Source organism: Candidatus Poriferisocius sp. (assembly GCF_965208475.1).
In the GTDB taxonomy this organism is placed as follows: Bacteria; Actinomycetota; Acidimicrobiia; order Acidimicrobiales; family Bin134; genus Poriferisocius.
In genome coordinates this window covers 3,371,508-3,486,850 of the sequence record NZ_OZ242338.1, presented here as the reverse complement: position 1 = coordinate 3,486,850, position 115,343 = coordinate 3,371,508, and the positions used below count along the sequence as shown (strand labels likewise).

The window sequence follows — 115,343 nt, the reverse complement described above, 5'->3', positions numbered from 1 at the left end:
CTCCCACCTGGTTGAACCGCTGATAGTCCTGGGTCACCCGGCCCCGTTCCCGCTCCACGTGGGGCTTCTCGATCTCGGGGGCCAGCTCGGCCCGCCACACCAGATCGCAGGCGATTGAGTGATCGCCGGGGGCCAGGATCATCCGCAGCTCCTCCAGAGGAGCGGTTGGCTCCACCCGCATCGGCCCCACCTCAGACTCGAAGCGGGGTCGGAGGGCCCGCGACGCCCGCAGGTTGTGCTGGGTACCGCCCCGCACCATCACCACCCCGCCGTCGAGCACGTTCATGTTGTTGTACGACCCCATGGTGAACTGCACCGCGGCCTGCCCCGCCGGGTCGTAGACCGCGAACCAATAGCGATCGAAGAAGCGGGGGTCGGACGTGCCGACGTGCTCGAACGGCTCGGCGATCTTATGCCACAGGGTGTCGTCTAGAGGTCCGAGCATGGTTACTTCAGCCTTTCGATGGAATCGGACAGGTAGGCCCGCACCTCGGGTGACGGCTCGGCAGCGGCCATGATCTCATCGGTAAGCCGGGCCCGCAGCCCCCGGTGATATTCCTCGGCCGCGGCCAGATCGGGCACCCCGGGCACGGTTTCTTCCAACACCGTGGGCTCGATGCCCAGCACCTCCTCCAGAGCCCGGATGTCGGCCACCAGGTCGGGCAATACGTGGGGCCAGCGAGCAGCGGCGTGCTCCAGTGCCGCGGCCGCGTAGGTCACCTGCTCTTGGGCATAAGGGTCGGCCACCTGAGGCGCCACCAACTCCACCAGCACCTTGCGGGCCCCCTCTATCTGCTCGCTCAGCGTGGGTCTCATCGCAATTCTCCCTCGGTTTGGGCCAACAGAACTTTGCCCAGCAGTCCAGCACCGGACCACACCCGTTGGGTGCGACCGTCGCAAAAGCTGCGCACCCCGGTCATGGCGATGGCGGCCAGCTTGTAGTTGGCCAGCACCTGCCAGAACCTCAGCGCGGCCCGGTCCACAGTCCGCCCGGTGCGGGCCTCATAAGCCGACACCAAGTCGTCTGCCTCCCATCGCCCGGGAATCTGGTGCTCTACCCCGCGTAACGGGTTGGTCACCCACCCCACATCCTCAGTCGGATCGCCCAGATGGACGGTCTCCCAGTCCAGCAACACCTTCACCCGATCGCCGTTGAACAGCACATTGCCCGGTTTGATGTCGCCGTGGACCACGGTGGTCTCGCTCGGTGCCGGCCGGTTGCGGCGCAACCACTGCTCTATAAAGGCCAGCACCGGCTGGGGCTCCAACGACTGGCGTTCGATGACGCCAGCCCATTCGTCGATGGCGGCCGTGGCCAGATCGCTCGGCACGGCCAGCACTTCGTGGAGTCCGGCGCCCCGCCAGTCCAAGGCGTGGATCTCGATCATCAAGTCCACCATCTGAGAAGCAATGCCGGCCCGGGTGTCCTCGTCGAACTGGCTGTGGCCGCCTTGCAATATGAAGTGGTCGTTGAGCCCGTCGTAGCGGACCATCACCAGCGCCGGGCGACCCAGCTCAGATCCGTCGGCATCCAGCCACACCACCTCGGGGGCTCGCACCGGCTGGTCGTGCAGCCGCCGCAGCACCTCGTACTCCACCCGCCGGTCGGTCTCCAACACACTGCCCACTGGATCTCGCCGCAAAAACAGGCGGCGGTGGTGCGATTCGCCGCCGACCTGCCAGAACAAGTCGAACGGCCAGTTCTCTCTCGACTGGCCCCCGGTGGCCCGAGCCTCGCCCTCCACCCGAAGCCCGTCCACCTCCCCCAGACGCCTCCGGATGAACCGCTCGAGAGCAGCATCGAATTCATTGCCCATCGCCCGGACACGCTAGCGGTAGACGCTGATGATGAAAGACCGAGTGGAGCTGAGCGGACTCGAACCGCCGGCCTCCTCGTTGCGAACGAGGCGCTCTAGCCAACTGAGCTACAGCCCCAGAGTTGTCGGCACAGACTAGCGGTGGCCTCTCCCGGGCAACGATTGGAATCAGCGGGAAGAAAGGATCAGCGGTGTCCGCCGGAGGCCACGTCCCAGGAATGGGTTTGCGGGCTATCCACGTCGATGGGGTTCAGCCGCTCCTCGCGGGTCCGCTGGTGCTGCACCAACAGCAGGGCGTAGCCCAACAACAAGGCATCGACCAGAAGATGGACCACGAGGGCTAATCCGCCGAAATAAACAGCAAACACGAAGGTGGCCAGCGCGCTGAAGATGAGCGTGATGAGGATGCGGCGCCGGCGGCGGCGAGCATCGATTGAGGGGAGAGACTTGCCTTGCACCGGGGTAGATGCCATCTCAGAAGCGTACACCTGAGGGGACACTCTGATGTTGGGCCGAAGAGCCACTACCGGGGCCGCAATAGCGCCTCGCTCGGCCAACCGGGGATTCACCGACCGGAGGGGAGCGCCGAGCCCGCCTCGAATTCGACGTCTGTTGCCGAACTGGCCGTTGCGCGCTCGGCGGATCAAGGGCGGGATCAAAAAGGCAGCCCAAGCGGCAGCCAAGATCATGAGTAACACAGATGTCACCAATCTCGGGGTTCCCTTACAATAGCAATTGTAAACCCCGACAGAGCTCCGTCTGGTGAATGGTCGTGGTTCGGATCGCCAACCAGGGCAACCAGACACGTTATCGCCATCTGCTGTCGGACGTTACAGTGATCTGACACTTGTTACGGTTTTACTACAGAAAGTCCACCCCTGCCACCCAGTTACCCCCTACCAGCCGAAACGCGGCGTCAATCGTCGTAGCCGACTCCGTGATCCCCCTGGCGCCGATAGTGGCCGGAACGGCCCCCCGACTTCTCCCAGAGGGCCACTTCGCCGATCACCATCTCCTTGTCACGCGATTTGCACATGTCATAGACGGTTAGCGCGGCCACCGAACAGGCGGTTAGGGCCTCCATCTCGACCCCCGTCCGATCCACCGTCTCCACCTCGGCTTCGATCTCGATGTAGGTGTCCTCGATCCGGAAGTTGACCAGCACCGCCCCCACTAGCAGTGGGTGACACAGCGGGATCAGCTCGGGTGTGCGCTTGGCCGCCTGGATGCCCGCCACCCGGGCCACCGCCAGCACGTCTCCTTTGGCCACCGCCCCCCGGGCCACCGCCGAGGCGGTGTCGGCGCTCATGAAAACCCTGGCCCGGGCGATGGCCCGGCGGTGAGACGCCTCCTTGGGGGTGACATCCACCATGCGGGCCCGACCGAGGGGGTCGATGTGGGTGAACCCGGCATCGGTCATGGTCAGCCCCCGATCTGCGACATCGAACGACCGGGGCGGATGAAGTGGACCTGGTTGATGGCGTGTCCGGCCCACTTGCCGGCTACCGCTCCCGAGACTGCCCCTGCTATCTCTTCGTCACTTGCCCCCGAGCGCAGCAAGCTCCGCAAATCGTGCTCTTCCACCGCAAAGAGGCAGTTGCGGAACATGCCATCGGCGGTGAGCCGAACTCGATCGCAGCTTCCGCAAAAGGCCTCGGTCACGCTGGCGATCACCCCGAATGAACCCTGGCCGTCGGCGAAGTGCCACACCGATGCCGGCGAGTGCGATCGCTCCACCGGGGCCAGTGGAAACGCCTCGGCCACCGTGGAGACGATCTCGTCGACGGTGACCACCTTGTCGTTGCTCCACGACAGATCGGCATCCAGCGGCATGAACTCGATGAACCGAACCTCAACGTCCTTTTCTCGGCCGAACAGGACGAAGTCCAAGATCTCATCGTCGTTGATGCCCCTCATCATCACCGCGTTGATCTTCACCGGATCCAGCCCGGCAGCCACTGCGGCGTCGATTCCGTCCAGCACCCGGTCTAAGTCGTCCCGGCGGGTGAGCCGCTCAAACCGGTCGGGCTGAAGGGAGTCGAGCGAGATGTTGATCCGCCGCAACCCGGCGGACACCAGCTTGTCGGCCAATAGCCCCAGCGTGGCCCCGTTGGTGGTCAGGGCCAGATCCACGCCCAGCGCGGCGAGCTTGCCCACCAGCACCGGCAGGTTGGCCCGAACCGTTGGCTCCCCGCCGGTGAGTCGGATGCTGTCGATGCCGAATCGATCCACCATCAACGCGGCGATGCGCTCGATCTCCTCGAAAGTGAGCAGGTCTTCTCGGGACAGCCAGTCGAGCCCGTCGGCGGGCATGCAGTACGTGCAGCGGAAGTTGCACCGGTCGGTCACCGAGATGCGCAGATCCCGGTGTACCCTCCCAAAGCCATCGATCAGCGGCACGCTCACACCCCCATTCTGGCCGAACAAACCGCCCAGCACACTGTGGGAGACCAAACCGCGTTTTGCGGGATCCGCACCGGCCCCTCGCCGCAGCCGCGGCATTTGTCCGTGGAGCACCGAACCGGCTCTGGCCCGGTGCGGCGCTAACGCAGTATCAGCAGCGGTACCGGATCGCCGATAGCGAGCCCTTCTCCGTCGGGCAGGACGGCCAAGGCGTCGGCGGCGGCCATGGCCGAGAGCTGGTGCGACCCCTGGCCGCCGGCCGAGGTGACCTGGTATTGGCCGTCGGCATATTCAACCCTCACCCGGGCGAAGTGGGTCTTGCCATCGGGGCGGCGGCGCAGAGGACCGGCTGCTCGGCCCAACACCGGTTGGCGATGCCAGGCACCCGGAGAGTGGCCCATCATCTTGCGCAGGCCGGGCCGGGCGAAGAGCTCAAAGGAAACCATGGACGACACCGGGTTGCCGGGCAGCCCGAACACAGGGGTGCCATCCACCAACCCGAAGGCCAGGGGTTTGGCCGGCTTGATGGCCACCTGCATCCAGGACATGTCCCCGATCTCGTCGAGCACCTTCTTCACATAGTCATAGTCGCCCATGCTCACCCCGCCCGAGGTCAAAAGGGCGTCGCACTTCTCCACCCCGGCCCTGATGCCGGCGGCGATCTCCGCCTCGTCATCGGTCATGCTGCCCAGGTCCACCGGTTCACAACCTGCCTCGGCCACCAGGGCCAGGAGCGTATGCCGGTTGGAATCGCGGATTTGACCCAACTCCAGCGCCTGGGGCCCCTCGACCAGTTCGTCGCCGGTGGACATGACCCCCACCCTGGCCTTGGGCCTCACCCTTACCCGGTACATGCCCAGGCTGGTGAGCACCCCCAAGTGCCCTGGGGTAAGCACCTCGCCCGGGCCGAACACCGTCTGGCCAATCGAAAGATCCTCCCCGGCCCGGCGAATGTGGTTGCCCGCGGGCACCGATTGGGCCACGGTCACTGCCGCGCCGTCGGCGCTGACCTCGGTCAACTCCACCATGACCACCGCGTCCGCGCCGGGGGGAATGACCGCCCCGGTCATTATGCGGGCAGCCTGTCCGGCGCCCACCGTGATGTCGGGCGGCACCCCCGCGGCAATCGTGCCCTCGACGGCCAGGGTCGCCGGCGCGTCGGCCACATCGGCCGACCGCACTGCGAATCCGTCCATGGCCGTGTTGTCGAACGGGGGCACCAACTCCGGGGCCACCACCGTTTCGGTGGTCACCAGCCCCCGAGCATCGTCGACCGGCGCGGTGATCTCGGCCAGCACGCCACAGCCCGCCAGCACCCGCTCTTGAGCCTCTGCCAACGGGATCATCGCCGGCCCACGTTCATGTCAGGCGCCGATCGTGTCCCGGTCATCACCAGAGCGCCGGTTCTTGTCTTCGCCACATACGGCGGATGTTCTCATGGTGTCGCACGATTACCACCACCGCCACCCCGATCACCACTCCGACTTCAGGCGCCGACCACCCCTGAACGGCCACCGCGGCCGGCGCGGCCGCTACGGCCGCCAGCGAGGCCGCCCCAGCCCGCTTGGTCGCGGCCAGAGCCACTGCCCAGACCCCGATGAGGATCACCCCCACCACTGGAGTGAGCGCCAACAGCATCCCCCCGAACGTGGCCACCCCCTTGCCGCCCTGGCGATAGCGGCCCAGGGGCACAATGTGGCCCACCACCGCAGCCGCCCCGCACACCGATCCCACTAGCTCGTCGCCGAAGCCAAACCCCAGCCCGGCGGCAATCGCCCCTTTGCCCACATCGCTGAGCAAGACCCACGCCGCCGGCCAACGCCCCGCAACCCGGTACACATTGCTGGCCCCCGGATTGTTCGACCCCTCCCGGGTGGGATCGTGGCCCGTATACCTTCCCACCAACAGCGCGCCGGGAAACGTCCCCCACCCATACCCGACAAGAACCAAGACCCATTCCCAGCCCACCCGCCAATAATAGTGAAATCCACCAACCCCCCTCCTCTGCAACTGGGGGCTGTGCCCAACATAGGCAGGCTGGTGCATCTCTCAGATAGCCAAAAAACGCAACCCGCCTCTATCCTTAATCTTCGTGCCCGCCTACGACTACAGCTGCCAAACCTGCGGCACCCGCTTCGAAGTCATCCAGTCCTTCTCCGAGGACTCCCTCACGCACTGCCCCCAGGCCGGCTCGATCGCCAGCCCCTCAGCCTGCACCCAGCCTGGCAAAGGCCAAGTCGCCAAGGTCTTCAGCGTTCCCAGCATCACCTTCAAAGGCGACGGCTTCTACCGCAACGACAGCCGCTCAGGATCCAAGTCGTCTACTACGGCCGGCGCCTCGACCAATGGCGACAGCTCCAGCGGAGAGCAAAAGTCCGACACCCCGAAGTCCGACAGCAGCTCATCGGAGTCTTCTAGCCCTCAGCCGGCCGCAGCCGCCTCAGGGTCTTCAGACGACTAGCCGAAATGCCCGAGATCGGCGTCATCGGCGGCTCCGGTCTCTACTCCCTGATTGACGACGCAGTCGAAGTGCCCGGCGACGATGCATTCGGACCACCGTCGGGACCGCTCGCTATCGGATCGGTTGACGGCGCCGAGGTGGCCTTTCTGGCCCGCCATGGCCCTGGCCATCGGTTTCCGGCCCACACGGTCAACTACCGGGCCAACCTGTGGGCGCTGCACCAAGCCGGGGTGCGGGTAATCTTCGGCCCCAGCGCCTGCGGCTCGCTGCGCGCCGAACTGGCCCCCGGCCACATGGTGGTGTGCGATCAGCTGGTCGATCGAACCTCAGGCCGAGAGGATACCTACTTCGACACCGTCACCAATCACGTCTCTCTGGCCGACCCCTACTGCGAAGAGCTCCGGGGAGCTCTGCTGGCTGCCGCCCGAGCCGAGGGCATGACCGCCCACGACGGGGGCACAATGACGGTGATCTCCGGCCCCCGATTCTCCACTCGGGCCGAGTCCCGGTGGTTCCGCGACAGCGGCTGGGACGTGGTGGGGATGACCCAGTACCCCGAGGCCGCTCTGGCCGCCGAGTTGGGCATCTGCTACGCCACCGCCGCCCTGGTCACCGACTACGACGCCGGCTTGGAAGACGACCCCGACATCAAGCCGGTCACCCAACACGATGTGTTCGCCTTCTTCGCCCAGAACGTCGACCGCATGCGGGCCGTGCTGTTCGGCGCCATTCGCGCCGTTGCCCACAACCTGCCCGACTGCTCTGCCCGCACCAACGGCATAGAACCCCCTCTGCCGTCTTCTTGACTCCCCTTCCCAGGCTCCCCCGCCGCCGCTAGCCTGGAGAGCGCTTCCCCCTTGTATAGCTTGGTGGAGGTACGCGCCCGTGGACGCAAACCCCGGAACTTCTGATCACTGGCGGGGGTCTCTGTGGGCCCGGCTGCCAGGCGGACGGCACAGCTACTGGCTGGTAGTGGCGGTGGCCGCGGCGATCACCGGATTGGTAGTGGCTGCTGTGGCGGGACTGGCCGGAGGCGACCCCTCGATGGGCGCCCTCACTCCGGTGGTTGTGGCCACTCAGCCCATCAGCGCCGGCGAGCCGGTGGACGGGAGCAATGCCGAGGTGCGCCGATACCCGGCCCTCACCCTGCCGCCCGACGCGGTGCCCGCCCTGAGCGGCGCCGAGGTGGCCTCGGCTGCCCTTTTCCCCGGCGACATCGTCACCACTGCTCGGCTGGGCGGTTTGCCCATCGGGGATAGAACCGAGGTGGCCATACCCGCCCATACCGCCCTGCCCCCGCTGGTGCCCGGAGACCTCGTGGATGTGCTGGTGACCCTGCCGTTCACCACCGGCAGCGGTGACCAAACCCAGGCCACCCTCACCGTGGCCACCGCCGCCGTGGTCACCGACAAAGCCGAGCACGCCGTCACCATCGCAGTGACCGACCAAGAACTCCTGCCGGTGGCCTCTGGCGTGATCCAGGGCTCGGTAACCCTGGCCTTGGTGCAACCGGGTGGCGAAAGGGATCTCAGCGCGCCGGCGAGGCGATCAGGCTGAGCACTAGCAGGGCTACCATCACCCGGTACACCGCGAAAGGGCCGAAGCTGCGGGTGCGCACCAGGGCCAGCAGCCCCTTGACTGCGGCAAATCCGGTGACCGCGGCGGCAATCGTGCCCCAGGCGAACCCGGCCCGGGCATCGGCGGGAATGCCGCCCCACCCGCCGATGTCGATGAACTGGTACGCCCCGGCCCCGGCGATCACCGGCACGCTCATCAGCATGGCCAGCCGGGTGGCCGCCTCCCGGTCGAAGCTGAGCAGTCGCCCGGCAGTCATTACCACCCCCGAGCGCGACACCCCCGGCTGAAGCGAGCAGGCCTGGGCCAGCCCCAGCAACAGCGCGTCTTTCACCCCCGCGTCACCGGTGAGCCGTCGGCCCGGTCGCCGGTCGGCCCACCACAGCAGGACTCCGAACACTGTGAGCATGACCGCGGTGAGCCAGATCTCGTCGTCGGCCTCGTCGATCACCGATCGCAGGCCCACTCCCACCGCCGCGGCCGGCACGGTGGCCAGCACCAGCAACCACCCCAGTCGACCCTCGGCGGTCATGGCTCTTCGGCGTTTCACCGCGGCGCCGAGGCCGCCTCGCGCCAGCGCCCATGCCTCTCGCCGAAGACAGACCACCAGTCCCACCAGCGTGCCCAGGTGGAGGGCCACATCGAACGCCTTCTTGAGGTCGTCGTTGCCCTCGAAATCATCCCACTCGGCCAGCCAGGGGATGATCTGCAAATGCCCGCTGGACGATACCGGCAGAAACTCGGTGAGCCCTTGGGCTATGCCGAGAAGAATGGCATGCAGGACCGACATGGCCCCTACTGTCGGCTAGGCCCCGGACATGGTGACTTCGGCCACCACCAGCGACACCCCGGCCGAGCTCATGGGCAGCCAGGTGAGGTCTGAACCCACCTCGACCACGTCGAGCAGCATTCGCTGAAGGGTGGAGGCAATGGTTATCTCCCTAACCGGCTCGGCCAGCTCTCCGTTTCGGATCCTCAGCCCCTCAGCACCGGTGGAGAAGTCGCCGCTCACCGGGTTGACCCCCGAGTGCAGGCCCGACACCCCCTGCACCAGCACCCCGTTGGCGATGCCCGCGATGAGCTCGTCGGGGGAATGCTTGCCGGGCACCAGCGACAGCGCCTGACAGCCCACTCCCGGTGTGCTGGCGTAGCCCCGCACCGCGGAGCCGGTAGACGCGCCGCCTGAGCGCCGACCGGTGTAGCTGTTGTGCAGGAACCGCTCGAGGCGGCCGCCGCTGATGAGGAGATTGCGCCGGGTGGCCAGGCCCTCCCCGTCGGCGTCGGAGGCGGTGAAGGCCTCGGGGTTGGTGGGATCGTCTACCAGGGTGACGCCCGCGGCGGCCACCGGGTCGCCCAGGCGGTCGGCGAACAGCGACCGTCCCTTCAGCACCGCCTCTCCCGACAGAGTGCCGCCGATGATGCCCAAGAATTGGGCGGTGACGAACGGGTCGAGCACCACGGTCACCCGCTCGGTCGGGGGCTGGGTGGCACCCAGCATCCGGGTGGCCCGCTCCACCGCATCGGTGCCGGCGGCGGCCACGTCCAGATCGCCGGGTTCCCGTCCCACCGAGAAGCCGAAGCCGGTTTGGGTCTCGTCGCCCTCTGCTGCCAGCGAGTAGGCGGTGAGATAGCACGACGTGTCCCGCCCCCAGCTGCGGATCCCGGTGGTGGTGGCAATGGCATCGGCGCCCACTGCGTCGCCGTAGTCGGCCGACTCCACCCCCACGATGCGGGGATCGCCGGACCGCACGGCCCGCTCCAGCTCCAGGGCCAAGTCGATCTTGGCCTCGGTGCTGAACGACAGCAGGGCCTCGTTGTAGAGGTCAAGCTCGGGAGGGGCTACGCCGTCGGGCTCGGCCAGTCCGAAGAACTCGTCGGGGGAGCCGAACACTGTGTTGTCGCGGGCTTCGGCCAGTGTCTCTTCCAGCACGTCGGGATCGAGGGTGCCGGCGTGGGCGAAACCCTGGCGGCCATCGGCGATGACCCGGATGCCCACCCCCTGCGACTCGGCCACCGACAGCGATTCGATCTCGCCTTCGTACACCCGCACCTCGGTCTCGGTGCTGTGGCCGACAACCGCCTCGATCTGCTCGCCGTCGCGGCCCCAGCCCACGATGCGGTCGGCGATCGCCAACAACTCCTCGGGCTTCATGCCGGTTTCCAGCAGCTTTTCGACCCAGGTCGGCGGGGAGTCACGCCGCGGTTCCCCCTATGGTCATCGACGCCACCCTCAGCGTGGGGGTCCCGTCGCCCACCGGTACACCCTGTCCGTCCTTGCCACAGGTGCCCGGCGATCCCATGGCGAAGTCGTTGCCCAGGGCCTCGATGCCGGTCAGCACCTCGGGGCCGTTGCCGATCAGGTTGCCCTCTCGGATCGGGGGGCCGATCTCGCCGTTGACAATCAGATAAGCCTCGCTCATGCCGAACACGAAGTCGCCGGTGGCGGTGTTCACCTGCCCACCGCCCAAATGGGCCACGTACACACCACGATCGGTGGCCGCGATGATGTCGGCGGGGTCCTCGGTGCCGTTGGCCAAGTAGGTGTTGGTCATCCGCACCATGGGCAGGTGCTGATAGCTCTGGCGGCGGCCGTTGCCCGAGCTCTCCCGCCCCTCTTTGCGGGCCCGCAGCAGATCCCACATGTAGTCGGTGAGCACGCCGTTCTCGATGAGCACGTTGCGCTGGGCGGGACGACCCTCGTCGTCGATGGCGTAGGCGCCCCACTCCCGGGCCATGGTCCCGTCGTCGATGAGGGTGACCTCGCGATGGGCCACCTGCTCGCCCACCCGGTTGCGGAACACCGAGGCCTGCTTGGCCACCAAATCGGCTTCTAGGCCGTGGCCGCAGGCCTCGTGGAATAGCACCCCACCACCGCCGGGGCCGATCACCACCGGCATGGCACCGCTGGGCGCGGGCTCAGCGGCCAGCTTGGTGAGCGCCCGGTTGGCCGCGGTGCGGGCCAGGGCGTCCACCTCGTACTCGTCGAACAGCTCGAAGCCGATGGGGCGGCCCACGCTCTCGAACCCGGTCTGCATACCGGTGTCGCCCGAGGCCACGCACGACACCGCGAACCGCGTGCGCACCTGATCGTCGCCGGCCAGCAGCCCGTCGCTGTTGGCCACCATGATGCGGCGCCGGCCGTCGGCGTAGCGGGCCGACACCTGGGTGATGGCTGATCCGGCTGCTCGGGCCGCCTCGTTGGCCCGGCCCAGCAGCTCCACTTTGGTCGCCTTGGCCACCGTCTCGGGAAGCACTTCGACATCATTGGGGGCAGGGGCGTCCACCCGGTCGAGCGCGGCCACCCGCTGGCCACCCCCGCCGCCCCGGGCGGCAGCAGCTGCCGCCCGGGCGGCTTTGGCCAAGCCGTTCTCGCTGAGGTCGGAGGTGTGGGCGAACCCGGTGGTCTCGCCTGCCACCACCCGGATTCCCGCCCCTCGGGTGCGGCCGGAGGTCAGCTCCTCCACTTTGCCGTCGTCCAACAGCGCCGACGAAGACCGCCGGTCCTCGACAAAGACCTCGGCAAACTCCCCCCCGGTCCTCAGCGCCTCCGACAGCGTGCCGGCAACAACAGACTCGTCAATCACAGCATCTCCCTTGTATTGACGCCGTAGCCTACCGATCTGTTGGGCGAACCGGGAACAGAGGCCGCTCTCCCCGGCCTCAGCCCAGGTTGGACCGGCGGGGATAGGCGTGTTCGGGGTCGCAGATGATGTTCACCACGTAGGGCACGCCGGCGTTGAGGGCCCGCTTGAGGGCGGGTGCGATGTCGCGGGGGCGCTCCACCGTCTCCCCGGCGCCGCCGAGGGCGGCCACCACCTGGTCGTAGCGGCACCCCTGTTGAAGGTCGGCGGCCACGTCGTAGCCGTACATCTGGCGCATGGGGTGCTTTTCCAGCCCCCAGCAGCCGTTGTTGCCCACCACGATGGCCACCGGCAGGTTGTGGCGCACCAGCGAGTCGGCGTCCATCAGCGAGAATCCGGCCGCCCCGTCGCCCAACAGCAGCACCACCTGGCGGTCGGGGTGGGCCACCCTGGCGGCCATGGCGTAGCCCAGTCCGGTGCCCAGGCAGCCGTAGGGGCCGGGATCGAGCCAGTGCCCCGGTCGGTAGGAGTCCACGAACCGCCCGGCGTAGGAGACGAAGTCTCCGCCGTCGCCGATCACCACCGCATCCCGGTCGAGCACCCGGCGCAGCTCCCCGTACACCCGGGTGGGCAAAATGGGATCGGCCGCGGTGGCCAGAAGGTCGTCTTCTTCGGCCCGGGCGGCATCCTCGTCGTCGCGCAGTTGGGCAACCCACTGGTCGCGCTCGGCGGGGTGGGCCGGCGCGGGGCCGTCGGCCAGAGCCCCCAGCATTTGGGCCAAATCTCCCGAAACCGCCGCGGCCGGGCCGGCGTGGGCCGAAACCGAGTCGGCGCTGTCGGTCAGGTGTACCACCTGGGCATCTCCGAACCGGCCGAACGAGAGCCGGAAGTCGAGCGGGGTGCCGGCCACGATCACCAGATCGGCGTCGGTGCGCAACTTGCGCCTAGTGCGGCTGAAGAACAGCTCGTGGTCGGCGGGCAGGCATCCCCGGCCCAGCCCGTTGGCGAACGCAGGCATCCGCTGGTCCTCAACCCAGGCCCGAAGCGCATCCCAGGCGCCGTCCCAGTACACGTCGGTGCCCACCAAAAGCGCCGGGCGGCGGGCGGCGGCCAGCAGGTCGGCCACCGCAGCCACTCCGTCGGGATCTGGCGCCTCGCCCACCGGCATGGGCTCGTCGGGCACGGTTCCAGTGCCCTCGGAAAACAGCACGTCCATGGGATAGTCCACAAACACCGGTCCACGGTGGGGGGTCATAGCCCCCTGCACCGCCCTGAAGGTTGCCATGGCCAGGTCGTCGCCACCCCCAGCGGTGAGCGAGTGCTTGGTGACCGGGGCCAGGATGGGCACATGGTCGAGCTCTTGGAGCGAGCCCGATCCCCAGCGGGCCTCCGGAGCCCGGCCACCCAGCACCACGAGGGGGGCGCCGTTGAACCAGGCAGTGGTCACTGCGCTCACCGAGTTGGTCACCCCCGGGCCGGCAGTGACCGCGGCCACCCCCGGCCGACGGGTCAGTTTGGCCAGAGCCTCGGCGGCGAACACCGCGGTCTGCTCGTGGCGCACGTCGTAGAGCGCCATATCTCCCTGCTTCACCGCGGCGTCATACAGCGGGAAGATATGGCCCCCCGACAAGGTGAAGAGCTCCCGCACGCCGAAGGGGGCCAGGGCGGCCAGTACCTGATCGCCTCCGTGGCCCGCCACCTGTTTACCCGACATTCGCCTCACCGTAATCTCCAATGAACCACGCCGGGACAATAGCCTTGGCGGAATGATCCCGAAGGCCGCCTCAGCTGAGCCCGCGTGCCCAGGGATCCGAATTTCCTGCGACCGCGAGCCTTGGTTTGACTGACAAGCACACGAAGCGCCGAGCGCTCGGCTTCGCCCTGAGAGTGGGGGTCAGCCTGGCCTTGCTGGCCCTTTTGATCAGGTGGCTGCCGTCGTTCGACGCCGACAAGCTGTGGCCCGACTTCAATTCGGCCACCCCGTTCTGGCTCATCGGCGCGTTGGCCCTCACCGTGGTCGGAAACTTGGTGGCCACTGCCCGGTGGTATGAAGTTGCCATTGCTCTCGGGCTCAAGGTGAAGCCCCGGCGCATGTTTTCGCACTACATGGCGGGAATGTTCATCTCCAACTTCGTGCCCACCACCGTGGGTGGCGACGTGCTGCGGATATCCCGCCTCTCCAACGACACCGGCGACGGCCCCCACAGCTTCGCCTCAGTGCTGTTGGAGCGGCTCAGCGGCTGGATTGTGCTGCCGGTTTTCACGCTTTTGGGCCTGGCACTCGATGAAGAGGTGCGAGGACTGGGCGCACCTGCTCGGGTGGCGGCCATCACCGCCATGCTTACCCTGCTGGCCCTCGGCCTGATCCTGCTGCTCGTGGGCAATCAGAGGTTCGGCCGCTGGGTGAGCAGACGCGATGGCTGGGTCCGCTTCGTCAACGGACTGCACATGGGTATCGACGAACTGCGGGCCAAGCCCCGCGACACCGGGCGAGTGCTGATCACCGCCTTCGCCTACCAGGCGGTGATGCTGGCCGCCGCCGGGTGCGCGGCCAAGGTGGTGGGGATCGACGGGCTGGGGCCCACCGAGCTGATGGCGTTCATCCCCGCGGTGCTCATCATCCAGGTGCTGCCCATCGGCCTGGGAGGGCTCGGTTTGCGGGAGGGGGCCTTGGTGCTGTTCCTCCACGACTTGGCCGGCATGGGCGACGAGAGGGCCATAGCCATGGGCCTTCTGCTCTACTTCCTTACCGTGGCCGGCAGCTTGGTCGGGCTGCCAACGCTGGTCTTCGGGGGCCTCCATTGGCAGAGGGTCTCACGCTCTCGACATGAGCACTGAGCAGACCGGCCGCGGCCGGCATATCGGCCCTGTTGAAACATGAGGTTGTCCTCCCTGAGACGAGACCCTCGGGCCAAGAGCCGCACCCGGCCCCGCTGGTACTTGGAGCTGGCCGTCATCGGCGCGTTCTACGGTGTCTACTCCTGGGTGCGGAACCAGTTTGGGTCGGCGGCGGTCGAGCCGGCCGAGGCCCAATCCAACGCGGAACTGGTCATCGACTGGGAGCGCAGCATCGGGCTGTACTTCGAACGCGACCTCCAAGACCTGTTCATCGGCTGGGTGGCATTCATCCAGTTCTGGAACCTCTTCTACGGGCTCTTCCACTTTGCGGTCACCGCCTTCACCCTCCTCTGGCTCTATTGGCGCTTCCCCCGGGAATATCCGCTCTGGCGCACCACCGGGCTGCTGGCCACCGGGTCGGCCCTCGTGGGATTCGCGCTGTTCCCGCTGATGCCACCCCGGTTGCTGTCGGTGGGCGGACGCTACGGCGGCGACCTGCCTGAAACCGGATATGTCGACACGGTGACCGAAATGGGCGGGCTGTGGTCTTTCACCTCGGGGGCGGCCGAAACACTCTCCAATCAGTACGCCGCCATGCCCAGCCTGCACTTCGCCTGGGCTATGTGGTGCTATCTGGCGCTGCGCAAGCACTTGGTGAACCCGGCCGGCAAATGGGCCATAGCCGCCTATCCCTGGCTCACCCTGTTCGCCATCGTGGTGACGGCCAACCACTACTGGATCGACGCGGCGGGAGGGCTGGGCGCGCTGGGCGTGGGCTGGGCCGCGGCACGCGCCTACCACCACTGGCGGGAACGCGGGTAACATGGTTGCCCCCAACCCGACGGGAGGGATGTGGACACCGCCCACCTGAACAAGATCACCTGCCCGGCCGACCTCCGCCGATTGAGCGACGACGAACTGGCCGATCTGGCCGAGGAGATCCGCGAGTTCATCGTTGACACGGTTCAGGCCACCGGCGGCCACTTGGGCTCAAATCTGGGCGTGGTGGAGTTGACGTTGGCCCTTCACCTGGTGTTCGACTCGCCCCGCGACATCATCTTGTGGGACACCGGCCACCAGGCTTATGTCCACAAGATGCTCACCGGGCGGCTGGACCAGTTCAAGACGCTGCGCCAACCCGGCGGCCTGTCGGGTTACCCGAGTCGCGAAGAGTCCCCTCACGACTGGATCGAGAACAGCCACGCCTCCACCGTGCTGAGCTACGCCCACGGCCTGGCCACCGCCCAACAGGCCGACGGCGGCGACCATCGGAGGGTGGTCGCCGTGGTGGGTGACGGATCTCTCACCGGGGGGGTGGCCTTCGAGGGGCTCAACAACATCGGGCACTCGGGCTGCGACGTGACTCTCGTGCTCAACGACAACGGGAGATCGTATGCTCCCACCGTCTCCCGGCTGTCGGAGAGCCTGCTGCGGGTGCGGATGGACCCCCGCTATGTGCGCACCGACAACCAACTCCGCAAGGTGCTCAACAACATCCCCTGGGTGGGAGAACTGGCCGGTCGGACCTTGGGGGCCACCAAGGCGGCGGTGCGGGAGATGGTGGAGCCCCGCAACTTCTTCGATGAGCTGGGCATCAGCTACTTCGGCCCATTCGACGGCCACGACATGGCCAAGCTGGAACGGGTGTTCAGCCGGGTATCCCACCTGGAGGGCCCCTGCATAGTGCATGTGCTCACCCAGAAGGGACGGGGTTATGCCCCGGCCGAGAACGACCCGATCAAGAACATGCACGACACGTCGTACGCCAAGCCGGGCAGCTACACCGAGGCGTTCACCAATGCGCTGATCAAGGAGGCCGAGTCCAGGCCCGAGCTGGTGGCCATCACCGCGGCCATGCCCGACTCCACCGGGCTCCTGCCGTTTGCCGAGCGGTTCGAAGACCGGTGCTTCGACGTGGGCATCGCCGAGCAGCACGCGGTGACCGCGGCCGCGGGCATGGCCATGGGCGGGCTACGCCCGGTGGTGGCCATCTACTCCACGTTCTTGACCCGGGCCATCGACCAGGTGAACCTCGACGTGGGACTGCACAGCCAACCGGTGGTGTTCTGCCTCGATCGGGCGGGCATCACCGGCGACGATGGGCCGTCGCACCACGGTGTGCTCGACATGGTGCTGCTCACCAAGATTCCCGGCATGACCGTGCTGGCCCCGTCGTCATATCAAGAGCTCCAGCAGATGCTGCACGACGCCCTCGAGATCACCACCGGTCCGGTGGCCCTGCGCTGGGCCAAGACTGCGGCCCCTTCAGTGCCCGAAGATCAGGTGGGCATCGGCCTGCGGGGCCGCAAAGCCCGCGACGGCTCAGACGTGTGCCTGCTGGCGGTGGGCAAGATGCTGGCGGCCGCGGAGGAAGCCGCCGATCTGCTGGAGGCAGACGGGGTGTCGGCCACAGTCTGGGACGTCCGCTGCGTCAAGCCCCTCGACGACCACATGCTGGCCGACGCCGCGGGCCATCGCGCGGTGGTGACCGTCGAGGACGGCTGGCGAGAGGGCGGCGCGGGCAGCTCTATAGCCCACCATTTGGCCCACTCGGGCCGCAAGGGTCCCGCTCCGGCCATCCGGGTGCTAGGCGTGCCCAACCAGTACATCCCCCAGGGCAAACCCGACGAGATCCTGGCCGACTGCGGCCTCGACGCTGCCGGCATCGCCGCGGTGGCCCGCGAAGCCCTTACGGCTTGACGAATTGACCAAGGACATCTTTGACCGCCTCGCCGTAGGCGGCCAGTTTGGCGGGGCCGATGCCGGGCACGGCCCGCAGGCCGGCATCGGTGGTGGGGCGGCGGATGGCCAGCTCGATGAGGGTGGCATTGGTGAACACGATGTAGGCGGGCACGCTGTCGGAGCGACTGCGCTCCAACCGCCAGGCCTTCAGCGCTTCGAACGCCGCCGCGCCCACAGGGTCGGTGGGAGGCTCGGACTTGGGGCCACTGGACGGATCGGCTGTGGTCGCCGGCTTCGACTGTGGGGCTGAACCGACCACAACGGGTGGTGTGAGCAGGCCGGTCGCTTCCGTCGGGTCTGGTTCGGGAGGGGGCTGGTAGTGAGTGGCGAGCTCGCCCAGGAAGTCGGTAGGCGGATCGCCGCAAATCAGGGTTGCTGACTGCGAGCACCGGGTGATGGCCACGTGGAACACCCGCCGCTCCTCTTCGAGATCGCCGGCCAGGCGGTGGGGCATCAGCCCCTTCGACGCCTCGTACACGATCACATGGGGCCATTCCCTTCCCTTCACCCTATGGACGGTGGCCAGTTGCACCCCGTGTTCCCGGTCACTTTCGTAGCCGTCTGACAATCGGTCGGCCAGCCACCGGCGAAAGTCGGCTGGCTCGGGATGGAGATGCGCCACCGATATGAGCGCCCGCAGGTCGTCGCCATGAGCCGATCGGTCCACTGAGCGGCGGGACGCATCCAACCGGGTGTCGAGGCTGCCGCCAAGGCCCAGTTCGCCGCGAACAGTCTCCAAAAGCTCTCGGGTGGTGATGCCGCCGCCGGCCTTTTTCATCTTCGACCGCAGCATCTCGACGTCGTCGGCGAACTCGCCCACCTTCTTGGACGACCGCTCGTCTCTGATTCGACCGGCCAGGGCGTTGATCTCCGAGATGCTCTGCTGCTCGGCGATCCACTCGATGACCCGGGGAGAAATGCCCCGGGGCGGGCGGCGAGCCGCGTCCGACAGCGCCTGAGCCGGCAGGCCGGCCTCGGGGGCGGTGGCGATGTCCAGCCAGGCCAGAGCAGCGGCCACCCCAGTGCGCTCCAAAAAGAGGCGGCCCACCGGCTGGGCAGACGGCACACCCATGTCGCCGAGAACGATCTGGGGGACCAGCAGGGTGCTGTTCACCCTGGTCAATACCGCCATCTCGTGGGGCTGGGCCCCGGCTTCAATAAGCGACCCAATGGCTTGGCGCAGCACCGGCGCCCCATCGGAAGCCGTCGCGATGGTGATCGCCGATCTCCGGTTGCCATCGGCCCGGTCGGCCCGGTTCGGCGCCGCGGTGATCTGCTTGTCGATACGGCGGCGGTTGTGGGTGAGCAGGTTCGACGCTGCTTCCACCACCTCGGGGGGACAGCGGTAGTTCACGTGCAGCTCATGGCGCTGGGCCCCGGGAAAATGCTTGCGGTAGTCGATGAGCCACTCCGGAGAGGCGCCGGAGTAGCCGTAGATGGTCTGGTCGTCGTCACCCACCCCGAACACGTCGGATCGGGGCCCGGCCAGCAACCGCACCAGCAACAGGTGAGCTGGGGTGAGGTCTTGGAACTCGTCCACCAGCAGGACCCCACAGGTGCGCCGGGCAGCCGCTCGGGCCGCGGGGTCGCATAACAAGATGTCGATGGCCCGGATGATCTGCTGGTCGAAGTCAACCAAGCCGCGACCGTCGAGCACATCGGCATACTGGGGCGCAACCTGTGAGAAGTCGGGCACGTCGGGGTGGTAGTCGCGTTCCACCTCGGCGGGATCTTTCAATCCCAGCCGGGACGCGCCCAGCGCCTCGATCCATGGAGCGAGCTGGTCGGTCATGGCCCGCCGCTTGCGGGGCACCATCCCGTCGAGCAGGTCCCGCACTCCCCGCTCGTCCACCACCTCGACCCTGCCGTGGTCACGGGGGCGGGCAAACGGGCCGCTGCCGTTGCAGACTGCCAGCGCCAGGCTGTTCAGGGTTCGCACCTCAAGGTCGGGCAAGTCGGACGTGCGCTCCTGCATCTCCGCGCGGGCCCGCACGTTGAACGCCACCAGGCACACGGCTTTGGGGTCGACACCGAGGTCGCGCACCAAGTATCGGGCCCGCTCGGTGAGCACCCGAGTTTTGCCCGAACCGGCCGGGGCAACGATGTTGGCCGCACCGCCCAAGTGGCCGACCGCAGCTCGCTGGTCGTCGGCCAGATCGGCCTGCGGAAGGGCCGGTCTCAGCGATGCCAGGCTGCCTACTGCCAAGTTCGCCGCCGGAACCACATCGGCACACCCTGCGTCGAGTTCCTCAGGCTCAAAAACATTGAACGGGCCGCCGTCGCACCACACCGACCCGGTTTCGGTCACCACATCGCCCGGTTCTTCCGCCGCCGGCCCAGCCCCCAAGGCCAACGCCCGCTCGCTCGGCTCGAACCGCGGCTGTTGGGGATCACGGCAATCCACGGTGTTGGAAACCAGCAGATGGCGCAACACCTCGGCCGGCATGGTCAAACCCGGTTTGAGATCCCACCACTGGGCGAGCATCACCGGCTCAGCCGGAGGCAGCTCGCCGTCCAGTTCGATCACCAGCGGGGTGCGCTGCACCCAGGCTCGCCTCAACTCCCGCCCCACCTCGGGGTTGAATTTGTTGGTTTGAACCGTCAGCCGCCGGCAATCCCCCCACTCCCGAGGCGTCTCTTGTCCCAAGCCAACCAAGACGCTTCGGCCCAGGCACGTCGGACCTCTCACAGCTACCTCGGAGTTCGCCGCTCGAGGACCGGCGCTAGCTGCGAATCAGGGTGCCGGGGCGGGCACCGGTGGGGTGGCCGTTTCGGAAGGTGACCTGGCCGGCGCAGATGGTGGCGTCGTAGCCGTCGGCGGTTTGCAGCAGGCGGCAGGCGCCGGTGGGCAGGTCGCCCACCACTTCGGGCAAGTGGAGTTGCATGGAGTCGAGATCGATCACGTTTATGTCGGCCCGCTGGCCTGCGGCCAGCACTCCCCGGTCGTCGAAGCCGTACAACTCCGCCGGCTCGGAGGTGAGCATCTTCACTGCCTCGGCGATGGACAGCTTCGGCCCCCGATGCCGGTCGCGCACCCAATGCTGAAGCATGTAGGTGGGCAGGCTGGCGTCGGAGATCACGCTGCAATGGGCCCCGCCGTCAGCCAGCCCCACCACGGTCATGGGGTGGACCATCATCTCCCGCAGGTCCTCCAGATCGCCGTGGCGATAGCCGGTGAAGAACACCTGGAGCATCCCCCGCTCGCACATGAGGTCGTACACCATCTCCAAAGCGTCGGCACCGGCCTGCTCGGCCATGGCCGCCACCGACTCCGCCGGGTCGGGCTCGAACACGGGGCCGCCGTCAAACGGGAACGTGGCATGGAGCGAGTGGCGCAAGATGCCCATGGCCGGATCACCCGGGACATCCTCAGCAAGTATGGCCGCCCGTACTTCTGGGCGGCGCAGCTCAACCAACCGCTCTTCTAGCGGCAGTTCGTCGAGCGATTGATAGGCGGTCCTCTTGGCGAACGGGTTGAACTGGTCCCACCCGGCCAGCAATCCGCCGGGGCGGCCCTGCACCTGGGGCACCAGCTTGGCGCCGGTGGCGTTGGCCCGCTCCACGATATCCATCTGCTGGCGCCACTGGCTGGGATTGGCATGAACCTGGACCATGGTGAAGGTGATGGCCCGGCCGGTCTCCAGGCTGAGGCGGCGGTACAGTTTCACCTCGCGGATGGGAGCATCGGGATCCTCCCCCATCGAGCCGGCAGGCACCACCTCTACCAGCGACTGGCCGTCGAGCGCACCCATGATGGCGGCCAGTTCCTCGTGGTCGGCGAAAGTGCCCGGCACCGGCACTCCAGACAGCGAGGTGTGCATCGGCAGCCGGTTGGTGGAGAACGCCACCGCTCCGGCCTTGGTCCCCTCGCCCACGATGCGGGCCATTTCGGCCAACTCGGCCGCGGTGGCCGACTCGGTGGTAGCTCCCCGTTCGCCCATCACATAGGCCCGCACCGCTCCATGGGGCACTTGAGCGGCCACGTCGATGGTGCGGCCCAGCCGCTCCAGCTCGTCGAGGTACTCGGGAAAAGTCTCCCACCGCCAGGTGATCCCCTCATGGAGGGCCGCGCCGGGAATGTCCTCGACGCCCTCCATCAGCTCGATCAGCCAGTCATGGCGGCTGGGATCGGCCGGGGCGAACCCCACCCCGCAGTTGCCCATCACCACCGTGGTCACCCCGTGCCACGCCGACGGGGCCATGATCGGATCCCAGGTGGCCTGACCGTCGTAGTGGGTGTGGACATCCACGAACCCGGGCGTCACATAGCGGCCCGCGGCGTCGATCACCTCGGCGGCGTCGGCGTCGATACGGCTCTCGACGGCTGCCACCCGCCCTCCCGACACCGCCACATCGGCCACGGTCGGCGCAGCCCCCGTCCCATCGACAACCGTGCCCCCGCGAATCAGCAGATCAAACATGGGGGCCATTCTTTCAGGCCGCAGTGACAGCGACGACATGTCGGGGGGAGTTCAACTCGACAAACCTGCCCTCAGGCCGCGCTGAAGCCACCTGCTAGGCAAGCGATTCGGATGAGAAGAGGGTTCAGGCGCGGGCGAAGTAGGGGTTGTCGCCGGCTTCGTGGTCGGTGGCGTCCACCACTTCGGTGATCTCGGGGAGGGCCTCGGTGATCATCACGGTGATGCCTTCCCGCAGAGTGGCCGCGCTCATGGCGCATCCCTGGCAGCCACCGCCCATGGTGATGTAGGCGGTGTGCCCCTCAACTCCCAACAAGTTGGCGAACCCGCCGTGGGAGGCCAGCGAGGGGTTGATGTGCTGGTCGAGAAGCTGTTGGAGCTTCTCGGGGATGGTGCCGCTGAGCTCCAAGTCGGCGCCGGCCAAAAGATCGGGCTTGTTGGGGTTGCGGATGACCAATCCGCCCTGCATGGGGTTGTTGGGCAGATCCAGGGTGGCGCCGGTCAGGTTCTCCACCGACTCTTCGGGGATCATCACGGTAATCCCCTCAGAGGTGATGTGGCGGTGGCCCTCGGCGCATTCGGCCACCTCCTCGAACGCGAGATCGTAGGTGTAGTCAGCCCCGCTGACCCCGGTGATCTCAATGCGCAGGCCGAGGGCGTCGGGTTCGTCCTCGTTGGACCGGATTTCGAGCACCTTGGCGATGGCCGCCTCGGTGACCTCGAAAAGCTGGGCTTCGACAGTTTCGCTCACGGTGCCCAGCCTACCCGAGCACGCACCCCCAACCATCACGGCCCTACCTCATCGCCCCCGAAGACAACATCGGCCTTCGAGGCCGAACCCCGCCACCAGGGTCGAAATGCGTAGTTCAAACGCGATCAGCCGCGGCGGATGCGGCCGCGCAGCGAGCGGAAGGCCAGGGACTGGGCCAACAGTCCCACCGAGCCGATAGCCAGCAGCGCCCGGCCTAGCGCCCAGCCGTCCCAGCCGATGAACAGTGAGCGCATCCCCTCCAGGGCATAGGTCATGGGGTTGAACCAGGTGATGGCGGCCAGCCAGTCGGTCATCACGTCTCGGTCCACCCAGGCGGTGGTCAGGAACATGAAGGGGAAGAACAGCAGGAAGCTGGAGTTGACCGCGGCAGGATTCCCAGTGCGCAGCGCTATGGCATAGGGGAATCCGGTGTAGGCCAGCCCCCACAGCGCACCGAACACCACGAACACCAGAAGGCCCAGCACCCCGGTGGCGCCGAAGCTCACGCCGATGATGAAACCCAGCACTATCACCGGCACAGCCATGACGATGAACAACGTGAAGTCGGCCACCATCAGGCCCAGCAGCAGGGCATAGCGGTTGACCGGGGTCATCAACAGCCGGTCGAAGTAGCCGTTGGAGATATCGATCACCAGCGAAGTGGCCCGAGACATGCCGGTGACCGCGGTCATGATGGCCACCGGCAGTTGAAAGGCCTTGTAGTCGATGCCCGACACGGCCTGATCGGCCAGGTTCTGGATGGCCCCTATGGTGACCACCAGGAAGAACAGGGGGATCAGCATGGCGGGAATGATCGCCTCCATGTCTCGGGGCAAAAGGCGCAGAGCGCGGCTGGACACCGAAGCCATGTCGTTGAAGAAACTCGACGGGCGAGCTCCAACCGCTTCGGCCGCGAGGGCTCTGGATTGAACGGTCTCGCTCATTCCTCCACCTCGATTCGATTGCCGGTGAGCTCCAGGAAGACATCGTCGAGCGTGGTGGGGTGAATCGACAGATCGGTCACCTCCACACCGGCCGCCGAAAGAGCCACCGCCAACGGGCTGACCACTGAGGCCCCGTCGCCAGTGGCCGCGCTCACCTCGTCTCCGTAGACCTCGACGTGGCTGATCCCCGGCACTGCGCCAATGGCTTTAGCAGCCGCCTCGGGGTCGCCGGCCACTCGGGCCACCACCACGTCGGCGCCGACGGTCCGCTTGAGCTCAGCGGGGGTTCCCTCGGCCACCAGGCGACCCCCATTCAAGATGCCCACCCGATGAGTCAGCACGTCGGCCTCTTCCAGATATTGGGTGGTCAGAAAGATGGTCATGCCCCGCTCGCGGTTCAGCCGGCGTATCTGATCCCACACCACGGCTCGGCTTATGGGATCGAGCCCGGTAGTGGGCTCGTCCAAGAACAGCACCTCGGGGTTGTGCATCAGCGCGGCGGCCAGATCCAGGCGGCGCTTCATGCCGCCCGAATAGGTGGACACCCTCCGGTCGATGGCGTCCATCTCCAGCAGGGGAGCCAACTCCTTTATGCGAGTGGCGATCGAACGCCGCTCCAAGCCGTAGTACCGGCCTTGCAGCATCAGGGTCTCCCTGCCGGTGAGCTTGCCGTCGAGGGCTGCTTCCTGAAGGGCCACCCCGATGCTGAGCCGCACCCGGTCGCCCTCGGTGGCCACGTCGTGGCCCGCCACCGAGGCCGTCCCCGCGGTCATAGACGCCAGCGTGCACAGCATCCGCACCGCGGTGGATTTGCCCGCGCCGTTGGGTCCCAAGAATCCGTAAACCTCTCCCGCCGCCACTTCGAGGTCGAGCGAGTCAACCGCCACCACCTCGCCGTAAGTCCGGCGCATCCCTCGGACGGAAATGGCAGGCGGCACGGCTGACGATGGTAGTGGGAACCTGCGACAGGTGGGATAATCTCATCGCCCATGTCCGAGCAAGCCAGCCCCTTCGTCAGCTATAAGCTGACCGGCGACGTCGCCCTCGTCGAGTTGGACGACGGCAGGGTGAATGTGCTGTCTCACGAGGTCATCGCCGCCCTGCATGCGGCGCTCGACCGAGCCGAGCATGAAGCCAGGGCGGTGGTGGTGACGGGCCGTCCCGGCAAGTTCTCCGCGGGCTTCGACTTGAAGGTGATGCAGGCCGGTCCCGAGGAGGCCCGAGACCTGTTCCGGGCAGGAATGGACTTGTTCCTGAGGCAGTACGAGTTCCCCATTCCCATAGTGGCCGCCTGCACCGGCCACGCCTTAGCCGCCGGCGCCATCTGGCTGATGTGCTGCGATGTGCGCGTCGGTGCTGATGTGCAGGCCAAGATCGGCCTCAACGAGACCGCCATCGGCATGGTGCTGCCCACCTCGGTGGTCACGCTGGCCCGCGACCGGCTGTCGCCCCGCCATGTCCACTCCTCGGTTCTGCTGGCCCGGCTGTATTCGCCCGAAGCGGCTACCGACGCGGGATATCTCGACTGGGTGGTTCCGGCCGAGGAGTTGGATGAGGCCGCTGCGGCCGAAGCCGCCGGGCTGGCCGGAAACCTGTCGATCAAGGCCTTCGCCGCCACCCGCCGCATCATCCGCGGCCCGGTAGCCAAAGCCGCCCGCAATATGCTCGACGACGACACCAAGTCATTCACAGTAGGACTAGAGACATGAGCGATCCCGTTGTAGATCTACTGGACTCGGTCTGGGGGTCGATCGCCCGACTCGGCGCCGACTTGGGCGAAGAGCAGTGGGACACGCCCACCGAGTGCCCCGGCTGGTCGGTGCGAGACCAGGTGAGCCATATCGTCGGCCTCGAGCGGATGCTGGCCGGAGAAACTCCCGAGCCCCCCGCCACCGATGGGGGGCTCGAGGGCATCGCCGCATTCAACGAGGGCCAGATCGCCCCCCGCAGGTCCCGTCCCGGAGCAGAGGTGCTGGCCGAGATGAACGACATCTGCGGCCGACGGCTGGAGGTTCTGCAGACCCTGCCCGCCGAGAAATGGGACGAGGTGGGCTTCACCCCGATCGGCGACGGCCCGTACCGGACGTTCATGCACATTCGGGTGTTCGACTGCTGGGCCCACGAGCAGGACATGCGACGAGCGCTGGGGATTCCCGGCCATCTGAGCGGCCCAGTGGTGCAGCATTGTCTCGACTGGCACGCCCGCAACATGGGCTATGTGGTGGGCAAGAAGGCCGGCGCCCCCGACGGCAGCACCGTGGTCTTCGACATCGACGGCGACGCCGATGGCCCCCGAGGCGTGGCGGTCGCCGAAGGCCGGGCCAAGCCGTCAGCCCCCGCCGACAACCCCACCGCCACGGTGAGCACCGACGTTGACACCTACAACGCGTTGTGCTGCGGCCGAACTGATCCCGCCGGAACTCTGGCCGGCGGTCTGGTGACCCTGACCGGTAACGAAGAGCTGGGAGAGCGAGTGGTCCTGGCTCTGGCCTACGTTTCGTGAGCGCTGCTGCCCCGGTCGGGTCCGTCACGTTCTATTGGCGGCCGGGGTGCGGGTTCTGTGCCCACCTGCACCGGGAGCTAGACAAGCTCGAAGTGCCCCTGGACATGCACAACATCTGGGAGGATCCCGCGGCGGCCGCATTCGTGCGCTCGGTGGCCAACGGCAACGAGACTGTTCCCACGGTGGTGGTGGGCGGTGCACCCATGGTGAACCCCGACCCCGCCCAGGTGATGGCCGCCCTGGCCGACCGCGCCCCCCATCTGGTGCCCGAAGGCTACGAACCCCCCAAACCCGGCCCGGTGGGCCGCATGCTCAACCGCCTGCTAGGCGGCTAGCCCGCAGCCATTCGGGCCTCTAGGTCGAGCGCTCGGGGGCTGACCGACAGGTCGAAGTCGGTGCTGCTCAGGGTCGCGGGGTTCCACACGTCTCGGTCCACCAGCCAATTGGCCCAGCCGAAGAACCAGCCGTCGTGATACGACTCGAATTGGGGCGCCCACCAGTCCCTCAGCGGCAGTCGGGTGGTCTGATGGGCGGCCGAGTCGGGGACAAGCCCCAAGATGTCGCTTTCCGGCAGGTGGAGGATGAAATCCGCCGACACCGACGGCGCTGAGGCGCGGTCGATCCATTGACGGGCCTCGTAGTCTCGGAAGTACCAGAGGCTGGGCACCGAGATGGCGGTGTCCACCGCCACCGTCACCGGACCCTCGCCGATCGACTTGCTGTGCTCGTTGAGCATCTCGATGCGGTGGACGGTGCTGAGATAGTCGTCGGTGGTGTGAACCTGGGTCAGCAGTTCCCGAGGGTCGCGCTGGTTCACATAGTTGGCGGTGAACGAGGCATACAGCGTGGTGGCCAGCAGTCCGGCCAGGATCACCCCCGCTGGGCGCGTCCAAGGCCGGTGCCGAGCCTGCCATAGCACCTGGACGCCGTAGCCGGCCAGAAAGGCCATGGGCACCACGATGTGCAGGGCCAGCCACGGGAACCGCTCGCTGGCCCAGGAGTACGAGAGCCAACTGGCCACCGCGGTCCACAGCATGAACTTGCCGGCGAACGTGGGATTGGCGAACACATGGATTCCGCCGATCACCGCCAGAGCGCACACCAGATACTCATACAGCGGGATGGTGTACAGGTAGTAGTGCCATGGTTCGCTGCCCCGATTGGTGTCCTGCTCGCCCCGCCAGTAGGTGATTCCCTCGGTGAAGCCGCCCACAAAGCCGTCCGGCCGGTCGAAGAACACCGCGAACCACAGGGCGAAGAAGAACAGGAACACCGCGGCGGCCGCCAACCACCCCCACGCGGGCACGCTCCGGGCGGCCCGCACTACCGGCAGATCCCAAATCGACCGGGGGCCGGCCGATGTCAGGACGGCCGTCGCCAGGAGGATGCCGTAGAGCCCCAAGGTGAGGAACACCTCCCACTCGAAGCGGGCGCTGACCGCAAAAGCGGCCCCCATGGGCAGCAGCCCGGCGGGCAGCATCCACGCCCGTCTCGCCGCCTTGTCTTCCCGTGCTCCGGCGCCATGGGCAGCCTGTTCGGCCAGCAGGGCCAAGAAGAACGATCCGAAGATGAACACGACGATGAAGGCGGTTTCTTTGACCGCGAAGCCAGCAGCCAGCAAGAACCCGAACAGTGAGGGCAGCAGCAGTCGGGGCCGGTCCAGGAACCGGACTATCACCACCATCATCGCCAGGGTGATGAACGCCATCAGCGAGTCTTCACGGCCCAATCTGGTCATGTAGAGCGCAATGGGGCTGAAGGCCAGGACCGCCGCGGCAGCCAGGGTGACCACCGGGCCCAGGAGCCGGCGCAAGAACCACGGCAGCACGATCATTCCCACCCCGGCCAGAACGGCCACCATGCGGGCAGTGGCATGCGATTCCCCGAATGCCCAGAAAAGGCCCGCAGTCAGATAGAAGCGCAGCGGCCCGTGATACACCGGGTCGTACCCCTCGTAGGTGCCCTCCAGGAACTTCCACGAGTACCAGGCGTCCAAACTCTCATCGTGGTGGAGCGGCCGCTCCCCCAACTCGACAAGCCGCAACACGAGTCCGGCCAGCGCCATGGCACCCACCGCGACAGCCAGCGCCGTCTCCGGGCGGCGGCGCCAGAACTCTGCCGGGCGCCAGCTCCCCAGCACCTCGTCTTTCTCCGCGATCATGGCCTTCACTGCTCAATCCACCTCATAGATGGAGTACTCGCCCCGAACGAAGGCCAGAGTCCCCCGAGACGCCCAGTACTCCTCGCTGACCCCGGCCCGGCGCTCGATCGGTCCGACCACCACATAGTCCACCCCATAGTCATCTATCAGCTCCTCGGCGCCCTTGTATCCGCCCAGCATGGTGCGGGCCTGTTCATGTCGCACCGGCCAGTCGGTGACACCGAGGTCGTTGATCCAACCGGCGTAGCCCACCACCGTCTGCCGGCCGCTGAGCGCCGGAACCGGATGAGTGTGCTCGAAGCCGATCAGGAACACGCTGTCAGCAGGCGCCTCGTCCCGAGCCCACTCGCCAGCGGCCACTCCGTCGCCTGAGGCGATCGGATGGGGCCAAACGCCAACGTCGGGGTCGACCGCCTTCCAGATGTCGAGCGCGCCCGCAAAGGTGAGGGCTAAGAACAGCACCGCGGCCCCCGCCGCTCCGAACCAGCCGGCCGAGGCCAACCGCACCAGCACCGAAGCCACCAGGAACGACCCCAGAAGGATCGCCGGGACGAACCAGTGGGTGTTGTTCCAGGGATGAGACGGGTCTACCCGCACGAAGTTGGGGACGATCAGCCACAACCACACCGGGATCGACGCCCACATCAGAACTCGGGGCAGCGTGCCCCTCCACACCTGAGCGACCAGCATCAACAGCAGAAACACCCCGGCGTTGCGCCACCAGAATGTGAGCAGACTGTCGGTGTCAATCGAATAGGAGGGCGCCTGCATCCAGCCGCCGCCCACCCAGGCCTCCACCACCACGTCGGTGTTGAGCGGCTTGATCCACCGGGCTACCGGCACCGAGAGGGCCAGCGCGGGCAGGGCGAACCACCACCATTGCCCGCGGCGGTCCAGCCCCGCCCAGATGAGGCCCAGCCCCAGTGCCACCGCGAAGGAATACACGTGGAACAGCGGCATCAGCCCCACGATCACGCCCGCGGCGGCGAACAGCTTGGCCGACCTCAACTGGTGGGCTTCCCGCATGAGCACGACGGCAACCAACAGGAGGGAGAACCCGGCCAGAGTGGGCCGCTGGGGGAACAGGTTCCCGGTAACCGCGTTCTCCATCAAGATGTTGCCGAGGTGGTGGCGGGTGTAGTCGGTGGGCAGGTCCCAGACGATGCCCCAACCCCCGTCGGCCGCATCGTGGAAGAACCGGAGCCACCCCAGCCCTCCGAAGAGGGTGAACACCAGCACCGCCGCCGCCGCCACCGCCCGGCTGGAGAACAGCCTCATCCCCACCAGGTACATGGTGGGCACGAACGCGAACGCCAAATAGCCCGACGAAACCTCCAACCCGCCGAAGGCGCTCAAGCCAGCCCGGTCGAGCATGGCGGCGAAGAAGTCGATGCCGAAGTGGTAGGGCAGCTGGTCGACCCCGAAAGCGGTGGGCAGTTCCGGGGGGAAGTTCTCCCCGTGGGCGAACGACGAGGCGTAGGTCAGGTGGGCTTGCCAGTCGGTCCACGACGAGAGGTGGCCGGCCAGCACACCCCCCGAGCCGTCGGGCAGATATGCCCGGTTCAAGATCCAGGCGGTTATGGCCCAAGATGGGGCGGTCAGCAGGAGAAGGGGGGCCGGGTTCTCCGGATGGGAGACGGGCCGCATCAGCCGGCGCCGGAAATCGCGGCACTCGGCGCCGATCTGGCTGACTCCCCCCCACCAGCCAGCGGCCGAGATGGCGGTGGCCAACAGCGCCGCCCCGGCCACCACCGATCCGCTCAGCGCTCCGACAGCCCAGCCCGCGCCAAAGCCCACCAGGGTGACCACCATGAATCCGACCACCGCCCCGTAGGCCACCCGCTCTTCGATGCGGAGCTTCAAACCGGTCAGGTAGGTGAGCCCCATGCCAACGAGCACGCAGTCGGCGAGGAGCAGCACCACCCACAGCTTCATTGGCTCAAGAAGCTAGTTCGCGGGGAGCCACCGACCGCAGTAGTCTCGAGGCCAGGGCTGGTCGCCCCTGCGAGCGTAGAGCAGTCGGGCTCTGGCATCCTGCTCTTCGGGCGGGGCGTGGGCCGGGTTGCCGGTGCCGCCCACTGTCCTCCATGTCCGGGGCTCGAACTGGTAGGCCCCGTAGAACAGGCCGTTGGAGCTCTCGGCGGTGTAGTTGTTGGTGGACTCGCAAAAGCGGAGATTGTACCAGTGCCGTTCGGTGGGCTCGATGAACCGGCTCTGGGCCAGTTCGCGGTCGGCCATGTCGTTGATCTCCGCGATGTACACCACCCATTCGGCCGCTTCCACCGACTGCTCCGCATCGTTCAGGCGGCTGTTCAGGTAGGGGATGGCGTCGTTGAGCCGCCCGATGCGGGCCTCGGTTCGCTCCTGCTCTTCAAACACGTTGTCCACCGCGCTCAGGGCCTGGTCGACAACCTCGGACAGCTCCGACAGCAGGGCTTCCCGCCAAAGGGCGTCAGTGGCCTCCGACACCCCGAGAATGAAGACCAAGTCCTCCACATCGCCTCCCGACATGTACTCCTGCACGACCAGTTGCTCGGCTTCGCCTTTCAGAAGCTGCCGACCGGAGTCCACGTCGATGAGCTCGTCCAGCCGGGCCAGTTCGAGGTGCAACGCGTCCACCGTGCGGTCCATGGCCATCAGCGCGGCATCACGGGCCCCCAGGGCCAATTCCAAGTCTTCTTGGGCCCGGGCCAGATCACGCCACGCCGGTATCGCCGATTCAACCGCGACCGGCTGCGCGGCCCCTTCACCGCTGTCGGACTGACCGACAGCGACTCCGCCGGCGACCGCCAGTGTGGCGGACGCCGCCACAAGAAGAACCGTCAGGCGACTGCGTTGTTGAGCCCGCAAACTCTCCCCCAAGTTCGGCTACCCTCAAAACGGGTTTATCGCACTATTCCCTTGGGCGGCAAAACCCCCTGCCCATCCCACAAGCCTACCGACCATGCCCACTGCCCCTTCAACCGACCCTGGCCAACCCGGATTGGCGCCCGAGGTAGATGCAGTCCTCGTGGTGTCGTTCGGCGGGCCGGAGGGACCCGACGACGTGATGCCGTTTCTTCGCAACGTGACCCGGGGCCGGGGCGTCAGCGACGATCGCCTGGCCGAGGTGGCCGAGCACTACCACCTGTTCGGCGGGGTCAGCCCCATCAACCAGTGCAACCGCGATCTGATCGCCGCCCTGGTCGAAGAGCTGTCCAGACGCGGGGCAGGGCTCCCGGTTTACTGGGGCAACCGGAACTGGCCGCCCACGCTGGCCGACGCCGTGGCCCAGATGCGCGACGACGGCGTCTGCCGGGCAGTGGGCTTCGCCACCTCGGCCTTCGGCTCCTACTCCGGCTGCCGCCAGTACGCCGCCGACATCGAGCGGGCCCGAGCCGCGGTGGGCCCCGATGCCCCGCTGGTGTACAAGGTGCCCCCGTTCTGGGACCAGGAGGGCTTCCTGTCGGCCATGGCCGAAAACGTGGCCGTGGCCCGGCGAGCTGAGCCAACCGCCCCGGTGGTGTTCACCGCCCACAGCATTCCCGACTCCATGGCCGCCACGGCTCCCTATGAGGCCCAGCTCAGCGAGGCCTGCGCCGAGGTGGCGATCCGCACCGGAGCGAGCGGGTGGTCGCTGGCTTATCAGAGCCGCAGCGGCCCTCCCCACGTCCCGTGGCTCGAACCCGACATCGGCGACGCGCTCGATGAGGTGGCCGCCGGTGGGGCCGAGGCGGTGATCGTGGTACCCATCGGCTTTGTGGCCGACCACATGGAGGTGATCTACGACCTCGACACCGAGGCCCGCCAGCGGGCCGACCTGCTGGGGCTACGGTTCACCCGAGTGCCCACCGCAGGCACCCACCCCGCGTTCGTCAAGATGATTGCCGACCTCGTGCTGGCCCCCCCGCCTGCTCCCTGCCCCGCCGACTGCTGCCAGCGCTAGGCGCGCCTACTCCCGAGAGCCGATCTCGGTGTTGATCCAAGCGATCAGCTGCTGCTGATTCCGGGTCTGCGTGAGAATGTCGCCGGGGCCGGCGAAGTGGAACACCAGGCCCTCGCCCGACTTCATCGACTGGATCGAGCGGCCCTCCACCGCCCGGCGCAGCTCATAGCTGACGGTGTCGGGGAAGGCCAGCATGTGGCTGGTGTCCACCACCACCGTCTCGCCCGCGGCCAACGAGATCACGTCGATGGCCCCATAGGAGGCCACCACCACGTTGCCGGTGCCCTCGGCGTGGGCCATGAAACCGCCCTCGCCGCCGACCAGCGATTTGAAGCCGCCCCACTTGGTGTCCATCACCACCGAGGCTTCTGAGGCCAGCCAATTGCCCCTCTCGATGATCCACGACTGCGACCCGTCCAACTCGATCACCCGGAGGTCGCCGGGCAGCTTGGCGGCCACATCCACCCAGCCCCCCTGAGCAGGGGCGGTGTAGGTGGACACGAACAGCGACTCACCGCCTAGGACGCTGCGCTTCAGCCCCTTGAGCATCCCGCCCTCCACCTTGGCCTCCAGCGACATCCCCGAGGAGTGGGCCGACATGGCGCCGGCCTCGACTTTTACTTGCTCGCCCCCGCCCAGGTTGCACCGGGCGACCGCAAAGCTGGGGGCATGACGTATATCTACCTGCATGATCGCCAGCCTACCCACAGCCTCCGCCAAATCAGGGGCAGCTTCGGCAATGTTCTCGGCATTTACCCGACGTTTTTGGCCTGCCCTTCCCAGTAGGGGGCTCGCAGCTCCCGCTTGAGCACCTTCATGGCCCCCGACAGGGGCAGAGGCTCGGCCCTGAACTCCACCGACTTGGGCACCTTGTAGCCGGCGATTGACTGGCGGGCGTGCTCGCAGATCTCCTCGGCGGTCACCTCGCTGCCCGGCGTGGGAACTACAACGGCATGGACCGCCTCGCCCCACACCGGGTCGGGTATGCCGATCACCGCCACCTGGGCGACGCCGGGATGGGTGGATATGGCGCTCTCCACCTCTGAGGAGTACACGTTCTCGCCGCCGGTGACGATCATGTCCTTCACCCGGTCCACCAAAAAGAGGTAGCCGTCCTCATCGAGGTAACCGGCATCGCCGGTGTGATACCAGCCGTCCCGGAACACCTCGGCGGTGGCCTCGGGCTTGTTCCAGTACTCCCGCATGTAGTTGCCGCCCCGGGCGCACACCTCGCCGATCTCCCCATTGCCAAGCTCATTGCCGTCCTCGTCTTGGATGCAGAGGTTCACCCCGAATACCGGAGCGCCCACCGACCGAATCCGGGGGCTGCCCGCAACATGATCCTCGGGCGATAGCAGCGTGAGCACCGAAGAGCACTCGGTCATGCCGTAGCCCTGGAGCAGGTTCACGTCGGGCAGGTGCTCCAAGAGGTGGTCCAAGACGGCCTCGGGCATCGGCGACGCGCCGTAGATGAGATCGCGCATCGAGGCCAGCCGCTCGGGCCGGTATTCGGGGTGCTGGAGGCACATGCCGATCATGGTGGGAACCATCACCGTCTGGGTGATGCCCTCGGCCTCGATGAGGTTCATCACGCCGCCGGGGTCGAAGGCGGGGATGGTCACCATCTTGGAGCCTGCGGCCGGAATCAACAGCAGACTGGCCATGGAAGCGGCATGGAACAGCGGGGTCTGGCTCAAGAACACCTCGTCGTCTCTCGTGCCGCCCAGCCCAATGGCCACGTGATACACGTTCAGCATCTCGGCCCGCTGCTGCACCAGCACCCCCTTGGGCAGGCCGGTGGTGCCCCCGGTGTACATGAGCACCACCGGGTCTTCCTCTTCGGGCTCGGGCGGCACAGTGTCGTCGCCGGCGGCCACCAGGTCTTCGTAGGCCACATCGTGGGGCACATCGCCCTGCCCTATGAGCACCACCGTGCGGATGGGACTGTCGCCCGCCGCCTCCATGGCCTTGGCGAAGGGCTCGGCGAAGTAGGCGTCGACAAAGGCCACCTCGGTGCCCGAGTCCCGCACGATGTAGTCCAACTCGGGGCCGGCCAGCCGCAGATTGAGGGGATTGATGACGCCGGCACCCAGATAGCAGGCGTGGTAAAGCTCCAGGTAGGCGGCGCTGTTGAGGGCCATTATGGCCACCCGATCGCCCTTCTTTACGCCCAGCTCGCTCCCTAGGGCGTTGGCCAGCCGATTGACCCTCTCCCCATGGGCGGCGAAGCTCGCCCGGTAGCCGCCGTCGACAATCGCCTCTTTTTCGGCGTACCGTTCCACTGCCGGGTAGAACGATCGGTGATAGACCAGCTCTTTCATGGGGCAACCGTAGCGCGGGGCGCACTGCCTGGGCGCGAGGCAAGGGAGGCGTGATGGACATCGAGACCACAGTTCGATGGCTGAAGGATCGAGAGCTCATCAAGGAGCTCCCCCAGCGATACGCCCGGGGCATCGACCTCATTGATTTCGACTTGGTGCGGTCCAACTTCCACCCCGATTGCCAGATCAGCGGGACAGTCATTTCCGGACCGCTCGGCCCCTATCTCGACTGGACCGAAAAAGAGTTGCACAAGTTCGAGGCCACCATGCACTTCATGGGCAACCAGTACGTCAACCTAGAAGAGGGCGCCGACGAGGGCCACGTGGAGACCTACGCGGTGGGCTACCACATGCGGTCGGACGACTCCGGCGCCGACGATCTCATTCTGGGCCTGCGCTACTGCGACGACGTGGCCCGCTTCGACGACCGCTGGCTCATCACCGCCCGCACCGCCATCCCCCAATGGACCCGCGGCGCCTTCCCCAAACCCCCCGATGAGCTGAAGAGCACCTGGCACGGAAAAGATCTGCGCCACGTGTGATCAATTGGCAATGTCCATGCAGATTGCATGCAAGTATGCTTATCGTAACTTAGTTGTTCAATGAGCCGTACTGTTGGCGAGCCTTTTGGTAGGCGTCCTTCAATTTAATTTCAACAATGGTATAGTTAACTACCAGAACTAAAGCACCCACTATGCTTACATATCTGCCTTCGGGAAAGGGCCATCCTCCAAATGAAGCATAAATGGTCAATGTAACATAGACTGGCAAGAAAATGGGTTTTACTTGCTTTATCGCAATCCAGGCACATGAGCAGAATTGTTTGAAAGTCAATTTCACAGGTTCTGGCTTTTCAGCAGAACTGAGTCCCTGTTCTTCGTTTCTCATTGCTGACTCATTTTTCTACATCGCAATAGTGAACAATTGCATTTCTGATGGTTGTGACATTGCCCAACGTCTTAGCAGCCGTTAACTGGGTTGATGGACTATTTGGGGACCCGGCTATCGGATATCTTTTTGACTTCCAGCTCTTGATATCACTGCCTCGATCCTTAGGCAGCACATACCAACATTCCGACATGCCGCTTATCAATGCTCTTGGTTGACTTATATCATGATACGTAAAATCGATAATAAGTGCTGCGGCCACCAACTGACCGGATCTCAATGCGGCACGAGGCAAATATATCTTGACAGAACCTAGGTAACCCGTTCCTTGTGCGGTGCTATATAGTTGCAATAATGTATTGACACTAGCTAGGGATTCCCATTTCAATTTAAAGGTAATGTCTGGGACCAGGTACGTGATTGCGTCGTCTACTACTTGGTCGAGGCTGCTTTTGTCGAGTCTTACTTCGATTCTTTCATCCCAGACTTCATCACAAGTTTGAGTTGTATGCCCATCGCTAACAGTGCTCTTGCAAGTCCGACTTGCCAGTGCTATCTGATAGTCGGTGTAGTAATACTGCTCCACACCGATCGTTATCGGTGCCAAAGTGATTTCAATCGGATTGCTTGAAGTACCGCTATTACCCAAAGTCCTGATCGCAGCGAGAACCCTGTCCCAAAAGGCTGAGCCGGTGTTGTTGGGGCTGTTCCAATCAGGAGACGACAGCAAGGGGCACTTCACCCTCTTTGCCTTTGCGTAGACCGGCCCACCGAATGCGTTCTCAGTTGCGACTTCCACCAGATAGGGCTGATTGGGCCTAACCAACCACGACCTGATCAATCCGACCCCAGAATAGGTGCCGACAACGCCAGAGCCAGAGGATGCCGATGCCATATAGGCTGTCACCGAATACTTCGATGGTTCAGGTAAATCGCCGGACGGGTCAGACCACTCCGCGGCAAGCACCCCATTGCCAGTGCACCTGACCACAAACCAGTCGTCGTCGATGGTCTCACATTGTCGGACACTGCCAGAACCCAAATCGCCCAGGCCCGAACTGTTTCTGGCTCTCACTCCCAGGTAGTAGCCAACTTCGCTGTCCAGGCCGTCAAGCTTGAAAACGAATTTGCCAGATGACGCCATCCTTGGAATCCCCGCGTCTTCCCAACCCAGAAGATTAGCATTGAGGGGACTGGCCACATCCCAAATCGACGCCACAACCTGATAGCCGTCAGCACCCACAACAGGATTCCACTCAATCGTGATCGAGTCATCGGAAACTACGGTGCAATCGACTCCGGATACGAGCCCGGGCGGGCCGCAGGTGGCTTCTGCTGGGTCGCTGAACCCGCTGTCGCCGGCGGTGTTGGCGGCTTTGACTTTGACTTGGAAGGTTCCGGTTGCGGGCAGGTCGGGTTCACCGTCGGCGGGGATCGTGGCCGAGGTGGCGGTGCCGGCTGCGTTGGCGGTCCATCTAGTGTCGGCTGTCATGGTTTCGCTGGTGAAGATTCTGGGCTTGTATATGGTGGCTCTGCTGAGACCTGTGCCTGCGGTGTCCCACTCTACTGTGAGCACGCCGCCCTGGCATGAGGCCGTCACGACGTTGGGGGCGGGAGGGGCAACAGGTGTGCAGGCAGTCGAGCCCGGCGGGGATTCGGGGGACCACTCGGTGCCGCCGCGGGAGGCGGCGACGGTGACAGTGTAGCGGGCTCCGATCGCGCCGGCGAGGGTGTGGTTGGTAGGCGGATTGGGCTGGGGGGTGTCGGGCATGTATTCGGTGACGGTTCGCGCTGTTGTAGAGCGGCCGCTGATGGCGATGGTTAGCCGGTATTGGGTGGCGTTTTGGGCCTTTGTCCACAATATGCTCAGGTCTGCGTTGTCGCGGCAGTTCACCGACACCCACGACGGCGCGGGCGGCACAGGCTTGGCGGCGGTGGCCCAGGCGGTGAACGGTCCGGTCCTGTCAGGGCTGATGGCGGCCACCCGGAACCTGGCCTCTGTCACGTATCTGTTCATGCCGACGGAAACGGCTGGGCCGTTTGTTGTCGTTTCTTGGAGGAACTTCCTGGTGGTTCCCCGGATGCTCGCGGTGAGCTCGTATTTCACCGCGTAGCCGCCGGCAGCGCCCGCTGAGGCATCCCATGTGCAAACCACCCGGTCATCGCCCTCCGCCAACCACGAGCACCCGAAACCCCCAGGCACCGCCCACGGCACCGGCGCCTGTGTCGGTGTAGGGCGCGGCGCCGGTGTCGGTGTAGGGCGCGGCGCCGGTGTCGGTGTAGGGCGCGGCGTCGGGGTGGGCGCAGGCGTCGGTGTGGGCGCAGGCGTCGGGGTGGGCGCAGGCGTCGGTGTGGGGGTGGGTGCGGGGGTGAAGGTTATGGTGGCGGTGGCGGTGGCGGTTCCCGCGGTGATTGTGCAGGTGCGGGTTCCGGCGTCGGGGCGGGTGGCGGTGAGGGTGTGAGTGCCGGTGCTGGAGGCGGGCGACAGGGCGCATCCGTCGCCGGACACCGATACGGTCGAGGTCGCCGGTGTGACGGTGAAGTCGTCGGTGTAAGCGACGCCGGCCGCTGTTGTGGCGGTGGCCTCGAGGCCGGTGATGGCGGTGTGGGCGTGGTCGCAGTTGGCGCCTGAGGGGGTGTAGCCGGTAGGGCAGCCGGCTCGGGCGGGGGTGTGTCTGAGGCAGAGGCCCTGGGACGGGGGCGGGTATCCCGAGGGGCAGCTGGAGCTGGCCGCGGTGTGCTTGGTGCACTGGCCGTCTGTGAGGGCATAGCCGGTTTCGCAGTCGGCTCGGGCGGGGGTGTTCTTGTAGCAGTAGGTGACAGTGGTGCCCTCGAGGTCGAAGGTGCCCAGTTCGTATCCCGCCGGGCAGCCGGCAGCAGCGGCAGTAGTCTTGGTGCACTGGCCCCCAGAGAGCGCATACCCGGTTGGGCAGCCGGCTTGGGCGGGGGTGTGTCTGAGGCAGAGGCCCTGGGACGGGGGCGGGTATCCCGAGGGGCAGTCGGAGCTGGCCGCGGTGTACTTGTAGCAGATGCCGAATGCCCCCGTCAGATATCCGGAGGGGCAGCCGGCATCGGCGGCGGCGGTCTTGGTGCACCGGGTGCCCGAGAGGGTGTACCCGGGTGAGCAGTGGTAGGCAACGCCCGGAGTGTCGCACGCGGCGAAATCGTTGTTGAGCGTGCAGACGGGCTCATGGGTCAAAACGCAACTGGCGCCCCTCAGCACCCCAGACGGGCAACTGTAGATGGGATCGGCATAATGCAGGCACCGGGAACCCGACAGCGACCCCGACGAGCAACTGTATACGGGGTCGGCGGAATGCAGGCACTGGGAACCCGACAGCGACCCCGATATACAGCTATAGGTGGGAACGGCGGTCTCCACACACCGGGTACCGGTGGGCGCCCCCGACGAACACGACCACATGGGCGCGGCCGTTTGCCGGCAGATATCGCCCTCGGGCGTCCCCGACGAGCAGCTGTAGGTGGGATCAGCAGTCACCTTGCACCTGCTGCCCTCGAGCGTCCCCGACGAGCAACTGTAGGTGGGATCAGCGGAATGCAGGCACTGGCCGCCAACGAGCCTCCCGACGCTGCACGAATATTCCGGGGGAACCTCGTGGGCCGACGACGGGCCCGAGAACATCAGCGACGCCGCGAACACGGCCAACACCACCAACAGCAACAACAGCCGCCTCGCCGCGCCGGCGACGGGCGCTGAGCCGCTGGGGGCGCGCCGGGCACAGCGCAGCTTCGCGGCCACAAAGCCAAAGAAATCGGAGACGAGGGCTGAGCGTCGTGTCATGGGTCCGGTTCCCCGTTCGGTACGCAGCGGATAATTGCCTTTATCCGCCGCATGCGAACTCGGCCGGGGGTCCCGTCTGCGGGCGAAGGAGCCGCTTCGGTACAGCGATTTCGGATAGGACGGGCCGGGTCCGGGTCGAGGGCGCCTCCGGTGCTGGGGCGACGACCTTTCCTGTGTCGCCCAGAGCCGGATCTCTTCGATCCGCGGCTGGGGAGTTCAGCAGCCCGGCAGTTCCGGCTAGCCGAGTTGTGGCCTGTTTTCCGAGGTCAGCCCGGTAACGGGCCGTCTATATCCGGGCTCGTACCTTGAGAATCTCGGGGATTGCTTGACAGGCGCTACGGTTTCAATGTAGTAAATAAAGGCAATTATCCGTCAAATACTCTGTTTTCTTTCGATACAGATTCTTTCTATTACTATTTGATATATTTCCATAACGCCTGCTAGACCACGGGCCGTGGATATTGAAACAGACACCATCAACGACCCGGCCCCGCCAGAGAACACGCCAAGCGCAAATCCCGCGCCCAGCCACAGCAGCGAACCCAGCCCGGCCCAACTGGGATCGCTCATAGCCCAGGCCGAAACTTCAGCTCTGGCGGACAACACCCGCAAGACCTACAACACCGGATGGAATAGCTGGACCCGTTGGGCCCACAAAAGAGGTCACCAGACCCTTCCCGCCGAGCCCCACCATCTCCTGTACTGGCTGGCCACCTTGTTCCTCCAGGGCAAAAAGCCCGCCACCCAGTGCACCTACCTGGCCGCCGTGGCCTACAAACACCGAGACCGGCCCGGCCCAAACCCCGCCAAGCACCCCCGAGTCCGGAAGCTGCTGTCGGGGCTGATCCGAATGGCCGCCGCCAACGGCGGCACGTCGAACCAAGCCGCGCCGCTGCGCTGGGGCAACCTCCTAGAAATCGTCGAAGCCGCTAGAAAACCCCGCAGCAACCAGCCCGGCGGGCGACTGGAAACCCCCCAACAGGCCCAGCGGCGCGCCCAAACCGATATCGCCATGATCTGCATCGCCCACGACGCCGCCCTTCGCTGTAGCGAACTTCTCGCCCTCATCTGGGCCGACATCGACCTAACAGCAGACGGCGAGTGCGGCACAGTGAGGATCCGCACCTCCAAAACCGACCAGACTGGCCAAGGGGCCGTCGTGCCCATATCCCAATGCACCACCCAAGCGCTGGCCCGCATAAGGCCCGCCGACGCCCGCCCCGAAGACCCCGTATTCAAAATCTCCCCGAGCACCGTCACCCGCTGCATCAAAGCCGCAACCAAAGCCGCCGGCATAGACCCCGCCAACATCACCAGCCACTCGCTGCGCGTCGGCATGGCCCAAGACCTCGTCGCATTCGGCATCGACCTGCCCGGACTCATGCAGGCATGCCGCTGGAAGTCAGCCAGAATGGCCGCCCACTACACCCGAAACATCGCCGCCCAACAAACCCCCGCCGCCCAATACCTCAAGACCCAAGACCGCGCCGCCAATTCGGCGACACACGGCTAAAGGTCGAGACCGCTGAGGAAACACCGGCCAACCGCTTTGGCCGCAGCGGGGCCAAAGCAGGCAGACTACGGGCTATGAGTGACCGACCAGTGGCGTTTGTGACCGGGGCCAGCCGGGGGATTGGGAAGGCGTGTTCGGTGCATCTGGCCCGGGCGGGCTTTGATGTGGCCGTGTCGGCCCGCACCGTGCAGGAGGGCGAGCAGCGGGAGCACTCGTCCACGGTTAAGCGGTCGGACACCTCGCCGTTGCCCGGCAGCCTATCGGCCACCGCCGCGCTGGTGGCCGAGGCCGGGGGTGACGCCCTGATCACCGCCGCCGACCTGCTCGACTACGACTCCTTGGAAGCGGCCGCCGCCACGGTGTTGCAGCGGTGGGGACGAGTTGACGTTCTGGTGAACAACGGGCGCTACATCGGACCCGGCCACATGGATCGCCTGCTCGACACCCCCATCGAGCTGCTCGACCATCACCTGAAGGCCAATTGCCTGGCCCCGCTGGTGCTCACCAAGGCGTTTCTGCCCCAGATGATCGAGAGGGGCCGGGGCACCATAGTGAACATCACCTCGGCATCAGGTTACGCCGACCCCACCGAGGCGGCCGGCGACGGGGGCTGGGGCATGGGCTACGGCATCAGCAAGGGCGCCTTTCACCGGGTGGCCGGATTCTTGGCCGCGGAGCACGGCGACGACGGCATCAACACCTTCAACGTGCAGCCCGGCTACATCTCCACCGAGCGCATCGCTCAGGACATGGCCCAGTTCGGTTTCGAGGACACCGGCCAGCCCCCCGACGTGATCGGCGCGGTGGTGGCTTGGCTGGCCACCGACCCCGAAGCCCGGGAGCTGAACGGCACCAACGTGGAGGCCCAGTTCTTCTGCCACGAGCGGGGCCTGTTGCCCGGATGGGCCGGGCCTGAGCCCAATACCGCCGCCATTCGCTACGACCTGAGCGCCGCCATCCTGGCTGAGAAGGAGGCCCAGCTTCTAGCTGAGAGCGCCCGAGAGTGAGTCCAGGGAACCGACTCGAACTGTGCGCGTTCATGCCGGTGTACAACGAGGAGGAGATCGTCGCCGAGGTGGCGCAGAGCTGGCTCGGGGTGCTCGACAGCCTGGGAATCGACTACGAGCTGGTGGCCATCGTTGACGGGGCCACCGACGCCAGCGAGCAGGTCTTGCGGGCGGTGGCCGAACGCCACCCGCGCCTGGTGGTGGACGCCAAACCCAACAGCGGCCACGGGCCCACCATCCTTGAGGGCTACCGCCGGGGGGTGGTCACCGCCGAATGGGTATTCCAAACCGATTCCGACCACGAGATGCCCGCCGCGGCATTCGGTGGACTATGGGAGCGTCGCGCCGACGTGGAAGGTGTGATCGGCATCCGCACCAGCCGGAATCAGTCACCGGGCCGTCGGGCCATCACCCGGGCAGCCCGGCTCACCGCCCGGGTGGCCTTCGGCTGTCGTCTGGCCGATGTGAACTGCCCCTATCGGCTGATGCGCTCGTCGGTGCTGGCCCCCCTGCTGGAGCCCATCCCCGACGACACCTTCGCCCCCAACGTGGTGCTCTCGGGAATGCTGGCCCGCTCCGGCGCTCGAATAGCCGAAGTGCCGATCCCCCACCGCGACCGCACCACCGGGGTGGTCTCCATCATGGGAATGAGAGCGTTTCAGGCCGCCATCCGCTCCTTCGGACAGACGGTGCGCCTCAGCCGCACCCGCATCGCCAAGATCTGACCGGAAACCGGGATTGATCTGGCTGATTGACCCGTAAGTGTCGCAGCCAACAGGTACCTTCTAATTGGGCTCTGCCCACCCAATTTCGCCCCCAACCAATACCGCCAAGGGAACCATGCCCCAGCGACCCAAGACCCTGTTCGAATCCCACTCGGACGACAGCGAACCCGAAGTCGATTTTGCCCGTGAACTGGTGAGAGTCCCGGTGGCCGATGAAATGTCGGAGTCGTTTCTGGCCTACTCGCTTTCGGTCATCACCTCTCGTGCCATCCCCGATGCCCGCGACGGCCTGAAGCCGGTGCAGCGCCGCATCCTCTACTCCATGCTCAACATGGGGATCCGCCCCGACGGGCCCCATCGCAAGAGCGCCCGGGTGGTGGGCGACACCATGGGCAAATACCACCCCCACGGCGATGCCGCCATCTACGACGCCCTCGTCCGACTAGCCCAGGAATTCTCCCGGCCCATCACCCTGATCGACCCCCACGGCAACTTCGGGACCCTGGACGACCCGCCCGCCGCCCCCCGATACACCGAGTGCCGCCTGGCCACCGCCGCCATGGAGATGCTCGACGAGATCGACGAGGACACCGTGGACCACCGGCCCACCTACGACGGCGAGAGCGCTGAGCCGGTGTGTCTGCCCGGGCGGCTGCCCAACCTCCTGGTGAACGGGACCACCGGCATCGCCGTGGGCATGGCCACCAACATGGCCCCCCACAATCTGCGCGAGGTGGCCGCGGCCATCCGGCTGGTGATGACCAAGCGCCGGCCAAAGCCCTCCATCGAAGAGTTGATGGACGTGCTGAAGGGCCCCGATTTCCCCACCGGGGGAAGAGTCATCGACACCGAGGAGGGAGGCTTGCGCCAGGCCTGCGCCACCGGGCGGGGGTCGATCCGCATCCAGGCCAAGATGGCACCGGTGAAGCTGACCCGCAGCCGCTGGGGGGTTGAGGTCACCGAACTGCCTTACATGGTCGGCCCCGAGAAGGTGGTGAAGCGGGTCAACGACCTGATCGTCGACGGCAAGCTGCCGGGCGTCCACGATGCCCGCAACCTGTCCGACCGCCACCACGGGCTGCGCATCCTCATCGAGTGCGAGCCCCATGTGGCGCCCGAGAAGCTGTACTACGACCTGTTCAGGCTCACACCGCTGGAGGAGACTTTTGCCGTCAACAACGTGGTCCTGGTTGACGGCGTTCCCACCACCGTGGGCCTCTACGACCTGTGCCGCCACTACATCGACCACCGCCTCGACGTGGTGGTACGGCGCACCCGGCATCGCCTCGCCCGGGCCAGAGACCGCCATCACATCCTTGAGGGGCTGATCATCGCGCTGGACAACATCGATCAGGTGGTAGCCATCATCCGGGGCTCCGATGATGCCGCCACCGCCCGCCGACGGTTGCAAGACGCCCTGAACCTGACCGAAGTCCAGGCCGCCCACATCCTGGACATGCAGCTTCGGCGGCTCACCGCGCTGGAGAAGCAGAAGATCATCGACGAGCGCGACGAGCTGATCGCCCGGATCGAAGACCTGGAGAAGCTGCTGGGCTCAGAACAGCGCCAGCGCACGGTGGTGCTGAAGGAGTTGGACGAACTGGTGGAGCGCTTCGGGCGGGATCGCCGTACCGAGATCGTGCACCACGGAGACGCCCCGGTTTATGCGCCCACCCCGGTGGAGGAGCTGACCCCCGCGGCCGATGGGCCATGCGTGGTCACGCTGTCCACCACCGGCATCGTGGGCCGGACGTCTACAGGAGGCAGGCGCCGATCCCAGTTCGGCCGCCACGACGTGCTCACCGCTTCGGTGGAGGCCGATCCCGGCGGAACCGTTCTGGCCGTCACATCGGGGGGCCGGATCATCGCCACTCCCGTATCAGCCATCCCCGAGGTCTCCGGCCGCAGCCGGGGGGCGGGGGCGGCCGACGTGTTCGGAACAATGCGAAGCGAGGCTGTGCTGGCCATTGTGATGCCGGGTGGCGATCCCCTGGTGGTCGTCACCGAGGCCGGAACGGTGAAGCGGATCGACTTGTCCGATGCCGACCGGGGCCGGCCCGCCAAGCAGGTCATCAAGCTGAAGCCCAAAGACAGGGTGGTGGCCGCGTTCTGCGCACCGGAGACTGCGGAGATGGTGCTGGTCAGCGTCGGTGGACGGGCACTGCGCGCCCCGGTCGAGTCGGTCTCGGTGCAAGGGCGGGGGGCCACGGGGGTGGTGGGCATGAGGTTGCGAGACGACGACCGGATCCTCACCGCCGACAGCGTGGGCGGCGATGAGGCCCTCATAATGGTGGACAGGTCCGGGTCGGTGGCCATCATCCCGGTGACCGACATTCCAGCAACCGCTCGAGGCGGGCTGGGCGCGCCACAGGCCGGAGAACACCAACTGGTAACCGCCGTCGTGGCGCCCCCGGCCGACCTGTTGGCTGAAGTGGACGACAACGGCAAACCGGCCAAGGCACCGGTACCGTTCCCCCTGGCCAACGGGGATGCCGACCACACGGTGGTCTTGAGCGTGGGGATGCCCCGATGGTGACGCAGGCCAGCTCTGCCTCCCGCGCGCCGGGACGGGACCCCGACCTGTTCGCTCCCCCGAACGGGGGGAACGGCAACGGCAGCTACGACGCGTCGGACATCGTCACCCTGGAAGGGCTGGAAGCCGTCCGCAAGCGCCCCGGCATGTACATCGGGGGCACCGGGGGCGACGGCCTCATGCACCTGGTGTGGGAGCTGATCGACAACGGGGTGGACGAGGCCGGCGCCGGATACGCCACCCGCATCGACGTGACCCTCCACTCCGACGGGTCGGTGGAGGTGGGCGACAACGGCAGGGGCATCCCGATCGATCCGCATCCCACCAAGAAGGTGTCGGCGCTAGAGGTCGTCCTCACCGAATTGCACTCCGGCGGAAAATTCGGCGGCGGGGTTTACGGGGCCTCCGGCGGGCTTCACGGGGTGGGCGCCTCGGTGGTGAACGCCCTGTCCAACCGGCTGCGGGCCGAGGTCGACCGAGACGGCGCCACTTGGCAGCTCTGGTTCGCGAAGCAGAAGGCGGGCCAGTTCGACGGCGACCGCTTCACCAAGGGCCACAAGCTCCGCAGAATACGCTCCACCCGAAAAACCGGTACCCGCATCCGGTTCTGGCCCGACCTCGACCTGTTCGACCCCGACGCCGCGGTGGACTTCCCATCCATCCGCCAGCGGGCCCAGCAGGCCTGCTTTCTGGTACCCGGTCTGCGGATCAGGCTGGAGGACAAGCGCCGGGGCACCGAAAACCAACCGGTCGATCTGATCTCTCACGGAGGCCTGGCCGACCTGGTAGGCCATCTCTCCGCCGCCGAGACCGTGACCGAGGTCATCTCCATACCCGGTGAGGGCGAATTCGAGGAGAAGGTCCCGGTAGACGGCGCCATGACCGTGGTCACCCGGCAGTGCCAGGTGGACATAGCCATGCGCTGGGTCAAGGACTACAGCGCCAAGGTGGACACGTTTGTCAACACCATCCCCACCCCGCATGGGGGCACCCACTTGGCCGGATTCGAGCGGGCCTTGACTCGGGCGGTCAACGACAGCTTGCTGGCCGACTCCAAGAAACTGGCCCGCCTGGCCAAGCAGGGCAACGACCGGGCCCAGCGGGAAGACGTGCAGGAGGGTCTGGTGGCCGCGGTCAAAGTCACCCTGCCCGAGCCGCAGTTCCGGGGCCAGACCAAACAGGAACTGGGCACGCCGCCGGTGCAGTCCATCGTCTACAACGTGCTCAAAGACGGATTGGAGAGCTGGTTCCAAACCGGCCCCAAGAGCCACGTCACCGCATTGCAGTCCAAGATCGCCGATGCGGTGGTGAGCCGGGTGTCGGCCCGCCAGACCTTGGAGAACAAGCGCCGGGCAGCGTCGCTGGGCTCCACCGGCATGCCCGACAAGCTGGCCGACTGCCGGGTACACGGCCCGGAGTCAGAGTTGATCCTGGTGGAGGGCGACTCGGCGGCCGGGCCGGCCAAGGCGGGACGAAACGCCGAGTACATGGCCATTTTGCCCCTGCGGGGAAAGGTGGTGAACGCGGCCAAGTCGTCGGTCAAACAGGTTTTGGACAACGCCGAGGCCCAGGCTCTGTTCACCGCCATGGGAGCCGGATCCGGCGACGACTTCGACATGGCCAAGGCCCGGTATGGGCGCATCGTGATCCTGTGCGATGCCGATGTGGACGGCAGCCATATCCGCTGCCTCCTGCTCACCCTCATCCACCGCTTCATGCGCCCGATGCTGGAAGCAGGCCGGGTGTTCGCGGCCCAGCCCCCGCTGTACACCGCCAAAGTTGGCGATCAGACCCACCGGGCGTGGTCGGATGCCGAGAGGGACGCGAAGACCGCGGAGCTGAGCAAGGGCAACCGCAAGGCCGAGAACATCCGCTGGTCTCGGTTCAAGGGACTGGGGGAGATGGACACCGACGAGCTGGCCGAGTGCGCCCTCGACCCCGCCACCCGCACCCTGCGCCAGCTCACCCTCGACGACGCCAAAGGTGCCTCGGAGATGTTTGAGACCCTGATGGGCTCAGACGTGAGCCGCCGCAAGGATTTCCTCATCACCCACAGCGAGTTAGTAGACCGCGACGCCCTCGACTTCTGACCGCCACAAGAGAAATCGGATAAACAGACATGACCATGACCGAGCCCGCCAAACAGGCCGAGTCGGCTGAGAAGCCCATTGACGGCAAGCTCTTGGAGATTCCCGAGCGCTACGTGCCCAAACACCTCTCCCCTTCCAGCGCGTCATCCTTTCGGGAGTGCCCCCGCCGGTGGAAGTTCCGCTACATCGACCGCCTGCCCGACCCGCCGGGCAAGGCCGCGGTAACCGGCACCTTCGCCCACATGGTGCTGGAGAAGCTGATGCAGGAGCCGGTGGAGGACCGCACGGTGGATCGAGCCAAGAAGCTGGCACGCGACCTCTGGCCCAAAATGGAGAACCACCGCGACTACCAGGGCTTGGAGTTGGATGAACGGGGCGGTTTGGACTTCCGCATCAACGGCTGGCGGGCCATCGAGGGGCTGTGGGATTTGGAAGACCCCCGCGAGGTGAGCGTGGCCGCTACCGAGCAAGACATCCGGGTAGAGATCAACGGAGTGCCGTTCCGGGGAATCATCGACCGGGTGGACCAGACCGACGAGGGCCTGGTGGTCACCGACTACAAGTCGGGCAAGGCGCCCTCCGAGCGGTTCTCATCCAACTACGCCACCCAAATGCTGCTGTACGCCGCGGCGCTGACCGAGCTGGAGGGCCGCAAACCAGCCAAGGCCCAGTTGCTGTATCTCGGCCAGAAAGCAGTGGAGGTGGAGATCACGGACGCCAACCTTGCCGAGGCGGTCGACGAACTGCGGTCCACCTGGCTGGCCATCATGGAGAGCTGCATCTCCCTGGAGTTCGTAGCCTCCCCGGGGCCCCTGTGCGGCTGGTGCCCCTTCGTGGCCCAATGCCCCGAGGGCGCCGCCGAGGTGCTTCACCGCGACAAGATCGGCAAGCTGCGGTCCGACGCCCCCGCCCTCGAACGGATAGCCCAAGCCGCAGAGGAACCGACCGGCTAACGGCGTCTCAGGGCGCATACCCAAGCCGGGCATAGATTGCGATGACGGACAAACTGCCCGCGGCGCTGCTCGACTGGGTTGAACAGCGCTGCGGAAAGCCAGTGACTGAGGCGGTTCGAATTCTGGGAGGGGCCTCTCGCCAGGCATGGGTACTGACGCTGGCGGGCGATGAACGGCGGTTCTTGCGGATGGACAATGGCACGTCGCCGCTGTCGGTAGAAGGCTACGACTTGGCCCGAGAGGCCCGGGTATACGAGTGGCTGGCCGACACGCCGGTGCGGGCTGCCGGGTTCTGCGGGATCAGCCCGGATGGTCGGGCATTGCTGCTGGAGTATGTGGAGGGATCTCCGGGGCCGTTGGACGAACCCGAGGTGGCCCGCGACTTCATGGGCCAGGTGAACGCCCTCCATTTGCTGGCACCGCCCGACCATCTGGCGGTTGACGATTTGGCGGCGTGGACGAGGATCTATCGGAGCCATTGCCCTGAGCCCGATCCGCTGATCGACCTCGGCCTGCGCCTGCTGGCTGAGACTGCGCCCGAACCGGCCCCGCGGGTGGTGCTGGTACACGGCGACCTGGGACCGGGCAACGTGCTGCACGACGGCCGCCGGGTGACGGGGTTGTGCGACTGGGAGCTGGCCCATGTGGGCGACCCGATGGAAGACCTGGCCTGGATCACGGTGCGGGCCATGCTCACCCCGTTGGTGGACATCGACACGGCCTTCGGGTGGTACGACGGCCCGGTGGACGCTGAGCGGGTGCGCTACTGGCAGCTTGCCTGCCAGGTGCGCAACCTGATCGGGCTAGGAGTGACCGGAGCTGCCGGCGGCGATTTGGGCATGGGCATGCTGTTCGCCACCCTCCACCGCCGGATCACCGCCGAGTTGGTGTGCGAGGCATTGGGAGTGGAAGCAGAGCCGTCCGAGCTGCCCGAGCCAATCGACACCGCGGCCAGCGATGTCTACGCCGCCGTCTTGGGCGATCTGCGCACGGTGATCACTCCCGCTCTCAGCGGCTACCCCGCCGCTCGAGCCAAATCTGTGGCTCGCCTGGTGCGCTACCTCGACATGGTAAACCGCATCGGCCCCAAGCTGGCCCAACAAGACCAAGCTGACCGGGATTGCTTCAACCTCGCCGACGACGCCGAACTGGCCCGCTACCTCACCCGCTCAGCCCTGCGGCAACAAGCCCTCATGGCCCCCGCCATGGGCCGCCTCGCCCACGCCCAGCTGCCCCGCCCCCGAACTCCACAGGGATAAGCATCTCAATATCACCAACTTGGCACATCATGATGTCTAAATGAGGACCACGCTGACCTTGGACGGCGATCTGGCCGATGCCCTACCGGCAGGAACCAGGCCCAACCACCGCCATTTCGGGTGGTCGATGTCGAGACCCGGGAAGTGTCACAGCGAGTCTCTAGAGTCTTGGCCGTGAGCATCGAGGTCGTGTGTACCCCCTATGGGCTGCCTGCCACAAAGCGGCTGGGCGAGCGGATCGACGCGCTCAAGGGTGGCGACCCGCTGGCGCCGGTCACGGTGGTGGTGCCCACCAATATCGCTGGCATTGCCACCCGGCGGGCCTTGGGAGCACGGGACCAGGGCATCACCGCGGTGAATTTCCTCAAACTGTTCGACCTGGCCGAGCGCCTGGCTGGACGGCAGATGGCCGTGGAGCTGAAGCGCAAGCCGCTTTCCGACCCGGTGCTCAGCGCCACGGTGCGGAGCGTGTTGAACACCAACCCTGGCCTGTTTCGGGCCTCGGCCCAACATCCCGCCACCCAGCAGGCCCTGGTGCGGTCTTACCGGGACTTGCGCGAGCTCTCTGAAAATCAGCTCAACGCCTTGGCGACACAGAGCCGGCGAGCGGCCGATGTGGTCCGCATCTGCGGCCAGGTCAGAAGCAGGCTGGAGTCCAAGTGGTACGACGGCCAGGATCTGAACGAGTTGTCCATCAACACTCTGGGGTCGGGGTCGTTCAGCGACCTTGTCCAACAATTCGGCCCGGTGATCATCCACCTGCCCCAACGGGTCACCCGATCACAGGGTCTCATGGTTTCCTCCTTGTCCGCTGCGACGTCGGTAGCGGTTATCGCCGGACTCACCGGAAACGCAAAGGCCGATAGCGCCGTAGCGGAGTCGGTCCGCCGCATGGGAGCAGATTTCGTTCCGCCTAGGGCGGTCAGCCAACCCCACGGCCAGCGGATCATCAGCACGGCCAGCGCCGACGAGGAAGTCCGGGTGGCAGTCCGGGAGGTGGTCGACGCGGCCCGAGACGGCATCGCCCTGAACCGGATCGCCGTGCTGTGCGGCAGCGGAGAGCCTGTGATCCGTGCCCTCCACAGCCACCTCAATGCTGCCGACATCCCATACAACGGTCCCAGCGGGCGCACCCTGGCCGACTCGCTGGCCGGCCGGGGGCTCATTGCCCTGCTCAACCTGGTGGGCCGCGACTTCCGCCGCAACGAAGTGTTCGCCCTGCTGTCGGTGGCATCGGCCACCGACACTCCCTTGGCGGTAGACGGCAAGCAGCCCTCGCCGGCCGCGGCCGCGGTGATGGCGTGGGAGCGGGTGTCGCGCCAAGCCGGGGTGGCTCGGGGTTCTGAGCAGTGGGAGACGAGGCTCAACAGCTTCGCCGCAGATCAGCGCGAAGCCGCCCGGCAAGAGGAGGGCGATCCCGACGGAATCGAGGGGCGGGTCGAGCGGCGGCGCCGAGAGGCCGACCACGCGGAGTCGCTGGCCCGGTTCATGGCCCAGCTCATCGGCGACCTGTCCCCTGACCCTGAACCGGCTTCCTGGAAAGACTGGTGCGGGTGGATCAAAAGGCTGATCCACACCTACCTGGGCGATGAGAAGGCCCGACAACAATGGCCTCCGGCTGAGCAGGAGGCCGGCGACAAGATCGAGGGGATACTCGACCGCTTGGCCAACCTGGACGAGATAGAACATCGTCCCCGGTCAACCACCTTCCGGCATACCCTGGTCTCAGAGTTGGGCGCCCCCACCGGGCGGGTCGGGCGGGTCGGATACGGGGTGCTCACCGAGCAGATCGGCGCCTCGCTGGGGATGGAGTTGGACCGGGTGATCTTGATCGGCATGGCCGAGGGAACGTTCCCCCACAGCCCGTCTGATGATCCGCTCCTGCCCGACCGGGAGCGCATGGCCGCCAGTGATGACCTTTCCCTGCTCTCCGATCGAATGAGCGATCAACACCGTGGCCTCCTGGCCGTGCTGGCCTCAGCCGAGACCGCTGCCTTGGTGTACGCCCGGGGCGATGCCCGACGTGCTTCCGAACAGCATCCGTCTCGCTGGGTGCTGGACACCGCGAGCGTACTGGCGGGCCGCGTCGTGGACAGCACCAACCTAGGCAATCTGGCCGACAACGACACCGCTGGCTGGTTCGAGCACGTCCCCTCGTTTGCCGGCAGGGTGCTCCACGCCGAATTCCCGGCGACCGCCCAAGAGTTCCGATTGCAGGCCCTAGCCCAGACCAGTCGATCTGATGATCTGCCGATCGACGACGACCCGGTTCTGACCCGAGGGGCCGAGTTGGTTGCCAGCCGGGCGTCAAACCAGTTCACCCGCTTCGACGGCAACCTGTCCCACCTCGAAGTTGCCGACCTGATCAGCGACGTGGTTTCGCCCACCAGCCTGGAAACCTGGGCCGACTGCCCGATGCGCTATCTCTTCCAGCACGTCCTGCGGGTGCAGACCTTCGAACAACCCGAGGAGCTGCTCCAGATCTCCGCGTTGGAGAAGGGCTCGCTGGTTCACGACGCCCTGGACATGTTTGTGCGCGAGCAGCTTGACAACGACCAAGTGCCGCCCCCTGGCCAACCGTGGAGCGAACAGCAGCGCCGCCGGCTCCTCGAGATCGGAGCGGAGTTGTGCGAGCAGGTCGAAGCCCGAGGGCTGACGGGAACGTCGGTGTACTGGCACCACGACCGGCGACGGATTCTGACCGACTTGGAGCGCTTTTTGTCGAAAGACGATGCCCAGCGCCGTCGGTATGGCGTCACCGCTGCGGCCAGCGAATTGGCGTTTGGAATGCCCGATGCAGAACTGGGGGCGGTGGCGATCACGCTGCGCAACGGCCGCAATGTGCGATTCAGAGGCCGAGCCGACCGGGTAGACCACGGCGCCGACGACCGCCTGCTGGTCACCGACTACAAGACCGGCAAGGCCGACAGCTACAAAGACTTGGACGAAGGCAGCCGGAACTGGGATCCCGTCCTGCGCGGCACCAAGCTCCAGCTTCCGGTGTACGGGCTGGCCGCCCGAGACAACATCGACGACCCCGATGCCCAGGTCAGAACCCAGTACTGGTTCGTCACCAGCGACCAGCAGTTCAAGACCTGTGGCTACTGGCTGACCGACCGGGTGATGGATCGCTTCCGAACAGTGGTAGACACCATCACCAAGGGCATCGAAGGCGGGGTGTTCTGCGACCGGCCTCAACCCGACCGCACCGAGGGGCCGTACAGCCAGTATTGCGACTACTGCAACGCCGACCGGCTGGGAACCCAGGAGCGCCGCCGGGGGTGGGAGAACATGCAAGATCAAACCGAACTGGCCGACTATCGGCACCTGGCCGAGTCACCCCATGGACTCGACTCCGAGGCGAACTGACTATGGAGCTCCCCAACAACGACCAAGCCGACCGGGATGCCATCGTCTCCGAACTCGACTCGACCCTGTTCGTGGAAGCTGGGGCCGGATCGGGCAAGACCACCGCGCTGGTGGAGCGGGTGCTGGCCCTGCTCGACACCGGCGTGGCCATGGAGAACATCGCGGCCATCACATTCACCGAAAAAGCGGCCGCCGAGCTGAAAAACCGCCTGCGCCAGAAGCTCTCCAATTCAGGCCGACACCCTGAGGCCCTCGACCAGCTAGACGGAGCGGCCATCACCACCCTCCACGGGTTCGCGCTGCGCATCCTCTCCCATCACGCCATCGAAGCCGGACTGCCGCCTCGCATCGAGGTGAGCCCCGACGAAGCATTTGAAGACCGCTGGGAGGACTTTCGAAGCCGCCTGCTGAGCGGCCCTGAACAAGAACAGCCCTTGGCCTTGGCCCGAATCTTGGGCATCAGTACCGCTCATCTGCGAGAACTAGCCCGAAAACTCGACGACAATTGGGATCTGGCCGACAGGGAAATGGGTGGTCAGACACCTCCCACCGGGCCGATCAGCCTACCCGACATGAGCGGCTTCCCCCGTTGGTTCGATGAGGTGGCTGCCCTGTCGGCCTACTGCACAGACCCCACCGACCGAATGCTCCCCAAGCTCGCGACCATCGCCGAGCGGGCCAGGCTGCTTGACGACGCGGTGGGCGACGACGACCAGATCCTGCGCCTGCTGTTTGTTCCCGGGCTGAGCTTCACCAAAGCGGGCCGCAAGGACAACTGGCCCGACGAGGACAGCGGTGAGCCGTCATTGAAAGAAGTGGCCAATCGGCTTCGCAAGCTGGGCGACGCCATCGAGAACCTCCGAGAACATGTGGCCGATTCGCTGATCGAACGCCTGGCCTTGGTACTGGGCGCGTTCACCCTGGAAGCCGCCGAAGACCGTCGTCGCAAAGGAGTGCTTGAATACCACGACCTGCTGGTGCTGGCCCGAAACCTGCTGCGACACCCTGAATACGGCGAGGAGATCAGAAGTGCGCTGGCAGGACGCTACCAGCGCCTGCTGCTAGACGAGTTCCAAGACACCGACCCCATCCAAATCGAGTTGGCCAAGCTCATCGCCACGCCCCCTGACGACGATCGACACTGGTGGGAACTGCGAGACACGCCGGGGCGGCTGTTCTTCGTGGGCGACCCCAAGCAGTCCATCTACCGGTTCCGCCGAGCCGACATCGCCTTGTACACCCGAGCGGGACAAGCCCCTACCGTGGACCGGAAGTCGCTCACCCGCAACTTCCGGTCGGTCGAGCCCATCCTCTATTGGATCAACGCCCTGTTCGACGGATTCATGGCCCCGCCCAGCCCCTCGAAACAGCACGTCCAGCCCTTTTACCAGGCCCTTGACTCCGTTCGAGAGCGACCCCCGAAGGGGTCAGCCGTGGCGGTACTCGACCACGTACACCCCAGGGCGTCCGGCACCCATAGCCTGCGCGCCGTAGAGGCTCAGGAGGTGGCCCAAGCCATATTGACCGCGGTCGGCCACGGCTGGTCGGTGGGCGACGGCCTAGACGAACACAAGCGACAATGCTGGCGGCCGGCCCGGCTAGAGGACATCTGCATTCTGCTGCCAACCCGCACCTCGCTGCCCCAACTCGAACAGGCGTTGGAGGGCCACGGCATCCCCTATCGCGTCGAGGCCGGTTCGCTGATCTGGATCAGCCAGGCAATTCGAGACGTGATGGCAACAGTGCGAGCACTGGCCGATCCCACTGACGAAGTCTCGTTGGTGAATGCCCTGCGATCCCCCGCCTTCGGATGCGGCGACGACGACCTGTTCACCTACAAAGTCGCCTACCACGGCTCGTGGAACTACATGGCGGCTAGGCCCAAGCACCTACCCAGCAGCCACCCGGTGGGTGAGGCCATGGCGTGGCTGGCCGAACTGCACACCGAGGTCCGCTGGTTGAGGCCCAGTCATGTGATCGAGCGCATCGTGCGGGAGCGGCGGCTGCTGGAGTCGAGCTGCTTCGGCCACTGCCGCAACCGGGATGTGTGGCGCAGCCTCAATTTGGTTGTCGACCAGGCTCGCCAATTTGAGGACTCCGGTGGACGGGGTTTGCGGGAGTTCGTTGCCTGGGTGGAGCAGAAGATCAGTGAGCGGACCAGGGAGTCCGACGTAATCTTGTCGGAAACCGACGACGACGCCGTGCGCATCACCACCATCCACGCCGCCAAGGGCCGGGAGTTCCCCATCGTCATCCTGTCGGGGACCTACGCCCGGAGCCGCCCCATGTCGGCCCAGATGGTGTGGCCTGCTGGAGGTGGCTTCGGGGTGCGCTTCAACAACCTCTTGCGAACCAGGTCGTTCGCCGAGCAACAAGACTATGAAGAGGAGATGGAGCACGCCGAACGCGTGCGCTTGCTCTATGTGGCCCTCACTCGGGCCATGGACCATCTGGTGGTGTCAGCTCATCGCATGGAGCCAAGCAAGAACAGCACCGCCAAGCCGTCGATGGCCGAGATGGTGGTGGACCACGCCGCCTCGCTGCCCAAAGCAGAGTGGACATCCGAACCCTTGCCATCTGAGGATCCAGACACCCTCGGCCGAGCATCCTTTTCGACGTGGCAGAGCGAGCGGGAGATCTGCATAGCCGCCGCGGGCAAGCCATCAATCACAAGTGCCTCAGCCATCGCATGGACCGAGACCGATGATGTTGGACAACTCCCCGGCCTGAGCAAGGACGGCCCCGCCGACGGCGACGACGATCGGTCGCCGCTGCGCAAGGGACGGGGCGGCACCCAGATCGGCAGCGCGGTACACGGTGTGCTGCAAACGGTGGCGCTCGACACCGACCCCGACAACCTCGGCCCGGTGGCAGAGGCTCAAGCCGAAGCCGAGGGGGCATTCCCCGCCCGGAGCACGGTCCGGGCTCTGGCCCAATCGGCTCTGGAGTCCACCACGGTGAGAGAGGCAGCAGCCAACGATCATTGGAAGGAGCTGTTCGTGGCCGCCCCCGTTGATGGCACCGTTGTGGAGGGCTACATCGATCTGCTGTATCGCTCCAAGGAGGGCTTGGTGGTGGTGGACTACAAGACCGACGACATCCACGACGACGAAACGCTCCAGGCCAAAGTCGACCGCTACCGGCTTCAGTTGGCCGCCTACTCCCTGGCGGTGGAACAGGCGATAGGCGAAGCGGTGACCCGGTGCGTGCTGGTGTTCGCCCGCCAAGGTAAAAACGCAAGGGAGGTCGTCATCGCCGAAAGCGACCTAGTCTCGGCCCAGCAAGAAGTCCGCCGGCGGCTGGCGTCGGCCGCGGCTTGAGAAAGGACGCATATGTTCACTCTGGTGGTGATGGCCGCAGGGCTGGGATCGCGCTTTGGGGGGACCAAGCAACTGGCCCAGGTGGGCCCCAATGGCGAGGCGTTCTTGGACTTCGCTGTCGCCGACGCCCAGGCTGCGGGCGCCGACCGGGTGGTACTCATTGTGCGAAGCGATATCGAGGCCGACGTGAAACGGCACTTTGGGTCTCGCGGCGGCCTGCCCGCCGATCTTGAAGTGGCCTTTGTGCGCCAAAACGAGCACGGCCCTTCCCGGCCCAAGCCGTGGGGCACCGCCCACGCCGTGCTGTCGGCCGCCGAGGCGGTGACCGGCCCGTTCGCAGTGTGCAACGCCGACGATTACTACGGACCCACCGCCTACGCGGCTCTCGCCCAAGCCATGAAGGGCATCGCCGACAACGAGGCCTGGCTGTGTGGCTACCGCCTCGACCACACCCTGCCCGCCGAGGGCACTGTGACCCGGGGAGTATGCCAAGTAGTAGGCGACCGCCTCACCGGAATAGTCGAGCAAGAGGGCATCTCCCAAACCGGCAACGAACTCCCCGCCGACACCATCGTGTCTATGAACCTGTGGGCCTTCTCCCCCCGATTCGCAGACAGCCTGCAAGAAGGCTTCGCCCAATTCCTCAGCGACCACGGCGACAGCCCCACCGCCGAATACCTCCTCCCCCACGCCGTCGCCACCGAAATGGAGAGGGGCGCGCTCACCGTCCGAGTAGTCACCACCAACGAAACCTGGATCGGCGTAACCAATCCCAATGACCTAGAGATCGCCCGCGCCGCCCTCAAATCCCGCTAACCCATGCCCGAACTACCCGAAGTCGAGACGATCCGCCGTCAACTCTCACCCCGACTCCAGGAACGCCTCATCCAGGATGCCCACAGCCACGCCTCAGAAAAGTTCACCCCCGCAGTCGCCAGCATCGGCGCCACAATCCAAGGACTAAACCGAAGAGGCAAGTATCTCATCGGCCCCCTGAACGACGGCCGGGAGCTCATCATCCACTTGGGCATGACCGGCGCCCTCTCCCTCACCCCCAGCGTTCCCGACGATCCCTATATCCGAGCATGGTGGCAACTCGACAACCAAGAGTCCCTCATCTACCGAGACGTCCGCCGCTTCGGACGCATCCGCTGCGTCCCGGCTGGCCAGTACGGCGCCATTCCCACCCTGGCCGCCCAAGGCCCCGACGCCCTCAGCGCCGACTTCACCCCGGAGGCCTTCTACCAAGCCCTCCGTCGAAGTCGCCGCCGCATCCCCACTCAGCTCCTGAGCCAAAAGCCGGTGGCGGGCGTCGGCAACATCTACGCAACCGAGGCCCTGTGGATCGCCGGCGTCCACCCGGCCAAACGCCAGATCAGTCGGCCGGCGGCCACCAGACTCCACGCCGCCCTAGTTGAGGTGCTTGAGGCCGGCTTGGCCAACGGGGGAACCACGTTGCGGGACTATCGCAACGCCGACGGAGACGAGGGCAGCCATCAGCACGCCCTGGCCTGCTATGGCCGCTCGGGCCAGCCTTGCCTGCGCTGCGCCGCGATGCTCCAACACCGCACCTACGACGCCCGAACGCTTGCTTTCTGTCCTCAGTGCCAGCCGCGTTAGTGTCATCGGCGGCTGGGGGAGGAAGCCCATGAGCGATCACATGACCGACGCGCAGAAAGAGGCGTTCGCGGCCATGCTGCGCCGCGAGGTTGGGAGCACCGGAACCCCGACAACGGCCCGTGATCCCGTCAACCAGCCCATGATCCGCCACTGGTGCGACGCCATGGAGGATGCCAACCCCCTCTACACCGACCCCGGCGCCGCGAGCGGAGGCCCCCACGGCGAGATCACCGCCCCTCCGGCCATGCTCAACGCCTGGACCATGATCGGATTGGTCCCCCGGGTGAACGACCCCAAAGATCCCGCCTCCGGGGTGTACGCCATGTTGGACGAAGCCGGCTACGTCGGCGTGGTGGCCACCAACTCCGAGCACGTCTACCACCGCTACCTCAAACTCGGCGACCACCTCACCGGAGTGGTCAAGCTGGTGGATGTCTCCGACGAGAAGCAGACCGCTCTGGGCATCGGCCACTTCGTGACCACCGAGACCGAGTACCACGACCAGCACGGCGACCACGTGGGCTCCATGTTCTTCCGCATCCTCAAATTCCGCCCCGGCACCGGGCGCACCGCCGGTCCCAGCGACGGCGACAGCCCATCTGAGCGCCCGCCCCGCCCCCGCCCCAGCCGCAACCAGGACACCGACTTCTTCTGGCAGGGCAGCCGGGCCGGCGAACTCCGCATCCAGCAATGTCTCAAATGCGAGCGGCTCCAGCACCCGCCCGGCAGCCGCTGCCCTGGTTGCGGCGCTGTCGACATGGGCTACACCACAGCCTCCGGGAAGGGCACCCTGTACTCCTTCGTGGTGGCCCACCACCCCCGGGTGCCCTCCTTCGACTACCCCCTGAACATCGGGCTGGTGGAACTGGAGGAGGGCGTCCGCCTGGTAACCAATATCACCGACTGCGACTCCGACCAGCTCAAAGTGGGCATGCCGCTTCAGGCTTGGCACATGCAGACCCATGAGGATGTGAGCCTGCCGGTGTTCCGGCCCGCCCGGGTGCCTCGCAACCCCGCCACGCTCACATTCGACGAGGTGAGCGTGGGCGACGAACTGCCGCTCTGCCCGATCCCCCTTACCCCCACGCTGATCGTGTCCACCGCCATCGCGTCGCGCGACTACCAAGATGTGCACCACGACCGAGACATGGCAATCAAGAAGGGGTCTGAGGACATCTTCATGAACATCTTGACGTCCAGCGGCCTCTCCGCCCGCTACATCAGCGACTGGGCCGGCCCTGACGCCGTGTTCAAGAACCTGAAGATCCGCCTCGGGGCACCCAACTACCCCTACGACTGCATGACCATGTCGGGCTCGGTCACCGCCAAGCGAGAAGCCGACGGCGGGGCCATCGCCGAGATTTCCTTCCGGGGCCAGAACAGCCGGGGGCCCCATGTGTCCGGAACCGTCGACCTGGCCTTGCCTCGCCGGTAGGAGAGCACCATGACCTTGAACTACGTCTATCACTCCGCCATCGCCGGGATCGGCGCCACCCCTTTCACCAAGGACTCGGGCCGAACTCCCATGGACCAAGCCGTGGAAGCCTGCCTGGCCGCTTGCGACGACGCCGGCCTGCCCCCCGAGAAGGTCAACGGCATGGTGACTTACTCCGCCGAGCAGAACCCCGAAATCGAGGTGGCCCGAAACCTGGGCATAGAAGAGCTGACCCACTTCTCCATGGTCCACCACGGCGGCGGGGCCGCCTGCGGGGTGGTCGCAGTGGCCTGCCAGGCCATCTACTCCGGTGCCGCCGACTACGTGCTGTGCTACCGGGCCTTCAACGAGCGCTCGTGGCACCGTTTCGGAGCCGGGGTGCAGGACCGGCCCGCAGGCGCCGAGGCCGCCGAAGTGAGCTTCTCGTGGAGCTCGCCGTTCGGTCTGGTGACGCCGGCGTCATGGGTGGCCATGTTCGCCACCCGCTACATGCACGAATTCGGGGCCACCACCGAGGACTTCGGCCGGGTGTCGGTGGTCGACCGGGCCTTCGCGGCCACCAACCCCTACGCCCACTTCTTCCAGCGGCCCATCACCCTGGAAGACCACCAGAACAGCCGCTGGATCGTGGAGCCCCTGCGCCTGCTGGACTGCTGCCAGGAGACCGACGGCGCCCAGGCTCTGCTGGTAACCACCGCAGAGCGGGCCAGAGACTTGAAGCAGAAGCCCGCGGTCATCGCCTCGGCCGCCCAAGGGGCAGCCGAAGACCAGCACATGATGAGGAGCTACTACCGGGACGAAATCACCGGCATCCCCGAGATGGGATTATGCGCCCGCCAGCTCTACCAGTCGAGCGGCCTGTCGGCCGACGACATCCAGACCGCCATCATCTACGACCACTTCACCCCGCTGGTGCTCCCCCAGCTCGAGGAGTTCGGGTTCTGCGACCGAGGCGAGGCCAAGGACTTCATCCGCGACGGCCACCTCGAACGGGACGGCCGCCTCCCGATCAACACCAACGGGGGCCAGCTCGGGGAGGCCTACATCCACGGCCTCAACGGCATCGCCGAAGGCGTGCGCCAGATCCGAGGCACTTCGGTGAACCAGATCGACAGCGTGGAGAATGTGTTGGCCACCGCAGGAACCGCCGTCCCCACCAGCGCGCTCATCTTGTCCCAGCCCCGATAGACCTTCGCGGCGCTTCGAGTCTGCCGTGTCCACGGCAGTTCTGTTGGCATCACCCCGCCCTTTGCCCATTGGCTTGTGTATGATCTCGACTGACAAAATGATCCAAATCAGGACCCGACAAGAGAGGCCCAAGACATGGAATTCAGCCAAGACCGATCCGGCGAGACTCTGGTGATAAACGCTTCTGGCCGGGTCGACGGTTCCAACGCGTCAGACTTCCTGGAGTCCTTGCAAGGAATGTTCGATCCCGGCGACCAGAAGATCATCCTTGATCTCGGCGGTCTTGAGTACATCAGCAGCGCCGGGCTGCGCGTGTTGCTGATGGCAGCCCAGAACCTCGACAAGCAGAACAAGTCATTCAGCATCTGCTCCCTGACCGAAGCGGTGGGTGACGTGTTCCGCATCAGCGGCTTCGATCAGATAATCAACGTTTTCCCATCGGTAGACGACGCCCAACAGGGGTAATCCCTTGACCCGGACCTATCGGATCCTGGTCGTTGACGACGAGCCGGATCTTGAGCCCCTGATCTTGCAGCGGATGCGCCGCCAGATCCGCTCAAACTCATACGAGTTCGTCTTCGCCCAGAATGGAGTGGAGGCGCTGGAGAAACTCAACGCCGACCCAACCATCGACATGGTGCTGTCGGATATCAACATGCCCAAGATGGACGGGCTCACCCTCCTCCAGCAGCTCCCCGGGGTCGATCCCAATCTCCGCGCGGTGATCATCTCTGCGTACGGTGATATGGACAACATTCGCACCGCCATGAATCGGGGGGCGTTCGACTTCGTCACCAAGCCAATCGATTTCGACGACCTCAAGATCACCATCACCCGCACGCTGGAACACCTGGCCGAGTGGCGGGATGCGCTGTCGTCGCGCGACCAGCTTGTGGCCCTTCAGAACGAGTTGAGCATCGCCAGCCAGCTTCAGCAGTCCATCCTGCCCAAGAATCCGCCGATCACCGAGAAGTACGAAGTTTCGGCCAACATGGAGCCGGCCCGCAACGTGGGCGGAGACTTCTATGACTTCTTCAAGCTCGACGATTACGTCGGCCTAGTGGTGGCCGACGTATCCGACAAGGGCATCCCCGCGTCAATGTTCATGATGTCCAGCCGGACCGCGCTAAAGGGAGCGGCCATCGGCGTCCGAGACCCAGAAAATGTGCTGACCGAGGTAAACAACCAGCTACACCAGGATAACCCGACGTTCATGTTCGTCACCGTTGTCTATGCTCTGTTCAACCCCGACAGTGGCTCGCTCACCTATTCCATCGCGGGCCACGACCCTCCGATGCTGGTAAGCGCAGATGGCACCGTTACCGAATTGCCGCTCACCCAGGGCGTGGCGCTCGGAGTCGCTCCAAACATCGTCTACTCCCAAGAGACGGTTGACTTGGCCCCGGGCGACACCGTCATTTTGTACACCGATGGCGTATCCGAGGCCATGAACGCCGACAAGGAACAGTTTGGGATAACTCGATTGAGGGAAGTGTTCGACGGCAAACCACCGACAAGCGCAGCGGCCGCCAACGAGGCTGTGTTCAAGCATGTGAGGGATTTCGCCGGTGACGCCCCCCAGTCCGACGACATCACCTGCCTGATATTCCGACGCCCCTGATGAAATGCGACGGTCCCTGCATATTCCCCACTCGCCGGGACACCCCGCACCCACCGATGCCTTGGCGCTGATCGAGAATCTCCTCAACGAGATGGCCGAAGAAGGCGATTGGCCGGAGACGCTGACCATGCGGGCCAACCTGATCCTGGAGGAGTTGGTGCTCAACACCCTGACGCACGGTGATACCAGCGGTCTGACAGAGGTCGATCTCGAACTGGAGTGCGAAGACCTGGCGCTCACCATCGGCCTCGTTGATGACGGATCACCCTTCAACCCGCTCACCGACGCCCCCGAGCCCGATGTCACCCTTCCCCTCGCCGAGCGTCCCATCGGAGGATTGGGCGTCTATTTGGTGACGACGATGGGCGAGGAACTGGAGTACCGCAGGGAGAACAACCGCAATCACCTCAAGCTCGTCGTGCGCCCCGAGTCGTGAGGCATTCGGCACAGAGGAACCTGCGCAGGGCGCGGCTGGCCGGCCTGGCCATCGCCGCTGTCTCCCTAGTGCTGTCAGGGTGCGGATCTGGTGGAGACGGCCCTGTGGATCCCGGGACGACCGCCGCTCCCACCGCGGGGCCAACGACAACGGCAGCCGGCGGCGTTGGGAATCCGGGAGTATTCGACGATCGTGTTGTCTTCGGGCAGTCGGCGGCGTTCAGCGGTCCCGCCCGGGAGCTGGGCATCAATATGAATCTCGGCATCATGGCGGCGTTCGAAGAGGCCAACCGGAATGGCGGCGTACACGGACGCGTTTTGGAACTCGAGACTCTGGACGATGCCTATGAGCCCGAAGCGGCCATTTCCAATACCCGCGCCCTGATCGAAGACGAACAGGTGTTCGCCCTCATTGGCGCGGTGGGCACACCCACATCTCGCTCGGCCACTCCGGTGGCAGCCGAGGCCGACATCCCCTACGTGGCGCCGTTCACAGGGGCTGGCTTCCTCCGCAATGACGACTGGCAAAACATCGTCAACCTCCGCGCCTCCTATGCCCAGGAGACCGAGGAGATGGTCGAACGCCTGACCGCGGACTTGGGCATCACCCGCATCGCCGTGATGTTCCAAGATGACTCGTTCGGCAGAGCGGGATACAACGGGGCACTGGCGGCATTGGAGAGCCGGGAAATGGAGTTGGTGGCCACCGGGATCTACCCCCGAAACACCACTGCGGTGAAGTCGGCGCTCCTTGATCTGAGAAATGGCAACCCCGAGGCGGTGATCATGATCGGGGCCTATCAGCCCGTCGCTGCTCTGATCTCCTGGGCTCGCCATATTGGTTTCGACCCCATATTCATGACGGTCTCCTTTGTGGGCAGCAATGCGCTGGCCACGGAGTTGGGCCCCGCCGGCGAGGGCGTGTACGTAACCCAGGTGATCCCCTTCCCTCACGACCTTTCGATCCCGGTGGTCGCCTCCTACACCGCGGCCTTGGCGGCCTATGACCCCGAGGCCGAACCGGGATTCGTGTCCCTGGAGGGATACATTGCCGGCCGAATGGCCCTCATCGGGCTCGAAGCGTGCGGAGTTGATCTCACCCGAGACTGTTTCTTGGAGAACATCTTGGGTGCCGGCGAGATAGACATCGACGGATTCACAGTGGACTTCGGCACAGAAGACGACCGAGCAGTGGACAACCAAGGCTCCGATGCCGTCTTCTTGACCGCGATTGACGCCAACGGAAGTTACCGGTCGGCGGATTCTCTGGAGGAAGTCAACCCGTGACCGAATCAGCCACTCCGCAAGGCCCGAAAGCTGCCGCTCATTCGTCGGGCGCACAGCGGCCGGCGATCCGCCACCGGATCTCCACTCAGCTTTACGCCGCGATCTTCGGAGCAGTCGCGCTGACCATTGTGGCCAGTGTTGTGAGCTGGATCTCATTCACCAATGTGGACCGCAGCCAAAAGCGGGTGAGCGAGGAGCGCGTGCCTGAACTGGCCGGTGCTTTCAGCCTGGCTGAGTTCAGCAACGCTCTGGTGGCCGCCACTCCCCGGCTCACCACTGCGCCCCCGGAACAGTTCTCAGCCATCTCCGCCGAGGTGACTGACGCCCAAATGCAATTCAAGGAGCGTTTCGAATCGCTGCTGCGCGAGAATCCCGACGACATCAACGTTCAAGGAATCTCCGAGGTCGCCGACGCTCTGGAGAGGAACATAACCACGATCACGGCCGACATGCCCCACTTCTACGGCCTGTCCAGGCGGATTGAACAGCTACAGGTGCAGATTTCCGCCCGACACGACGCGGTCAAAGACATCATCATTCCCGCCATAGACGACCAGCTCTTCTTCCAAGTAACCGGATACCGAGACCAAGACACCGCACCGACCGACGCCATGGCGAGGACCTCGGGAGACGAGCTTCTTGTCTACCGACATCTCAACGCATTGCAGGCTGACGTGGCCCAAGTCAGCGAGCTCATGGGCAGCTCCCTCATCGCCTCTGAATCGGAATTCGTCGAACCGCTCATAGAGAGCTTCGAGTCGACCAGCGACAGGATCCAGATCAGCCTGTCGGCCATTGCCGCACTGGAAGTCGCCCCGGATCTGAAAACAGCAGTGGACAGCCTCTTGGCGCTGGGAAGCGGCAACAACAGCGCCTTTCGCGCAACCGTCGACCGCCTGGACATCATCGAGCGCCAGAACAACCTGCTAGCCCAGAACCAGGAAGTGGCCATTGATCTCCTCGCCGGGGTCAACTCCCTCGTCCAAACAGCCCAAGCCGGGGCTGATCAGGCCACCGAGAATTCGGCGCAAACCATCAACACCGCCCGAATCCTGCTGGTGATCATCAGCGCTATCGGCACTCTGGGCGCCGGCCTCATCAGCTGGCTCTTCGTGGGAAGGGTATTGCTGCGCCGCATCGGGCGGCTGTCCGGACGGATGCGGACGCTGGCCGGAGGCGACTTGGAAGAGGAGGTTGAGGTCAGCGGCCGCGACGAGATCGCTGAGATGGCTTCAGCCTTGGAGATGTTCCGCCGTCAAGCTCTGGAAATCCAGCGGCTGAACCTGGTCGAACAACTTGCCCAGGAACTGAGTGAGAGGAACGACGAACTGCAAGAGGTGCTGGCTGAGCTGAGCCAGGCCCAAGATCAAATTGTCGCCCGGGAAAAGCTAGCCGCACTGGGAGAGGTCACCGCCGGCGTCGCCCACGAGATCCGCAATCCGCTCAACTTCATCAACAACTTCTCAGCGGCGTCGGCTGAGTTGCTGGAAGAGATGGACGAGATCTACGAGGAGTTCTCCGACGACCTCACTGACGAGCAAAAAGACCTGATTGCCGACATCAACCAAGATCTGAACAAGAACCTAGAGCGCATCCAGAACCACGGTATGCGGGCCAACCGAATCGTTCAGGACATGCTGCTGATGGGACGAGGCGGGGGCGAGGTCCAGCGGACCAGCATCAACGACCTGATCCACGAGCACTCGCTGCTGGCCTACCACAGCGCCCGGGCCCAAGACAACGAGTTCCAGGTCATCCTGGAAGAGGAATTCGACCCGGACATGGGCGAACTGGAGATCGTCCCCCAAGACATGGGACGGGTGTTCTTGAACTTTGTGTCCAATGCCGGTTACGCCACCAACAAGAAGCAAAAGGAGCTCATGGAGTCGGGGAACCTCGGCGACTACGTGCCCACCGTCGTGTTGAAGACCCGCCGCACCGAAGACAGCGCCATCCTCAGCGTGCGAGATAACGGCAGCGGCATCCCCCCCGATGTGGCCGCAAAGATCTTCGACCCGTTCTTCACCACCAAGCCCACCAATGAGGGCACCGGGCTGGGCCTGGCGCTCTCCAACGACATCGTCCGCGAGCACGGCGGCACCATCACCGTCGAAACGGAGCCGGATGAGTACACCGAGATGGTGGTGGAACTGCCGCTTGCCCGCCAGCAGACCAGCACCGTCCTCACGAAGGACGAAGACGACCTAGACGACGAGGACGACGGCGTTTAGCCGGCTGCTTTCTCCCTAGTGGGAGTGCATGAGGAAGCCGACCAATTTGGACTTCTTGCGGATCTCCCGCTCCGTGGCCACCAAGTGGTCGACGTGGTGGTTCTCCTGGTCGCAGCCCTCCACTGAGTGCTCAAGCTGGATGGTGGTGTGATGGATGCCGTGGCGCTTCACCACTTCGCGGATGCTGCGCAGCTGGCTGTCTGATTCGAGCACATCGGCATTTGCATCGGCCAGCACATGGGCGGTCATCGACAGATAGCCAGACGAGATCGTCCTCACGTGGACATCGTGGACGAGGGTAACCCCATCCACATCCTCGATCTCGTGGCACAGCTTGTAGACATCCACATTCTCAGGGGTGCCATCGATCAGCACGTGGAACACCTCGGACACGAGGTTCCAAGAGCTGAAGAGGATAAGCACCCCTATGAACATGCTGAGAATCGGGTCGACGATGTCCCAACCCGCGGAGATGATGAAGATGCCCGAGACCACCACGGCCACCGAGCCCAGCAAATCGGCCAGCACATGCTGGAAAGCGCCTTCCACATTCAAGCTGTGCCCCGACTGGCGGTGCAGGACGAAGGCAACCAAGACGTTGATCAACAGACCAGCGACACCCACAACGAGCATGAGCCCGCCTTCGACATGGGTGTCGCCGTCGAATCGTCTGATGGCCTCATAGAAGATCCAGCCCACGATCACCCAGAGGGACAGCGCATTGAACATGGCGGCCAAAATCTCGGTTCGGTAGAAGCCGAAAGTCCGACGGTGCGATACCGGGCGGTCTGCCGCCCACATGGCGAAGAGCGCCAGGCCGATAGCCGCGCTGTCGGTGAGCATGTGACCGGCATCGGAGATCAGCGCCAAGCTGCCCGACGCGAAACCGCCGATCACCTCGATCACCATGAAGGTGGTGGTCAAGGTGACCGCCGTGATCAGGCTCTTGCGACTGGCTTCCCTTAGATCGTGGTGATGGTGATCGTGGTCATGGTCGTGGTCGTGCCCATGATGGTGATCATGCCCGTGGTCGTGATCATGGTCGTGTCCGTGGCCATGTTCTTCGTGGTCGTGCCCGTGATCATGCCCGTGGCCGTGGCCGTCGTGATCGTGGCCATGGCCATGGCCATGTTCTTCGTGGTCGTGTTCAGGTTTGTCCACTAGGCGGCGGCGGTGCAGCACTCTTCAGTGTGTACGTGTACCGGCGTATCGCAGTGATCTTCGTGATCAGCGTGGCTGTGCTCGGGCGTGTCGCAGTGATCTTCGTGATCAGCGTGGCTGTGCTCGGGCGTGTCGCAGTGATCTTCGTGATCAGCGTGAGTGTGCCCGGCATCGTCGCAGTGTTCCGCGTGATCAGCGTGGCCGTGCTCGGGGGTGCCGCAATGATCCGCGTGATCGGCGTGGCCGTGCTCGGGGGTGTCGCAATGATCCGCGTGGTCGGCGTGCGTGTGCTCCGGGTGGTCGTAGCACGCATCAGTGTGGACATGGTCTGCCATTGGAAACTCCTCAAGGTCTTAGAGATTTACCAAGTGGCACAATATCCCAAACCGAATACTCGGCGCATTCAATCCTGCCCGAGTAATGCAACAGTTCACTTTGTATTTCAACATCAACGGCCTGGGCTGAGCAGCACACCGCCCATCGAGGCTGCCGCTCCCCCTGCGAAAGCCACAAATAAGCCCAAGCCAACCCGGGCCCCGGCCAAATCCAGATCTCCGTCCATTGCCAGTCCCTCTGCGACGCAGAACCCCATTTCGGCCAGCCCCGAGAACAGAGTCGCCAGCCATATTCTTCGGCCGCTCCCAGTCAACGCAACCACCAAGAGCGCCCACAGCGTGGCCGCGGCCATCACAATCAGCAACCACGAATCAGCCACATCTCCCACGCCCACCAGCCACGGAAGGTCGCCGTCAAACAATCCCTGATCGCCGGATTCGCTCTCGGCCCAGGGAAGAGCCAACCCCGTAGCCAGCAGGGCCACCGCAGCTCCCATAAGGGCAAGCCCTGTCCTCTGCCAGGTTGAGGAGGATCGCTGGTCGTTGCCGCCATACAGGCGCCCGGCGGGCCTGGCCATCGGTTCAGCCCACGACTGGCCATCCCAATACTGATATCCGCCCTTGCCCTGCTCGGCGTACCAACCCGGCGGTGCCCGGCGCCCGGGTTGGTCGCTCACCCCGGCTCCACGTGGTCGGCATAGCGGACATCGCCCAGGGACAGGTCAAAGGTTAGATGCTCACGCATGTCCCCGATCTGCTCGACGATCACCAGTCGGCACGCGAACCGCCACTGTCCATCAACCAGTGCGAAATCATCGTGGTAGCGACCGGCCACAATGGGCTGCAATGCCAGGGCTTCTGTTGCCTGGTGGACGGCGAAATACGAGCGGGCGATGGCCGTTTGCCCGTCGTCGGCCACTTCGACGATCACGTTGCTGGCCACATGCCGAGTGCGCAGCGTGCCGTCGGCGTGGACTTTGTTGGTTGCCCGGTAGAAGGCTGCAACATCGTCGCCCGACATGCCGTCGTCAGGGTCGGCCGCACTGGTAGACGTGAGCACCCCGTGGGAGAAGAGCTCGCCAAGCTCGTCGAAGCGGGCCAAATCCACGCATTCGGCATAGACGTACATGAGGGCCTTGATCGATCGCACCGCCTGCTCGTTGGGAGTCACGAGAGCAAAGCTAACCCACTCCAACGGGCACCGGCCCGGTAGCGTCGGAACCGTGAAACCGAAAACCGGAAGGCTCACGGCTTACTCCCACGGCGCCGGTTGAGCCGGCAAGCTCGGACCGGCCGAGCTGGCGCAGGTCTTGCGCTCGCTGCCAACCCCGGCCCACGAGGAACTGATCGTGGGAACAGAGACCGGCGACGACGCCGCGGTTTGGCGTCTCGGGGAAGGCCGCGCCCTGATATCGACTGCCGACTTCTTCACTCCCGTGGTCGACGACCCCCGCACCTGGGGTCGCATCGCGGCCGCCAACGCCGCCTCCGACGTCTACGCCATGGGCGGCACTCCGCGGTTCGGGCTGAACCTGGTGGCCTGGCCCCACGGCGAACTGCCGCTTGAGGTTCTATCCGACGTGCTGGCCGGCGGGGCCACAGCCGCATCTGAGGGAGGGTGGGCAGTGGTCGGCGGCCACACGGTGGACGGCCCCGAGCCGATGTACGGCCAAGCTGTCACCGGAGAAGCCGATGAAGAGAGCCTGCTCACCAATGCCGGGGCCCAGCCGGGGCAGTCGCTGGTGCTGACCAAGCCGTTGGGCACTGGGCTCTTGGCCACCGCGGTCAAGCACTCTGAGCCCGAGGCGACAGTTACCGGCGGCTGGCTGGCCGAAGCCTACGCCGCGGGAGTGGCCGAGATGACCCGCCTGAACGACGAGGCCGCGTCGGCGGCCCATGAGGCCAACGCCACCGCGGCTACCGACATCACCGGTTTCGGCCTCCTCGGCCACCTGCAAAAGCTGGCTGAAGCCAGCGGCACCGGCGCGGTGATCTGGGCCGACGCGGTGCCGGTGCTGCCCAAAGCGTGGGAACTGCTCGATCAGGGATTCGCCCCCGGCGGCACGGCCCGAAACCTGGACCATGTGCGCCCGTGGGTCAGGGGATCGGACGACCAGAGGATATTGACCTTGCTGGCCGACGCCCAGACCTCCGGCGGATTGCTGTTCTGCTGCCCACCGGTGGCGGCGGCCGACGCGGTAGCCCGTCTGGCAGCGAACGGCCACACAGCAGCCGTGATCGGTGAGCTCACGGCAACCGATCCTGGGGCGGTGGTGGTGCTCTGACCGGTCGGCCTCAGTCGGCGGGCTCGGTGCGGGGAGGCAGCCCGTCCAAATGGGCGGCATCGTTGTATCGCACCAGCCGCCACACCCCGGGCTCATCAGTGGTCACGAACTCGGTGATGGAAGTGTTGAGGGTCCAGAGGACGAATTGCGTGCTCATCCCCAGGCCCATGAAGAGCCTCATGGCAATGTCGATCACCCCGCCATGGCACACCACCATCATGGTGGTGCCCGGATTCCCCTCAACCAACTCATAGAGCGCCTGTCCAGTTCGGTAGGAGAAGGCGGCCAGGCTCTCCCCGCCAGGCGCCAGCGGCAAGTGGGGGTGGAAATCGCCGGTCCACTCATACAGGGTGCCGAATTCCTGATAGCCCACACCGTCGGCCTCTCCGGGGCGGCGCTCAACCAGGTCGGGATGGGTGTGCGCCTTCAAGCCGCCCAGCGGGGGAGTCAGCAGATCGGCCGTCTCCATTGCCCGAGGCAGCGTGCTCGACCACAGCGCGTCCACCTTGGGCTCATAGCCCTGGGCCCAGCGCTCTCCCAGTGCTTCGGCCTGCTGTCGGCCGAGCGGCGACAACCCCGTGCAGGCCCGATCACCGCCGATGATCTGCTTGACGGTTACCTCTGATTCGCCGTGGCGGATCAAGAGCATGCGGGTTCGTTCGCCGGAGCTCATCTCGGCCCCATAATGCCACGCCGAACTCCAGCAACGGGCTTCCAACCAGGCATCTATGCGACCCTGTGGCAAAGCTGCCCCGGCATGGGGCAGAATCTCTAACGATGATGTGGGGGACATTGGTTCTCATCGTGGCCTTTGCCGCCGGGGCGGTCCCCTTTTCCTATCTCATTGCCCATTCGCTGGCCCGAACCGACCTGCGCCAAGTAGGCAGCGGCACGGTGTCGGGCACCAGCCTCTACCAAGTAACCGGGTTCATCCCCTTAGCGGTGGGCGGTCTATGCGATGTGGGCAAAGGCGCCCTCGGCCCGTTCTTGGCCGGAGACCGCTGGCTGCTGATGGCGTTCGCCGGCGCAGTGTCGGTGATCGGCCACAACTGGTCGATGTTCCTCAACGGTGCCGGTGGCAGAGGACTGTCACCCGCGCTGGGGGCGTTCGCGGTGATCGCTTGGCCTGCGGCCCTCTTCCTTCTGGGCGGGCTGGCCCTTGGGCGCATCCTGCGCCACACCGGGCTGGTGGTGTTCATCACCATGCCGGCGCTTCCTCCATTCCTGCTGCTGGTGGCTGACGGCCAAGCCGCCATCGCCGGCACGATCATCATCGTGCCCATACTGATCAAGCGCGTGTCGGGCAACAGGCCGCTGCCGCCCCCCCACCGCTGGAAGGCCGCCGCCCACCGACTGGTTTTCGACAACGACAGTTGGGCGTCGACCACCCCGACCAGCCGTTGAGCCTCCACGCCTCGGGCAATCTCCGGCAGCCTCGAGTCCGTTGAACCTCCGCACACAGGTCGATTTCCGTCGCCTCCTCGTCGGACAAGGAGCGTCCGCGCTCGGCGACTGGATGGGCACTTTCGCGCTAATGGCGCTGGTGGACCACCTGAGCGACTCGGCCGCGGCCGTGGGCGGCATCCTCGCCTTCCGACTCATACCCGCGGCACTGGGCGGCACGCTGGCGGCCAAGTTGGTGAATCGCTGGGACCGACGGCGAACCATGATCACCATGGATCTGCTGCGGGCGGTAATGATCGCGGTGGTCCCCTTCGTGCAGGAGCTGTGGTGGGTTTATCTGTGGGCCTTCGCCTTGGAAGCGCCCAGCGTGGTGTTCTTGGCGTCGCGGGACTCCTCCATTCCCGACCTGGTGGACGAGTCCGACCTGCCGCTGGCCAACGCCGCCATGATGGGATCGTCTTACGGGAATATTCCGGTGGGGGCGGGCCTGTTCGCACTGTTCGCCGCCCTCCCGTTCAACGAGGGCTGGCTGGGGTCGCATCCCTACGCCCTGGTGTTCTGGATCGACGCGCTCACGTTCGGCGTCTCTGCCTATTTCATCGCTCGAGCCCTCGGCCTGGGAGGCCGGGGACCCTCCATCGAACAGGCGCCAGAAAGCGCCGCCGTTCTCGGCAGCGAGGTCTCGGCTGCCCCCAGCCGCCTGCGAGACGCCTGGTCGGTGCCGTTGGTGCGCAGGGTCCTGCCGGCCACCGCCGCCGCCGCCATCGGACTGGGGGCGTTGTTCTCGCTGGGCATAAAGCTGGTTCAGGAGGAATTGAATGCGTCCGACATCGAATACGGCATCCTCATCGTTCTGTTCGGCGCCGGAGCGGGTGTGGGCCTCGCCCTCACCCACAGGTCGCGCCATACAGACCTGTTGGTACTCACCCGGCGGGGTGCGCTGGTCATGGGGGCACTGGTGGCGCTGATGAGCCAGAGCCCCACCGTCTGGCTGACCTTTCTGGGAGCTGCCGGGTTCGGGGCCGGGGCAACGGTGGCCCTGACGTCGGGAATGAGCGCGCTTCAAGCCAGAATTCCCAGCGAAGAAGAGCGAGTGCTGGCCTTCTCGGCATTCCACGTGGTGATCCGCATCGGATTAGGGGCCGCCGCGCTGGGCGCAGGAGCCATCGGCGACGGGCTGAACGGGGCCGGGCTGCCTGGCACCCGTTCGGTGCTGTTGGCCTCGGGCCTGATTGTGCTGGCCTCGGCCGCGACCGTCCGCCCGATTGTCGACGTTGACAGGGTTGCTTGAGTGGCCGTTGGCATCGTCACCGACAGCACCGCTGCGCTGCCCGAAGAGGTGCGCTCCCGCTGGAACATTGCCGTGGTCCCGCTGGCCATCACCGTGGACGGCCGAACGGTGGACGACAGGGAGTTGGACACCGCCGAAATCTTGGCCGCGAAGAACCAATCGTCTTCCGGCCCATCGCCAGGGGCATTCGCCGAGGCGATTGCCGGACAAGACCAGGGCGACGGCGTGGTGGTTGTGACGGTGACGTCCTCGCTGAGCATCACCCACCAGTCGGCGATACTGGCCTCCAAGGGCGCGGCTTGCCCGGTGTCAGTGGTGGACAGCCGCACCGCGGCCGGGGGGCAGGGGCTGGTAGCAGTGGCCGCCGCCCGAGCCGCGCAAACTGGGGCAACACTCGACGAAGTGGTCGCCCGAGCCGAGCAGATAGCCAGGCGGGTCAAGCTCGTGGGGGCGCTGGCCAACCTAGACCAGCTGATCCGCAGCGGAAGGGTGCCGGGCCTAGCCGGTCGAGCCGGAAATCTGATCGGGCTGCGCCCCATGTTCGACATTCATGACATGGTGATCCGCCGACTTCGGCCCGCACTCAGCGACGAAGCAGCCCTTCAGCGTCTCCTAGGCATCTGGCGGCGCACAAAACCGACTGGCGGCGACGGCCATCTCCATCTGGTGTGCATCCACGCCGGCGTTCCCGAGCGGGCCGCCGAGCTTATGGACGCAGTCACGTCCGAGGTCGTGCCGGCCGACGCGTTCATCTGCGAGTTCGGGCAGGCCATGATGATCAACTCCGGGACCGGAGTCCGAGGCTTGGCCTGGTACTGGGACTAGTAGTCCGTCAGAGCCCGGGAACGGTTTCGGGGGCCGGTGCCCAATCGCCCAAGTCTGGCACCAACCGGCGGGACACGTAACGCCATCGGCCGTCTTCTTTGCGCAGGTGGTCGCGATAGACGCCGGTGATGGCCAGCTCACGAGGCTGACCGGGAGGTGCGGTGTAGTACACCTCCAGGTACACCGACGCAATCGCTTCGTTGCCGTCCCCGTCGATGGATAGATTGCTGATCACATGGCGGGTGGCCGGGTTGATCGAGGCGGCGAACTTAGCCAACTCCTCATGGCCCTTCACTCCTTCGGGCATGCCGAACTCCAGCGTGCCGTCATTCACGAAAAGCTGGGCCCAAGCCTCAGCTGAGCCGCTGTCGATCAGGTGGTTGTAGTCGGCGGCCAGCTTCTGGATGGCCAGGATGTCTTCAACGGGGAGTGCCATGGCACCATCATGGCAAGTTCGCCCGTCCTCAGCTAATGCCGAGTCGGTCAGTCCCTGGAAAAGACCTCGGCGGCGCCCTCACCGGCGGGAGTGCGGGTGAAGATCTCCGCGCCCTCCTCGGCACACAACAGGGTGTGCTCGAACTGGGCGCTGCGGCGCTGGTCCGCGGTCACCGCGGTCCACTGGTCGTCCCACAGGTATAGGTCGGGGGAACCCAGGGTGAGCATGGGCTCGATGGTGAAGGTCATTCCGGTGGCCAGCGGGGTGGAGTGGTTGCGGTCGTAGTAATGGGGGATCTGGAGCCCGGAGTGGAACTCGGGGCCCACTCCGTGGCCGATGAACTCCCGGACCACCCCCAGACGATGGATACGGGCATGGGATTCGATGGCGCCGCCGATGGCGTTCACCGGCGCGCCATCCTTGACTGCGGCGATACCCAGGTACATGGCCGTCCGGGTCTCGCGCACCAACAGGCGGGAGCGCTCGTCCACCTCCCCCACCTCGAATGTGGTCGACGTGTCACCGTGAACGCCGTTTAGGAAAACGGTCACATCGATGTTCACGATGTCGCCATCGACCAGCGCCCGGCTGTCGGGGATGCCGTGGCAGATGACCTCGTTGATCGACGTGCATACCGACTTGGGATAGCCCCGGTAGTTGAGGGGGCTGGGATAGGCGCCCCGCCGCACGATCTCGTCGTGGACTTCTGCGTCGATGCTGTCGGTGGTCACGCCGGGCACCACCAGCTTTCCGGCGAACAGCAGCACCTCGGCAGCCATCTGCCCCGCCCGGCGCATGGCCTCGATCTCCTCCTTGCTGCGCACCAGCGACGACACCGCCGGCCCCGGCTCCCCCGTCCGGGCATACGGAGGCCGCTCAATGTGGCGAGGCACCCGGCGCCGTGGGCCGACCAGCCCCGGCCTTACCGGTGGGTGGGAGACCGGAACCCGGTCTAGCGTCGTCCCTCGCCCGCGTTTGCGCTTCGCCATCGCCAGCTTGCTCTAACGGCCCGCCGGGCAACCGCGCCTGGTGTGGCTCATAGCAGCTCTTTTCCGGTCTTCATCCGTTCCAGACCCCACTTGCCGCTGCCCAGAATCCCGATGATCCCCGCGCACATGAAGCCAGAATAGCCAGAGGGCTACTGGCCGGTAAAAGTGGCTCTGCCGGGGCCCTTGTCGAGGAAGCTCGCCACACCGATTCGGGCATCCTCGGTGTCGAAACAGGCGGCGAACGCCTCGATCTCCACTTCCAGCGCATCATCCAGCGGCAAGGAGTAGCCGTCGAGAATGGCCTTCTTGGCCAAGGAGACAGCGGCCGGCCCCTCGCAATAGCGGGCGGCCAGCTTAATCGCCTCGTCGTACACATCGTCGTCGGGGTAAGCGCCCGACGCCAGCCCGATCGACACCGCCTCGTCGGCCCACACGTTGCGCCCGCTGTAGATCAGCTCCTTGGCCCGGGTGATGCCCACCAGGCGACTCAGCCTCTGGGTGCCGCCTCCACCGGGAATGATCCCCAGTTTTATCTCGGGCTGGCCCAAGACCGCTCCCTCGCCAATCAGGCGGAACTCCGCGGCCATGGCCAGCTCGCACCCCCCTCCCAGGGCGTAGCCGTTCACGGCGCAAATCGTTATCTGGGGCAGCAGCTCAACCGCCCTGAACGCGGCGTTGAACCTTTGGGCCAATTCGCGGGCGCCGTCAACGCCCATGCCGGAGAACTCACTGATATCGGCGCCGGCGGCAAACACCCTCGGCCCGCCCCAGATGACCACCGCCCGTATGTCGGTCCGCCCAGACAGCTCGTCCACCGCCTCGCGCAACTCGGCCATTAACTGCGCATTCAGGGCATTTGCCTTGGGACGGTCCAACCTCAGCGTTGCCACACCCTTGGCCGCCCCGGTCTCAATCCTGACGAACTCACCCATGACCGCTCTCCTTGCTGCTCAAGAACGCCAACGGTATTCTGCCCGCACCGTGCCTGCTCAGTCATGGTTTGCCCAGCGGGCGTTCGAAATGCCGCTTGCGGCGGCGGGCCCGCCTCGCTTGGCGCCGACACATCTCGTCCATCTCCTCGCCGCCGTCTCCGGTCAGGGTTATGGGCGGATCGAACAGCACCAGACCGGCATAGTCCTGGCTCTGCTGCTGGTAGACAACGGGTTCTGTCCGATGTTTCGCCTATTCTCTCTTAGACCTCATCGAAGAACATCGCAAAAGGAGGCATCGATGTCGATAATCGCAAGCGTCAGCCTCACCGCCACCGACGCTGGCGCGTTCACCCAGAACCTCGACCGCATAATGGCCCTGGCCGACACCGCGGTGGACCACGGTGGCCGACATCTGGCCAAGGGGGGAAGCATTGAAACGGTGACCGGCGAGGCTCTGCCCGACCGGGTGGTGGTCGTGGCGTTCGACCATGTGGGCCAAGCTCGAGCGTGGATGCGGTCGGAGGAGTTTGGTGGGCTAACAGAACTGGCCGGCACCTGTTCGCAGGTGCAGACCATGATCGTCGAGGGCCTGTGAGCGCGGCCACCCGTCCCGCTGAGGCGGCAACAGACGGGACCAGCCCCCGGGAGGTCGTGTTGTTCCCCGGCGGGGGGATCGACATGGGCAACATGCGAGACACCCCCTTGCTGGACACCAGCTACTTGAGGCGGATCAGCAGCTTTTTGGGCATCGACTTCGTGGACCGGCTCGCCAAGGGCGAGGTGGGGTCCGAGCCTGGCCCGTACCAGACCAGCGTGGCGGCCCTTACCTATGCCTGCACCCGCCAGCGCTACCGGGGAGCTCGGCCCATGGCCGTGATCGGCCAGTCGAGCGGGGTGTGGGCCGCGGCGGCGCTGATGGGTGCCATATGGATCGAGGATGCGTGCCGATTGCTGATGATCCGAGGCGACCTGATCGCTGAGGCCAGTGCTCGCCACGGCGAGGGGCGAATGCTTTCAGTGGTTGGACCAGCGCCGGACGAGACCGCCGCCGCGGTGGCCGAGATTGACGGGTGCTGGGTATCTGGCGTGATGACCCGGAGCTCGGTAACGCTGGGATGCCGCCTGGAAGCGCGCGAGGACGTGGAGCGCACTCTCACCGAGGAACTGCACGCCAACGTGGTACGGCTGCCCATCGACTTTGCCAGCCATTGCCCGCTGATGGCCGGTGTGGCCGACGAGCTCAAAAAGGCCATGGGCGATCTCGAGATAATGGACCGCGGCGATACCGGCGCCGTCGAATTCTACGACTGCTTCACCGACGATCCCGGCCCTGTTCACCCCGGATCGCTCTGGGACCGATTGGCCCGCAACGTCGAGGAGCCCTTCGACCTGCTGTCCACCGTGAAGTCCTTCGACGACGATGCACTGTTTGTGGAGTCACTGCCCAACGCGGGCATCTTCAACATGATCCGCTACTCGGGCATCTCCCGGAAGCGGATCATCAAGGCGGGATGAAGGCGCGGCCCGCATCGCAAGCCCCGGCGGTGGTGGCTCGCGGATCTGACGAGATTGGCGCCGCTATCGTGCGGTCGCTGGCCGCGGCAGGTCATCCGGTGTCGTTTGGGCACCAGGCGGGCGGCTCTGCCAGCGCCGAGCTTGAGAGGGAACTGGCCGATGCCGGGCACCTAGCGGCGGCGTTCGAGCTCGATGCGCTCGATTCGAGTTCCCTGAACAGCTTCCAGGCAACGAGCACGGAACGATTCGGGCCGCCGCTTTGCGTTGTGGCCAATTTCTCGGCCTCCACAGCGGCACCGGCGCAAGACTTGGGCCAAGAGGAATGGAACGGCGTGGTGGATGCCAGCCTCTCAGCAACGTTCCGGCTCATTCAGCAGTTTCTTCCCGAGATGCGGGCGTACAGCTACGGCCGGGTGGTTGTGGTGGGCTCTGCGGCGTCGCTGGTGGGCTGCCCGCAACAAGCTGCCCTCTGCGCTTCTGCTGCCGGTATGGAAGGGTTGGTGCGGTCGTTGGCTGTGGAGTTCGGGCCCCATGATGTGCTCGTGAACGGGGTGGCGCCGGGGTACATCGAAGAGGGCGGCGGTGGCCTCGCCGGCGGGGCTGACCGCAAGCAGATACGGGCCAACACCGCGCTGCGCCGGATGGGAACGGCCGGCGAGGTTGCCGAAGCGGTCCGCTTTCTGTGCGGCCCCGGCCCCAGTGCCATGACGGGATGCGTGCTGCGGGTAGACGGCGGCCTGACCGCCTGACCAAGAAACCAGGGGCGGGGCTGGTGCGGAACGACTCGCCGCTGACTGCCTAGTGGTGTGTCGCGGATTTGGTTAGGGCGGTTTGTGCTCGGCGGGTTTTGGCGGTGATGTGGTTGGCGGGCTTGGTCCATTTGAGGGGTTTGGGGTTTTGGTTCCAGTGCGATGTCCAGGTGTCGATGGTGTCGGCGAGGTCGGCGACTGATGTGTGGGTGCGGCCTTTGAGGGCTTTGCGGGCGAGTATGGAGAACCAGCCCTCGACGAGGTTGGCCCATGATGCGCTGGTGGGTGTGAAGTGCAGGTGCCAGCGGGCCCGTTTGGGGCTGGCGAGCCAGTCGCGCACGGGTTCGGACTTGTGGGCCGACAGGTTGTCCAAGACGATGTGGACGTCGAGGTGGCGCGGCGTGTGCAGGTCGATCCATTTGAAGAACGCGAGCACGTCGGCTCCGGTGTGGCGCTTTCGGGTCTGGTGGAGCACCTCGCCGGTCGCGACGTTGAGGGCGGCGAACAGGTCGAGGGTGCCGTGGCGTTTGTAGTCGTGGGTGAGGGTGCGGGCCCGGCCCGGGACCATGGGCAAAGACGGCTGGGTGCGGTCTATGGCCTGGACCTGGGTCTTCTCGTCGAAAGCGAACACCGCGGCGGCCTCGGGCGGGTCCAGGTACAGGCCCACCACGTCGACGAGCTTGGCCTCGAAGCAGGGGTCCCGCGACAGCTTGAACACGTCTGAGCGCCACGGGCGCAGGCCACGGGCCCTCCAGATGCGCGCCACGGTGTCTTTGCCCACGCCGTGGCGGGCCGCCATCGACCGCGTCGACCAGAACGCGGAACCGTCGGGGGGCTCCTCGAAGAGCGTGTCGGCCACGATCGCTGCCACCACAGCGGCCGGAACCCCGGGCTTGCGGCCCCGACCGGGCGCCACCGCGCCCACCCCGCCGGGACCCGACTCCAAAAACCGGTCCCGCCAACTCCTCACCGTGTCCTGGTGAAAGCCCATATCCCTGGCCACCGACCGCACCGACCCCCCATCGGCCAGAGCCAAAAGCGCCCCGGCCCTCACCACCCGCCGATGCGGCTCCGAACCCGACCCCGCAATCCGCTCCAACGCCCCGCGATCACCCTCCGACAACACCAACGCTCTACTCACACCACCACAATAGCCGCCCCAACTAAATCAGCGACGAACCACTAGTTGCGCGTTGGCTCTTTGGATACGGCGGCGGCTTCTCCGCAGACCACGTTCACGATAGTGCCGGTCGCAGCGGTGGGAGGCGCCCACTCAAAGGGTCAGATTTTCCTGTAAGGCCTGGTTGACGGTTAGGGCTTGCTGGGCCATCGCAACGGGATGGCGCGTATAGACCGGAATCACCGCCACACCGAGGCGCATGTCAACCCCAGATCCAGCCACCGCCAAAGTGGTCAAGGCGTCCAAGCCGGTGGCCTGCGGGAGCCAGTATCCGCTGAATCCCTCCCGGCTGGCCCGTTGAATCTGGGCTCGAATCGCGTCAAACTAAGTCTCAGCCGCCGCGGCCCGGCTCAGATCTAGCCCAAAGATCGAAATGTCCATAGCTCGATTCCCCTCTGGCTCTCCCCTGGGGTGAACCGCTGCACCAGTAAATTCTTCTGGCGCAGGTTGCCCCGCCTGTGCTCTGCGTTGCGGACCATAGCGTGTTGGATGCGCGGCAAATAAATGTAGCGTGTCGTCGTGCCATTTGTTCACAGTCTCGGACTAGGAAAAGCACTGACGGGGCGGCTTGAAAACGCGGGAATCAAGACAGCGAAAGAACTTGCCTCATGGAATCAGAGGGAATTGAGGTCGATTTCTGGTGTGGGCAGCAAGAGCATCGACAAGATCGAAACTGCTCTGGAGCGAGTGGGGCTAGCCCTTGCAGAGGATCCACTATCACCGTATGAGTGCGTTAGGGAGGGGCGAGCGGCTTGGGATGTGCGGCTCTGCTCGTTTCATCTCTGTGAGTCGTGTGTGGCTGAATGGACGGTGGGCGCCTTTCGAGGGGAGCCGCCGGTGTTCGATGCATCGGTCTTATCGGGCAGCTGCCAGAACTGCACTCAAGTCGCCACCGACCTCCACCTAGCGCAGTGGCTTCTGTGCGGGAACTGCGAGCGTGTGGCCCGTTCGATAGGGAGAAGCATCGCCGCAGAACAGTACGTGGCTGCACGGTTTGAGGAGGCATTCCGACGGTCGCTTGTTGAGTTGGAACGACTAGACCAGCCTGTATTGCGGGCGCATGACGCGCAGATCTTGGAGCGAAAGACGCCGAGCATCGATTTCATGATCCTTGAAGAGGGCGTTCCCATCGCCGGTATTGAGCTCAAGACAGGTCGTAGCCATCTCGGAGGATGGGCTCCGGTGGGAGCCAAGATGGGTACATTTCAACTCGATCATGGCGACTGCGACGACATCAGCGAGGTAGCTGATGCGGAGGGGATCGTCGTCTATCTCTTCCATGCTCAGGTCATCGACCGAGCCGAACCACCCACAACTCGATTCGAGGCAGTCGGTCTTTGGTGGATAGATCCGTTCAGCTTCAGCGACAGCTACCAGACCAGCCGGACTCGCCCACGAGAAACCAAGACCGCCGCTTACTACTCAACCGATCAATTCAGGTCATTCGAAGAGTTTGAAGAACACTGGCGTACCGGGAAAATGGCTAGCGTACGGCAGAGGTTTGGCCAACATGGTCAACCTCCCCTATACCGCTGACGCCAACAGCCAGCCCAAAGCTGTGAATCCACTCGTCGCAGGCTTCGTGGGGGCATGGGGCAGAGCCAAATTCTTCAAGAGCGGCCCGGTCGGGAATACGGAGGCGGCGCAGGTCAGTCGCATTCACCTGGGTATGCCCGCTGAATGACCGGAAATAGACATCAACCAGTTCGTGATTGAGGAAAGCAGCGAGCCCGATTGCTAGCTGGCGACTAAGAGGTCGCCCATGCCTGTGTAAATAGTTGACATGGTTCTCGATCCCGAATCTTGGGCACTCCGGAAACGCATCAGCCAACAAGGGGCCGGCAACAATCCGGCGGCGCTCCTCCTTGCTGCTGAAACGCTTGACGAGCACGTAGTTACCACGCGGCGTCAAGAGAGATGCAGTCGCCCCCACATCCTCGATGGCGATCGGCCTATTGCCAGAGCCCGGCCAAGAGACACCGCCCGCGTCCACCGACGAGGGGTACAACAATGGGACCGATCCGGGCTCGTGTTCGGCTTGCAACCACCGGCGCGCTCGAAAATCCACTACCGGGCCCGTCGACGCATCCACCCCAATTGTTTCAAGCGTCGCAGGAAGTTCGTGCATGAGGGCTGCTGCATTGGCTGCGCTCTCAGATTCAGCGACATGGATGACCACATCGCGATCTGCCGGAAATACAACCTCCTCCGATGGAACGTCTCTTTCGGCTACTGGTCCACCAGGGTCGCCCACCTGTACTCGAACTTTCTCTGGCTGCACTCGGCCTCTTACCAAATGAGTGATGGCGTTCTCCTGAAGCACGTCCTGATCTGCAAATGCACGCATCCTGCTCTCGAAAACCCGGATCGAACACAACCCGTTCTGGCCAAGCAAGGCCCTCCGGAACCGCTTGAAGTAGGGGCCGTTGCAGAAGCTCCGCGGGGTAATCGCAACCATCTCACCACCACCCGTGAGCAAAGCTGATGCAGCAAGCATGAATGCGGCGTATAGGTTCGGCACCGGCGCTCCTAGCCGTTCGGCCAGCATTCGCTCGTTCGAAGTCGAAGAGAGCTTGGCATAGGGAGGATTGAGAATTGCATGAGTGGCCGTTGCCTCTTGAGATGACAAGCCAGTTGACCTCTGCACGGCCCCATGAAGGAAGTCCTCAGTCAGCACTTCGAACTCAAATGGAATGCCAGCTTCGTCGAACCGCTCAGAAACGAGGGCGAGTGTCTGCTTTGACTTTACGGCTAACTCTGGATCCACCTCCCAGGCCAAGACACGCATAGACGCCGGCCGCCCGACACTAGAGAGAGCGCTGATTGCAGCGACAGCACCGAGCGTGCCTGCACCCGCACCGGCATCAACCAACTCCACATCGCCACGCCAATCGGAGACCATCTCCGCTAGCAGCCGAGCAACAGGAACAGGTGTGAGCACCTGACCAAGATCCTTGCGGCACTCCGGATGGATCTCAGCCACGGCGGCACGCCGAATGGCCTCTAAGTCGTCCCAGACTGTCTCGATACCAGTCAACATTACGGCCAAGTTACCCAGCACCAGCGACAATTCGACCGTGGAGAAACTGCGGTGTCCTGTGAAGACAAGTCCCGGAGGTGGCCTTATCCTCAGCGGAGGTAGCGGGTGAGGCTCTCTACTACGCAGGCGGGCTTGGGGCTGCCTTCCACTTCCACGGTGATTGTGATGACGGCTTGCACGCCGCCGGCGATCTCGTCTGCTGAGCTGAGCTCGGCGCCCACCCTGATGCGCGATCCCACCGGGACGGGGGCGGGGAACCGCACCTTGTTGACGCCGTAGTTGATGCCCATCGACAGTTGCTCCACGGTGATCAGGCTGGGCAGGAACATGTTGGTGAGCGACAGCGTGAGATAGCCGTGGGCGATGGTGGTGCCGTAGGGGCTCTCGGCGGCGGCCCGCTCGGGGTCGATGTGGATCCACTGGTGGTCGCCGGTGGCGTCGGCGAACTGGTTCACCCGCTCCTGGGTGATCTCCATCCAGTCGCTGTAGCCCAAGTGCTGGCCGACGGCGGCGGGCAGGTCGTCAACAGTGGCAAATACGGTTCCCATGGGCGGGAAACTACTGCCCTTGGCGGCCCGACCACGAGGGGGAGCGCTTGGCCAAGAAGGCGTCGATGCCCTCTTGGGCGTCGGTGCTGGCCGCGTTGGCCGCCATCACCTCTCTAGTCAGTTCGTAAGCCTCGGGCTCGCCGCAGTCGAGTTGGCGGTAGAACGCCTGCTTGCCGATGGCGATGGTGTGGTCGCTGAACCGGGTGATCCGGCCGGCCAGTTCGTCGACCGTGGCCCGCAGCTCATCGGGAGGCACCACTCGGTTCACCAAGCCCCAATCAGCAGCTGTGGACGCATCGACGGGGTCGCCGGTGAGCAGCATCTCCATGGCCCGCTTTCGGCCCACCGCCCGGGAGATGGGCACCATCGGCGTGGAGCAGAACAGCCCGATGCGCACGCCAGGGGTGGCGAAGGTGGCCTCAGAAGACGCCACCGCCAAGTCGCAAGCCGCCACAAGCTGGCATCCGGCCGCGGTGGCCACCCCGGCCACCTCGGCGATCACCGGCTGGGGCACGGTGTGGACGGCATTCATCAGCTCGGTGCACACCTCGAACAAGTCGTCGTAGAACTGGGCGTCCCGGTCGATCATCTCCGACAGGTCGTGGCCCGCGGAAAACGCCGGGCCCTCGGCCGCCATCACGATCACGGCGACGTCGGTCCGCTCCCCCAGCTTGTGGAGCGCCTCGACGAGGGCCTCCATCAACTCCAGACTCAGCGCGTTGCGCCGCTTCGGGTTGGCCAGAGTGATGCGGGCAACTGGTCCGTCGGTCTCAATGCTGAACACAACACGAGATTACCCGCCCGAGGTGTGCTACCCATTGGGGCATGGCCGCAGGAGGCAGCACCAAAGCCGTATTGGCCGCTCTGTTCGCCAACTTGGCCATCGCCATCGCCAAGTTCGCGGGCTTCGCCGTAACCCGCTCGGCCTCCATGCTGGCCGAGAGCGTCCACTCTTGTGCCGACACCGGCAACCAGGCCCTGCTGCTGCTGGGCGGCCGACTGTCCAAGCGCGACCCCACCCCCCGCCACCCGTTCGGCTACGGCCGCGAGCGGTACTTCTGGTCGTTCGTGGTGGCCATCATCCTGTTCACCCTGGGCGCGCTGTTCGCCATCAACGAGGGGATCGAAAAGGTGCGCCATCCCCACGAGCTGGAATCGCTGTGGGTGGCCATCGGGATCCTGATCTTCGGCATCGTGGTGGAGTCAATGTCGTTCCGCACCGCCATCGTGGAGTCCAACAAGGTGAGGGGCAAGCTCTCGTGGGGCACGTTCATCCGCCGCTCTCGCACCCCCGAATTGCCGGTGGTATTGCTGGAAGACCTGGGCGCGATGTTCGGCTTGGTGTTCGCCCTCATTGCCGTGGTGCTGGCCGAGGTCACCGGAGAACCCCGCTGGGACGGTGTTGGCACCCTGGTGATCGGCGTGCTCTTGGGGATCATCGCCGTCGTGTTGGCCATCGAGATGAAGAGCCTGCTGATCGGTGAGAGCGCCACCAAAGAAGACCGGGAGCGGCTGCGGGCTGCGTTGGATGACTCACCCGAGATCGACCGGGTGGTAGACCTGCGGACCCAGCACCTCGGCCCCGAAGAACTGCTGGTAGCCGCCGAAGTGGACTTTGCCGACGACTTATCCGGCGACCAGATGCCAGCGGCTGTGGCCGCGGTGGAGGCTCGCCTGCGCGCCACCGTCCCTGCCGCCACGCATGTCTACTTGGAACCCTCTAGCTAGTCAACCGGCTCGAAGTAGGGCAGGGTTATCTCGTCGCTCATCTCCACGAACGTGGTTTTCACCCGCATGCCGACATACACGGCGTCGACCGGGCAGTTGATGAGGTTGGCCAAGAGCCAAAATCCCTCGTCCAGCGTCACGATCACCGCCACATAGGGCACGGTGAATGCCGGGGTTTGGGGGCGCCATACCGTGGTCCAGGAGTACACCTCGCCCTGCCCGGTGCTGACCTCCCAGTCGAGGTTGGCCGAGAAGCAGCCCGAGCAGGCCGGGGCCGGGTCCATGGTGATGACGCCGCAATCCAAGCACCGCTGGTAGCGGAGCTCGCCGACTTGGCAGCCGTCCCAGTAGGGCCGGGAGAACAGGGTGGGCACCGGCAGGGGGATGCCGGGCGACTGGGGTTGCAGCATCTCGCTCATGGGGTCTGCGTCCCCAGCAGCATCACATCGGTGAACAGGGCGCCGGCACCTCCATTTGAGCACATGGCCACCTGGGCGTCGGGCACTTGGGCCGTTGCACACGTTCCCCGGAGCTGCTCCACGCCGCGAATGACCCGCTGGAGTTGTTGCACCGCGGCACCGCCGTGGCTGAACGACATGGTTCCCCCGTCGGTGGTCACCGGGAACTGGCCGCCGGGGCCGATGCGGCCGTCCATGATGAACTCGCCGCCCTCGCCCTCCTCACAGAACCCGTAGGCCTCGAACTGGCGGATGATCTCGAACGAGAACGGGTCGTAGAACTCGCACACATCCACATCGGTGGGGCCGAGCTCGCCCATGGCGAACGACTTCTGGGCCGCCCACCGGCCGGTGTAGCCGTTGTTCCGGCCGCTGGGACCGGCCAGATCCCAGGCCGGGGGATGCTGGTAGGAGGGGCCGAAGCTGTCGCACGCCCCGCCCAGGATGTACACCGGCTTGGTGGGCAGATCCTGGGCCCGCGCCCGGGTGGTGAGGATCAGCGCGCACGCCCCCTCTGATGTCATGGCGCAGTCGAGCAGGTGGAACGGGTCGGCCACCATGCGCGACGCCAAGATGTCGTCGGGGGTGAACGGCCCCCGCCCGTGGTACACCGCATCGGGGTGGACGTGGCCGTTGTTGCGGACGGTGGCGGCCACCGTGGCCAGCTGCTCGGGGGTGGTGCCGTGCATGTGCATGTGGCGCCGGGCGATGAGGGCGAACTCAGCCGCGGTGAACATGCCGTAGGCCACCACGAACTCGTTGGCCGGCCGGGTCCACGGGGCGGTGGAGGCCCGCTCGGTGTAGACGCCGGCCGACCCGTGGGCCACCAGCACGGTGTGGCACTGGCCGGTGGCGATGGCCGAGGCGGCGTCCAGAATTATGGGGATGGACGGGGCCATATGGTTTCGCCATGACGGGCCGTTGCGCATGTAGTAGGTGAGCGGTCCCGAGAATGGTCCGGCGGCGACGCCGTCGATGTCCGACGGGGACAGACCGGAGTCGGCCAGTACCCGGTGGACGGCCTGGAAGGTAATGGTCGTGGAGTCGTGGCCGTCGAGGACACGGGCCTGCTCGGAATTGGCGATGCCGACGATGGCGACATCGTGGAAGGGGTGTTTGGCCACGAGCTAAATGTCTAGTCGGCACCGGACACTCAGTACGATACGACCACTCAACCTCTCGGATTCCCCAGGATTTCTCACTCGGATTTCCCGAGAAAAACCCCTCGGATTCCCCAGGATTTCTCACTCGGATTTCCCGAGAAAAACCCCTCGGATTCCCCAGAACAACTTCTGATCTGGTATTTTGCCACCATTCTGGAGGTCATCCTTGCCACTCATCCGCCGCCGAATCGAAGACATCGCCACCCAAATGATGGGGGAGATACCAGTGGTAGCACTGCTGGGGCCCCGATCAGTCGGGAAGTCAACCATCCTGCGATCGCTCGCGGTTGGCGCCGAAGCGGACATCATCGATCTCGACGACCTGGCTACGCGGACAGCGGTTGCCGACGATCCTTCCCTCTTCGTGCAGGGACCCCGACCGGTGTTCATCGACGAGTACCAGCACGTTCCCGAGCTGCTCAGTGCAATAAAGGCAGAACTAAACCGCAACGGATCCTCCGGCCAGTTCGTCATCACCGGCTCCACTCGCCATGAAGCCCTGCCCCAGATGGCAGAGGCACTCACCGGCCGGCTGTACCGTCTCACCGTGTACCCATTCTCACAAGGGGAGTTAATCGGCCACCACGAAAATCTGTTGGAAACTTTGTTCAGAGACCCTGCACGCGTGGTCACGAGTACTTGGTCCGCGACGACTCGCGAGGACTACATCCAGAGCATCGTGGGCGGCGGCCTCCCTCTGGCACTCGAGCTAACCGGCGGCACCCGCGGCCGCTGGTTCGACAACTACGTAGAACTCGCACTTGAACGCGACGTTCGAGCACTGGCCAACATTCGCCAAAGAGAAGCACTGCCTCGGCTCTTGAGCCAACTGATGGCCCAGACTGCTCAGGTGCTCAACATCACCAAAGTTGGACAGGCCACCAATCTGAAGCCCAGCACAGCTGAGGGCTACGCCAAGCTCCTCGAAGCGGTGTACTTGGTGCATCGTCTCCCCGCATGGGGAACCACGCTACGAGCCCGGGCAACAGCAAAGCCCAAACTGCATGCGGTCGATGCTGGGTTGGCTGCTCACATTATGGGCCTATCGGACACCAAACTGCTGTCGAGCAACCCCACTGATCAAGAGCAGTTCGGCCATCTGCTGGAGACCTTTGTGGTGGGTGAGATCATCAAACAGGCATCGTGGATGGACAAAATAGCTGAGATCGGCCACTGGCGTACCCATGACGGCGTGGAAGTGGATCTCGTGGTCGAGCGCCGAGACGGCATGGTGGTTGCCTTCGAAGTCAAGGCTGGCAATGTCAAGAGCAAACACCTGAGCGGATTGAGGACACTTCGAGATGCTGTGGGAGACCGCTTCATTGCTGGCGTCATGCTCCACTTGGGCAAATACCCATCGCGACCAGATGACCGACTCATGTGCCTGCCAGTGGATCGACTGTGGCAAACCGTAGGTGAAGAGACGTGAAACCTCTGGAGGGGGTTCGGGTTGTTGACTTGACTCGGGTGGTTTCGGGGCCGGTTTGTACTTGGTTTTTGGCTTCGCTGGGGGCGGAGGTGATTCGGGTTGATCCGCCGGGTGGGGATGTGACTTGGCGGATTCCGCCGTGGGTGGGAGCTGAGGGTGAGCAGTCGGAGGCTATGGGGCCTGATGACATCGGGATCAGCTATCTGCGCAAGGGACGGGGGAAGCGGAGCGTGGTGCTGGATTTGGGGCGTCCCGAAGGGGCGGATGCGTTTCGGCGGCTGGCGGCCAATGTTGACGTTTTGGTGGACAACTTCCGGCCTGGGGTCATGGACTCGCTGGGGGTGGGGTATGAGACGTTGTCGGCGCTGAACCCCCGGCTGATTCATGCTTCCATTACCGGGTACGGGCCAGATGGGCCCGACGCCGATCTGGCCTCCATGGACCTCATCATCCAAGGGCGTTCGGGGCTGATGGCCAAGTCTGGGTTCCCCGATGGTCCGCCCATCAAGGCCGGGGCCACCGTTGGCGACCAGTTCCCCGCCGCGTTGTGCGCCCTCGGCGTAGTAGCGGCATTGCGCCAACGGGACATCGATGGCAAGGGGCAGTACATCGACGTGGCCATGCTCGACAGCCTGGTCACCATGCTGTGGGACGAGCCTTTGGACCTGTACCGAGAGCGGGGCATGCCCGACCGCATCGGCAACGGCGACCCCCGGGGCATCTTGGACACCTTTGAATCCCAAGACGGCTGGGTGACTCTGGTAATCACCTCAGATGCCCAATTCGAGCGACTGACGGAGGAAATGGGTCGCCCCGACCTGTTCGAATTGGGACCCAATATCCCTGTTCGAGCATCCAATCGGGCGGAGATCTGCGAAGGGGTAGCGGCGTGGATGGCGCAGCAAACCACTGACGAGCTGGTTGCCCGACTGCACAAGATCCGAGTACCGGCTGGCGCGGTGGCCTCGGCCTACGCCGCCGGCGACGATCCCCAGATCCAACACCGACAGGCCTTGGTCCCCCTCCGCCATCCCCAATCCGACGGGCCCACCAACCGGCTAGGCCCTGCCTTCCCCATCAAATTCTCCCGCTCCAATACCGACCAATCCCCCGCCGAAACCCTCGGCGCCAGCACCCATTCAGTCCTCAAAAGCATTGCCGGCCTAACCCAAGAAGAAATAGACCGCCTTCACTCCGCCGGAGTTCTCGGGTAGGCGGGCATCGGGGGGCCGCAAAATGGGTTGTGGTGGGGGGTGGCCCGGCTCAGGGCGCCCGCCGGATGGAGCAACCAGCGACACGTCTGACAGGCTGGCGGGATGTTCAAGGCCCTACTCCTTAGCCAAGACGACGACGGCAATCGCTCCCACGCCATTACCGAACTCGACGATGCCGAACTGCCCGATCGGCCGGTGATCGTGGACGTGGATTACTCCACGCTCAACTACAAAGACGGCCTGGCCATCGTGAACGGTGCTCCCATCGTGCGCAGCTGGCCGATGGTTCCCGGCGTCGATCTGGCCGGCGCAGTGGCGAGCAGCGACGACCCGGTGTGGTCGCCGGGCGACGGGGTGATCGTGAACGGCTGGGATCTGGGCGAGTCGTACTGGGGGGGCATGGCCACCAAGGCAGCCCTGGACGGCGGCTGGCTCACCCCCCTCCCCGATGCCTACACCACCCATCAGGCCATGGCCGTGGGCACCGCGGGCTACACCGCCATGCTGTGCGTGCTGGCCCTAGAGGAGCACGACATCACCCCCGATTCCGGCCCAGTGGTGGTCACCGGCGCCGCCGGCGGAGTGGGCAGCGTGGCCGTCGCCGTGCTGGCCGAACTGGGCTACGAGGTGGTGGCCTCCAGCGGCCGCATCGAGTCCGAAGGCGACTACCTGCGAGGGCTGGGCGCGTCCGAGTTGATCCACCGTGACGAGCTCTCCGGCCCGGCCCGGCCTTTGGGCAAAGCCCGTTTCGCCGGAGGCGTCGACACCGTGGGCAGCCACACCTTGGCCAACATCATCTCCCAGACCCAGTCCCACGGATGCGTGGCCGCCTGCGGTCTGGCCCAGGGCATGGACTTCCCCAGCTCGGTGGCCCCATTCATCCTGCGGGCGGTAACCCTGGCCGGCATCAACTGCGTCTACGAGCCCGCCCAGCGCCGGGCCCAAGCCTGGAACCGCCTGGCCCGCGACCTCGACACCGCCAAACTCGACGCCATGACCTCCACCATCGGCCTATCCGAAGTCCCCGCCGCCGCCGCCGACATCTTGGCCGGCACCATCCGCGGCCGGGTGGTCATCGACGTGAGGCGCTAGTTGCTTGGAAAGAAGTGGTATATACGTCATCGAATGCATATATATACCTTTTTTCGTGGGGAAACACTTGATTGACATTGATGAGAAGGCTCTTTCCGCTGCTCGTGCAGAATTGGGAACCGACACCATCAAGGCAACAGTCAACGCAGCACTTGAAGCCGCAAGCCTCCCCCGCGCTCCGCGAGTCACCGAAGCGCTCGACGTGCTCGCTGATGCCGTGTTTGAAGACCGTGAGCACGCGTGGCGCTGACCCATCTTCTTGACACAAGCGTTCTGACCCGACTCTCTCAACCCCCCATTCGAGAGGTAGTAGAGCCGCTGGCTCTTGCCGGCCGCGCCGCTCGGGCCGGCATCACCGACCTGGAAATCGGCTTCTCCGCCCGAAACGCCAATGAGTGGGACCAGTTCGCCGACAGCCTTTCGGAACTGGGACTTGTTGAGACAACCGCCGAGCACATGCGCCGAGCGCGCCAAACACAGCGGTTACTGGCTGAGCAAAGCCCAAAAGGACGCAAGATCCCCGACCTGCTTATCGCGGCCGCCGCCGAACTGGAGCAGCTCACTTTGCTTCACTACGACTCCGACTTCGACTTCATAGCCACGGCAACCGGGCAAAAGTGCGAATGGATTCTCCCGCGGGGGTCAGTGGACTAGTTGCGCTAGGTGGGGATCACTCGTCCAAACCTAAGATGACAGGCACCAACCGGATCGCTCCACAACGAGGAAGCCGATGGACCATCACATTGTCATCAGCGCAGACACCCATTGCGGGGCCGATCTGCGGGACTACAAGCCCTACTTGGAGTCGCGCTACCACGACGAGTTCGACGAGTGGGCCGACTTCATGGACGGCTTCAACGAGCGGCGCAAGGAGATGTTCGCCGATTTAGAGCGCTCACCCATGGAGGTGGGGGTGGACGGAGACCCCGAAGTGTGGGGCCATCGGAACTGGTCGTCGTCTGACCGCCTGGCCGAGCAGGAGGCCGACGGCTTCATCGCCGAGGTGCTGTTCCCCAACACCCAGCCCCCGTTCGCCCCGCCTGCCGCCACCGCGTTCGAAGCCCCTCCCTACTCCGACAACTTCGAGCACCGCTGGGCCGGGCTGCGGGCCCACAACCGGTGGGTGGCCGACTTCGTGAGCCAGGCCCCCGGACGCCGAGCCGGCATCGCCCAGGTGTTTTTGGGCGATGTGGAGGGCTCGGTCAAAGAGATCGAGTGGGCGGCCGAGAACGGCCTGACCGGCGGCGTGCTGATCCCCGGCGCCCCGCCCGACTCGCCGTTCGAGCCGCTGTACTCCAAGTCCTATGAGCCCATCTGGGCGGCCGCCGCGGCCGCCGGACTGCCGCTGAACCATCACGCGGGCGGCGGTTCGCCCAACTACGGCAACCACTTCCCCTCGTCGTTGGCCATGTTCATCCTCGAAGCCACCTGGTGGACCCAGCGGGCGCTGTGGCACCTGATGTTCTCAGGGGTGTTCGAGCGCTATCCCACCCTCAAGTACGTGACCACCGAGACCGGCACCGCCTGGGTGCCCGAGACCCTGGAGAAGCTGGAGAGCTTCTTCCACCGGATGAAGTACTCCAAGTACGGCTCCGAAAGCGTGTTCGGCAGCCAGGCGGTGGCCGACATGTCGCTCACCCCCCGCGAGTACTTCGCCCGCCAGTGCTACATCGGGGCGTCGTTTCTGCGGCCCTCAGAAGCACTGACCACCCGCACGGTGGGCATCGACCGGGTCATGTGGGGCTCCGACTATCCCCACATCGAGGGATCACACCCCCACACCCGCCAGCATCTGCGACTCACCTTCGCCAACCTCACCGAGCAAGAGACCACCCGAATCCTTACCACCAACGCCGCCGAGGTGTACGGGTTCGACCTGGAGGCGCTGGCCCCGCTGGCCGAGCAATTCTGCCCCACCAAGGCCGAGGTGGCCACCCCCATCGACTACGCCGAGATCCCCGAGCGGGCCAAGGGCTGCCCGGGCATGAACCCCCTCAACCAGGTCCAGTCCGCGGCCTGAGCCGCTAGATCTGCGGGGTCAACGAGGCCAGGAACTCCCGGGTCCGATGGCTGGAGGCGATGAGTTCTTCGCGGCCGTCGCCCACGGGCAGCACCCGCACCGACAGGTCGGTGACCCCGGCGTCGGCGAACGAGCGCAGCCGGGCCAGCACGGCGGCCTCATCGCCCACGGCCATGATGTCGGACACTCCCTGGGCGTCGCCCCGGTCCAGCAGCCGCTGGTAGTTGGGAGAGACCTCGGCCTCGGCCAGGAGCCGCTCAGCCCGCTCCTTGGCGGCATCCACTTCGCCGGGGGCGCACAAACACACCGGCACTCCGGCCACGATCCGGGGAGGGGGACGACCGGCCTCGGCAGCCGCCGCGGTGATCCGAGGGGCGACGAACTCGCCGATGGCCCGCTCGTCGGCCAGCCACAGCGCGGTGCCGTCGGTGCGGGTGCCGGCCAACCGCAGCATGACCGGCCCCAGCGCGGCCAACAGCACCGGGGTGGCCGTCTGATCGGTGATGTCCAGCGGGTTGTCGATCTGGAAGTGCTCATTGTCAACCTGAACCGGGCCGGGACCGGCCAGCGCTTGGTCCAACACGTCGAGGTAAGACCGGATCTGCGCCGCGGGCCGGTCGTAGGACAACCCCAGCATGTCTTCCACTATCCAGTGGTGCGAAGGCCCCAAACCCAGCGTGAACCGACCCTCGCAGGCCAGCTGCACCGACAGCACTTGCTGGCACAAAGCGACCGGGTGGCGGGTTTGGGCCACCACCACCGCGGTGCCCACCTCCACCGTCGAGGTAGCCGATCCGATCAGCGTTGCCGCGGTCATGGCGTCGAACTCGTCGGGGATCTGGGGAATCCACACCGACGCGAACCCTCCGGCCTCGGCCTGCTGGGCCGCCTCGATCATGCGGGCTGTCTTGGCGGAATACCGGCGGCGCTCGGGCCCGACCATAAGTCCAATGCGCACGGCAACTCCTCGCACAAAGCTTCGCTGCTCCCGTTCCTATCAGACAAAGGCAGGGTTGATCGCCATGATCTCAGGGTCGGGTACCATCCAATCGCCACGGCAGATGGCCGAAGCACAAGGGGATGCGGTGAACATTGAACGACTCGGAGAGACCATCGGCGCCGGCGTCAGCGGCGTCAGCGGCCGCGATCTCGCCCAGGCAGAGATCGCGGGGCGGCTTCTCGACGCCCTGGAGCAGCACGGCGTTCTTGTCTTTCGGGATCTGCACCTCACCGACCCCGAGCAAGTGGCTTTCAGCCGTCAACTCGGCGAGGTGGAGGTGCTGCCCATTCCCGGTTCCGATCACCCCGAGATATTCACCGTGTCGCTCGATCCGGCGCGGGCGACGAGCGCGGAGTATCTGAGGGGCACCTTTTTCTGGCACATCGACGGGGCAACCGACGATGTGCCCAACAAGGCCACCATGCTCAACGCCCTGGAGGCAGCCGATGAGGGCGGCGACACCCAATTCTGCAACACCTACGCGGCCTGGGAGGCTCTGGCCGCCGACGAGCAGGATCGATGCCGCCACCTCCGGGTGCTGCACAGCTTCGAGACTTCCCAGCGCCTGGTTTATCCCGATCCCACCGACGAGCAGGTGGCGTTCTGGAGGAAACGGCCATCGAAGGTGCAGCCCTTGGCGTGGACGCACCGGTCGGGACGCACTTCATTGGTGTTGGGCGCCACTGCCGACCATGTGGTCGACATGGACCCCACCGAGAGCCTCAATCTCCTCTACCGCCTCGAAGAGTGGGCCACCGACCAGCGATTCCGCTACCAGCACCATTGGGCCGCGGGAGATCTCGTGGTTTGGGACAATCGGGGCACCATGCACCGCGCGCTGCCCTATACCGCCGCCTCGGGACGGCTGATGCATCGCACCACCATCGTGGGCGACGAGCCCTTCTCATGAGCGAAGCACTCAAAGGCCGAACTGCGGTGGTCACCGGGGGCGCATCGGGAATCGGCTTCGCCATCTCAACCCGGCTGGCCGCTGATGGCGCCGCGGTGGCCATCTTCGATCTAGACGGCGTAGCCGGCGCCGATGCCGTTGCCGCGCTGAGCGAGTCGGGCGGCACTGCTCTTTGCTACGCGGTGGACGTGGCCGACCGGTCGGGAGTGGACGCCGCAGTTGCCGAGGTGTCCGCCGACCTCGGACCGCCGGTGATCCTGGTCAACAACGCCGGCAAGGACCAGTTCCGCCGGTTCGTCAATATCTCCGTCCAACAGTGGGACGACACATTGGCAGTGAATCTCACCGGCACCTTCCACTGCTGCCAGGCCATCGTGCCGGCTATGGTGGACCAGGGTTGGGGCCGCATCGTGAACATCTCCTCGTCGGCCGCCCAGGGAGGCCAGGAGTACATGGCCGCCTATGTTGCGGCCAAAGCGGGAGTGATCGGCCTGACCCAGGCCATGGCCAAAGAACTCGGAGCGGCGGGCATCACCGTGAACACGATTCCCCCCGAGTTCATCGACACCCCCATGCTGCGCAAGGCCGAGGCCGAGGGGAAGCTGGGCCAGTCGGTGGCCCACCACGAGTCCCTCACCCCCGTCCGCCGGGTGGGGCGTCCCGAGGACATCGCGGCAGCCTGCGCCTTTTTGGTATCCGAAGAGGCCTCCTACATCACCGGCCAGATCATCGGGGTAAACGGTGGCCGAAAAACCTGAGCGCGCCGTCGAAGAAGGCCCAGCCGAAGAACCCGACCGCCCGGTGGGGGGGCCCGACTCGCCCCCTTGGCATTGTCGCAGTGGACGCCTGAGGCCATGGAGGCCATGGAGGCCATGCGCCCGCCCCCCGGTTCGGCCTACGACCAGCGCAAGGCCGACCGCAAGCAGCAGGTGAGGCGGCCCAACAACGCCTTGTCGGTGCTGGCCCGCTATCCCGAACTGGCCGGAGCTTTCTTGGCCTTCAATCGCCACCTTCTCTACCACAGCACGCTCACCGAGCGGATCCGGGAGCTGGTGGTGCTGCGGGTGGCGTGGCTCCGCCGGAGCGAGTACGAGTGGGCTCAGCACCTGCCCGTGGCCTTGGCGGTGGGCCTCACCGCTGAAGAGATTGACCGCATCTCCGCCAGCCCGGTTGACGGCTGGGCGCAGGTGGATGCCCTCGTCCTCCGAGCAGTTGACCAACTCCGCCATGACGGCGTCTGGTCTGAACAGACTTGGAGTGAGCTGACAGAGGAGTTCGACACTCGCCAAATCATGGACCTGCTGTTCACTGTGGGGGCCTACGACACTTTGGCAGTGGCATTCAACTGCTTCGGGCTAGAACTCGATCCCGAACTCCAAGACCACCGCTTTCCAACGGGATAGCGCAGGCAGGGCCATGTTCCGGGTTTCCCGGTGCAGTAGAATTCCCTTGCCCCGAAGCACCGCCCAGCCCGTCGTCGGCCGACGCCGCCAACGCCGGAGACCCACAAGAACCCGGGAGACACATGGCGCATTTCCCCAAACCCGCCGCGGGAAGCTGGACTGAGCACTATCCCCACCTCGACACCGGCCCGGTTTCCTACGAAGACTCCATATCACCCGATTACTACAAGCTCGAAAAAGAAGCGGTGTTCAAGCAGTGCTGGCTGAACGTGGGCCGGGTGGAGCAGCTGCCGCGGCCGGGAAGCTATTTCACCAGGGAACTCGAGGTGGCCAACACCTCGCTGATCCTGGTCCGAGGGCGCGACGATCAGATCAGGGCCTTTCACAACATCTGCCGCCACCGGGGCAACAAGCTGGTATGGACCGATTATCCCGGCGAAGAGGTAAGCGGCGACTGCCGGCAGTTCACCTGCAAATATCACGGTTGGCGCTACGGGCTGAGCGGTGATCTGACCTTCGTCCAGCAGGAGGACGAGTTCTTCCACCTCGACAAGGCCGCCTACCCGCTGGTGTCGGTCCATGTGGACACCTGGGAGGGATTCATCTTCGTGAACCTCGCCGCCCAGCCGCCTCAAACACTGGCCCAGTTCTTGGGCGAAATGGGCGCCGGCCTGGCCGGCTATCCCTTCGCAGAGATGACCCACTCGTTCGGCTACCGGGCCGACGTCAATGCCAACTGGAAGCTGTTCATCGACGCATTCGCCGAGTTCTACCACGCCCCCATCCTCCACATGCGCCAGGCGGTGGCCGATGAGGCCGCCAAGTTGGCCCAATTCGGGTTCGAGGCTTTGCACTATGAGATCTACGGAGACAGCGGCCACAGCATGGTGTCGACGTGGGGGGGCATGTCCCCGCCCAAAGATCCCAATATGGTCAAGCCCATCGAGCGGATCCTTCGCAGCGGCCTGTTCGGCCCGTGGGACAAGCCCGATATCGACCTTTCCAACCTGCCCCCCGCGCTGAACCCGGCCCGGCACAAGTCGTGGGGCGGCGATTCGTTCCAGGTCTTCCCCAACTTCGTGGTGCTGGTCTGGGAACCGGGCTGGTACCTGACCTACAACTACTGGCCCTTGAGCTTCGACCGGCACCGCTTCGAGGGACGGCTGTACTTCGCCCCGCCGAAGAACGCCACCGACCGCCTCCGCCAGGAGCTGGCCGCAGTGACGTTCAAGGAGTACTCCCTACAAGACGGCAACACCTTGGAGGCCACCCAGCGGATGCTCCAATCCCGGGCCGTCACCGAATTCCCGCTGTGCGACCAGGAGGTGCTGTGCCGCAACCTGCACACCGTGGTGCGAGCCCGGGTCGAGGCCTACCAGGCCGGGCGGGTGACGCCGGTCACCGTCTCGTCCGGGGGCCCATGATGGCCCCACTGCTGCCGGCTGCCTTCTCCGACTTGGAACCCTTCGCCGAGCGCTGGTCGCTGGCCTCCGAGCCCGAGCGCTATGCCATGCGCTTGGCCAGCTCCATGGAACAGATGCAAGCGCTGTACGACGCCGCCCTCCCCCGCTTGGCCGATGCGCTGGCCCACCTCGACCGCTTAGATCTGAGCGAGCTGCCCGAGCCCGAGCGGCGCCTGTTGCGGCTGTGCTTCTCCGTGGTCATGGTGTCGTTTCCTGTGGAAGCGTGGAGACAGCCCCATGTCCCCGACTCCGGCGCCGCCTATCTGGACCTCGTAGACGAGCCGGTGATCTGAATGGCATCAAACGACAGCAACCGCGGCGGGCGTCGGCTCATCATCCGAGCCGACCGAATGGTCGACATCGACAACGGGGATCTGGTATCCCCGGCGCTGTTGGTCATCGAGGGCGACAGGATTGCCGATGTCAACCCCGCCCAGGCCCCCGACGCCGATGATGCAGTAGACCTCGGCGACCTCACCCTGCTTCCTGGCCTCATGGACATGGAAGTCAACCTCTTGATGGGCGGGCCTGGCGACCGAGGGCCCCGTACCGCAGTGACCGACACCCCGGCCGACAAGCTCCTGCGGGCCACGGTCAATGCCCGCACCACCCTTATGGCCGGATTCACCACGGTCCGCAACCTCGGCCTGTTCATGCCCACCGGCGGGCTGCTGTTAGACGTGTCGCTGGGCAAGGCCATCGACCGAGGCTGGGTGATCGGGCCGCGGGTGGTGCCCGCGGGCCATGCCATCACCCCGCTCGGAGGCCATCTCGACCCCACCATGTTCGAAGGCCTGGCACCGGGCATCATGCCGCTGAGCGTCGAGGAGGGACAGGCCAACGGGGTGGACGAGGTACGGCGGGCGGTGCGCTACCAGATCAAGCACGGCGCCAAAGTCATCAAGGTGTGCGCATCGGGGGGCGTGATGTCCCACACCGGTCCGGCCGGCGCCCAGCAGTATTCCGATGAGGAGTTGCGGACGATTGCCGACGAGGCCCACCGGGCCGGCCTGAAGGTGGCGGCCCATGCCCACGGCGACGACGGCATTCGAGCGGCCATCCTCGCCGGCATCGACTGCATCGAGCATGGCTCGCTGATGAGCGACGAGACATTGGCTCTGGCCAAAGAGCGGGACACCTTCTTGGTGGCCACCACCTATCTGGCCGACGGCATGGACGTATCCCGGGCCGCTCCCGAGCTTCAGGCCAAGGCCGCCGAGGTGTTCCCCATCGCCCGGGCCACCATCGCCAAGGCCATTGCCTCCGGCCTCAAGGTGTGCTGCGGCACCGATGCCCCCGCAGTGCCCCATGGTCAGGGGGCCAAAGAACTGGTCGCCCTGGTAAACCGGGGGGCTAGCCCGTGGCTCGCCCTTCAGGCCGCCACCACAACCGCGGCCGAGTTGATCGACGCCGACGACCGGGGGCGGCTACTGCCGGGATTGCTGGCCGACATCGTCGCCGTGCCCGGAAATCCCCTCGCCGACGTATCGGTTTGCGAAGATGTGCGCTTCGTTTGCAAGGGGGGACAGGTCTTCAAGGCCCCGGAATAAGGCGGGAAGTAGCCAGCCTCAACCCGAGGCCGGTTGCACGGGATCGTGGGTGTTGCCGCCGTCGGCGCCCCCATGGCGGCGCAAGAAGGTGGTGGACCGGCTCACAAACCGCCAGCCTCCTCCAGTGCGCCGATAGCGATCGCTATACCAGGCCAGGCGGAGCTCATGGGTCTGCTGGTTGACGAACACGTAGTGCTGCTCGCCAGTGGCCTCGTCGCCGTCGAGTTCCACCACCGGGGGATTGACCATCAGCTGGCCCTGGGGAGCGCTCTCGATGAGCCCTGGGAATGCCTTCATGGGGTATGTCTCGCCAAATGCGTGGTACTCCCCGTCGGGAACGAATAAGGCGACGATCTCGTCCAATTCGCGACGGCTCAGATGCAGGGCATAGCGAGCACAGAGGTCGGTTATGGCTATCTGGTCCACGGCGGCCTCAAGGGTGGATTGCATCGCCCGGGCAGGCTCCAGAACGTGTCCGGTCGACCGGCGAACCGCGGCCCCGCGGCTCGCCGGCCTTCCTCGCGGTCAGTCGGCCTCGTCAGGCGAGACGGCGCCGGGCCACCAGCAGCATGGCACCCGCGGCCATCAGGGATGCGGCCACAATGATCAACAGGTTGGTCTCAACACCCGTAGCGGCCAACTCGCCGTCGTCCATCATGTCGCCGTCGTCCATCATGTCGCCGCTCACCGTCATGGTGAAGAAGGCCGACTCGGTGCGGGTGGCCTCACCGGCTGAGATGATCATGCCCTCCTCGGGAACCGTGTAGGTAACGATCACCAAGAAGTTGCCATCAGCATCGGGCGAAGCGGGCGTGAGGTTGCTGGCATCACACCCATCGGTGGCGCTCAGGGTGCTGGCGTCCTCGCGGTTCTCACACGGCAGAACGAAGATCGGCGGCGGCGCCGTCCAGCCCGATCCCCTCACCGTGAACTCATGGTCGCCGGGCTCAGACACGGTGGCGGGGGTTACATCCAACGCGGGGCCATCTTGTGCACTGGAGGGCGCGGCCATCAACGCCGCCAACAGGGTCAACAGCCCAGTGAACAGCAATAGTTTCTTCATCTCAACTCCACTTGAGTCAGAGGCGACCGGGGCCGCCAAGAGTATGTATCCGTTTGACAACCTAGCCGACTTGCCGCCCTCGCTCCCGATTCTGCCGTGGCCTCGAATTCAGCCCTCTCCGGACAGCTCGCCTTTCATCACCTTGCCGGTTGCGTTCAGGGGAAGAGAGTCCCGCACCACCACCGACCGGGGCACCTTGTAGTTGGCCATGCGCTCCCGGCACCAGGCAAACAGCCCCTCGGGTTCAACCGCTGCGCCAGGCCGGGGCACCACGAATGCCCGACCCACCTCTCCCAGCCGGTCGTCGGGCACGCCGACCACCGCGGCCTGAACCACATCGGGGTGGCCGAGCAGCACGTTCTCGATCTCCGCGGGGTAGGCATTGAATCCCCCCACGATGAACATGTCCTTCAAACGACCGGCGATCTTCAGATAGCCGCGGGCATCCATGACCCCCAGATCCCCAGTGCGCAGCCACCCATCGGCGTCAATCGCCGCCTCGGTGGCCTCAGTGTCCTCGAAATAGCCGGCCATCACGCTGTAGCCCCGTACCAATACCTCTCCGACGGCGCCTCGGGGCACCTCGGCACCACCGTCTACCACCCGGACCTCGAGACCTGCCATGGCCCGGCCCACGGTGGTGGCGATGGTCTCCGGGGCGTCGCCAGGGCGGGTTCCAGTGCAGGTTCCGGCTTCAGTGAGTCCGTAGCCAGTGCAGACCCGCTCGAATGGCAGCTCTGCGAGCATCCGGCTGATCAGTTCCACCGGTATGTCAGCGGCACCGGTGACCGCCACCCGCAAGCTGGACAGGTCCCGGGTCTTGTGAGCGGGGTGGTCGAGGAAGCTCTGATACACAGTGGGCGGACCGGGCAGAACGGTGATCTGCTCCGACTCCACCAATTCCAGCACCCGGCCGGCGTCGAACACCGCCACGGGCACAACGGTGGCCCCCCGCAGCAGGCAGGCCAGCCACCCGGCCTTGTAGCCGAACATATGGAAGAAGGGGTTGACGATCAGGTAGCGGTCCCCCTCCCGCAAATCGGCGAAATCGCACCAGTCGGAGAACTGCCGCAGCGTCTGCCCGTGAGTCATCATCACGCCCTTGGGAGCACCCGTGGTTCCCGACGTGAAAAGAATGTCGCTGACGCAATCAGGACCCACCCACCGCAGCCGGGCTTCAACCGCATCAGGGGGCACCTTTTCCCCGGCAGCCAGAAATCCAGACCACGGCACCACCTCGACTGAAGCCCCCAAAACCACCGCGGTCGCCGCGGCGTTCGATCCACTGGGAGCAAGCACCACCACTTTCTCCAACTTGGACAGGTCTGCGCCGGTTTCTCCCCACAGACCCTCCGCGTTGATGCCCGCAAATCCGGCTTCGACCACCAGCACCCGGGTCCGGCTGCGAGCCAGGATGTCGGCAGCCTCGGCGGCCTTGAATCGGGTGTTCACCGGCACCAGCGCAGCCCCGGCTGCTTGGAGGCCCAGCGCAGCCACGATCCACTCGCTCCGGTTGGAGGCCCAAATCGCCACCCGATCGCCGGCCTGCACGCCGGCCGCCTGCATGGCCGCGGCCGCCTGGCCGGCCCGCCGGCCCAGTTCCGCGTAGGAGAGCCGAACGCCCTCCTCGATCACCGCCGGAGCATCTCCGAATCGCGCCGCGGCCTCCCATGCGACATGGGGGATGGTGGACCACTTCCCCACTGGCCCACCACCGGGAGGAGGCTTCATGAAATCGCCCCAGCCGCCTTGAGGCTGATGATGCGCTCCCACTCCAAGCCCAGATCTAGCAGCACCTGCTCAGTGTCGGCGGCAAATGCCGGCGCCGGATGCAGTTCCGGGATGCTGTGGTCGAACTGCACTGGGCTGGCCACCAGATCGAACGCAACCCCGTCGTCGGCCACCACCGGTATCACATAGCCGTTGGCTCGAGCCTGGCCGTCGGCAGCAACCTCGATCGAGTCCTGCACCGGGGCCCACTGTCCGTCCAGGGTGGCGAACCGCTCGGTCCACTCGGCCAGCGTGCGCTGGGCCAGTACTTCCCGGAGGATTGCAGTGGCCTCGGCCGCGTGCTCGGCCAGGAGCTCGGCGGAAGCGAAGCGCGCGTCGGCGACGAGATCGGCCCGGTCGATGTGGCGGCAGAAATCGGCCCAGTACCGGAAGCCCTGAAGCATTAGCAGCGACAGCAGGCGACCGTCGGCCGTCTCGTAGATTCCGGCCAGGGGATTGGTGGGGGCGGCGCTCAGGCCGGTCGGCGGGGCTGTCCAGGGTTGCCCGGCGCGTGCGGTGGCGGCGATGGGCAGGCCCATGGCCCACATCCCCACGCCCAGCAGGGATACGTCTACCTCGCTGGGCCGGCCGCTGCGCTCCCGGGCCAGCAGCGCGGCGGCAACTCCGCCGGCAATCGTCATCCCGCCCATCGAATCCCCGAAGGCGGGCGGCTGAGGGACTATCCCGGTCACGTCGGTCGGGGTGATGCTGGACGCCACCGAGCCCCGGCACCAAAAGCCGGTCATGTCATAGCCGCCGTGCTCTCGCTCGGGGCCTCGGTCGCCCAGAGCGGTGCCTCGGACATAGATGATGTCCGGGTTGCGGGCTCGGACATCCTCGACTTCGATCCCCAAAGACCGGCGGGCAGCAGGCAGGAAGTTGGTCAAGAACACATCGCTGGTGGCGACCAGATCCAACAGCAGTTCCCGCCCTTCGGCGGTGGCGATGTCGATGCCCACGCTGCGCTTGCCCCGGTTGGGGTGCTCGAACCCCGGGTTGTGGTCGGCGGGCAGCCGCAGGTGGCCGATCTGGCGCAGACCCCGCTGCCCGTCGCCGGTCGCCGGGTGCTCCACCTTGATGACCTCGGCCCCCCAATCGGCCATCACTGCTCCCGCGGCGGGCACAAAGGTGAACTGGGCCACCTCCAGCACACGGATCCCCTCCATCGGGCGCATCAGCTATTCACCCCGCGGGCTCGGCCAAGGTCTTGATCTCGAGGAACTCCTCGAATCCGGCGACGCCCATTTCCCGGCCGATTCCCGACTGCTTGTAGCCCCCGAAGGGGGCGTCTGGGGCGTAGTACAGCCCGCCGTTCACGCTTATGGTGCCGGACCGGATCTGACGGGCCACCGCCCGGGCCCGCTCGGGGTCGGCGCTGCTAACCGCCCCCGACAGGCCATAGATTGAATTGTTGGCGATCCGCACCGCCTCGTCGTCGCCGCCCTCGTAGGGGATGACCGCCAGCACCGGGCCGAAGATCTCCTCTTGAGCCACCAGGTCATCTTCTCCTACCCCGGTTAGAAGGGTGGGCTCGTAGTAGTACCCCGCGGCAAGATGGTCGGGGCGCCGGCCCCCGAGAGCCAATGTCGCCCCCTCGTCGACTGCGGCAGCCACCATTTGATCTACCTTGTCCCGCTGGCGGGCGCTGATCAGCGGTCCCATCATCACGCTGGGATCGGAGGGATCGCCATAGGGAATGCCGGCCAACACGGCCGAGGCCGTTGCGGCCGCGGTGTCGGCCATTGCCGCGGGGACCACCAAGCGGGTGGCGATGGCGCACCCCTGCCCGGCGTGGGTGCAGACCATGAACGCGTTCATGGTGGCCGCCGTCTGGACATCGGCGTCGTCGAGCACCACATAAGCGCTCTTGCCCCCCAGTTCGAGAAAAGTCCTCTTCACCGTGGCGCTGGCCGCGGCCATGATCTTGCGCCCGGTGGCCGTGGAGCCGGTGAAGGTCACCATGTCCACGTCTTCGTGGGTGGTCAGGACCTCGCCAATAGCGTTGTCCGATGAGCTCAAGATGTTGACCACCCCAGGGGGGATGTCGGTCTGGGTGGCGATCAGCCGACCCAGCGCCAGCGCCGACCACGGGGTGTCGGGTGCTCCTTTGAGTATGACGGTGTTGCCCGCGGCCAACGCGGGGGCCAGCTTGGCCAGATTGAGCTGCGTCGGGAAGTTGTAGGCCGTGATGGCGGCCACCACTCCCACTGGCTCCCGTTCGATCCACCGCCGGTGGCGGCCACCGTAGGCTTCGACCTCCCCGAGCTCCCGAGCCCATTGGTAGTCGTCCATCATGTCGGCCACCCACTTGACGGAGGCCACCGGGGCTTCGAGCTGCGGTCCGGCGCGAGTGAGCATCACCGGCGCTCCGACCTCGGCCACGGTAAGCGCCCGCATCTCCTCCAGGTTGCGCTCCAGAGCAGCGTGGAACTGGCGCAGGCACCGAGCCCGCAAGGCATGGTTCCGAGGCCAGTCGGTGGTATCGAACGCCCGGCGAGCTGCGGCCACCGCGGCATGGGCATCGGCCTCGGCAGCGTCAGCCGCCTCTCCCAGAACCGCTTCGGTCGCCGGGTTCACCGTCTTGAAGCTGGCACCCCCGTCAGCGGCCCGCAGATCTCCATCGATCAACAGCCGTTCCTCATGCCACATGGTCACAATCCCCTTCTCAGGATGCTCGCTCCGCGCCCGTGCCGGCCCCGGCTTTCCCCATGTTCTGCCAGCGGACTTGAACTTGTTCGGCCGTCAGCTTGGCTCGGGTGCTCATCGACCGAATCGACACGTCGTGGCCCGCGGCCCGAGCCCGCAAAGCTCCCACGGTGGCCTGCTCTGGGGGAACGTGGGTGAAAGGGTCGAAGGAATACCAGCGCATGGCGTTGGCATGGGTCATCTTGGCGGCCTCGGTGGCGGTCACCCCGGCTTCGGTCATCGCCTCGGCCAGCTCCTCGGGGGCGCCGGGCCACCCGGAGTCGCTGTGGGGGTAGTCGCACTCCCAGCTCATGTTGTCCACGCCGATCTCGTGGCGCAGCCGTATCCCGGCCCGATCCGAGATGAAGCAGGTCAAAAAGTGCTCTCGGAACACCTCCGACGGCAACCGGCCCCCGAAATCCTGGCCGGTCCAGCGATGATGCATATCGAAGGTGCGGTCCACCCGCTCCAAGAAGTAGGGGATCCACCCGGTTCCTCCCTCAGACAGGGCGATCCGCAGGCCGGGAAACTCCTTCAGCGCCCGAGACCACAGCAGATCGGCGGCGGCCGACTGGATGTTCATGGGCTGCAAGGTGATCATCACGTCGGGCGGGGAGTCCGGCGCGGGAAAGCTCAGCTGACCCGATGATCCCAGATGGATGGACAGCACCGTGCCGGTGTCGCAGACCGCGGTCCACAGCGGATCCCAATACGGGTCGTGGAAGCTGGGATAGCCAAGAGCAGCGGGATTCTCGGTGAAGCTCAGCGAATGGCACCCCTTGTCGGCCACCCGCCGCACCTCAGCGGCGCATTTGTCGGCATCCCAGATAACCGGCACGGCCATCGGGATGAACCGGCCGGGGTGGGCGCCACACCACTCGTCGATATGCCAGTCGTTGTAGGCCCGCACAAGGGCCAGCCCGAAATCCTCGTCATCCACCGCGAAGAGTCGGGCGGCGAATCCGGGGAACGACGGGAAGTTCATCGATGCCAGCACCCCTCCGGCGTCCATGTCCTTGACCCTCTCGTCCACCAGAAAACAGCCCGGACGGATCTCGTCCAGCGACTGAGGCTCCACTCCGTACTCCTCCCGGGGACGGCCCGCCACCGCGTTGAGCGCCACATTGGGCACCTCCACCTCTCCGAAGCGCCACACATCGGCCCCGTCTTCCCGGCGGACAATTCGGGGGGCATCGGCCTTGTAGCGCTCATGCAGGTGTGCGTCGAACAGCCCGGGGGGCTCGATGATGTGGTCGTCGACGCTGATCAACGTCAGGTCATCGGCATCGTGCCCCATGGCAGGCCTCCTCAACTGGCTCAGCAAGAGCCTTCGACCGCATGCCGCACCGCCAACGACAGCCGCGCTCCTCAGGGAGCAATAGTAGCCCCGGCCAGACGACGCTTTCGGCTTCGCAGGCGCGGCTTAGCGGGGGGCTATGCCTGCTCGGGCCTTTGTCTGGCGTCGCTGCGAGCAATGGCCCGCTCGTCGGTGCCGAGGTAGCTGGCAATGACGACGGGGTCGTTGCGCACCGCGTCGGGCGGGCCCTCGGCAATGATCGAGCCGGCTTCCAAGCAGTACACCCGATCGCTGATGCCCATGATGAACGGCATGTCGTGCTCGATGACCAGCAGTGACGCACCCAGTTCCTCGCGGATTCGCTGCACCAGGGGGGCGAATGCCTCAGTCTCGCGCTGGGCCACGCCGGCAGTGGGCTCGTCGAGGCAAAGCAGCTTGGCCTCCAAGGCGATGAGGCAGGCCAGTTCGCAAATCCGGCGGGTGCCGGTGGACAGCTCATTGATGAACGAATCGCCGTAGCGGCCCAAGCCGAAGAAGGCGATCAGCTCGTCGGCCTCGGCCCGCTTTCGCCGCTCCGACCGGCGAGCCGACGGAAGCGACAGCAGTGTGGCCGGCAGCACTGCCCGAGACCGGGCCTCCAAGGCCACCTGGATGGTGTCGCGCACCGTCAAGTCGGGGAACAGATCGGCGGTCTGGAACGTGCGGCCCAATCCGAGCCGGGCCCGGCGATGGGGCGCCAGTCGGGAGATGTCCCGCCCGGCCAGCTCAACCCGCCCCCGGGCGGCAATGAAGCCGCCAATGGCGTTCATCATGGTGGATTTGCCCGCGCCGTTGGTGCCGATGAGCCCGACCACCTCGCCCGCGCCGACCTCCAAGCTGGCGTCGTTCACCGCCACGACCCCGCCGAACGACACCGTCACATCGGAGACCGCAAGGGCAGGAACCCCGTCCGGCAGGTGCTGGCCCCGCTCTACGACCACCCGGGCGGGAATCGGGGTTCGCCCTCGGGCCGTGTCCGCTGGAGGCCGTCGGCGGGAGACCGCGCTGAAAACCGCATCCCGCAGACTGTAAGCCACACCCACCAGACCGGCCGGCAGGTACATCAGCAAGATAAGCAGCCCAACCCCAGAAGCCAGAAGCTGCACTTCTTCGGCGTCTTCAAACAGAGCGGGGAGCCCGATCACCCACAGGGCGCCCAACACCGCTCCCCAGGCCGACGAGAGCCCGCCGATCACGGCGACGGCCACCACCCGCAGCGACTCGTCTGGGTCGAATGCTCCAGGGCCGAACTGCACCCACAGACCGGCGATCAACCCTCCGGCCAGCCCGGCCAAGGCCCCGGCGACCCCGAAGGCGGTCAACTTCATGCGGGTGGGCGACACCGTGAAGGCGGCCGCGTTGACCTCGTTGTCACGAACCGCCCGCATCGACCGGCCAATGCCGCTGCACCGGATTTGGCGCAGAACCAGAGCACACACCGCCAATGCCCCCAGGCACACGTAGTAGTAGGTGCGCTGGCTCTCCAGCGAGAAGCTGTCGCCCCACCGGGCGCGGGGCAAAAGGACGATGCCGGAGTCGCCGAGGAGGAACGGCCGGTCCAACAGCCAGCCCTCGGCCATGACCGCGAAGGCCAAGGTGGTCACGGCCAAGAACAGCCCCCGGACCCGCAGCGCGGGTATGCCCACCACCATGGCGGCCACAATGCAGACGGCTGTTGAGATCAGCACCGCGGCCTCGAAGGAGACCACCGGGATGTCCACGGCAACGCCCAGCCACTCCAGGTGCATCCCCCGGACGAGCGCGGTGGTGAGCATGGCGCCCAGGCCGACGAAGGCAAACTGCCCCAGCGAGAGCTGCCCGGCCCACCCGGTGAGCAGGGTCAGCGACATGGCCACAATGGCGAACAGCAGCATCGAGGCGTACAGGTATTGGCGGGAGGGACGCTCCACCACCATCGGCAGCACAGCGGCCAGCGCCAAGGCCGCTCCGACGACCAGCAGCGGCAACCGCCGAACCCACCAGAGATGTTCGATGTTGGCCGGCACAGGGCGGAATCGGGGGGTGAAGGAGATGCTCTCACGCTCTATGCCGCTGTCCTGCCGGGTGCGCAGGAGCACGGCTGCCAGCACCACGACGAACAGCGCGGCATCGATCAGGCCGGGCTCATCGGTGGCGTTGAAGAAGAAGGCTGCTTCGGCCACGCCGATAGCCGTCCCGGCGGCAATGGTGATCGGCAGCGAGCGCATCCGGGCCACCAATGCGGCGGCCAGCGCCCTCAGCAGCAGCGTGGGACCGAGCGCTTCGATGCCCACCGCCGTTCCCCCGCGAAACGGGGCGACGAGCACCGCGGTGACGGTGGCCAACAACCCGGCCAACACCCACACCAGCGTCGACATGGTCTTGACGCTGATGGCCGACAACCGGGCCGCATCGGGGTTGTCGGCCGCAGCTCGGATGGCGGTGCCCTGTTTGGAGCGCTCCAGAAACCAGGCCAGCGCAACGGTGATCACGGGGACAACGACCAGCACCATCAGGTGCTCGCTGCGGATCAGCAGGCCGCCAATGCGCCATCTGGCATCCAGCGGCGTGGGAAAACGCTCGTTGGTGTGCAGGTCGGGAAGCAGAAACTGGAAGAGCAGCATGAGCTGGGCCACCCCCAGAGTGGCGGCGAACAGCACGATGCGGGGCGATGTGAACAATCGGCGCACAACGCTCAGCTCAACCGCCGCGCCCAGTGCCGCTCCCGCGGCCAGTGCGGCGGCAAAAGCAAGATAGAAGTTGATGTCCCAGCGGATCACCAGCAACGCCAGTATCGCCGCGGCGAACGCCCCCATTTGCCCGTGGGCGAAGTTGATGACCCGGCTGGAGCGGTAAACCAGCACCAGCCCCACGCCCAACACCCCGTAGGTGAGCCCGGTGACCACGCCATTGAACACCACCTGGCGGGTTATCAGGATATCGGCCAACACCGGGAGCATCATCGCGGTCACCGATCGGCGGCGTCGCCCAAGAACACCGCCCGGGCGAGATCATCGCGACGGGCCAACTCCTCGGCGGGCCCCTCGAACCGGATCTGGCCCTTCTCCAAGAAGACGGCCCGGTCGGCCACCGCCAGAGCCACATTGAGCGACTGCTCGACGATGACCATGGTTACCCCCCGGCCCCGGAGATCCTCCACGGCCTCCAACAGCTCCTGCACCACTACCGGCGCCAGCCCCAGAGACAGCTCGTCGATGAGCAGGACCTCGGGGTCGTGGAGCAGGGCCATGGCCAAAGCCAGCATCTGCTGCTGGCCTCCCGACAGGGCGCCAGACGGCGCCCGGCGGCGGGCGGCCAGCACCGGGAACATCTCCAGCACCCGGGCCATCCGGGCCTCGACCTCTTCACGGTCGTAGCGGTATCCCGCCATTCGCAGGTTCTCGTCCACCGACAGAGTCGGAAATACCGCTCGCCCACCAGCCAGCTGCACGATGCCGACCCTGGCCCGGACCTCGGGATCGGCATAGGTAACGGTCCGGCCGGCTAGCCGTACCACCCCTCGGCTGGGGACCCCGAGTCCGCTGATCACCCGCAAAATGGTGGATTTTCCCGCCCCGTTGGTGCCCAGCAGCGCCAACGTCTCCCCCTTGTACACCTCAAAGCCCACATCGAACAGCACCTGCACCTTCCCGTAGGAGAAGTCCAGGTTGGCCACTTGCAGCGCCGGGATGCGGGCCCCCGGCTCACGGGTCCGCTGCTGCTCAGCCTGCTCCTCGCTCAGCTCCTCCACCACCATGGAGATGTCGCGCCGCACGAACCGCGCCCCATAGGCCATGAGCGACCCTCCCACCAGAGTGGCCGGAAGCATCACCACGGTGAGCGCCACCCTCTCTCCGAAGGCGTCGCTCAGCATCCCAGTGAGCACCGCACCGAAGAAGGCCCCGAACACAAACATGTAGATGCCGATGAGCGCAGTCCCCCTCGACCGCAACCGATAGGGGATGATGGTGGAGATCACCGCGGGCAGAACGGCGAAGGCCGCTCGGGCCAGGGCCACCGACACGCCGGCGAAGATGCCGTATGCCCAGACAGTGGGCATGCCCAGGCCGATGGCCTGGAACACGCCGAAACCGCCGATCAGGAGTCCGATGAACACCAGTGCCCGAGGCGGGCTTTGCCGGTAGAGGGCGTCGCTGCGCCGGCCGGCCAGAGCCACTCCGGCGAATCCGGGCAGGATGGTGAACGTGCCGAACAGGCCTCGCTCGAGGGGTGACAGACCGAACTCCTCCTCCAGATAGAGGTTGACGAAGATGGCCGTGCTGAACAGGGCGAAGCCGATGGCGGCCATGCCGGTGAGGAAGTAGTAGAAGGTCTGGATCTTCTTGAGGCGGGCAAAGGCCACCGACAGCGAAATGGGGAGCTCGTCGACCTCCTCCAGCTCCTCCCCTAGCACGGCCCTCATCTCGAAGCGGCCCCGACGGGGCTCGCGCAAGAAGAACGCGCTGAGCGCTGCGGGAAGCCCGATCGCCCCGAGGACCACAAACACCCACCGCCAGCCCTCGTCGCCCCCGGCCACCTCGGCCACAACGCCGGCCAACACCGGCCCCAGCGCCTGTCCGGTCATCTGGAAACCGCCGCTCACCGCGAACACCTTGCCCCGGGCGGCTATGGGATAGCCGTCCATCAGCATTGGCCCAGCCACCGGCAGGTGATACGACTGGCCGAGCCCGGCGCCCATGCGGGCCATGAACAGGGAGAATGCATTGGTCACAGTGCTGGTGGCCGCGATGATCAGCGACCAGGACGCGACCGCGGCCCCCGCCACCGTCTTGCGGGAAACCCGATCGGCCAGCGAGCTGAGCGGCACCGATCCCAACAGGAACAGCACGCCGAATGCCGCCCCGATTGCCCCGATGGTGGTGTCGGACACGTCGAGGGTTTCCTGGATGTCTGGGGCGATCACCGCGAAGGCGCTCACCTCCAGGGTCTCCACCATGCCCAGCAGCCCGATCACCGAGAGGAGCGGCCAGCCTCCCTCGCGCACGCCTTGGCGCAGCGACATGGGCTCGGCCCCCACGCCGGGCAGGAGATCGTCGGGCAATACCACCGCCGAGTGCTCGGCTGACTGGGCCACTTGCCGCTCGGCCTCCGAATTCAGCACGTTGGCGGCGAGCGCCGCCGGTGAGCCCTGGGCCGGGGCTTCGTCCCTGGAATCATCAGCGCTCAAGGCACCACCTGCTCGAACACCGCGAAGCCCCTCGATCGCCGCGGCCTCCTCGAACGAGCCCGCTAGCCGTTGAGGATGCCGCGGCTCCCCTCGATCTCATGCCAGCATAAGCAGTCTCGGGACCACTGCTTGAGCACATAGGTATCGGTGGCGTCGTGCTTGCCCGGCGCCCACCCTCCCCGGGCATCGCCCAGCTCGAACGTCAGCTTCTCCAACTCGACAATGAACGAGGACTGGCTCAGACCTCCGGCTGCCTCGGCGTTGTCGGCCGCCTCCACGATGCGGTCCACGATGTAGCACATGCTGCCGACTGCATTCCAAGCATCGACAAGGGGCTCGTACTCGATGCCGGTCACCTGGGTGAACCGGGTGTTGCAGTCGCTGCGGTAGGCGTCGGGGGCAGCGCTGAGGGGCGACGCCGAGACGCCGTATGCGCCCTCGTAGTTCCTGGAGATGCCCCGCATGAACGCGGCGGTGGAGTCGAATGCCTGATTCTCGAAATCGCTGGACAGCCATTGAGGTCGATAGCCCGCCGCTTCCGCGGCGCTCACCACGGTGGTGTATTGGATGGCGCCCATGAGGGAGAAGATATGGTCCACGCCTCGAGCCTGGAATCGCTCTATGGCCGTGCCGGCCTGGCCACACGAGGTGCCTTCGCACGGCAACGCGATTTCTTCTATGAGGTCATAGCCCCTCTCAGCCAGAGCATCCCGCACAACATCGGCGGCCTCGGCATGATCGCTCTGATCGTGGCGGATCAGCCCGAAGGTGGCCCCGCTGAGAATGCCGTTGTCGTCCAGCACCTGCACCCAGGTATTCATGAGGCGATTGGCCGACACCGCATGGTTGAACAAGCGGCCTCCGGACCGGTCGTAAACCGACTGGGTGAGCACTCCAGACAGGGCATAGGCGATGCGCTCGTGCTGTTCGGTCACGCACAGCACCGTCTCCGCGGCCATGCCCCCTACAAACACCACGATGAAGGCCTCGTCGTCTTCCGTGGCCTGAAGGCACGCGGGCTGCTGGGCAGTTGCCGTTGCCCCCGGCGGATACAGATGCGATGTCACCACGATTTCTCGGCCTGCCGCGCCACCAGCCTCGTTGGCCAATCCGGCGAACACCTTGAAGTTCTCAACCGGGTCGCCCACATCGGGGATCACACCCCGTTCCTGGAGGTCGGCGGTATCGCTGCGCACCACCGAAATCACGATCTCCGAATCGCTCACCCCGATGCTGGGCTCAACGGTCGGCGGGGGGGGCTCGGGCTCGCCCCCGGGCTCATTCTCGGCCGGGACAGGAGCCTCGGGGGTCTCCTCGGCGGGCGCCGGCGCCTCAGTAGATGCTGGATCCTCGGCGGGTGCCGGCGCGGCCGCAGGGGGGGAGGTGGGGGCGGATCCCGTACCGCCGCGGTCACCGCTCGAGCTGCACGAGAGGGCGAACAGGGCCAGCGCCGCCAGCGCTATCGCTGTCTTGAACGCGGTGCCCGCTACCGGCTTCATGGGATCCCCCTTCTAGGCACCGTCGCCGAGGCCTTGAGCGCAGCACTTATACTCACACAGCCGGAGGGTTGTTTCAATCGTCCCCATCGGCCAGCACCGTCCACGAAAACCAAACCGCCGTCGGGCAGCAAGCAGCCATGTCGCCGATCTTCCCACCCTTGAGCTATCCCCAAGGCACCAGCGTCCACAGCCTGCTGGAATCGGCTGCGGGGCGGTTGGGCGAAAGGGTCGCTATCCGTTTCGAAGACCAGGCGCTGACTTATCGGGAGTTCAACCGACAGGCTGACGGTTTCGCCCGCTTGCTGGCCCAAAGAGGCGTTTCGCCTCACCAACGAGTGGCGGTCATGGCCTCCAACCGTCCCGAGTTGTTCACCGCGGTCTTCGGGGTCCTCAAGCTGGGGGCGTCTGCGGTGATGATTAGCTCGGCGTGGAAGCAGGCCGAGACCGCCCACGCCGTGGACCTAACCGAGCCGGTGCTGGCCATAACCGACGGCGACACCCACCTTCGCCTTCCTGCTCGACTGTCCGAACATGTGATCCACCTCGATGACGACCCCGCGGCTGCTGCGGTGGCCGACCATCCGCCCCAGCCCGCCGCCGTCGACCTCGACTGGGAACCGCCCCAGCCCGCCGCCGTCGACCTCGACTGGGAACCGACCGAGGCGGTGCTGGTGTTCAGTTCGGGAACCACTGGAATGCCCAAGGCGGTGCGCCACACCCACGCCAGCCTCAGTGCAGCCGTCATCATCTGGGGGTCGGTCCTCGGTCTGACCAACGACGACCGCTTCCAGATCGCCACCCCGCCGTTTCACATACTCGGGCTGCTCAACCTGCTCTCCTCGGTGTGGGCCGGCTCGTCGGTGCGACTCCATCCTCGGTTTGACCTAGACGCGGTGCTGACCGCCATCGAAAACGACCGCATCACCCTGGAGATGGCGGTGGCCCCGATTGCTATGGCCATGGCCAACCACCCTGACCTAGAGCGCTACGACCTGTCGTCGCTGCGCTACATCATGTGGGGGGCCACACCGGTCACCGAGAGCGTGGCCCAGCGAGTCACCGAGCGCACCGGGGTTCCGTTCATGCCCGCCTACGGCACCAGTGAGGCACCAGTGCTTACCAGCAACCCGGTACACCGACCCGAGCTGTGGCGGCTGGACTCTCCCGGCCCCCCTGTCCACGACGTCCGAATCCGCATCGCTGATTTGAAGACCGGCGAGGTTCAGCCCCCCGGAGAGGCGGGCGAGATCCAGGCGCAGAGCCCTGCGATTATGGCCGGCTACCTGCCCGGCGAGGCCAACGCCGACGCCTTCGCCGGCGGCTGGTACCGCACCGGCGATGTCGGTTGGATGGGGCCCGACGGGTGGCTGCACATCACCGACCGGGTCAAGGAGATGATAAAGGTCAAGGGCTTCCAGGTTGCTCCCGCCGAGGTAGAGGCTGCGTTGCTAGGCCATCCCAGCGTGGTCGACTGCGCGGTGTTCGGAGTGCCCGACCCCGACACGGGCGAAGCGGTAGCAGCCGCTGTCCAACTCGCCGACCGAGCCGACACCTCTGCCGACGAGCTCAAGGCATTGGTGGCCGACACGCTGGCCAACTACAAGCGCCTCCGCACCGTGTACTTCGTGGAGGCAATCCCCCGGCTGCCCTCCGGCAAAACCCTGCGCCGGGAGCTGAAGCTCCAATTCGGGCATTAGCCCTCCTAGCCTCAAGAGCAACTGAGACCAGCCCAACGCCGCCCTTACCGGGGCTCGTCGCCCTCGAAGGTGATGCGGTGCATGACCCGGAGTTGGCCGTGGTAGTCGTTGATGGGGTTGTGCATGGCGCAGCGGTTGTCCCACAGCGCCAGCGATCCCACCTCCCAGCGGAACCGGCAGGTGAACTCCGCTTTGGACTGGTGCGCGAACAGAAGCCGGAGCAGGGGCCTGCTCTCTTCCTCGGTCATCCCCTCGAACCGGGCGGTGTGGGCCACGTTGACGTATAGCGACTGGCGACCGGTTTCCGGGTGGGTGCGGACCACCGGATGAACCGCCTCGTAGCCCTCGCCGGCCTCGTGTCCGGCCTCGGCGATTCGGTCTTCCCGGGTCTTGGACACGTCGGCCAGCGCCGAGCTGTTCACCGCTCGAAGGCCGCGCAGGAAATCTTTCAGGCCGCCGGACAACGCGTCGAAAGCGGCGTACATGTTGGCGAACTCGGTGTCACCGCCCGCGGCGGGCACCTCCCGGGCCAGCAGCATCGACGCCATCGGGGGCCGCTCCAGATAAGCGGTGTCGCTGTGCCAAATGCCGCCGAAGTTGACGGTTTCGTGAGGGAGCTTCTTCACTTCGATGACCTCCGGGTGGCCGGGCAGCCCGGGCACGAACGGGTACCGGCCGGGAGTGCCGATCTTGCGGGCGAACGCCGAGAACTGGTCGAGGGTCAGATGCTGGTCCCGGAAGAAGACCACCAAGTGGTCCAACCACGCCCCGCGGATCTCGGCCACCACCCCGTCGGCCAGATCCTCGCTCAGATCGACCCCGCTGATCTCCGCGCCGATGCAGCCGCTCACCAGTGACACCGTCAAATGTCGATACTCGCCCACTCCGGCTCCACTCAGGATCAGAACTCGTCATTCGTTAGGGTAGCGACGCGTGTCGAGGAACCCTGATGCCTGAGCCCTTTGACCTGTCCGGGAAGGTGGTGCTGGTGACCGGGGCCAGCCGGGGCGTGGGGGCAGCGATTGCGCTCGCTGCCGCAGCCAAGGGGGCCAGGGTCGCCTGCGCGGCCCGCTCCACCCGGGAATCGCCCAAGCCGCTGCCCGGCACCATCGACGAGACCGTCGATGCGGTGATCGACGCCGGAGGCGAGGCCTTGGCCGTGGCCACCGATCTCACCTCGGCCGATGACATCGTGGCCATGGTGGCCGCCCCGGTGGAGGCTTGGGGCCGACTCGATGTGGTGGTCAACAACGCGGCGGTGACATTCGTGGGTGAGGTGGACATCCCGCTGAAGCGATACGACCTCATCATGGACATCAACCTGCGGGCCCCGCTGCTCACCGTGCGAGCCGCGCTGCCCCATCTGCGGGCCGCAGGGCGGGGGCGCATACTCAGCCTGTCGTCGCAAGCCGCGCTGCGCCCGGTGCCGGGCCTGATGTCCTATGGCATGTCGAAGCTGGCCCTGGAGCGGATGACCACCGATCTGGCCCGACAGCTCCATCCCGACCACATCGCGGTCAACTGCTTCCGCATCGACATCCCGGTGGCCTCCGAGGGAACACTGGCCAACATGGGCGACATCGATCTCTCCGGCTGGGAGCCCACATCGGTGCCCGCCGACGGCATCATCTGGATGCTGGAGCAGCCCGACCGCTATTCCGGGCGGTGCGAGAGCATGTGGGATCTGCGCCACCGGGAGAAGATCATGGCCAGCCGGGCCAAGCGGGAGTACACCGCCAAACCCCCGCTCCAGTTCATCGGTGGCCTCTACGACCTCGACACCAAAGACGCCTTCGCCCGTGGCGCCCAAGAGTCCGGGAGCTGAGCATGGACCTCGCTGGGAAGACGGCGCTGGTAACCGGGGCCGCCTCGGGCATCGGCGCGGCCTGCGCCCGCCGCTACGCCGCTGCCGGGGCCCACGTGATCTGCGCCGACGTGGCCGACGAAGCCGGCCAGCAAGTCGCCGATGAGACCGGGGGTCGGTACCACCACCTCGACGTGGCCGACTCCTCGGCCTGGGCCGAATTAGCCGCGGATTTGACCGCCGACCCGGGCAGACTCGATCTGGTCCACCTCAACGCCGGGGTCATGATGGGGTTGGGCGACATCACCAAGATGTCCGACGAGGACTATCTCCGCATCATCGGGATCAACCAGCACGGCGCGGTGTTCGGCCTGCGGGCTGCGGTGCCGCTGCTAGAAGCGGCCGGGGGCGGGCACACGCTGGTTACCGGTTCGATGGCCTCGTTCAGCCCGCTGCCGGTGGACTTGGGCTACTCCATGTCCAAGC

General features: G+C 65.7%; 107 protein-coding genes and 1 tRNA gene (2 of these 108 cut by a window edge). 55 read left to right on the top strand and 53 right to left on the bottom strand.

The genetic code is table 11. From position 1 onward, the window contains the following. The 9 genes from ACOGXA_RS16250 to ACOGXA_RS16210 all read right to left on the bottom strand — a co-directional run. Positions 1–445 carry the 5' end (the start) of a hypothetical protein gene (locus ACOGXA_RS16250; protein WP_419924891.1) on the bottom strand. 665 nt of this gene lie to the left of the window's left edge, so only the first 445 of its 1,110 coding nucleotides appear in the window; its start codon is at positions 443–445; the stop codon falls past the left edge of the window. 2 nt (positions 446–447) lie between these two features. Continuing rightward, the gene (locus ACOGXA_RS16245) at positions 448–816 is read right to left on the bottom strand and encodes a hypothetical protein (RefSeq protein WP_419924890.1); all 369 of its coding nucleotides are present in this window, start codon (positions 814–816) and stop codon (positions 448–450) included. After that, positions 813–1,817: a phosphotransferase family protein gene (locus tag ACOGXA_RS16240; protein WP_419924889.1), complete on the bottom strand. Its 1,005-nt coding sequence runs from the start codon at positions 1,815–1,817 to the stop codon at positions 813–815. Before ACOGXA_RS16240 ends, ACOGXA_RS16245 begins: the two co-directional genes overlap by 4 nt. Before the next feature lie 44 nt (positions 1,818–1,861). Then, positions 1,862–1,935: transfer RNA gene (locus tag ACOGXA_RS16235), tRNA-Ala, on the bottom strand. Positions 1,936–2,002: 67 nt separating this feature from the next. Further along, on the bottom strand, positions 2,003–2,524 hold the full coding sequence (locus tag ACOGXA_RS16230; RefSeq protein WP_419924888.1) for a hypothetical protein: 522 nt from the start codon (positions 2,522–2,524) through the stop codon (positions 2,003–2,005). 209 nt (positions 2,525–2,733) lie between these two features. After that, the gene (moaC, locus tag ACOGXA_RS16225) at positions 2,734–3,237 is read right to left on the bottom strand and encodes a cyclic pyranopterin monophosphate synthase MoaC (RefSeq protein ID WP_419924887.1); all 504 of its coding nucleotides are present in this window, start codon (positions 3,235–3,237) and stop codon (positions 2,734–2,736) included. Between the two features lie 2 nt (positions 3,238–3,239). After that, positions 3,240–4,223 (bottom strand): GTP 3',8-cyclase MoaA, encoded by a 984-nt coding sequence (gene moaA, locus ACOGXA_RS16220; protein WP_419924886.1) that lies wholly within the window; start codon positions 4,221–4,223, stop codon positions 3,240–3,242. Positions 4,224–4,360: 137 nt separating this feature from the next. After that, positions 4,361–5,566, bottom strand: a complete 1,206-nt coding sequence (glp, locus tag ACOGXA_RS16215) for a gephyrin-like molybdotransferase Glp (protein ID WP_419924885.1) — start codon at positions 5,564–5,566, stop codon at positions 4,361–4,363. A gap of 43 nt (positions 5,567–5,609) precedes the next feature. Beyond that, positions 5,610–6,188: a glycerol-3-phosphate acyltransferase gene (locus tag ACOGXA_RS16210; protein WP_419924884.1), complete on the bottom strand. Its 579-nt coding sequence runs from the start codon at positions 6,186–6,188 to the stop codon at positions 5,610–5,612. 124 nt (positions 6,189–6,312) lie between these two features. Here ACOGXA_RS16210 and ACOGXA_RS16205 point away from each other — a divergent pair, with 124 nt between their 5' ends. From ACOGXA_RS16205 to ACOGXA_RS16195, 3 genes are all read left to right on the top strand, one after another. Further along, positions 6,313–6,681 carry an FmdB family zinc ribbon protein gene (locus ACOGXA_RS16205; RefSeq protein ID WP_419924883.1) on the top strand — a complete coding sequence of 123 codons (369 nt, stop codon included), beginning with the start codon at positions 6,313–6,315 and terminating at the stop codon, positions 6,679–6,681. Positions 6,682–6,686: 5 nt separating this feature from the next. Beyond that, positions 6,687–7,487, top strand: coding sequence for an S-methyl-5'-thioadenosine phosphorylase (locus ACOGXA_RS16200; protein ID WP_419924882.1), 801 nt, complete (start codon positions 6,687–6,689; stop codon positions 7,485–7,487). 79 nt (positions 7,488–7,566) lie between these two features. Next, positions 7,567–8,238: an SAF domain-containing protein gene (locus ACOGXA_RS16195; protein WP_419924881.1), complete on the top strand. Its 672-nt coding sequence runs from the start codon at positions 7,567–7,569 to the stop codon at positions 8,236–8,238. Here the strand turns inward: ACOGXA_RS16195 and ACOGXA_RS16190 are convergent. From ACOGXA_RS16190 to ACOGXA_RS16175, 4 genes are all read right to left on the bottom strand, one after another. After that, positions 8,210–9,046, bottom strand: a complete 837-nt coding sequence (locus ACOGXA_RS16190) for an undecaprenyl-diphosphate phosphatase (RefSeq protein WP_419924880.1) — start codon at positions 9,044–9,046, stop codon at positions 8,210–8,212. The genes ACOGXA_RS16195 and ACOGXA_RS16190 overlap by 29 nt on opposite strands. A gap of 15 nt (positions 9,047–9,061) precedes the next feature. Further along, positions 9,062–10,408, bottom strand: coding sequence for a TldD/PmbA family protein (locus tag ACOGXA_RS16185; RefSeq protein ID WP_419924879.1), 1,347 nt, complete (start codon positions 10,406–10,408; stop codon positions 9,062–9,064). A gap of 40 nt (positions 10,409–10,448) precedes the next feature. Next, entirely contained in the window at positions 10,449–11,840 is a 1,392-nt protein-coding gene (locus ACOGXA_RS16180; protein ID WP_419924878.1) for a TldD/PmbA family protein, read from the bottom strand. A 76-nt stretch (positions 11,841–11,916) separates the two neighbouring features. Next, complete coding sequence (locus tag ACOGXA_RS16175) at positions 11,917–13,551, bottom strand: acetolactate synthase (RefSeq protein WP_419924877.1); 1,635 nt, start codon at positions 13,549–13,551, stop codon at positions 11,917–11,919. 125 nt (positions 13,552–13,676) lie between these two features. Between ACOGXA_RS16175 and ACOGXA_RS16170 the strand changes: the two genes are divergently transcribed. The 3 genes from ACOGXA_RS16170 to dxs are packed head-to-tail and all read left to right on the top strand — an operon-like array spanning position 13,677 to position 17,375. Further along, entirely contained in the window at positions 13,677–14,675 is a 999-nt protein-coding gene (locus tag ACOGXA_RS16170) for a lysylphosphatidylglycerol synthase transmembrane domain-containing protein (protein WP_419924876.1), read from the top strand. Between the two features lie 39 nt (positions 14,676–14,714). Beyond that, complete coding sequence (locus tag ACOGXA_RS16165; RefSeq protein ID WP_419924875.1) at positions 14,715–15,497, top strand: phosphatase PAP2 family protein; 783 nt, start codon at positions 14,715–14,717, stop codon at positions 15,495–15,497. A 30-nt stretch (positions 15,498–15,527) separates the two neighbouring features. After that, positions 15,528–17,375 (top strand): 1-deoxy-D-xylulose-5-phosphate synthase, encoded by a 1,848-nt coding sequence (gene dxs, locus ACOGXA_RS16160; protein WP_419924874.1) that lies wholly within the window; start codon positions 15,528–15,530, stop codon positions 17,373–17,375. Here the strand turns inward: dxs and ACOGXA_RS16155 are convergent. The 5 genes from ACOGXA_RS16155 to ACOGXA_RS16135 all read right to left on the bottom strand — a co-directional run bounded on the left by ACOGXA_RS16155 (position 17,365) and on the right by ACOGXA_RS16135 (position 24,468). After that, positions 17,365–20,064 (bottom strand): ATP-dependent DNA helicase UvrD2, encoded by a 2,700-nt coding sequence (locus ACOGXA_RS16155; protein ID WP_419924873.1) that lies wholly within the window; start codon positions 20,062–20,064, stop codon positions 17,365–17,367. The two genes, dxs and ACOGXA_RS16155, sit on opposite strands and share 11 nt — an antisense overlap. A 76-nt stretch (positions 20,065–20,140) precedes the next feature. Further along, entirely contained in the window at positions 20,141–21,838 is a 1,698-nt protein-coding gene (locus tag ACOGXA_RS16150; RefSeq protein ID WP_419924872.1) for an N-acyl-D-amino-acid deacylase family protein, read from the bottom strand. A 124-nt stretch (positions 21,839–21,962) separates the two neighbouring features. Further along, positions 21,963–22,586: a NifU family protein gene (locus tag ACOGXA_RS16145; protein WP_419924871.1), complete on the bottom strand. Its 624-nt coding sequence runs from the start codon at positions 22,584–22,586 to the stop codon at positions 21,963–21,965. Positions 22,587–22,711: 125 nt separating this feature from the next. Further along, the gene (locus tag ACOGXA_RS16140; RefSeq protein WP_419924870.1) at positions 22,712–23,530 is read right to left on the bottom strand and encodes an ABC transporter permease; all 819 of its coding nucleotides are present in this window, start codon (positions 23,528–23,530) and stop codon (positions 22,712–22,714) included. After that, positions 23,527–24,468: an ATP-binding cassette domain-containing protein gene (locus ACOGXA_RS16135; RefSeq protein ID WP_419924869.1), complete on the bottom strand. Its 942-nt coding sequence runs from the start codon at positions 24,466–24,468 to the stop codon at positions 23,527–23,529. The genes ACOGXA_RS16140 and ACOGXA_RS16135 overlap by 4 nt, the downstream gene beginning before the upstream one ends. Positions 24,469–24,519: 51 nt before the next feature. Here ACOGXA_RS16135 and ACOGXA_RS16130 point away from each other — a divergent pair, with 51 nt between their 5' ends. The 3 genes from ACOGXA_RS16130 to ACOGXA_RS16120 are packed head-to-tail and all read left to right on the top strand — an operon-like array spanning position 24,520 to position 26,368. Further along, positions 24,520–25,239 carry a crotonase/enoyl-CoA hydratase family protein gene (locus tag ACOGXA_RS16130; RefSeq protein WP_419924868.1) on the top strand — a complete coding sequence of 240 codons (720 nt, stop codon included), beginning with the start codon at positions 24,520–24,522 and terminating at the stop codon, positions 25,237–25,239. Further along, complete coding sequence (locus tag ACOGXA_RS16125) at positions 25,236–26,033, top strand: maleylpyruvate isomerase family mycothiol-dependent enzyme (RefSeq protein ID WP_419924867.1); 798 nt, start codon at positions 25,236–25,238, stop codon at positions 26,031–26,033. Before ACOGXA_RS16130 ends, ACOGXA_RS16125 begins: the two co-directional genes overlap by 4 nt. After that, complete coding sequence (locus ACOGXA_RS16120) at positions 26,030–26,368, top strand: glutaredoxin domain-containing protein (RefSeq protein ID WP_419924866.1); 339 nt, start codon at positions 26,030–26,032, stop codon at positions 26,366–26,368. The genes ACOGXA_RS16125 and ACOGXA_RS16120 overlap by 4 nt, the downstream gene beginning before the upstream one ends. Here ACOGXA_RS16120 and ACOGXA_RS16115 read toward each other — a convergent pair. The 3 genes from ACOGXA_RS16115 to ACOGXA_RS16105 are packed head-to-tail and all read right to left on the bottom strand — an operon-like array spanning position 26,365 to position 31,005. After that, positions 26,365–28,194, bottom strand: coding sequence for a flippase activity-associated protein Agl23 (locus ACOGXA_RS16115; protein ID WP_419927002.1), 1,830 nt, complete (start codon positions 28,192–28,194; stop codon positions 26,365–26,367). The two genes, ACOGXA_RS16120 and ACOGXA_RS16115, sit on opposite strands and share 4 nt — an antisense overlap. Before the next feature lie 12 nt (positions 28,195–28,206). Next, complete coding sequence (locus ACOGXA_RS16110) at positions 28,207–30,129, bottom strand: hypothetical protein (RefSeq protein ID WP_419924865.1); 1,923 nt, start codon at positions 30,127–30,129, stop codon at positions 28,207–28,209. A 12-nt stretch (positions 30,130–30,141) separates the two neighbouring features. Then, complete coding sequence (locus tag ACOGXA_RS16105; protein WP_419924864.1) at positions 30,142–31,005, bottom strand: transglycosylase family protein; 864 nt, start codon at positions 31,003–31,005, stop codon at positions 30,142–30,144. 133 nt (positions 31,006–31,138) lie between these two features. On the opposite strand from ACOGXA_RS16105, the gene ACOGXA_RS16100 reads away from it, so the two are divergent. Beyond that, a complete protein-coding gene (locus tag ACOGXA_RS16100; RefSeq protein ID WP_419924863.1) occupies positions 31,139–32,119 on the top strand; it encodes a ferrochelatase in 981 nt (326 codons plus the stop codon). Between the two features lie 6 nt (positions 32,120–32,125). On the opposite strand, the gene ACOGXA_RS16095 is transcribed toward ACOGXA_RS16100, so the two are convergent. Both ACOGXA_RS16095 and ACOGXA_RS16090 read right to left on the bottom strand, forming a co-directional pair. Continuing rightward, entirely contained in the window at positions 32,126–32,809 is a 684-nt protein-coding gene (locus ACOGXA_RS16095; protein WP_419924862.1) for a TIGR00266 family protein, read from the bottom strand. Positions 32,810–32,871: 62 nt separating this feature from the next. Then, positions 32,872–34,440, bottom strand: coding sequence for a long-chain-fatty-acid--CoA ligase (locus ACOGXA_RS16090; protein ID WP_419924861.1), 1,569 nt, complete (start codon positions 34,438–34,440; stop codon positions 32,872–32,874). 53 nt (positions 34,441–34,493) lie between these two features. Between ACOGXA_RS16090 and ACOGXA_RS16085 the strand changes: the two genes are divergently transcribed. Then, entirely contained in the window at positions 34,494–34,982 is a 489-nt protein-coding gene (locus tag ACOGXA_RS16085) for a nuclear transport factor 2 family protein (RefSeq protein ID WP_419924860.1), read from the top strand. A 49-nt stretch (positions 34,983–35,031) separates the two neighbouring features. Here ACOGXA_RS16085 and ACOGXA_RS16080 read toward each other — a convergent pair whose 3' ends face one another. Further along, positions 35,032–35,328, bottom strand: coding sequence for a hypothetical protein (locus tag ACOGXA_RS16080; RefSeq protein ID WP_419924859.1), 297 nt, complete (start codon positions 35,326–35,328; stop codon positions 35,032–35,034). A 7-nt stretch (positions 35,329–35,335) separates the two neighbouring features. Continuing rightward, positions 35,336–37,099, bottom strand: coding sequence for a hypothetical protein (locus ACOGXA_RS16075; RefSeq protein ID WP_419924858.1), 1,764 nt, complete (start codon positions 37,097–37,099; stop codon positions 35,336–35,338). 40 nt (positions 37,100–37,139) lie between these two features. Here ACOGXA_RS16075 and ACOGXA_RS16070 point away from each other — a divergent pair, with 40 nt between their 5' ends. Continuing rightward, complete coding sequence (locus ACOGXA_RS16070; protein ID WP_419924857.1) at positions 37,140–37,442, top strand: hypothetical protein; 303 nt, start codon at positions 37,140–37,142, stop codon at positions 37,440–37,442. A 45-nt stretch (positions 37,443–37,487) separates the two neighbouring features. On the opposite strand, the gene ACOGXA_RS16065 is transcribed toward ACOGXA_RS16070, so the two are convergent. Beyond that, a complete protein-coding gene (locus tag ACOGXA_RS16065; RefSeq protein WP_419924856.1) occupies positions 37,488–37,823 on the bottom strand; it encodes a hypothetical protein in 336 nt (111 codons plus the stop codon). Between the two features lie 1,761 nt (positions 37,824–39,584). On the opposite strand from ACOGXA_RS16065, the gene ACOGXA_RS16060 reads away from it, so the two are divergent. The 18 genes from ACOGXA_RS16060 (at position 39,585) to ACOGXA_RS15975 (ending at position 65,716) form a co-directional block, all read left to right on the top strand. Further along, on the top strand, positions 39,585–40,643 hold the full coding sequence (locus ACOGXA_RS16060; protein WP_419924855.1) for a tyrosine-type recombinase/integrase: 1,059 nt from the start codon (positions 39,585–39,587) through the stop codon (positions 40,641–40,643). A gap of 74 nt (positions 40,644–40,717) precedes the next feature. Further along, the gene (locus ACOGXA_RS16055; protein WP_419924854.1) at positions 40,718–41,650 is read left to right on the top strand and encodes an SDR family NAD(P)-dependent oxidoreductase; all 933 of its coding nucleotides are present in this window, start codon (positions 40,718–40,720) and stop codon (positions 41,648–41,650) included. Beyond that, a complete protein-coding gene (locus ACOGXA_RS16050; RefSeq protein ID WP_419924853.1) occupies positions 41,647–42,375 on the top strand; it encodes a glycosyltransferase family 2 protein in 729 nt (242 codons plus the stop codon). Before ACOGXA_RS16055 ends, ACOGXA_RS16050 begins: the two co-directional genes overlap by 4 nt. 115 nt (positions 42,376–42,490) lie before the next feature. After that, on the top strand, positions 42,491–44,911 hold the full coding sequence (locus ACOGXA_RS16045; protein WP_419924852.1) for a DNA gyrase/topoisomerase IV subunit A: 2,421 nt from the start codon (positions 42,491–42,493) through the stop codon (positions 44,909–44,911). Further along, on the top strand, positions 44,905–46,998 hold the full coding sequence (locus ACOGXA_RS16040) for a DNA gyrase/topoisomerase IV subunit B (RefSeq protein ID WP_419924851.1): 2,094 nt from the start codon (positions 44,905–44,907) through the stop codon (positions 46,996–46,998). Before ACOGXA_RS16045 ends, ACOGXA_RS16040 begins: the two co-directional genes overlap by 7 nt. A 29-nt stretch (positions 46,999–47,027) precedes the next feature. After that, on the top strand, positions 47,028–47,951 hold the full coding sequence (locus ACOGXA_RS16035; protein ID WP_419924850.1) for a RecB family exonuclease: 924 nt from the start codon (positions 47,028–47,030) through the stop codon (positions 47,949–47,951). 41 nt (positions 47,952–47,992) lie between these two features. Then, positions 47,993–49,210: a phosphotransferase family protein gene (locus ACOGXA_RS16030; protein ID WP_419924849.1), complete on the top strand. Its 1,218-nt coding sequence runs from the start codon at positions 47,993–47,995 to the stop codon at positions 49,208–49,210. Between the two features lie 174 nt (positions 49,211–49,384). Continuing rightward, a complete protein-coding gene (locus ACOGXA_RS16025; RefSeq protein ID WP_419924848.1) occupies positions 49,385–52,579 on the top strand; it encodes a PD-(D/E)XK nuclease family protein in 3,195 nt (1,064 codons plus the stop codon). Between the two features lie 2 nt (positions 52,580–52,581). After that, positions 52,582–55,899 (top strand): UvrD-helicase domain-containing protein, encoded by a 3,318-nt coding sequence (locus ACOGXA_RS16020; RefSeq protein WP_419924847.1) that lies wholly within the window; start codon positions 52,582–52,584, stop codon positions 55,897–55,899. Positions 55,900–55,911: 12 nt separating this feature from the next. Continuing rightward, entirely contained in the window at positions 55,912–56,715 is an 804-nt protein-coding gene (locus tag ACOGXA_RS16015; RefSeq protein WP_419924846.1) for a nucleotidyltransferase family protein, read from the top strand. 3 nt (positions 56,716–56,718) lie between these two features. Beyond that, positions 56,719–57,519 (top strand): bifunctional DNA-formamidopyrimidine glycosylase/DNA-(apurinic or apyrimidinic site) lyase, encoded by an 801-nt coding sequence (gene mutM, locus ACOGXA_RS16010; protein ID WP_419924845.1) that lies wholly within the window; start codon positions 56,719–56,721, stop codon positions 57,517–57,519. Positions 57,520–57,547: 28 nt separating this feature from the next. Beyond that, positions 57,548–58,954 (top strand): OB-fold domain-containing protein, encoded by a 1,407-nt coding sequence (locus ACOGXA_RS16005; protein WP_419924844.1) that lies wholly within the window; start codon positions 57,548–57,550, stop codon positions 58,952–58,954. A 9-nt stretch (positions 58,955–58,963) separates the two neighbouring features. Then, on the top strand, positions 58,964–60,142 hold the full coding sequence (locus ACOGXA_RS16000) for a lipid-transfer protein (protein WP_419924843.1): 1,179 nt from the start codon (positions 58,964–58,966) through the stop codon (positions 60,140–60,142). A gap of 135 nt (positions 60,143–60,277) precedes the next feature. Next, positions 60,278–60,607 carry an STAS domain-containing protein gene (locus tag ACOGXA_RS15995; protein WP_419924842.1) on the top strand — a complete coding sequence of 110 codons (330 nt, stop codon included), beginning with the start codon at positions 60,278–60,280 and terminating at the stop codon, positions 60,605–60,607. A 4-nt stretch (positions 60,608–60,611) separates the two neighbouring features. After that, positions 60,612–61,763, top strand: coding sequence for a PP2C family protein-serine/threonine phosphatase (locus ACOGXA_RS15990; RefSeq protein ID WP_419924841.1), 1,152 nt, complete (start codon positions 60,612–60,614; stop codon positions 61,761–61,763). Positions 61,764–61,767: 4 nt separating this feature from the next. Continuing rightward, entirely contained in the window at positions 61,768–62,199 is a 432-nt protein-coding gene (locus ACOGXA_RS15985; protein WP_419924840.1) for an ATP-binding protein, read from the top strand. Positions 62,200–62,303: 104 nt separating this feature from the next. Next, on the top strand, positions 62,304–63,485 hold the full coding sequence (locus tag ACOGXA_RS15980; protein ID WP_419924839.1) for an ABC transporter substrate-binding protein: 1,182 nt from the start codon (positions 62,304–62,306) through the stop codon (positions 63,483–63,485). Further along, positions 63,482–65,716 carry a sensor histidine kinase gene (locus ACOGXA_RS15975; RefSeq protein ID WP_419924838.1) on the top strand — a complete coding sequence of 745 codons (2,235 nt, stop codon included), beginning with the start codon at positions 63,482–63,484 and terminating at the stop codon, positions 65,714–65,716. Before ACOGXA_RS15980 ends, ACOGXA_RS15975 begins: the two co-directional genes overlap by 4 nt. A 15-nt stretch (positions 65,717–65,731) precedes the next feature. Here the strand turns inward: ACOGXA_RS15975 and ACOGXA_RS15970 are convergent, their stop codons facing one another. Next, positions 65,732–66,655 (bottom strand): cation diffusion facilitator family transporter, encoded by a 924-nt coding sequence (locus tag ACOGXA_RS15970; RefSeq protein WP_419927001.1) that lies wholly within the window; start codon positions 66,653–66,655, stop codon positions 65,732–65,734. Between the two features lie 30 nt (positions 66,656–66,685). On the opposite strand from ACOGXA_RS15970, the gene ACOGXA_RS15965 reads away from it, so the two are divergent. Then, positions 66,686–66,880 carry a hypothetical protein gene (locus ACOGXA_RS15965; protein ID WP_419927058.1) on the top strand — a complete coding sequence of 65 codons (195 nt, stop codon included), beginning with the start codon at positions 66,686–66,688 and terminating at the stop codon, positions 66,878–66,880. On the opposite strand, the gene ACOGXA_RS15960 is transcribed toward ACOGXA_RS15965, so the two are convergent. The 3 genes from ACOGXA_RS15960 to ACOGXA_RS15950 all read right to left on the bottom strand — a co-directional run bounded on the left by ACOGXA_RS15960 (position 66,877) and on the right by ACOGXA_RS15950 (position 68,383). After that, a complete protein-coding gene (locus tag ACOGXA_RS15960) occupies positions 66,877–67,212 on the bottom strand; it encodes a hypothetical protein (protein ID WP_419924837.1) in 336 nt (111 codons plus the stop codon). The genes ACOGXA_RS15965 and ACOGXA_RS15960 overlap by 4 nt on opposite strands. Before the next feature lie 113 nt (positions 67,213–67,325). After that, the gene (locus ACOGXA_RS15955) at positions 67,326–67,889 is read right to left on the bottom strand and encodes a hypothetical protein (protein ID WP_419924836.1); all 564 of its coding nucleotides are present in this window, start codon (positions 67,887–67,889) and stop codon (positions 67,326–67,328) included. Continuing rightward, positions 67,886–68,383 carry a nuclear transport factor 2 family protein gene (locus tag ACOGXA_RS15950; RefSeq protein ID WP_419924835.1) on the bottom strand — a complete coding sequence of 166 codons (498 nt, stop codon included), beginning with the start codon at positions 68,381–68,383 and terminating at the stop codon, positions 67,886–67,888. The genes ACOGXA_RS15955 and ACOGXA_RS15950 overlap by 4 nt, the downstream gene beginning before the upstream one ends. Positions 68,384–68,435: 52 nt before the next feature. On the opposite strand from ACOGXA_RS15950, the gene selD reads away from it, so the two are divergent. After that, entirely contained in the window at positions 68,436–69,497 is a 1,062-nt protein-coding gene (gene selD / locus ACOGXA_RS15945; RefSeq protein ID WP_419924834.1) for a selenide, water dikinase SelD, read from the top strand. Between the two features lie 10 nt (positions 69,498–69,507). Here the strand turns inward: selD and ACOGXA_RS15940 are convergent, their stop codons facing one another. Further along, positions 69,508–70,170, bottom strand: coding sequence for a histidine phosphatase family protein (locus tag ACOGXA_RS15940; protein WP_419924833.1), 663 nt, complete (start codon positions 70,168–70,170; stop codon positions 69,508–69,510). Positions 70,171–70,274: 104 nt separating this feature from the next. On the opposite strand from ACOGXA_RS15940, the gene ACOGXA_RS15935 reads away from it, so the two are divergent. The 3 genes from ACOGXA_RS15935 to ACOGXA_RS15925 are packed head-to-tail and all read left to right on the top strand — an operon-like array spanning position 70,275 to position 73,017. Then, positions 70,275–70,901: a glycerol-3-phosphate acyltransferase gene (locus ACOGXA_RS15935; RefSeq protein ID WP_419924832.1), complete on the top strand. Its 627-nt coding sequence runs from the start codon at positions 70,275–70,277 to the stop codon at positions 70,899–70,901. A gap of 40 nt (positions 70,902–70,941) precedes the next feature. Then, entirely contained in the window at positions 70,942–72,192 is a 1,251-nt protein-coding gene (locus ACOGXA_RS15930; protein WP_419924831.1) for an MFS transporter, read from the top strand. Then, positions 72,193–73,017 (top strand): DegV family protein, encoded by an 825-nt coding sequence (locus tag ACOGXA_RS15925; protein WP_419924830.1) that lies wholly within the window; start codon positions 72,193–72,195, stop codon positions 73,015–73,017. A 7-nt stretch (positions 73,018–73,024) separates the two neighbouring features. On the opposite strand, the gene ACOGXA_RS15920 is transcribed toward ACOGXA_RS15925, so the two are convergent. The 4 genes from ACOGXA_RS15920 to ACOGXA_RS15905 all read right to left on the bottom strand — a co-directional run bounded on the left by ACOGXA_RS15920 (position 73,025) and on the right by ACOGXA_RS15905 (position 75,564). Further along, positions 73,025–73,453 carry a nuclear transport factor 2 family protein gene (locus ACOGXA_RS15920; RefSeq protein WP_419924829.1) on the bottom strand — a complete coding sequence of 143 codons (429 nt, stop codon included), beginning with the start codon at positions 73,451–73,453 and terminating at the stop codon, positions 73,025–73,027. 47 nt (positions 73,454–73,500) lie between these two features. After that, positions 73,501–74,442, bottom strand: a complete 942-nt coding sequence (gene map / locus ACOGXA_RS15915; RefSeq protein ID WP_419924828.1) for a type I methionyl aminopeptidase — start codon at positions 74,440–74,442, stop codon at positions 73,501–73,503. A gap of 149 nt (positions 74,443–74,591) precedes the next feature. Next, positions 74,592–75,374 carry an enoyl-CoA hydratase/isomerase family protein gene (locus ACOGXA_RS15910; RefSeq protein ID WP_419924827.1) on the bottom strand — a complete coding sequence of 261 codons (783 nt, stop codon included), beginning with the start codon at positions 75,372–75,374 and terminating at the stop codon, positions 74,592–74,594. 61 nt (positions 75,375–75,435) lie between these two features. Continuing rightward, positions 75,436–75,564 (bottom strand): hypothetical protein, encoded by a 129-nt coding sequence (locus ACOGXA_RS15905; RefSeq protein WP_419924826.1) that lies wholly within the window; start codon positions 75,562–75,564, stop codon positions 75,436–75,438. Positions 75,565–75,672: 108 nt separating this feature from the next. Here ACOGXA_RS15905 and ACOGXA_RS15900 point away from each other — a divergent pair, with 108 nt between their 5' ends. The 3 genes from ACOGXA_RS15900 to ACOGXA_RS15890 are packed head-to-tail and all read left to right on the top strand — an operon-like array spanning position 75,673 to position 77,638. Next, positions 75,673–75,969, top strand: a complete 297-nt coding sequence (locus ACOGXA_RS15900) for a DUF1330 domain-containing protein (RefSeq protein WP_419924825.1) — start codon at positions 75,673–75,675, stop codon at positions 75,967–75,969. Beyond that, positions 75,966–76,889, top strand: coding sequence for an acyltransferase domain-containing protein (locus tag ACOGXA_RS15895; protein ID WP_419924824.1), 924 nt, complete (start codon positions 75,966–75,968; stop codon positions 76,887–76,889). Before ACOGXA_RS15900 ends, ACOGXA_RS15895 begins: the two co-directional genes overlap by 4 nt. Further along, complete coding sequence (locus tag ACOGXA_RS15890) at positions 76,886–77,638, top strand: SDR family NAD(P)-dependent oxidoreductase (RefSeq protein ID WP_419924823.1); 753 nt, start codon at positions 76,886–76,888, stop codon at positions 77,636–77,638. The genes ACOGXA_RS15895 and ACOGXA_RS15890 overlap by 4 nt, the downstream gene beginning before the upstream one ends. A gap of 49 nt (positions 77,639–77,687) precedes the next feature. Here ACOGXA_RS15890 and ACOGXA_RS15885 read toward each other — a convergent pair whose 3' ends face one another. Beyond that, positions 77,688–78,779 carry an IS630 family transposase gene (locus ACOGXA_RS15885; protein WP_419924822.1) on the bottom strand — a complete coding sequence of 364 codons (1,092 nt, stop codon included), beginning with the start codon at positions 78,777–78,779 and terminating at the stop codon, positions 77,688–77,690. Between the two features lie 132 nt (positions 78,780–78,911). Next, positions 78,912–79,121: an LLM class flavin-dependent oxidoreductase gene (locus ACOGXA_RS15880; RefSeq protein WP_419927000.1), complete on the bottom strand. Its 210-nt coding sequence runs from the start codon at positions 79,119–79,121 to the stop codon at positions 78,912–78,914. 216 nt (positions 79,122–79,337) lie between these two features. Between ACOGXA_RS15880 and ACOGXA_RS15875 the strand changes: the two genes are divergently transcribed. Next, on the top strand, positions 79,338–80,354 hold the full coding sequence (locus ACOGXA_RS15875; RefSeq protein WP_419924821.1) for a DNA-directed RNA polymerase subunit alpha C-terminal domain-containing protein: 1,017 nt from the start codon (positions 79,338–79,340) through the stop codon (positions 80,352–80,354). On the opposite strand, the gene ACOGXA_RS15870 is transcribed toward ACOGXA_RS15875, so the two are convergent. From ACOGXA_RS15870 to ACOGXA_RS15860, 3 genes are all read right to left on the bottom strand, one after another. Next, entirely contained in the window at positions 80,302–81,858 is a 1,557-nt protein-coding gene (locus ACOGXA_RS15870) for an Eco57I restriction-modification methylase domain-containing protein (protein WP_419924820.1), read from the bottom strand. The two genes, ACOGXA_RS15875 and ACOGXA_RS15870, sit on opposite strands and share 53 nt — an antisense overlap. Before the next feature lie 89 nt (positions 81,859–81,947). Next, entirely contained in the window at positions 81,948–82,406 is a 459-nt protein-coding gene (locus tag ACOGXA_RS15865; RefSeq protein WP_419924819.1) for a MaoC family dehydratase, read from the bottom strand. Between the two features lie 10 nt (positions 82,407–82,416). Next, positions 82,417–83,190, bottom strand: a complete 774-nt coding sequence (locus ACOGXA_RS15860) for an enoyl-CoA hydratase (protein ID WP_419924818.1) — start codon at positions 83,188–83,190, stop codon at positions 82,417–82,419. A 41-nt stretch (positions 83,191–83,231) separates the two neighbouring features. Between ACOGXA_RS15860 and ACOGXA_RS15855 the strand changes: the two genes are divergently transcribed. Then, complete coding sequence (locus tag ACOGXA_RS15855) at positions 83,232–84,134, top strand: cation diffusion facilitator family transporter (RefSeq protein WP_419924817.1); 903 nt, start codon at positions 83,232–83,234, stop codon at positions 84,132–84,134. Here the strand turns inward: ACOGXA_RS15855 and ACOGXA_RS15850 are convergent. Both ACOGXA_RS15850 and ACOGXA_RS15845 read right to left on the bottom strand, forming a co-directional pair. Continuing rightward, complete coding sequence (locus ACOGXA_RS15850; RefSeq protein WP_419924816.1) at positions 84,131–84,553, bottom strand: Zn-ribbon domain-containing OB-fold protein; 423 nt, start codon at positions 84,551–84,553, stop codon at positions 84,131–84,133. The two genes, ACOGXA_RS15855 and ACOGXA_RS15850, sit on opposite strands and share 4 nt — an antisense overlap. Next, complete coding sequence (locus ACOGXA_RS15845) at positions 84,550–85,716, bottom strand: thiolase family protein (protein ID WP_419924815.1); 1,167 nt, start codon at positions 85,714–85,716, stop codon at positions 84,550–84,552. Before ACOGXA_RS15845 ends, ACOGXA_RS15850 begins: the two co-directional genes overlap by 4 nt. Positions 85,717–85,963: 247 nt before the next feature. Between ACOGXA_RS15845 and ACOGXA_RS15840 the strand changes: the two genes are divergently transcribed. The 6 genes from ACOGXA_RS15840 (at position 85,964) to ACOGXA_RS15815 (ending at position 91,510) form a co-directional block, all read left to right on the top strand. Further along, on the top strand, positions 85,964–87,184 hold the full coding sequence (locus tag ACOGXA_RS15840) for an ATP-binding protein (RefSeq protein ID WP_419926999.1): 1,221 nt from the start codon (positions 85,964–85,966) through the stop codon (positions 87,182–87,184). Further along, positions 87,181–88,398, top strand: a complete 1,218-nt coding sequence (locus ACOGXA_RS15835; protein WP_419924814.1) for a CaiB/BaiF CoA transferase family protein — start codon at positions 87,181–87,183, stop codon at positions 88,396–88,398. Before ACOGXA_RS15840 ends, ACOGXA_RS15835 begins: the two co-directional genes overlap by 4 nt. 102 nt (positions 88,399–88,500) lie before the next feature. After that, the gene (locus ACOGXA_RS15830) at positions 88,501–89,490 is read left to right on the top strand and encodes an MDR family oxidoreductase (protein WP_419924813.1); all 990 of its coding nucleotides are present in this window, start codon (positions 88,501–88,503) and stop codon (positions 89,488–89,490) included. Positions 89,491–89,557: 67 nt separating this feature from the next. Then, positions 89,558–89,740: a hypothetical protein gene (locus ACOGXA_RS15825; protein WP_419924812.1), complete on the top strand. Its 183-nt coding sequence runs from the start codon at positions 89,558–89,560 to the stop codon at positions 89,738–89,740. Then, positions 89,731–90,144 (top strand): PIN domain-containing protein, encoded by a 414-nt coding sequence (locus ACOGXA_RS15820; protein ID WP_419924811.1) that lies wholly within the window; start codon positions 89,731–89,733, stop codon positions 90,142–90,144. The genes ACOGXA_RS15825 and ACOGXA_RS15820 overlap by 10 nt, the downstream gene beginning before the upstream one ends. Positions 90,145–90,220: 76 nt before the next feature. Further along, positions 90,221–91,510, top strand: coding sequence for an amidohydrolase family protein (locus ACOGXA_RS15815; RefSeq protein WP_419924810.1), 1,290 nt, complete (start codon positions 90,221–90,223; stop codon positions 91,508–91,510). Between the two features lie 4 nt (positions 91,511–91,514). Here the strand turns inward: ACOGXA_RS15815 and ACOGXA_RS15810 are convergent, their stop codons facing one another. Further along, positions 91,515–92,468, bottom strand: a complete 954-nt coding sequence (locus ACOGXA_RS15810; RefSeq protein WP_419924809.1) for a TIGR03564 family F420-dependent LLM class oxidoreductase — start codon at positions 92,466–92,468, stop codon at positions 91,515–91,517. 103 nt (positions 92,469–92,571) lie between these two features. Between ACOGXA_RS15810 and ACOGXA_RS15805 the strand changes: the two genes are divergently transcribed. The 6 genes from ACOGXA_RS15805 to ACOGXA_RS15780 all read left to right on the top strand — a co-directional run bounded on the left by ACOGXA_RS15805 (position 92,572) and on the right by ACOGXA_RS15780 (position 97,836). Further along, complete coding sequence (locus tag ACOGXA_RS15805) at positions 92,572–93,420, top strand: TauD/TfdA dioxygenase family protein (protein WP_419924808.1); 849 nt, start codon at positions 92,572–92,574, stop codon at positions 93,418–93,420. After that, positions 93,417–94,178 (top strand): SDR family NAD(P)-dependent oxidoreductase, encoded by a 762-nt coding sequence (locus ACOGXA_RS15800; RefSeq protein ID WP_419924807.1) that lies wholly within the window; start codon positions 93,417–93,419, stop codon positions 94,176–94,178. Before ACOGXA_RS15805 ends, ACOGXA_RS15800 begins: the two co-directional genes overlap by 4 nt. Before the next feature lie 66 nt (positions 94,179–94,244). Then, positions 94,245–94,823: a carboxymuconolactone decarboxylase family protein gene (locus ACOGXA_RS15795; RefSeq protein ID WP_419924806.1), complete on the top strand. Its 579-nt coding sequence runs from the start codon at positions 94,245–94,247 to the stop codon at positions 94,821–94,823. A gap of 122 nt (positions 94,824–94,945) precedes the next feature. Beyond that, positions 94,946–96,247, top strand: coding sequence for an aromatic ring-hydroxylating oxygenase subunit alpha (locus ACOGXA_RS15790; protein WP_419924805.1), 1,302 nt, complete (start codon positions 94,946–94,948; stop codon positions 96,245–96,247). Continuing rightward, on the top strand, positions 96,247–96,579 hold the full coding sequence (locus ACOGXA_RS15785) for a hypothetical protein (protein ID WP_419924804.1): 333 nt from the start codon (positions 96,247–96,249) through the stop codon (positions 96,577–96,579). Before ACOGXA_RS15790 ends, ACOGXA_RS15785 begins: the two co-directional genes overlap by 1 nt. Continuing rightward, complete coding sequence (locus tag ACOGXA_RS15780; RefSeq protein ID WP_419924803.1) at positions 96,580–97,836, top strand: amidohydrolase family protein; 1,257 nt, start codon at positions 96,580–96,582, stop codon at positions 97,834–97,836. A gap of 18 nt (positions 97,837–97,854) precedes the next feature. Here the strand turns inward: ACOGXA_RS15780 and ACOGXA_RS15775 are convergent, their stop codons facing one another. The 9 genes from ACOGXA_RS15775 to ACOGXA_RS15735 all read right to left on the bottom strand — a co-directional run bounded on the left by ACOGXA_RS15775 (position 97,855) and on the right by ACOGXA_RS15735 (position 111,356). After that, positions 97,855–98,286 carry a nuclear transport factor 2 family protein gene (locus ACOGXA_RS15775; RefSeq protein ID WP_419924802.1) on the bottom strand — a complete coding sequence of 144 codons (432 nt, stop codon included), beginning with the start codon at positions 98,284–98,286 and terminating at the stop codon, positions 97,855–97,857. Positions 98,287–98,374: 88 nt separating this feature from the next. Beyond that, entirely contained in the window at positions 98,375–98,899 is a 525-nt protein-coding gene (locus ACOGXA_RS15770; protein WP_419924801.1) for an LPXTG cell wall anchor domain-containing protein, read from the bottom strand. Between the two features lie 108 nt (positions 98,900–99,007). Continuing rightward, positions 99,008–100,630: a FadD3 family acyl-CoA ligase gene (locus ACOGXA_RS15765; protein WP_419924800.1), complete on the bottom strand. Its 1,623-nt coding sequence runs from the start codon at positions 100,628–100,630 to the stop codon at positions 99,008–99,010. Continuing rightward, positions 100,627–101,844: a CaiB/BaiF CoA transferase family protein gene (locus ACOGXA_RS15760; RefSeq protein WP_419924799.1), complete on the bottom strand. Its 1,218-nt coding sequence runs from the start codon at positions 101,842–101,844 to the stop codon at positions 100,627–100,629. Before ACOGXA_RS15760 ends, ACOGXA_RS15765 begins: the two co-directional genes overlap by 4 nt. 7 nt (positions 101,845–101,851) lie before the next feature. After that, positions 101,852–103,318 carry an aldehyde dehydrogenase family protein gene (locus tag ACOGXA_RS15755; RefSeq protein ID WP_419926998.1) on the bottom strand — a complete coding sequence of 489 codons (1,467 nt, stop codon included), beginning with the start codon at positions 103,316–103,318 and terminating at the stop codon, positions 101,852–101,854. Between the two features lie 16 nt (positions 103,319–103,334). Further along, positions 103,335–104,651 carry an amidohydrolase family protein gene (locus ACOGXA_RS15750; RefSeq protein WP_419924798.1) on the bottom strand — a complete coding sequence of 439 codons (1,317 nt, stop codon included), beginning with the start codon at positions 104,649–104,651 and terminating at the stop codon, positions 103,335–103,337. Positions 104,652–104,788: 137 nt separating this feature from the next. Beyond that, positions 104,789–107,620 carry an ABC transporter permease subunit gene (locus tag ACOGXA_RS15745; protein WP_419924797.1) on the bottom strand — a complete coding sequence of 944 codons (2,832 nt, stop codon included), beginning with the start codon at positions 107,618–107,620 and terminating at the stop codon, positions 104,789–104,791. A gap of 17 nt (positions 107,621–107,637) precedes the next feature. Continuing rightward, on the bottom strand, positions 107,638–109,857 hold the full coding sequence (locus ACOGXA_RS15740) for an ATP-binding protein (RefSeq protein ID WP_419924796.1): 2,220 nt from the start codon (positions 109,855–109,857) through the stop codon (positions 107,638–107,640). A 62-nt stretch (positions 109,858–109,919) separates the two neighbouring features. Beyond that, positions 109,920–111,356, bottom strand: a complete 1,437-nt coding sequence (locus ACOGXA_RS15735; protein ID WP_419924795.1) for an ABC transporter substrate-binding protein — start codon at positions 111,354–111,356, stop codon at positions 109,920–109,922. A gap of 215 nt (positions 111,357–111,571) precedes the next feature. Here ACOGXA_RS15735 and ACOGXA_RS15730 point away from each other — a divergent pair, with 215 nt between their 5' ends. Next, positions 111,572–113,053: a class I adenylate-forming enzyme family protein gene (locus ACOGXA_RS15730; protein WP_419926997.1), complete on the top strand. Its 1,482-nt coding sequence runs from the start codon at positions 111,572–111,574 to the stop codon at positions 113,051–113,053. A gap of 44 nt (positions 113,054–113,097) precedes the next feature. Here ACOGXA_RS15730 and ACOGXA_RS15725 read toward each other — a convergent pair whose 3' ends face one another. Beyond that, the gene (locus ACOGXA_RS15725) at positions 113,098–113,937 is read right to left on the bottom strand and encodes a TauD/TfdA dioxygenase family protein (protein WP_419924794.1); all 840 of its coding nucleotides are present in this window, start codon (positions 113,935–113,937) and stop codon (positions 113,098–113,100) included. Positions 113,938–114,002: 65 nt separating this feature from the next. Here ACOGXA_RS15725 and ACOGXA_RS15720 point away from each other — a divergent pair, with 65 nt between their 5' ends. Together ACOGXA_RS15720 and ACOGXA_RS15715 are read left to right on the top strand one after the other, a co-directional pair. After that, positions 114,003–114,878, top strand: a complete 876-nt coding sequence (locus tag ACOGXA_RS15720) for an SDR family NAD(P)-dependent oxidoreductase (protein ID WP_419924793.1) — start codon at positions 114,003–114,005, stop codon at positions 114,876–114,878. A gap of 2 nt (positions 114,879–114,880) precedes the next feature. Continuing rightward, a protein-coding gene (locus ACOGXA_RS15715) for an SDR family oxidoreductase (protein WP_419924792.1) crosses the window boundary here: on the top strand, positions 114,881–115,343 show its 5' portion. 290 nt of this gene lie beyond the right edge of the window; the window shows 463 of its 753 coding nt (coding positions 1–463); it begins with the start codon at positions 114,881–114,883; its stop codon lies off the right edge, out of view.

What these genes read in the sequence shown, in the direction of transcription:
- ACOGXA_RS16090 (WP_419924861.1), bottom strand. Translation starts at nt 34,440, where the DNA reads ATGAAAGAGCTGGTCTATCACCGATCGTTCTACCCGGCAGTGGAACGG.
- ACOGXA_RS15750 (WP_419924798.1), bottom strand. Translation starts at nt 104,651, where the DNA reads ATGGGGCACGATGCCGATGACCTGACGTTGATCAGCGTCGACGACCAC.
- ACOGXA_RS15830 (WP_419924813.1), top strand. Translation starts at nt 88,501, where the DNA reads ATGTTCAAGGCCCTACTCCTTAGCCAAGACGACGACGGCAATCGCTCC.
- ACOGXA_RS15760 (WP_419924799.1), bottom strand. Translation starts at nt 101,844, where the DNA reads ATGCGCCCGATGGAGGGGATCCGTGTGCTGGAGGTGGCCCAGTTCACC.
- ACOGXA_RS16085 (WP_419924860.1), top strand. Translation starts at nt 34,494, where the DNA reads ATGGACATCGAGACCACAGTTCGATGGCTGAAGGATCGAGAGCTCATC.
- ACOGXA_RS16080 (WP_419924859.1), bottom strand. Translation starts at nt 35,328, where the DNA reads ATGAGAAACGAAGAACAGGGACTCAGTTCTGCTGAAAAGCCAGAACCT.
- map (WP_419924828.1), bottom strand. Translation starts at nt 74,442, where the DNA reads ATGGCGAAGCGCAAACGCGGGCGAGGGACGACGCTAGACCGGGTTCCG.
- ACOGXA_RS15985 (WP_419924840.1), top strand. Translation starts at nt 61,768, where the DNA reads ATGCGACGGTCCCTGCATATTCCCCACTCGCCGGGACACCCCGCACCC.
- ACOGXA_RS16140 (WP_419924870.1), bottom strand. Translation starts at nt 23,530, where the DNA reads ATGAGCGAGACCGTTCAATCCAGAGCCCTCGCGGCCGAAGCGGTTGGA.
- ACOGXA_RS15865 (WP_419924819.1), bottom strand. Translation starts at nt 82,406, where the DNA reads ATGGGAACCGTATTTGCCACTGTTGACGACCTGCCCGCCGCCGTCGGC.
- ACOGXA_RS15920 (WP_419924829.1), bottom strand. Translation starts at nt 73,453, where the DNA reads ATGGCACTCCCCGTTGAAGACATCCTGGCCATCCAGAAGCTGGCCGCC.
- ACOGXA_RS16125 (WP_419924867.1), top strand. Translation starts at nt 25,236, where the DNA reads ATGAGCGATCCCGTTGTAGATCTACTGGACTCGGTCTGGGGGTCGATC.
- ACOGXA_RS16000 (WP_419924843.1), top strand. Translation starts at nt 58,964, where the DNA reads ATGACCTTGAACTACGTCTATCACTCCGCCATCGCCGGGATCGGCGCC.
- ACOGXA_RS16150 (WP_419924872.1), bottom strand. Translation starts at nt 21,838, where the DNA reads ATGTTTGATCTGCTGATTCGCGGGGGCACGGTTGTCGATGGGACGGGG.
- ACOGXA_RS15780 (WP_419924803.1), top strand. Translation starts at nt 96,580, where the DNA reads ATGGCATCAAACGACAGCAACCGCGGCGGGCGTCGGCTCATCATCCGA.
- ACOGXA_RS16110 (WP_419924865.1), bottom strand. Translation starts at nt 30,129, where the DNA reads ATGAAGCTGTGGGTGGTGCTGCTCCTCGCCGACTGCGTGCTCGTTGGC.
- ACOGXA_RS15935 (WP_419924832.1), top strand. Translation starts at nt 70,275, where the DNA reads ATGATGTGGGGGACATTGGTTCTCATCGTGGCCTTTGCCGCCGGGGCG.
- ACOGXA_RS15995 (WP_419924842.1), top strand. Translation starts at nt 60,278, where the DNA reads ATGGAATTCAGCCAAGACCGATCCGGCGAGACTCTGGTGATAAACGCT.
- ACOGXA_RS16190 (WP_419924880.1), bottom strand. Translation starts at nt 9,046, where the DNA reads ATGTCGGTCCTGCATGCCATTCTTCTCGGCATAGCCCAAGGGCTCACC.
- ACOGXA_RS15790 (WP_419924805.1), top strand. Translation starts at nt 94,946, where the DNA reads ATGGCGCATTTCCCCAAACCCGCCGCGGGAAGCTGGACTGAGCACTAT.
- moaC (WP_419924887.1), bottom strand. Translation starts at nt 3,237, where the DNA reads ATGACCGATGCCGGGTTCACCCACATCGACCCCCTCGGTCGGGCCCGC.
- ACOGXA_RS16130 (WP_419924868.1), top strand. Translation starts at nt 24,520, where the DNA reads ATGTCCGAGCAAGCCAGCCCCTTCGTCAGCTATAAGCTGACCGGCGAC.
- ACOGXA_RS16020 (WP_419924847.1), top strand. Translation starts at nt 52,582, where the DNA reads ATGGAGCTCCCCAACAACGACCAAGCCGACCGGGATGCCATCGTCTCC.
- ACOGXA_RS16245 (WP_419924890.1), bottom strand. Translation starts at nt 816, where the DNA reads ATGAGACCCACGCTGAGCGAGCAGATAGAGGGGGCCCGCAAGGTGCTG.
- ACOGXA_RS16200 (WP_419924882.1), top strand. Translation starts at nt 6,687, where the DNA reads ATGCCCGAGATCGGCGTCATCGGCGGCTCCGGTCTCTACTCCCTGATT.
- ACOGXA_RS16030 (WP_419924849.1), top strand. Translation starts at nt 47,993, where the DNA reads ATGACGGACAAACTGCCCGCGGCGCTGCTCGACTGGGTTGAACAGCGC.
- ACOGXA_RS16005 (WP_419924844.1), top strand. Translation starts at nt 57,548, where the DNA reads ATGAGCGATCACATGACCGACGCGCAGAAAGAGGCGTTCGCGGCCATG.
- ACOGXA_RS15890 (WP_419924823.1), top strand. Translation starts at nt 76,886, where the DNA reads ATGAAGGCGCGGCCCGCATCGCAAGCCCCGGCGGTGGTGGCTCGCGGA.
- ACOGXA_RS16035 (WP_419924850.1), top strand. Translation starts at nt 47,028, where the DNA reads ATGACCATGACCGAGCCCGCCAAACAGGCCGAGTCGGCTGAGAAGCCC.
- ACOGXA_RS16015 (WP_419924846.1), top strand. Translation starts at nt 55,912, where the DNA reads ATGTTCACTCTGGTGGTGATGGCCGCAGGGCTGGGATCGCGCTTTGGG.
- ACOGXA_RS15770 (WP_419924801.1), bottom strand. Translation starts at nt 98,899, where the DNA reads ATGAAGAAACTATTGCTGTTCACTGGGCTGTTGACCCTGTTGGCGGCG.
- ACOGXA_RS16185 (WP_419924879.1), bottom strand. Translation starts at nt 10,408, where the DNA reads ATGAAGCCCGAGGAGTTGTTGGCGATCGCCGACCGCATCGTGGGCTGG.
- ACOGXA_RS15800 (WP_419924807.1), top strand. Translation starts at nt 93,417, where the DNA reads ATGAGCGAAGCACTCAAAGGCCGAACTGCGGTGGTCACCGGGGGCGCA.
- ACOGXA_RS16065 (WP_419924856.1), bottom strand. Translation starts at nt 37,823, where the DNA reads ATGCGCCCTGTCGCCCGCCTCCAGCACCGGCACTCACACCCTCACCGC.
- ACOGXA_RS16165 (WP_419924875.1), top strand. Translation starts at nt 14,715, where the DNA reads ATGAGGTTGTCCTCCCTGAGACGAGACCCTCGGGCCAAGAGCCGCACC.
- ACOGXA_RS16100 (WP_419924863.1), top strand. Translation starts at nt 31,139, where the DNA reads ATGCCCACTGCCCCTTCAACCGACCCTGGCCAACCCGGATTGGCGCCC.
- ACOGXA_RS15940 (WP_419924833.1), bottom strand. Translation starts at nt 70,170, where the DNA reads ATGAGCTCCGGCGAACGAACCCGCATGCTCTTGATCCGCCACGGCGAA.
- mutM (WP_419924845.1), top strand. Translation starts at nt 56,719, where the DNA reads ATGCCCGAACTACCCGAAGTCGAGACGATCCGCCGTCAACTCTCACCC.
- ACOGXA_RS15840 (WP_419926999.1), top strand. Translation starts at nt 85,964, where the DNA reads ATGATGGGGGAGATACCAGTGGTAGCACTGCTGGGGCCCCGATCAGTC.
- ACOGXA_RS16095 (WP_419924862.1), bottom strand. Translation starts at nt 32,809, where the DNA reads ATGCAGGTAGATATACGTCATGCCCCCAGCTTTGCGGTCGCCCGGTGC.
- ACOGXA_RS15735 (WP_419924795.1), bottom strand. Translation starts at nt 111,356, where the DNA reads ATGAAGCCGGTAGCGGGCACCGCGTTCAAGACAGCGATAGCGCTGGCG.
- ACOGXA_RS16070 (WP_419924857.1), top strand. Translation starts at nt 37,140, where the DNA reads ATGGCGATGGTTAGCCGGTATTGGGTGGCGTTTTGGGCCTTTGTCCAC.
- ACOGXA_RS15870 (WP_419924820.1), bottom strand. Translation starts at nt 81,858, where the DNA reads ATGTTGACTGGTATCGAGACAGTCTGGGACGACTTAGAGGCCATTCGG.
- ACOGXA_RS16040 (WP_419924851.1), top strand. Translation starts at nt 44,905, where the DNA reads ATGGTGACGCAGGCCAGCTCTGCCTCCCGCGCGCCGGGACGGGACCCC.
- ACOGXA_RS16045 (WP_419924852.1), top strand. Translation starts at nt 42,491, where the DNA reads ATGCCCCAGCGACCCAAGACCCTGTTCGAATCCCACTCGGACGACAGC.
- ACOGXA_RS15855 (WP_419924817.1), top strand. Translation starts at nt 83,232, where the DNA reads ATGGCCGCAGGAGGCAGCACCAAAGCCGTATTGGCCGCTCTGTTCGCC.
- ACOGXA_RS15900 (WP_419924825.1), top strand. Translation starts at nt 75,673, where the DNA reads ATGTCGATAATCGCAAGCGTCAGCCTCACCGCCACCGACGCTGGCGCG.
- ACOGXA_RS16240 (WP_419924889.1), bottom strand. Translation starts at nt 1,817, where the DNA reads ATGGGCAATGAATTCGATGCTGCTCTCGAGCGGTTCATCCGGAGGCGT.
- ACOGXA_RS16115 (WP_419927002.1), bottom strand. Translation starts at nt 28,194, where the DNA reads ATGATCGCGGAGAAAGACGAGGTGCTGGGGAGCTGGCGCCCGGCAGAG.
- ACOGXA_RS15785 (WP_419924804.1), top strand. Translation starts at nt 96,247, where the DNA reads ATGGCCCCACTGCTGCCGGCTGCCTTCTCCGACTTGGAACCCTTCGCC.
- ACOGXA_RS15765 (WP_419924800.1), bottom strand. Translation starts at nt 100,630, where the DNA reads ATGAAGCCTCCTCCCGGTGGTGGGCCAGTGGGGAAGTGGTCCACCATC.
- glp (WP_419924885.1), bottom strand. Translation starts at nt 5,566, where the DNA reads ATGATCCCGTTGGCAGAGGCTCAAGAGCGGGTGCTGGCGGGCTGTGGC.
- ACOGXA_RS16055 (WP_419924854.1), top strand. Translation starts at nt 40,718, where the DNA reads ATGAGTGACCGACCAGTGGCGTTTGTGACCGGGGCCAGCCGGGGGATT.
- ACOGXA_RS16175 (WP_419924877.1), bottom strand. Translation starts at nt 13,551, where the DNA reads ATGTCGGGTAAACAGGTGGCGGGCCACGGAGGCGATCAGGTACTGGCC.
- ACOGXA_RS15755 (WP_419926998.1), bottom strand. Translation starts at nt 103,318, where the DNA reads ATGTGGCATGAGGAACGGCTGTTGATCGATGGAGATCTGCGGGCCGCT.
- ACOGXA_RS15850 (WP_419924816.1), bottom strand. Translation starts at nt 84,553, where the DNA reads ATGAGCGAGATGCTGCAACCCCAGTCGCCCGGCATCCCCCTGCCGGTG.
- ACOGXA_RS15910 (WP_419924827.1), bottom strand. Translation starts at nt 75,374, where the DNA reads ATGGGTGAGTTCGTCAGGATTGAGACCGGGGCGGCCAAGGGTGTGGCA.
- ACOGXA_RS15805 (WP_419924808.1), top strand. Translation starts at nt 92,572, where the DNA reads ATGGCCGAAGCACAAGGGGATGCGGTGAACATTGAACGACTCGGAGAG.
- ACOGXA_RS16075 (WP_419924858.1), bottom strand. Translation starts at nt 37,099, where the DNA reads ATGCCCGACACCCCCCAGCCCAATCCGCCTACCAACCACACCCTCGCC.
- ACOGXA_RS15815 (WP_419924810.1), top strand. Translation starts at nt 90,221, where the DNA reads ATGGACCATCACATTGTCATCAGCGCAGACACCCATTGCGGGGCCGAT.
- ACOGXA_RS15960 (WP_419924837.1), bottom strand. Translation starts at nt 67,212, where the DNA reads ATGGCAGACCATGTCCACACTGATGCGTGCTACGACCACCCGGAGCAC.
- ACOGXA_RS15720 (WP_419924793.1), top strand. Translation starts at nt 114,003, where the DNA reads ATGCCTGAGCCCTTTGACCTGTCCGGGAAGGTGGTGCTGGTGACCGGG.
- ACOGXA_RS15775 (WP_419924802.1), bottom strand. Translation starts at nt 98,286, where the DNA reads ATGCAATCCACCCTTGAGGCCGCCGTGGACCAGATAGCCATAACCGAC.